Here is a 98384-nt window from a genome sequence, read left to right on the forward strand (position 1 = left end):
ATCGAAGTAAATGCTTTTTTCAAATCCTCTATCGTCAGTTCCTCTAATACAGGCACGACATCGAATAAATTCATATCATTAAATGAATAGCGTGTGAATTGGTTAGCGATAAATTCAATAGAATTCAATGCACGTAAGAAGAATCCAATTTTCTTACGTTTTACTCGTTCTAAATCCGCAGGCTCAAATTGTATCTTTTCATCATACTTTGCTAGTTCTTCTTTAATAGCTTTCTCTAATGCAGCCGGTTCCGTTGAATCAGAGCCGATCATAGCAAAGCCAAAGCCTTTTTCTAACGTAAAATCAAAGGCATAGGTTTCATCAATCAAACCTCCATCATAAACACGCTCATAAAAGCTTGAGGTACGGCCAAAAATAAGCTCTAGCGCAATTTGAACAGAAAGCTCATGCTTTAACATGTCACGCCCAGAAAGATTTGTATCTTTTGCTTTTAAACCAATATACATCTTCGGCTTTTGTACATCCATATTCAATGTACGCTCTTTAATTGCCACTTCAACCGGCTCCTGATCAAAGAAGCGTTGAATAGGTGCTGGCTCAGGAAAATCCTTGTTATTTTGATTTTCGCGAATAAATGCCATCATTTCATTCGGATCAACAGCCCCAATAACAAATAGAAGCATATTAGCTGGATGATAGAAAGTATTGTAGCACGTATATAAATGATCAGCGGTAATGCCGTCAATCGACGCTATAGTACCAGCAATATCAATTTTTACTGGGTGTGTATGATACATATTTTCAATCGTACCAAAGTATAGACGCCAATCTGGCTGATCATCATACATGGTAATTTCCTGTCCAATAATGCCCTTTTCTTTATTGACCGTTGCTTCAGTAAAATAAGGCTCTTGCACAAAATTTAGTAATGTTTCTGTGCTTTTATAAATATTGTCTGTAGATGAAAATAAATAAGCAGTACGTGTAAATGACGTAAAGGCATTGGCAGAAGCACCAAATTCGCTAAACTTTTGGAAGACATCTCCATCTTCCTTTTCAAACATTTTATGCTCTAAAAAGTGGGCAATGCCATCAGGTACTGTAATGCTTTCTGTTTCACCAATTGGCACAAATGTACGATCAACAGAGCCGTACTTAGTTGTGAAAGTGACAAATGTTTTAGAAAATCCTTTTTTCGGCAAAATATAAACATCTAAGCCGTTTTCAAGTTTCTCATAGTAAAGTGTTTCATCTAATTGCTTGAATTCAATTGTTTTCATTGTGCGGCTTGCTCCTTCCCACATAAGAAATAGACCGCTTCTAGCTGCACTTGCTTTGCCATATTAACAACATCTTCCTTCGTCACAGCTTTCCACTTATTAGCCCAGGTTTCAACAGAGAATTCCTCGGGTAAATCTTTATATTGATCAAAAATTTCTATTTGTCCTCGGGCAGAATCCAATGATTCTTTTAATTGATTAGTCAGCATAGCTTTTGTTTGCTCTAATTCCAAATCTGTAATTTCGCCTGCTTGCATAACAGCAAGTTGTTCTTTAATGAGTGATAGCGCTTTTTCTTCATTCTTTGGTTCAATTCCAGACACAACAAACACTAAGCCATAATGTGATGCATATGAACTAGATGCGTAATAAGCGAGACTTTCCTTTTCACGGACATTCATGAATAATTTAGCATGTGGATAACCGCCAAAGACACCGTTAAAGATTTGCATTTTTGCAAAGTCTGCATCACCAAATCTTACAGGTGTACTAAAGCCGATATGCATTTTTCCTTGCTTCATTTCTTGTTGTTCACGAACATAATCATTTTGTGGATGTTGCTGTGGTTGCACAGCAGGAATTTCTTCTGGAGTACGATCGTTAAATGGTAGCGCTTTTTTCAGCTTCGCTACAATTTCGTCTTCATTAATATCCCCTGCGACATAGATGTCTACTTTATCATTCGCAAGCATGGATTGATATGCATCAAGTAATGAAGTAGGTGTAATTTTTTGAATGTCCTCAACAGAGCCGTTAGCAGAAATAGAGGCTGGTTCATTTGGACGTAAAATTTGCTGAAGGCGAACCTGAGCAAAGCGAGATTTGTCGTCGAAGATGGATTCAATACGCTGAATGACCATTTTCTTCTCTCGTTCTACAATGGATTCTTTAAATACGCCGTTTTCTAAATTAGGTTCAAATATTGCAGTGTGTATAATACCAAGTACTTCATTTAAAACACTTGTATTAGCTAAATAGTGATCATTTACAGTCTCTATATTCATTAGTACTGTATGTTCGTTACCACGTTTAGAAGTGTCAAAATACAACACTGTGCCATATAAGTCATCCAAAAAGCTTCGGAATGCAGCAGTCGTTGTATATTTGGCGTTACTATGTTGCAAAACATTTGTTAACACAGTACGTTCAGATGCATTTTGAGCCGTTAATGCTCTTCTCCATTTAATTGAAAAATTTACGGTTTTAAATTGGGTTGTTTGTCGGATATGCAAGTTGACACCTTTTGCAAAAGGTATTGTTTTAAACATATGGAACCCTCCTATCCTTCTTAATATAACAATGTACTACACATACTATACATGGCTATTATCTATAATTGCAAAAAGAATCCAAAGTATGTATATAAAAAGTGTAAAATTACATTTGCATGATAAAGCAACATCTCTATTTTCCTAAACATTTATGATATGTACAAGGAAAAAGACTGAGCATTTTCGCTCAGCCTTTAACTTTTTAGAGATACATTTTACTTTCGTTTTAACGTTTCCCTTTAATATAAGGTTGTCCACTAGCCTTTGGTGCACTTGCTTTACCGATAAAGCCAGCTAATGCAAAAATCGTTAGGACATACGGTAATATTTGTAAATACACTGCTGGAACATTTTCGATCAATGTAATTTGATTTCCTGCGATACTCAATGTTTGCGCTAAACCAAAGAATAACGCAGCGCCAAGTGCTCCAATTGGATGCCATTTCCCGAAAATCATTGCTGCAATCGCCATGAAACCTTGCCCAGCAATTGTTGCGTGTGAGAAGTCATGTGTAATTGTTTGCGCATAGACAGCACCGCCCAGACCACCAAGTGCTCCAGAAATTACAACTGCAATATAACGCATTTTATTCACGTTTATACCCATTGTATCTGCTGCCATCGGGTGCTCACCAACTGCACGAAGGCGTAAACCAAATGGCGTTTTATAGATGATAAACCATGCGCCAAGTGCTACTGCTAAAGCTAATATAGAAGTACTATAAACCTCTTTAAACAACAATGGACCAAAGAATGGAATATCCTCTAAGTAAGGGATTCCGAAACGACGAATAGGTTGGTCAATCATATCCGTTTGACCTTTATCATAAATCATTTTTACTAAAAAGACCGTTACAGCCAGACCTAATAAGTTGATGGCTACCCCTGATACCGTTTGGTCGGCACGGAAGGAGATTGAAGCAACAGCATGGAAAAGTGAGAAGATACCTCCTACAATAACAGCTGCAAGCATTGCCACCCAAATGGTTGCTGCACCGAATACTGAAGCAAATTCTAAATTGACAAAAATACCGACAAAGGCTCCAACTATCATTAAACCTTCTAGCCCGATATTAACAACACCAGAGCGTTCAGAGAAAACACCACCGATAGCTGTAAAGATTAATGGTGTTGCATAAAGAATCGCAGAAGGGATGATGAAATATAACATTTCTAAAAAGCTCATGTTATTGTCCCTCCTTTTTCTTGCTTAACTTTTGTAATGCTACTCGAATAATATAGCCTGATGCTACGAAGAAGATAATCAATGCAATAATAATCGAAACGATTTCTTCTGGAATACCTGCAGCATTTGGCATATTTAGCGCACCATATTTAAGTGAACCGAATAATGAGGCACCAAATACAACCCCTAGTGGTGTGTTCGCACCTAGTAAGGCAACAGCAATACCATCGAAACCTATCCCTGTAAAGCCTGGTTTAATAGAAGCATTTTGGAAAGTACCTAGTGCCTCCATCGCTCCACCTAGACCTGCAAACATACCTGAAATTGTCATGGCTAAAATAATATTTTTATTGACACTCATACCTGCATATTCTGCAGCATTTTTGTTAAATCCTACTGCTTTAAGCTCGTACCCTCGTGTTGTTTTTTCTAAAATAAACCACATCACGACTACCATTAAAAGTGCAACAATGATCCCATAGTGAAGACTTGAATTGTCTGTAAGCTCTCTTAAAAACGGAGAACGTAAAGAGGCAGACTCATGAATACGTTCTGTTTTAAAGCTACCGTTTGACAATCTTTTAATCACTGCGTTCGCAATATAAAGTGCAGTGTAGTTTAACATAATTGTCGCAATAACTTCGTGAACTTTAAATTTCGCTTTTAAGAAACCTGCAATAAAGGCCCAAAATGCACCTGCTACTGCCGCAGCAAGCAATGCTAATGGTAAATGAATTATTTTTGGTAATTCAAAGGCGTATCCTACCCATGCGGCAGCAAGCCAACCTAAAATTAACTGACCTTCAACACCAATATTAAATAAACCTGTACGGAAGGCAAATGCTACAGCAAGACCCGCCAATAGATACGGTGTTATTTGACGGATTGTGTTCCCGATTGAATATGAATCTCCAAAAATACCTGTCCAAAGAGCGATATAACCTTGTATTGGGTCATAGCCGCTGACTACCATTACGATAGCACCAACAATTAAACCGATAATAATAGAGATGATAGGAACGAGTATATTAATGACACGATTTGACATTAGTCGTTCCCCTCCTTCGTACTATTCTTTTTATTTTGACCTGCCATTAATAAGCCAAGCTCTTGTTCTGAAGTTTCCTTTGGATTTAATTCATCTACAATTTGTCCATCATAAATAACAGCAATACGGTCTGAAACATTCATAACTTCATCTAATTCAAATGAAATTAACAGAACAGCTTTTCCATTATCACGTTGTTCGATCAGACGAGAGTGAATAAACTCAATGGCCCCTACATCAAGCCCACGCGTTGGTAAAGCGGCAATTAATAAATCTGGATTTCGATCAATTTCACGACCAATGATTGCTTTTTGCTGATTACCACCAGAAAGTGCACGTGCTGGCGTCATTTCACCATTACCTGTACGTACATCATACTCTTTAATAACCTGTTGTGCTTTTTCAGATACCTTTTTGTAATCCATAACAAAGCCCTTTGCAATTGGAGACTGGTAGTAAGTTTGTAATACAATATTATGCCCAATTGGGAAATCTAACACTAAACCATGCTTATGACGGTCTTGAGGAATATGCCCAACACCCTCCTCAGTAATTTTTCGCGGCTTCATATTCGTTATATCTTTACCATTTAATTTCACAGAACCACTTTTGATTTTACGCAGACCTGTAATGGCTTCGATTAATTCGGATTGACCATTGCCATCTATACCTGCAATACCAACGATTTCACCCTTACGAACCTTTAAGTTTAGACCTTTTACTTTATCAATATTACGGTAGTCTGTAACGACCACGTTTTCAATAGATAGCACTTCTTCAGTAGGTGTAGCCTCTGTTTTCTCTGTTTTGAATTCAACCTGACGACCTACCATCATCTCTGCTAGTTGTTCTGGGTTTGTTTCTGCCGTGACAACAGTTCCAATACCTTCACCTTTGCGGATAATAGTTACGCGATCTGAAACTTCCATAATCTCTTTTAACTTATGAGTAATTAAAATAATTGATTTTCCTTCTGCTATTAAACGACGCATAATCTGTATTAATTCAGTAATTTCCTGTGGTGTTAGAGATGCAGTAGGTTCATCAAAGATTAAAATTTCTGCTCCTCGATATAAAGTTTTTAAGATTTCAACACGTTGTTGCATCCCAACAGTTATATCCTCAATTTTCGCATTCGGATCAACATCTAGACCATATTTTTCAGAAAGGGCTCGTACATTTTTAGCTGCATCCTTAATATTAACAATTCCCATTTTTGTCGGCTCAGAACCTAAAATAATGTTCTCTGTTACTGTAAAATTTTCCACTAACATAAAGTGTTGATGCACCATACCAATTCCTAAATCATTAGCAACATTCGGGTTTGTAATATTAACAGCCTTCCCACGAACTCGAATTTCGCCTCCCTCTGGTTGATACAAACCAAAAAGGACGTTCATTAAAGTCGACTTACCTGCACCGTTTTCGCCTAGCAATGCATGGATTTCGCCTTTTTTTAGTTGGAGGGTGATATTATTATTCGCCACGAAATCGCCGAACTCTTTACGGATTCCTAGCATCTCAATCACATGTTCCAAATTAGTCACTCCCTTAATAGGCACTTTTGTAATAAAATTTCGCTATGGCGTATTCGTATCTGCTGCTTAGACTTTTGATACAGATAAGCAATACGTCTAGTTTTTGAAATGATATGAAGAATTGTATTAAATCTAATACTAGCTATTTGTTACTGTCATTAAAGCAGTGAAGTAAGCCAATATTTCTATCTTCGCTCAGTGGGCAATTGGTTTTCCCAATTAACAAAAAATTCACTCATATTTTGTCCTGCCAATAGAGGTCGGTATTTTTCTGAATGAAGATAAATTAATACAGGAAAGGTCATCGTTAGAAACCTTTCTTCTATTAATTTGTTTCCATCAATACTCATAAACTCGCGATTAAATTATATGAAATTCCTAGCTCTATTTAAAAAATAATCAAATAGTATAAATAGTCGAAATATAACGATAGATTGAAAAATCATCATAAGGGGTCTGCTAATAGTCCCTTATGATGATCAAGAGATGAATTATTTTTCCACTTTTTCTGGAACGACGATTTCACCGCTAGCAATTTTTTCTTTATATTCGTCAATTACTGCCTGTACATCCGCTGGGATTGCACCACGAGAATCAGCAAGTTTTACACCATCTTCAGCTAAACCGTAAGTAAGTGTTTCACCACCTGGGAATTTACCGTTTTTCGCTTTATTAGAAATATCTACTACTGCTGTATTAACACCTTTTAACATAGAAGTTAACGTTATATTTGTTTTATCGTCTACTTTACCTTCTTCATATTGGTCAGCATCTACACCGATTACCCATACATTTGCATTAGGATCTTTAGCTTTACGCTCTTTTGCCTCAGAGAAAACACCGTTACCAGTTGCACCTGCAGCATGGAAAATAATGTCTACACCTGAAGAGTACATGCTGTTCGCAGTAATTTTTCCAAGATCCGCTTTATCAAATGCAGCAGTATATTTTACTTGAATTTCGATATCAGGATTTACAGCCTTTGCTCCTGCTACGAAACCAGCGTGGAAACGGTTAATAACCGGAATATCCACACCGCCTACAAAGCCGATTTTACCTGTTTTAGTCATTTTCGCTGCAGCAACACCTGCTAGGAACGCACCTTCTTGCTCTTTGAACAAAACATTTACTACATTGTCAGCTTTTACTTCTGCATCAATTAATGCGAAATGATTATCTGGGTTATCTGCAGCAACTGCTTCCACAGCGTCAGCCATCATGAAGCCAATTCCGAAAACTAAGTCAAAATTACGACGAATTAAGTTGTTTAAGTTTGTTTCATAGTCAGCATCTGTTTTTGATTGTAGGTACTCAAAACCACCTTCACCTTTTGAAAGACCATGTTCTTTACCGTAGGCTTTAACACCTTCCCAAGCAGATTGGTTGAATGATTTATCATCCACGCCACCTACGTCCGTAACCATTGCTACTGAGAATGCTTCTTCGTTGTTATTTTCGCCTGATGATGCATTTTCATTTTCTTTTGCTGGTTTTTCATCCTTCGCGCCACATGCACCAAGAATAGCACTTGCTGCTAAAACTGATGATAATACTAAGCCAAATTTACGTTTTTTCATTGTGTTAACCCCCCAAAGGTAATGTAATTAGCAGGAAAATATTTAGAAATGTTCTACACCCGTTTACGAACTACATGGAAGCTGAATTTATCAGCTCGGAAATAATTTTTTGAATACAGCACTACTTGATCATGATCATCGTAATGCAACTGCTTTAATACTAAAAGAGCTGTTTCACGGCCACAATTTAAAATCGGTGACGCTTGCTCATGATACCCTACTGGATCTATATATGTTACAGCATAGGCCACATGAATTTTCCCAGATTGTTCAAGTGCAGAGAAGAGTGAAACCTCTTTATTTTCTACAAAGTCAGTTGGCAGAAAGCTAGCCGGTAATCTGTCTATACAATAAACGACTGGCTCGCCATCTGCTGTTCTGACACGTTCAATCGTGAGTATTTTATCTTCGTCATCACATTGGAAGCGTTTTAAATCTTCCTCAGAAGGTATGTTTTCGGTCGCCTTTAAAAAGAGGGAACCGGGCTCCATACCAGCTGTCTCTATCATTGAAGAAATGCTTGATAAATGCTCGATGCCTGATGTAAACAACGGCTTAGGGTTGACAAACGTACCTACCCCATGTCGACGCACAATCACATTTTCCTCTTCCAACAGTCGAAGCGCTTCACGAAGTGTTGCTCGACTGACTCCTAGTGATTTGGATAATTCAAATTCTGAAGGCAGTTTTTCATTTTCTTTGAAAACACCTGTTTCAATGTCAGACTTTAAACGATCAATTACTTGAAGATAGAGATGACGATGATCTGCTTTAATAGTCACATATATCACCACCAAATCAGAGATCAGACATCTGATGTACAACATTCCTACTAATCGTTCATAAATATAACATTTTTGCAGAATGAAATCAATTACACCTTAGCGTAATTACTATCCGAATTTTGCATTGTATTTGTACAATCTAAACAACTCCCCAAATATACAACAATATCCTCAATTATGTTGATTAATCGTATTGATGAACAAGTACTTGTCGGGGTTTACTTCCCTCCGAAGGGCCGACGATTCCTCGTTGTTCCATCTGATCGACAATGCGGGCAGCTCTCGAATAGCCGATACGGAAGCGGCGCTGCAACATTGAAACAGAAGCCGTCTGCATACTTACAACCAATTGCACAGCCTCATCAAATAATTCATCTGTTTCCTCAAGTATCGTATCTTCTTCTGTTGGAATCATCTCTTCCTGATACTGTGCTTTTTGCTGTTCTATAACAAAGTTAACGACTGACTCTACTTCCTGATCTGATAAAAAGGCACCTTGTACACGTTTTGGCTTTGATGCACCAGCAGGTAAAAATAGCATATCTCCCCGACCTAATAATCGTTCTGCTCCACCCATGTCTAATATCGTTCTGGAATCAATTGCGGAAGATACCGCAAAAGCGATACGTGAAGGAATATTCGCTTTAATCACTCCTGTTAGTACATCTACACTAGGACGTTGAGTGGCAATAATTAAATGAATCCCTGCAGCACGTGCCATTTGCGCTAATCGAGTAATCGAATCCTCGACATCACTGGAGGCAACCATCATTAGATCCGCTAACTCATCCACAATTACAACAATATAAGGTAATTTTGGATGTTTTTCATCAGTTTGTTCATTTACCTTTAGTACGTGATTATTATAGCCCTCAATATTACGTGTACCTGTATGTGAAAACAGATCGTAGCGACGTTCCATTTCTGCAACGACTTTTTTTAGTGCTTGTGATGCCTTTCGTGCATCTGTAACAACCGGCGCTAAAAGGTGAGGAATCCCATTATATACATTTAATTCCACCATCTTTGGATCAATCATCATCAATTTGACCTCATGTGGTTTTGTACGCATTAGTATGGATACAACAATGCCGTTTATACACACACTTTTACCACTTCCAGTTGAGCCAGCAACAAGTAAATGTGGCATTTTATTAAGCTCGGCAAGTACAGCTTGTCCTGTAATATCACGACCAAATGCAACTTGCAATAAAGCTTCTGGCTTCGCTCCGTCTTTTGACTCTAACACTTCCCGTAGTGTGACAATGGCTACCTCGCTGTTCGGTACTTCAATACCAATTGCAGACTTTCCAGGAATAGGTGCTTCCATACGAATGTCCTTTGCAGCAAGTGCCAAGGCAAGATCATCCTGAAGATTTACAATTTTACTTACTTTTACGCCAATGTCTGGCAATATCTCGTATTTAGTTACGGCTGGTCCTAAATGAACTTGGGTAACTTTTGCCCTTACACCAAAGCTTTGTAGCGTTTGTTCTAGTTTTTTTGCATTTGCCTGAATCACTGAATATTCACCGCTTTGGTCATGTTGCGGTGGTAATTGTAATAAATTATAAGAGGGAAGTTGATAATCTGCATTTTCCACTGTATCAGCGCCTTGGATATGGACATCATCCACGATCTCTCCATATTCAATACCCTCTATGTCATTACTCTCAAACACTTCTCGTTCTTGAGAAACATTTTGAGTAAAGGCTGAGATAATTGGTTCATGGGTAATTTCCTCTTCTTCTTGTAATTCATAAGTATGATCAACAGCGGCAATCTCATCCGTCATATCACTTGTTGACCGGCGATTTTTAGGTTTCTTTGGTTCATTTTTCTTCTTCTCTTTTTGTTTTTTTTGCCATTTACCAAAATGAGCAGGCATTATTTCTGCTAGATATGGGACAAGTGCTTTTCCCGTAACTAAAATTAACCCAATAAAGAAGATCACCCATGCAACAACCTTAGCCCCTGAAGTCTCAAATAGAACATGTGACATACTAAATAGCAAGGCACCAATCATTCCCCCACCAAGTGCATTACTTCGCTGGACAACCCCCTCCGTATTAATTAAAATACGCCAAGACTCTCGCAACACAGATTCTGATAATAAACCACCTGATTTTGATAGCTGTTCAAAAAGAATACCATGGCTAAAAATTGTTAAACTCATAACAATTAGGAACATCCCTAAAATCAGACGGTCCTTCAAGCTTACTTTTTTCTGGCCAATCATTAGCAATAAAGCAACAAATATAAGCATAAATGGCACAGCAAAATACAAATTTCCTAAAAGAAACATTGCTATCGTTGTTAGAAAACGCCCAATCATGCCATATTCAAAAATCATAATAACGGCAATTGCAATTAAGATGAGTCCTAATATTTCAAACATCAGCGGATGCATCTCTTTTTTTTCGGTTGTACCTTTTCCTTTAGTGACTTTTTTTCTTTTACTAGTCGCCATCTATTTCACCCTCTTTTACAATCCATTCTATATATGAAATGAATCCTATCATGTAGAACTTAATTATTTCAAAAAAAAGGATTTTCCACCGTATACACTCGGCTAGAAAATCCTTTTTCATTCATTTCTCACTCAAAGCTGGAACGATGAGTTTTTTAATATTCCATAATGATTGGGATAATCATTGGGCGGCGCTTTGTTTTCTGGAATAAGTATGTGTTCAGTGTATCTCGAATTTCTTGTTTAATGTTTGTCCATTCAAATGTATCTTTACCTACATATTTTTCAATAACATTCTTTGCAATATCAGAAGCTTCCACCATTAGCTCCTCTGATTCTCGAACGTAAACGAAACCGCGTGATAAAATTTCTGGTCCAGATGCAATTTTCTTTTGAGCACGGTTTAATGTGACAACAACAATGAAAATACCATCTTGTGATAATAATTTACGATCACGCAAAACAATATTACCTACATCACCAACGCCAATACCGTCGATTAATACATTACCAGCTTGTACACGACCACTCATACGCATTTTACCATTCTTGTACTCTACAATATCCCCTTTATCAGCGATAAAAATTTGGGATTTTTGCATACCCAGTTGTTGAGCGAGTTTAGAATGCGCTATCAGCATGCGGTACTCTCCTTGCACAGGAATAAAGTATTTCGGTTGCATCAAGTTAAGCATTAGCTTTAAATCTTCTTGGCTTCCGTGACCTGATACATGAACATTCTTGCTAGATGTTAAAATTTCAGCACCTGCTTTTGAAATCGAGTTCATTGTATTAGCCATTTGTACTTCCATGCCAGGTGAAGGTGTAAAAGTAATTAAGACTGTATCATCCTGCTTAATTTTAATGTCTCGATGATGCTTACGAACGATCTTTTCTAGCGCATCAAGTGGTTCTCCTCGATTACCAGTGGCAATAATAATAATCTCATCGTCTTGATATTTATGCATTTCTGAAATAGGGATAACTGTTTCTTCTTCAACTGTTAAATAGCCAAGTTGCACACCTAAATCCACAGCTTTTTCTAATGGTTTTCCGACAATGACAACTTTGCGGAATGAATTTTGAGCTTGCGTAAACACTTGCTGAATGCGAATAAAATTCGATGCGTACACAGCAACTAAAATACGGCCTGGTGCTGAATGGAATGTTTTTGATAATTGCTCCTCAATAACAATCTCAGATGTCGTATAACCTGGTCGCTCCGCTTCACATGACTCAGATAGCAAAATAAATACGCCTTCTTCTCCTAGCTGGGCCATCTTAGCTAAATCAGGCTTAAATTTACCTGTCGCAGATTGATCGAATTTAAACTCACCTGTATGAACAATTGCTCCTTCAGATGTATGGAACACTACCCCTAACGAATCGGGAATACTATGTGTTGTATGGAAGAATGTTACATACGTTGAGTTAAAATTCATACGACTTCGATTGGTAACCTCAAAGAATTTCACCTGATGTGGAGCAGGTAATTCCTTTAAATGTTCCTTGGCAAGTGCAATTGTTAGCTTTGATCCGTACACTGGTGCTTTTACTTTTTGTAATACATAGGCAATCGAGCCAATTGCATCTTCATGACCATGCGTTAAGAAAATGCCTTTCACACGTTCTTTATTTTCTTCTAAATACGTAATATCTGGAATTACAATATCAATGCCCAGCATTTCGTCTTCTGGGAACATTAGACCGCTATCTACTACAAATAGCTCCTCATCAATTTCTACTACGCACATTGCTTTACCAATTTCGCCCACACCACCTAGTGGAATGATACGAATTAATTCATTTTTCTTTTTTGTCAATTTATTTCCTCCTAAAAGATATCCCGAACAGCAACCACTTAACATTCATTATACGATTTGCAAAGCTTTTGCACAAATTAAAAATACATGTTTCATGATGGAAACAAAAAAATTATTACGAATTCCTGTTGCTATTAGATGGAAAGAAAGGGAAAGACCTAATAGGAGAAAGTCTAAAATTTTGACTTCTAGATGTGCAAAATATTTGATTTTAAAGTTGTCTGGGGATTATTCTATAGCACTTTTCTTTCCAACTTGCGTGATTTTTGGCGCTACTTGGGGTTTTTCTCCTACCTGAGTGGAGTTGGATGCTACCCTAGCAGTTTTCTCTCTCACCTAGTGAAAATGCCGCTTCCTGAGCGGTTTTCACCCTCACCCGAGCGGCTAGTCCCTTACCCGAGCGGTTTTCATTCTCACCTGAGCAGTTATCTCCCTTACCTGAGCGTTTTTCACTCTCACCTGAGCAATTTTCTCTCTTACCCGAGCACTCTAATTATGAGAGCAACCTTTAAAAAGTTAAAAAGACTTTAGACAAATTTCAAGTTTGTCTAAAGTCTTAAAGTTTTAATGAAAGCTATTTATTTCTCTAAAGCTTCTCGCTTTTTCTTGATACGTATCCCAAATTCGATCAAAATTAGCTTTTTCCTCATCTGTCATTTCCATCATCGGTAAACGAACATTGAGTGTATCAAAGCCTAATTTTGTCATTGCATATTTGACAGGAGATGGATTTGGTTGAGCAAATAGTGCACGTACTAGCGGCAGTAATGCTCGATGAATTTTGGCTGCTAGCTTGTGATTTCCTTCTTCAAATGCCTTAATCATTAATTGCATATCATTCCCAACAACATGAGCAGCAACTGATATAATACCTGCACCACCTATTGCTAGTAATGGGAGTGTTAAACCATCATCACCACTATATACTAAGAAATTGTCATCCGCGTCAACATTCTCAATAATGTCGCCCATTTGATCTAAATTGCCGCTCGCTTCTTTAACCCAAGCTATATTTGGAATTTTACTTAACGCAACAGATGTTTCGTAAGCAACATTGATCCCAGTACGTCCAGGTACATTATAAAGCATAACAGGTAGACTAGTTTCTTTTGCGATGGTTTCAAAGTGTGCAAAAATACCTCGTTGATTTGGCTTATTATAGTACGGTGCTACAAGCATTATACCATCTGCACCGTTTTCTTCAGCCTTATGTGTCATTGCAATAGAATAAGCTGTTTCGTTATCTCCTGTCCCTGCAATAACAGGTACACGCCCTGCCGCTTTTTCAACTGTAAAGCGTACAACTTCAATTTTTTCTTCTGTGGACATCGTTGGATTTTCTGAGGTTGTGCCACATGCAACAATACAATCTGTACCGTTGTCTATTAAGTGATTAATAATTCGTTCTAACTCTGGGTAATTTATCGTGCCATCCTCTTTAAACGGCGTAATCATAGCCGTTCCAATTCGACCTAAATTCATCCTTACACCCCTCTTATAGTAAGTTATCCTCAAGCATTGCTTCTGCAATTTGGATAGAGTTCAATGCAGCGCCTTTTAATAAATTATCGGAAACAATCCATAGGTGGAATCCTTTATTATTATCTAAATCTTGACGGATACGTCCTACAAAAGTAGCGTTCTCCCCTTCTGCATAAATCGGCATTGGGTAAGTTTGTGTTGTAATATCATCTTGTAAAACAACGCCTGGTGCATTGCGTAATACGTCGAAGATTTCTTGTACTGTTGCTTCGTTTTCTACTTCAATATAAACAGATTCAGAGTGTCCTGAAACGACTGGCACTCGAACGCAAGTTGCAGCTACTTTTAGTTCTGGTGCATGCATAATCTTTTTCGTTTCATTAATCATTTTCATTTCTTCGTATGTAAATCCATTATCTGTGAATTTATCGATTTGTGGAATAACATTACGTGCGATTGGATAATGACGTTTATCACTACCAGAAGGTAAAATATTTGCTTCTACATCCTTACCTGCTTCCCAATTTGCGCTCTGTGTCTTTAATTCTTGAATTGCAGTAATTCCTGCCCCCGAAACAGCTTGATACGTCGAAACAATCACTTTTGTTAGACCAAATGCATTGCGAATTGGCTCAAGTGCAGCAACCATTTGAATTGTCGAGCAGTTTGGATTAGCAATAATCCCTTTATGCTTCGCAAGATCCTCTCTGTTTACTTCCGGTACAACTAATGGTACCTCTGGATCCATACGGAAATGGCTCGTATTATCAATAACAACAGCACCGCGTTTTGCAGCTTCAGGTGCTAATACAGCTGATACTGATCCACCAGCAGAGAATAAAGCGACATTGACGCCCTCGAAAGCTTCAGGTGTCGCTTCTTCTATTGTATATGTCTTACCATTAAATTCGATTGGTTTTCCTGCTGAACGTGCAGAAGCTAAGAACTTTATAGCGCCAATCGGAAAATTTCGTTTAATTAGCTGCTCCATCATTTTCGTTCCTACTGCCCCTGTTGCCCCAACAACCGCAACTGTTAACTGCTTTGTCATCTGTCATCTCTCCTTGAATACAAGTTCCATAATGTGTGCTATTGTATCACAAAAATACTGAAAATTGTGTGTAATTCATGATTTATTTGAAATATTGTATCAACAGTGGTTGTAATTGCTTTTTTTGCGTAATTGCTTCATGAACAGTCGTTACCATTTGATCGAAATCAGCAATGAGTGAATTAGGTTTGGAATGAGGAGAATCCTGCCCAAATGGAATAAAGTAAATATTTTTTGCATTAAGCAGCTTCATAATATTGATACCATTTAAACCGAGTGCATCATTTGTTGAAATGCCTAAGATTACAGGTGAGCCGTTCCGCAATGTTGCCTTCGCAGCCATCAGAACTGGACTATCTGTTGCAGCATTCGCAAATTTACTAATACTATTGCCAGTCATTGGTGCAATGACCATTGCATCTAAAGGATTGGATGGTCCAAAAGGCTCTGCCTCTTTTATAGAAGAAATAACTTTTTCGCCAGTCAATGCCTCGATTTTTGCAATCCATTCCTCTCCAGTACCAAAACGAGTAGCTGCATGTAAAACAGAATGAGTAATAATAGGGATAACAGTTGCTCCTACATCGATGAAATTCTGAATTTTAGGTATCACATCCTCATACGTACAATGTGAGGCTGTAATACCTAAACCAATTCGTTTCCCCGTTAGCAATTTTCTTCCTCCTCTATTGCCTTGCACAATATTTCGGCAGCATCATGTGCAAAGTATTTCCCAGGTAATGATGGCAATAGTACATACGTTTGTAGTTGCTCAGCATCTATATCTAAACAGCCTGGCTCTGAGGCTAAATCATATAAAACTGCTGGGACATGCTCTATAAATGACTCTGTAATCCATTTAGCTGGAATTGTGTTGATAAAAATACTATTGTTAATGGACCATTTCCGATCATCTAAATTTGTTGCTTTGTAACCATATGCCTTTGCTTCACTCACTTGTACAACCGAACGCGCTACAATATGGACATTAGCACCCATCTTTACAAGTAAAGAAGCGAGCATTTTAGCGATGCGCCCAAATCCTGCGATAGTAAAGTTTTGTCCGTAAATACATTTTTGCTCGAGTCCGTAAAACGTGGCGATAAATCCCTCCGCTGTTAATCTTGCGTTTTGCCAAATAAAAGACTCTTGCTGTAAATAGCAATTTGTTTCATTTCTCTCTAGCAATTGCTTCCAATGCATAGTCAAACGCCCTGTATAAAACTTCACCTGAGATATTCCATATAGTTGTTCTACTTCAATCTTTAATGGAAGAATAGGAAGAATAATTTTGTTTGGCTGGAATTCTAATACTAGCTTATTTAATTCTTCATTCCAAACAGATGTTCTTTTATAAAACACCGTTCTCGATGGACTTCTTAGCATTGTCGCTAATTCCTTTAATCGTGAGTCCTCACCGATAACAAGCCACTTTTCGTTTTCCAAAAGCTCACCTCACTGTAAAAATTCTGACTGTACCGTCGTTGTTTTGTTAAATAAAATTCGATCTTCTCCAATTAATATAATTTCATGCCAAGGAATCATTTCACTAACTTTCACTTTCTTTTTTTGGAATGGTAATTTATCTTTGACAATCTCGAAACCATGTATCTTGCCTGTTTGCACATCTAGTAGACATTCCGTATGTGCCAGTATGCCAAAGTGTATGCCACCCTCAACTTGTATTAATTCCTTATCCACCATCTCTGATAGTAGCATCCCTCATCTCCCTCCTTGTGCTGTTATCCCAATATATGCCGAGTTTTTGCAAATCGTGCCCCTACCTTAAGTCGGAAAATATTGCATTTACCAAATAATCTGTATATACTGTACATATACAGTTGAATGAGGTGAGAAATTTGTGCATATTCATTTAAGCAATGCCAGTGATAAACCCATCTATGAGCAAATTACCATACAGCTAAAGGAAGCAATCTTAGCAAATAAATTACAGGCTGGTGATGCATTGCCATCTATCCGTGCACTTGCAAAGGATTTAAAAATTAGTGTGATGACTACGAAACGTGCTTATGCTGATTTAGAGCGAGATGGCTTTATCGAAACAGTCGCTGGAAAAGGAAGCTTTGTCACTGAGCGAAATCAAGATTTTCTACGCGAGGAATTATTACGTCAGGTTGAGGAGCATATGCAAAAAGCAGTTAAAACAGCGAAAACGGCTGGGCTAACTAAAGAGGAGCTACAGGAATTACTGACAATGATTTTAGAGGAGGGCAACTAAATGAATGCGATTGAAATTCATGATCTACATAAAAGCTTTGAAGGATTTTCTCTTAAAGATGTAAGCTTTTCAGTACCCCAAGGCACAGTGATGGGTTTTGTCGGAGAAAATGGTGCCGGCAAGTCAACTACAATAAAATGCATGCTAAATTTATTAAAAAAGGAATATGGCGAAATTTTGCTATTTGGCAAGGAAATTGTCGAACATGAATTAACGATAAAAAACGACATTGGTGTAGTTTTTGACGATTTACATGTACCTGAAACGCTCAATGCGACGCAGCTCGACAAATTTATGAAAAAAGTATTTAAAACGTGGGATTCCGGTTATTATTTTGAGCGATTGGTACAATTTAAAATTCCAGAGAGGAAGAGGGTAAAAGAGTTATCACGAGGTATGAGGATGAAGCTGTCCATTGCATTAGCGCTGGCACATCATCCAAAGCTATTGATTTTAGATGAACCAACGAGTGGGCTAGACCCGATTATTCGTGATGAAATTCTTGATTTATTTTTAGCATTTATGCAGGATGAAACACATAGCATTTTATTTTCTTCCCATATAACAAGTGATTTAGAAAAGATTGCAGACTATATTACCTTTATTCATAATGGTGAAATTTTATTTAGTGAAGGTAAGGATGTACTGCTCTACGAGTACGGTATATTTAAAGGCAGTAATGAGGAAGTAAATGCAATACCAGAGCATGCCATTTTAAGAAAACGTAATGGAGCCTTTGGTGTAGAGGCATTAGTGCTAAAGAATGAAGTAAACGAAGTATTTTCTCTTGAAAAGCCTTCTATAGAAGAAATTATGCTATTTTATGTGAAAGGTAGTGTATGAGCATGGTTGGTCTTATATTAAAAGATTTAATGACGATTCAGCGTCAATTGAAGGCACAAGCCATGATAATGATTTTTTTTCTACTTATGTCAATTATTACACAGGAAGGTGCATTTCTCTTAACAATTGTTGTATTTATTGTGACTTTTCAAGCGATTACTGCTCTTACCTATGATGAACAAAGCAGCTGGGATAAATATGCAAATACTTTACCTATCTCAAAAGGGGACATTGTACTTAGTAAATATATCCTTAGTATCTTTCTTATGATTGTAGGGCTTATTTGTGCACTGCCGATTGTATTGATTATTCATCGTTTTACGCCGATTAACTGGGCCTCATCAGAGTTTTTTCTGATATTTAATCTAATTGTGACATTTGCCTTTTGTATGCTAGCATTATTATTACCCATCTACATTAAATTTGGTTCCATCAAAGGAAGAATGGTCCTTATTGCGATTTGCTTTATCCCAGGCTTTTTATTTGGCCTAATTAACAAGCAATTACCTGATATGTTATTAGTTTTAACAAACATAAAGCCTTTTATGTATTTAGCACCTTTTGCTGGACTTCTAATCCTATGGCTATCCTCTCTAATTTCAACAGCCATTTATAAACATAAAGAATTTTAGAGGAGGGAGTTCATGCAGGCTCTACTTTTACAAAGAATGATGGTACAAAAATGGTCAATTTTCCTTGTAGTTATAATATGTGCTATCATCAGCTACATGGATATACCTTATTTAGATGATCCCTCAATAGGCATATTTGCAGTTGTTTTTTCTGCTTCCATTGTTGGAGGAATATATGAGAGCGATCATAGAATTAACTGGGAAGTTTTTGTCAATAGTCTCCCTTTAACTAAAAAAACACAGCTTCAGGCTGATTTTCTATATTGCTACGGTATCATAATATTATTGTTTGTTCTCATGGCACCAGCTTATTTTTCACAATCCGCTGCGAACGAAAATTTTCCAGAGCATTTCGCCATGTATTTTGCTTATTTTAGCAGTGCCTCTCTGCTCATCTGTATACAGTTTTATATTCATCATCTAGAGAAAACGAAGGGGATGCGTAGCTTTAGAATGTTAACTGCCATTCTCCTTATTTTTATCATCAATTTTCCTATTCATTATTACCTATCACTAGTAGCAGTCAATTTATTTGTGATTTTAATCCCTACAATTATCAGCCTTATTATTAGTGTTTTTATTTTCTATAAAAGCCTAACCCTGTATTTAGCGAGAGAAATTTATTAAAATAAAGTTAAAAAATAGGTGACCAAAAACGGAGGGCACTGAAAAAGTCGATTTGCCACAAAAATTGTGCTGCAAATCGACTTTTTTAAGTTTTCAAATCTAACAAAAGACAAATTTCTAATAAAAAAAAGTGAATTTTTTTAGTTTTTCAGTGCCCAAAAACGGTAGCCTATTTTTTGTTAATCACAACGATTAAAGTATCGTTTGCAATTATTTATTGTAAATGCTCTAAAGAAGTTAGCTCATATTGCGAAAAATCAAGTGAGCGCAGAGTTCCACCATTTAATTATCGACAGTTGAAAATGCTCAGTGATGCGGTTAAATTTCTTTTATTCCTTCATTGATAATGTTTTCACCTTTATTTCTACTACATATGTTTTATGCCTTAGGGCCAATAATCGCGATGGCTGGTTCTGCTTTTAATATTTTCGCAATCAGACGTTCCACTGACTCCATTGAAACTGCATCAATAGCTGCTAATACCTCGTCCATAGAACGATGCTTTCCATGAACCAGTTCACTTGTACCATTACGATTCATACGAGCACCAGTCCCCTCTAGTCCAAGCACAAAACTGCCCTTAAGCTGCTCCTTCGCATTATCAAGCTCCTCCTCTGTTACGCCATCAGCCACAATATCAAGCAATGTCGCATCAATTGTATGCTGGAGCTGTGACAATTGTTGACGACTTGTACTACCGTATATCGTAAATGCGCCAACGTCAGCATAGCAGGATTGGTAGGAAAATATCGTATAAGCTAAGCCTCGTTCCTCACGTACTTCCTGGAACAAGCGAGAGCTCATATTGCCACCAATAATGTTATTCAGAGCAATAAAACAATACATATCTGGATCTTTTACACCAATTGCTGGGTAAGCTATAGCTACATGTGCTTGCTCTGTATCCCTGATTTTTGCTATCTCTCCTGGATGGAATTGTGGGTTTGTTAATACTGGCGCGACCTCAAGAGGAGATGCTTGATATTGTCCAAATAAATCGGTTATTGTTTGTATTAGTTTTTCGGATATATTACCTGCTAATGAAATCACTACTGATTTCGGACCATAATGCTTTGCCATATAATCACGAATCATATCTGCTGTAAATGTTTTTAACGTAGCAGCAGTACCCAGTATTGGTCGACCAAGTGCATCGTTGGGATACATTACTTCCCATAGCTTTTCATGCACATCGTCGTCAGGTGCATCTTCACTCATTAGGATTTCCTCTAGCACAACTTGTCGTTCCTTCTCTAACTCTTCTTCTGCAAAAGTAGAGTTGAAGAACATATCAGCAAGTATTGTGACTGCAAGCTCTGCATGATGATCTAAAATTTTTGCATAATAGCATGTATTTTCCTTAGAGGTAAAAGCATTTAATTCTCCTCCAATACGATCAAATTCCTCAGCAATTTGACGAGCAGTGCGCGTTGCTGTTCCTTTAAACAACATATGCTCAATAAAATGTGTAATTCCATTCTCTTCAGGTAATTCATAGCGAGAACCTGCATTCACAAAAATGCCTAAAGCCACAGATCTTACATGATCAATTTGCTCAGACACAATACGCACACCATTGTCACATGTATGTACTTGTACCATAAAATTCCCTCCATCTTGATTTAAAAAAGGCTGCGCAACATACGCAGCCTTTGCTATTCCCTATTATTTACCTTGCTCAGCGCGCTCTTTTTCTTCTTGAATAACAACTTTACGAGATAAATTCACACGTCCTTGCTTGTCGATTTCAATCACTTTTACAAGTAATTGATCACCAAGTTTTAAAACATCTTCTACCTGCTTTGTACGTTCCTCTTGGATTTCAGAGATATGAAGTAAACCATCCTTACCTGGGAAGATTTCACAGAATGCACCGAATTTTTCAATACGCTTCACTGTCGCTAAGTAGTACTCCCCTACTTTTGCTTCACGTACGATATCTTCAATAATTTGTTTTGCACGTGCATTCATTTCTTCATCTGCAGAAGAGATGTAAATTGTACCATCTTGCTCTGTATCGATTTTTACTCCAGTTTCTTCAATAATTTTGTTAATTTGTTTACCGCCTGGTCCAATAACATCACGGATTTTATCAGGGTTAATTTTCACAATAACAATTTTCGGTGCAAATTGAGATAATTTTTCACGTGGTTCAGCAAGTGTCGCAAGCATTGATTCTAAAATATGCATACGCCCAATTTTAGCTTGTGTTAATGCTTCTTCTAAAATATTGCGGGATAGTCCATCGATTTTAATGTCCATTTGTAGAGCCGTTACACCTTTAGCTGTACCTGCAACTTTAAAGTCCATATCTCCAAGGTGATCTTCCATTCCTTGAATATCTGTTAAGATGGAGTAATGCTCACCTTTTTTAATAAGACCCATTGCAATACCTGCTACAGGCGCTTTTAATGGAACACCTGCATCCATCATTGCTAATGTGGAGGCACAGATAGAAGCCTGAGAAGTAGAACCATTCGATTCAAGAACTTCTGATACACAACGAATCGTGTATGGGAATACAGACTCATCTGGAATAACCGCATCAAGCGCACGTTCTCCTAGCGCACCATGACCAATTTCACGACGTCCTGGTCCACGAATTGGACCTGTCTCCCCTACTGAGAATTGAGGGAAATTATAATGATGCATAAAGCGTTTAGATTCTTCCACACCTAATCCATCAATAATTTGCACATCTCCAAGTGCCCCTAAAGTACAAATAGACAATGCTTGTGTTTGTCCACGTGTAAATAATGCTGAACCATGGGTACGTTGTAATAATCCTGTTTCTGATGAAAGTGGACGAATCTCATCAAGTTTACGACCATCTGGGCGAATTTTATCCTCTGTAATTTGACGACGCACTTCGTCTTTTACCATCTTATCCAGAATCGTATAAACCTGCTTCATTGTTACTTCATCAGCTTCTTGCTCCTCGTAAGAAGCAATTACACGGTCTTTTACTGCCTGAATCGCTTCATCACGTGCATGTTTTTCTGCTGTTTGAATGGCATCATGCATGTCTGTCTCACAAGCTGCTTTTATGTCTGCTTGAATCGCTTCATTAATTTCAAATAATGTTACTGGTAGCTTTTCTTTTCCTACTTCAGCAACAATTTGCTCTTGGAAAGCAATTATTTTTTTTATTTCTTCATGACCAAACATGATGGCCTCTAACATTACTTCTTCTGGAACTTCAAGTGCACCTGCTTCAACCATGTTGATAGCATCTTTGTTACCAGCTACAGATAAATGAATAGTTGAGTGATTTGATTGTTCCACTGTTGGGTTCACGATGAATTCACCATCAATATAGCCAACTTGTACACCTGCTATTGGTCCATCGAATGGAATATCGGAAATAGCTAGTGCTAATGAAGAACCAACCATAGCTGCCATTTCAGACGTACAATCTGGATCATTGGACATTACCATTGAAATCACCTGTACTTCATTACGGAACCCGTCTGGGAACATCGGGCGAATCGGACGGTCGATTAGACGGCTTGCAAGAATTGCTTTTTCAGATGGACGACCTTCACGTTTAATAAAGCCGCCAGGAATTTTACCTGCAGCATATAGGCGTTCTTCATAGTTTACTGTTAATGGGAAGAAATCAAGTGGTTTTGGTGATTTTGACATTGTTGCAGTTGCAAGTACTGAAGTATCGCCATAGCGAACTAATACAGCTCCATTTGCTTGTTTTGCTAACTGTCCAACTTCAATTACAAGTGGACGGCCAGCCCATTCGTATGAATAGACTTTCTTCTCGTTCATTTAATGAACCCCTCTCTATTATAAAAACACTTACTTTGTCTGTATGTATTAATAGTAAGTGTACCAAAAATGCCTGTTCTATGCTAAAAAATATTTCATGAAATAATCATACATTTAAATTCAGTTATTGCCAATTTATTTAAGATTTATTTTTATATTTTATTGAAAAAGCACTTTTATACTCTTTTGACTTAAATTGATTCCTACCTAAGAAAAGTAAAGGATATAACATGCAGGTTTACACAATAGACTATCATACCACATCCTACTAGTATAAAGAAAGTTAGGTACATAGTAAAGTTTTAGTGGGAGGATAGACAGGAGAAAGATGCAATAAAATAATTATGGGGCTATTTAGTCTCCTTTATGTAAAAATTATGTAGTTTTAGCCATTGGTTGAATAGCGTTTCCTTTTTCTATCTTCAATTTTATCTTAGGATTGGCATTACGAATGGTCCAATTACTAGAAACACTATCTGCCAAATAAGAAAGAGAAATTCATGACATTCCGAAAACTTTAATCATCCAACAAACCCTTGCTCCACTAAAAAATCCCCTCATGGTGCAAGGACATGCATTTTCACAATAAAGCAAGATTATCACATGACTTTTTAATTTTGGTTTTTATCAGAATTTAACTAACAGTCCTGACTAAAACAAAAAAAGACTATAGACAAACTTAATTGTCTATAGTCTAAAACAGGAGTAATCCTGCTTTTAATTAGCGACGTAAGCCTAAACGGGTAATTAGTTCACGGTAACGTTGTACGTCAGCTTCACGAAGATATTTTAATAAGTGGCGACGACGGCCTACCATTTTTAGAAGACCACGCTCAGAGTGGAAATCTTTTTTGTGTGTACGTAAGTGTGTGTTTAGAGCGTTAATTTCCTCTGTTAACATTGCAACTTGTACTTCTGGTGAACCTGTGTCACTTTCGTGAGTGCGGTACTCAGCGATAATTTCGTTTTTACGTTCTTTTGTAATAGCCATTTGTATGGACCTCCTAAATTATAATTAATCCCCATTAGCACAGTACACGTTGGAGTCATCGATATACCGAGCTAAGGTTAAGCATTTATGCACTTATGAATGTTACCATAAATCAAAAGGTCAAGCAAGTGATAACATGACTCTATCCAAATATCGAAGCAGAAAAACACATTACATTAGGTGAAACTACCTGTTTAGCTTTATTATTGGAAAGCATTAAAATAGTCAATCGCTTCCTGTTTATCCTTTTCAATTTGTGCCTTTAAAGCTTCTATACCATCAAATTTCCGTTCACTTCGAATACGTTTATACCAGGCAACATGTACTTCTTCGCCATAAATGCTCTTTTCGAAGTTTAATATATGAACCTCAATGGATAATTGCTTATCGTTTGGGTCTTTAAATGTTGGTTTGTAGCCTACATTACATACGCCATCATACCAATTGTTTTGAACAAATAAACGGACAGCATAGACACCGCTTGCCGGAATATAAGTGCCCTCTAGTGCCTGAACATTTGCAGTAGGGAAGCCTATTGTACGCCCTCGCTTATCACCATGTATAACAATACCTGCGATTTCAAAAGGTCGACCTAGCAGCATTCTTGCAGCTTCCATGTCTCCTTCTTGTAAAAGTTTACGAATTCGTGTAGAGCTAATTTTCTCAATATCATCCGTCTTCTTTTCAACAATCGTCACATCATAATCTCCATTACTCAAAGCATGCATCTCCTCCATTGTGCCTTTTCCAAATGCACCAAAGGAGAAATCAAAGCCCGCTGCAACATGTTGGATATTTAATCCACGGATAAATGTATCAATAAAGGCTGCTGGAGAAAGCTTGGCAAAGTCTGATGTAAAATGTACGACAAATACCGTATTCACGCCTTGTTCTTGAAACAGTTGCAATTTTTGTTGCAGCAATGTAATATAAAAAACCTTTTCATTACGTCCACCAAGGACTATAGAAGGATGTGGATCAAAAGTCATCACTGCAGTTGAAATTTGACGCTTGTCTCCCTCTTCCTTCGCTGCCTTGATAACTGCCTGATGCCCTCTATGTACACCATCAAAAAAGCCAATTGCTAATGAATACGGCTCCATGCTTTCTCGTTGCTGTAGTTGATGCGGGTATTTTAAATGAATGACCTCCATACAAAAATCCTCCTACTCTATCGTCGGAAACATCTTATGTGGTTTCATCAACCCTTCCTTCGTAGGATGTGATTGATAAACCGCCATCGCTTTCCCATTGATTCCAAAAACAATTTTATCATGTATCTTTAATAATGTATCTGCCGGAAGCACTTGTCCATTGAAAATTTCTTTTTCATTGGCAGCAGTGATTTCAATATATGGAAAGTCTGTTAATGCATGCTCAACTGGTAATATACATCTATCAATTTGTTCAGCCTCCATCAGCTCAGCAACCTGTGCCAATGTAAAGCAATTTTCTTGTGTAAATGTACCTGAGGCTGTACGTATGAGCTCTTGCATATGTGCGGGATAACCAAGTGCTTCCCCTATTTGTACGGCCAATGTGCGTATATATGTCCCCTTACTACAAGCTATACGTACAGGGAACGTAATTTCTTGTCCTTCATATATTTCTATCTCATCTAAAAGCTCTAAAGCATAAATTGAAACCTGACGTGTTGGTCTTTCAACCGTTTCCCCTTTACGTGCATATTCATAAAGACGTTTACCATTGACTTTTACCGCAGAAAACATAGGTGGTGTTTGTTCAATCACACCTGTTAAAGAAGCTAGTGCCTCTAATAGTTGATCCCGAGTGAATTGCTTTATGTTGGTATCCTGTTCAACTGTTTCACCTTCTGCATCCTCAGTTGTCGTTGTTCGACCAATAGAAATAATAGCTTCATAGGTTTTTCCTGCATCTGTTAAATATTCTGCAATCCTTGTTGCCTGTCCAATACAAATTGGCAAAACACCCTCTACTCCTGGATCAAGCGTACCTGTATGTCCTACTTTTTTTGTGCGTAAAATTTTTCGTAATTTAAAAACACAATCATGGCTTGTCATGCCACGTTCTTTCCAAAGCGGTAAAATACCGTTCATATAGTTCCTCCCAAAAAACTTCTTTGTTGTAGCGTTGCCAAAACAACAAATTTTTTCTACAATAAAAAGCCTGCCTACATGAACATGCATTTTTGGCAGACTCTTTATCTTTTCCTTATTCTTTGTGTAGACCTCGTAGCAATGTATCAATACGGTTCCCATATTCAATCGATGAATCAAATTCAAAGATTAATTCTGGTGTACGACGTAATCGGATACGTGAACCAATTTCTGAACGAATATAACCAGAAGCTTTTACTAAAGCTTTAAGTGTTTCTTCTCGTTCACGTTCATTGCCTAAAGATGTAATATAAATAGTCGCTTGCTGTAAATCACCTGTTACCTCAACACCTGTAACAGTAACAAACCCAACACGCGGATCTTTTATTTTACGGCCAAGAATATCACCGAGTTCTTTTTTCATTTGCTCAGCAACACGGTTTGAGCGTAGAGACATAATTTGTCACCTCTATTTCGATGTACAGATAGTTGTGTGCTCATTCTTTTATATGTATTAGAATACTCTCTACATATAAATGACACAGCTATCTTCTGTTTCTTATAAATAGTCTCGCCACACATCGAGCTGTTCCCATGACGGATTTGACTGTAAGAAATGAAGCGCATGATTAATTTCTCGTTCGGCTGCTTCTTTTGAAGAAGAAACAGCAACAAGCGCTAATTTCGTGCGCTGCCATACATTTTGATGGTCAATTTCCGCAATAGATACATTAAACTTTTGCTTTGTGCGGGTAATCATACGCTGTAAGACAGCACGTTTTTCCTTTAACGAATGGGCAGTTTGAATGATGAATTCAACCTCTGCGTAGACAATCATTAGACGCGTTTAACTTCTTCCATAATGTAGGCTTCAATAATGTCGCCTTCTTTAATATCGTTGAAGTTTGTAATTGTAATACCACATTCGTATCCTTTTGCAACTTCTTTCACTTCATCTTTGAAACGTTTTAGAGTATCTAACTCACCTTCAAAAATAACTACATTTTCACGAATAACACGTACGCCAGAATCACGCGTTACTTTTCCGTCTGTTACATACGATCCAGCGATAGTACCAACTTTAGAAACTTTAATTGTTTGACGAACTTCTGCTTGACCAATAATTTTTTCTTCAAATTCTGGATCAAGCATACCTTTCATCGCTTGTTCAATTTCTTCGATTACTTTATAGATAATGCGGTGTAAACGAATATCTACGCCTTCTTGTTCAGCTGCACGTTTTGCATTAACGTCTGGACGAACGTTAAAACCAATTACAATGGCATTTGATGCCGCAGCAAGAGAAATATCTGATTCAGTAATTGCCCCTGCGCCAGTGTGAATAATTTTCACATTAACGCCTTCCACATCAATTTTCATTAAAGATGCAGCCATAGCTTCAACAGTACCTTGAACGTCAGCCTTCACGATGAGGTTAAGCTCTTTCATTTCACCTTGGCTCATTTGTTCAAATAGATTATCCAGTGTTACGCGCTGTTTTTCAGAACGCTGTGCTTGAATGGCAGACATTGCACGTGTTTCACCGACTTGACGTGCTGTTTTTTCATCTTCAAAAACAACGAAGCGGTCACCAGCTTGAGGCACATCATTTAAGCCTGTAATTTCAACTGGTGTTGATGGTCCAGCCTCTTTCACACGACGACCTTTATCATTCACCATCGCACGTACTCGCCCGTAAGCATGACCAACAACAATCGGGTCTCCTACTTTTAGTGTTCCATCCTGTACTAACAATGTTGCAACTGAACCACGACCTTTATCAAGCTGTGCTTCAATAACTGTACCTAGAGCTAGACGGTTAGGATTAGCTTTTAATTCGCCCACTTCTGCAACAAGTAAAATCATCTCAAGCAATGTATCGATGCCCTCGTCTTTTAATGCAGAAATCGGTACAAAAATTGTATCTCCGCCCCAAGCCTCTGGAACAAGACCATGCTCTGTTAATTCTTGCATCACACGATCAGGGTTCGCTGAAGGTTTATCCATTTTATTGACAGCAACAATAATTGGTACCTCTGCTGCTTTTGCGTGATTAATAGCTTCTACCGTTTGCGGCATGACACCATCATCCGCAGCTACCACTAAAATTGTTAAGTCTGTTACCTTTGCCCCACGTGCACGCATTGTTGTAAAAGCAGCGTGACCTGGTGTATCTAGGAACGTAATTTTTTTGTCGCCTTCAGTTACTTGGTAAGCACCGATATGCTGTGTAATACCACCAGCTTCTCCCGCTGTTACTTTTGTATGACGAATAGAGTCTAATAACGTCGTTTTACCGTGGTCAACGTGACCCATAATTGTTACAACAGGTGGACGTTCTGATAATTCTGCCTCATTTATCTCTTCTGTTTGTTCGAAGTGCGTTTCTAAATCCGTAATATCTACACGGATTTCTTCTTCAACTTCTACACCATAGTCTGCACAAATTAATTCAATTGCATCCTTATCTAATTCTTGGTTAATTGTTGCCATTACACCGAGCATAAATAACTTTTTAATGACTTCTGATGGTTCACGATGTAATTTTTTTGCTAATTCTCCAACAGAAAGTGATTCAACAAACGTAATTTTTTCTGGTAATTCCTTTTGTTTCACTGGTACTGATGGTTGGTGTGTTCTTGGATGGCGACGTTTGCCTCCATGAATTCCTGGTTTTGGTCGTTGATTATAACCACCGCCACCTCTACGATTACTATTATTATTGTTGTTATTATTATTATTGTTATTATTATTTTGTGTCATATTTCGATTTTGATTACCTTTTGTATTCTTAGATTTTTCGTTAGACGAATTTGAGTTTTGACGCATTTGTTGCTGATTGTTTGTTTTAGGCTTAGAAGTAGCAGATTGCTGCTTTTGCCCTTCTTGCCTTCTCATCGATTGCTGTGGTTTTTGTTGGCTATTTGCTTGTGTTCTTTGCGATACATTTTGAGTAGGTTGTTTCACTTCTTTTTTTCCTGATGTACTCAATGATTGGTTTAACTTCGACACAGTGTCTTTTTCTAACATAGACATGTGATTTGTTACACTCACATTTAATTTACTTAGTGCTTCAATAACCTCTTTACTCGTTTTATTCACTTGTTTCGCATATTCATGAACTCTGATTTTGGTCATCTGCTCACCCCCGATTATTTTTCGTTGAGTAGACTAGACAATTTACTTGCAAAACCTTTATCGGTAATAGCTAAAGCCACTCGGGCCTCCTTACCTGTAGCATGTCCTAGATCATAACGATCACCAATTACATGATACTCAACGTTGTAGTACGTGCATTTATCTTGAATTTTCTTGCTAGAGTTTTTAGAAGCATCGTTTGCAAGCAGTACTAGCTTAGCATTACCATTGCGGACTTCCTTTACTACTAACTCTTCTCCTGAAATGACTTTACGGGCTCTGGCCGCTATTCCAAGCAAATTAAACACTGCTTGCTGGATCATATAATAGACTCCCTACGAATCAACAATAGTAGTTCATCATATATTTCTTCAGGTATTTTTACATCAAGTTGGTGCCCTAAAACATTTTTCTTACGGGCGATTTCAACTGCCTCCTCTGATTTAGAGACATAAGCACCACGTCCGGATTTTTTTCCAGAAACATCTACACTTACCTCGCCCTCTTTTGAACGAACAACACGAATCATTTCTTTTTTAGGTAGCATATCTCCAGTAGCTACACATTTTCGAAGAGGTACTTTTTTATTAACGGCCATAAGAATCACCTTTCCTCTCTGAAGCTTGTCGTAAGAGGTGGACTAGCCACGCACTACCTCAATTATCTCCTAATTAATCCTAGGTAGACAATGCCATTATTCAGTCGACGCCCTCAACGTCCACTGAATAATGGCAGCAGACTAGTCACACGGCCTTTCTTACTTATTCTTCGTCGTCTTGATATAAGTCAACTGCTACACCATCAAAATCACTTTCTTCATCCTCAGCAGGAATATAGGTGCTAGTAGCAGATGGATAAATTCCTAGCTCACGGGCATCTGTTTCACTCTTAATATCAATCTTCCAACCAGTTAGCTTTGCAGCTAAACGTGCATTTTGACCACGTTTACCAATTGCTAGAGATAATTGATAGTCAGGTACAACAACCGTTGTAGATTTTTCTTCTTCGTTTACTTGAACATCTAAAACCTTTGAAGGGCTAAGAGCATTTGCCACGAAGACAACTGGATCTTCTGACCATTCAACGATATCGATTTTTTCACCGTTTAATTCATTCACAATAGTTTGAACACGAGCACCTTTTGCTCCTACACATGAGCCTACTGGATCTACCTCTTCATTATGTGCATGCACAGAGATTTTTGAACGATCTCCCGCTTCTCGAGCAATCGATTTAATTTCTACAATACCTTCATAAATTTCAGGTACTTCCATCTCAAATAATCGACGTAATAATCCTGGATGTGTGCGTGACACAATGACTTGCGGTCCGCGAGTTGTTCTCTCAACCTTTGTAATATAGACTTTAATACGATCATGCGGGTGGTATTTTTCACCTTGTATTTGTTCATTGACTGGCAGTGCAGCTTCAACTTTACCTAAACCTACATAAATATTGCGAGCATCTAGTCGCTCTACTACACCTGTAACAATATCGTCTTCACGGTCTACGTATTGTTCGTAAATTAAGCCTCGTTCAGCCTCGCGTACGCGCTGTGTCACAACTTGTTTCGCTGTTTGAGCAGCAATACGACCGAAGTTACGAGGTGTCACTTCTTGTTCAACCACATCTTCTAATTGATAAGCCGGGTTGATAGCTTTTGCATCCTCTAAAGATATTTGTAAACGATCATCCTCTACCTCTTCTACAACATCTTTACGTGAAAAGACACGAATAGAGCCCTTATCTAAATTTAAGTCCACACGAACATTCTGTGCCTGATTAAAGTTGCGTTTGTAAGCTGTAACCAATGCCGCTTCAATTGCTTCAATCAACACATCTCTTGAAATTCCTTTTTGTTCTTCTAGCGCAGTTAGCGCATCTAACAAATCACTACTCATTTTTTTCACTCCTAAATATGCATTATGCTCAAAAATCGATGGCTAGTCGTGCCAATGCGATTTTTTCCTGTTCAATGGTTACTGTTATTTTGCGCGTTTTAATACGTACTTCCATCACTAATGTATGTTCATTGTATGACGTTAAGTAGCCTTGGAATTCCTTCATGTCCTTAATGGGTTCATAGGTCTTTACATAAATAAATTTACCAACCGCTTTTTCAAAATCAGCATCTTTTTTTAGTGGACGTTCTGCTCCAGGTGAAGAAACTTCTAAATAATAGTTTTGTGTAATTGGGTCTTTTTCATCCAATAGTAGACTTAGTCTTTCACTTACTTGAGCACATTGGTCAATGTCAATACCGCCTTCAGGTGTATCGACATAAACGCGTAAAAACCAGTTACGCCCTTCTTTTACGTACTCAATATCCACTAACTCAAGGTTTAACTCTTCTACAATTGGTTTAGCGAGCACTTCAATTAAAGATGGTACTTTGCTCATTGTTGCCTCCTGTATCTATTAAATTCTAGCGTAATAAGGATTCATCACTAAAACAAAATGTTGTAATGAACCATAATAAAACAGAAATTCCACCATTGCTTTGGTGAAATTTTACGGTCTTACCTGCTGTTAGTCAAAAATTTGTTTTGCTACGGTATAACAACAGAAAAGAGCGGGTAGGCCCCACTCTTTTGCTGGAAAATTATCAACAAATTATTACCATAAGAATAGCACAGTTTACAACACAATGCAAATTTCCTTATTCTAGACATCTCTAACATATCGCCATAGATGTGTCTGGAATTCGAAAATGTCCATTAGTTTGCCAAAAAAATCAATTTCGCCTTGGCGTAATTGTAACTGTCGCTTTGCTTTGGCTACAAAAAACATTAACTGAGTGAAGATAAATAACATGCGTAATAATTAGAATAGTGATAGCTGATTAGCGTCTGGCATGCCTTCTAAACAGCCCAGTTGATCCATATATTCAATTAAAGTTTTAGATACACGACCTCGCTGCTGTAAATCTTCCTTCGATAAAAACTCACCTTCCTCACGTGCTGCCACAATTGTTTTCGCAACGTTCGTACCGAGTCCAGGGATCGCATCGAATGGTGGGATTAATGTGTTACCATCTATCACAAATTCACTAGCCTTTGAACGGTACAGGTCAACCTTTTGGAAGCTCATACCACGCTCACACATTTCAAGAGCAAGCTCCATTACCGTTAATAAGTTTTTCTCTTTAGTAGAAGCATCTAAGCCTTTCATATTGATTTCATCAATTTTAGCACGGATCATTTGTGAACCCTGTACCATCGATATTAAATCAAAATCATCGGCACGAACTGTGAAATAAGCTGCATAATAAAGGATTGGGAAGTGTACCTTAAACCAAGCGATACGTACAGCCATTAACACATAAGCTGCTGCATGGGCCTTCGGGAACATGTATTTTATTTTTTTACATGATTCGATATACCAGCCTGGTACTTTATTTGCAAGCATCTCTGCTTCAAACTCCTCAGATAATCCTTTACCTTTACGTACAGACTCCATAATTTTAAAGGCCAATGACGGTTCTAGTCCTTGGTAAATTAAATACACCATGATATCGTCACGACAGCCAATTACCTCTTTCAGTACACATGTACCGTTTTGTATTAATTCCTGAGCATTTCCTAGCCATACGTCCGTTCCATGAGAAAGTCCTGAAATTTGCACAAGCTCTGAGAAAGTCGATGGCTTTGTATCTTCAAGCATTTGGCGTACAAATCGAGTACCAAACTCTGGTATTCCTAATGTTCCTGTTTTACAGCCGATTTGTTTTTCTGTTACACCTAAAGTTTCAGGGGAACTAAAAATTTTCATAACGACTGGATCATCTGTTGGAATCGTTTTCGGATCTATACCTGATAAATCCTGCAACATCCGAATCACAGTCGGATCATCGTGCCCAAGAATATCCAGCTTTAAAATATTGTCATGAATGGAATGGAAATCAAAATGAGTTGTTCGCCATTCAGCATCCTGTGCATCCGCAGGGTATTGTACTGGGGAGAAGTCGAAAATATCCATATAATCTGGTACTACGATAATCCCTCCAGGATGTTGTCCTGTTGTTCGTTTAACACCTGTACAGCCCTGAACTAAGCGATCTACTTCTGCCCCACGAAAATGCAGGTTATTATCACTTGCATATCCCTTTACATAACCATACGCTGTTTTCTCAGCAACTGTACCGATTGTTCCAGCACGATATACATAATCTTCACCGAATAGAACTTTCGTATAGTTATGGGCATTTGGTTGATATTCGCCAGAAAAATATGACGATAGGTAAACCTTTGACGTTATCTCTAGTTTTTCCCCCGTCCCACACCGTACATGAGGCTTTCACACTCATACGGCGTTCCATCGTTAGTTTTGTTGAATTTAAAGGCTTAGTTTTGGATTTCCTACTTCCGTTCTTAGCCTGTTTAATTTATTTATTGCTTTTACTTCGAATTTACTTATTATCTTTTGATATTCTTTATTTGTTAGTGGGTCTGAATGATGGATAAGCATATGATATTGCTTGTTGATAATAATTAAATTATCATACCCATCTGTGCCGCCATGAGCTGTTGGTTTTCTATGGTGGCAAATGGCTTGATGGGGTGTTAATCTCTCACCTGTAATACCACAACAACCTTTTTGTGCTACATATTTACTAAGGCGGTTATTTTCATACAAAACACTTTTCGATTTATATATTCCTCTACGAAACATTTCAATCTCTCTAACAGACACTTGTTTTAAATCTTTATGAATTGCTAGCCTATCTTTTGCGTTATAAATCGTAAATTCAGGTTTGCGTTGTCCTCGTATATCATGTCGAACTGCTTCAATAGGATATACCAGTAATCCATTGCTTTTGAAACGTGGATAATTGTAATCCCCATAAAACTTATCAATCACTCCATTTGTTTCTTTTGTTTTCACAAATATGTTCCTGTACATGAGTGACTTAATATTCGGATGAACATTATGCCTTATTTCATTAAAGTCCTGCGATATTCTAGTTGCAATCTTATAGTAGTTTTGCAATCCTAAAATATTCGCATTGAAGTTCATCACTTTTTTAGGGGTAGGGCTTTTTCTTAACTTTATTAGTTGATGCTTAATAACACCTTGTACCTTTTCTTTTGCCTTTGGGTCCATTTTTGAATTTACAATGTATCCCGTTTTCGCATTGCCTTTCTGCACCGCTCTAAACCGAATCCCTAAAAAGTCTGTACCGTTTTTCCGCAAGTTTGTGATTTTACTCTTTTCTTCACTAATCTCTAATCCCAATCGTTCTTTTAACCATTTTTCGACAGCTATTTTTATCTTTCTGGCGTTTTCATAGGAATTTGTGAAAATTTTAAAATCATCTGCATACCGAACTAGGTACATCGGTTTTAGCTTTGTTTTCTTTAGAGCATCGGTTTTGTTGCGTTTTAGCTTGTAAGGTACTTTGGTAGGTTTTGTTTCCCATTGATTCGAAATCCACCAGTCTAACTCATTTAATACTACATTGGCGAGTAGAGGAGATAAAATGCCTCCTTGTGGTGTTCCTTTTGACGGTACTCCTTCACCTGTAATTTCAGCTTTCAGCATCTTCGTTATAATAGCTAATACTTTTTTATCCCTAATGCCAATCGTCCATAATTGCCTCATAAGTTTTTTATGATTCATATTATCGAAGAAACCTTTTATATCGATATCAATTACAAAGTGTTGATGGCTGTGATTTACCATATGATAACACCTTGCCAATGCATCATGTGTGCTGCGTTTAGGTCTGAATCCGTAACTTTGTGGGTTGAATTTTGCCTCCGTAATTGGTTCTAATACTTGTAAAAACATTTGTTGTATCAGTCTATCCTCAATTGTCGGAATACCTATAGGTCTCATCTTCCCATTTGGTTTCGGGATAAATAATCGCCTAACAGCATGTGGTGCATAATCTTCAAGCCTTCTTCGGACAAGTTTGACTAGTTTATCAGCATTCATTTTATTCAAGTGTTTAATTGTGTGTCCATTAGCACCTTTCGTTTTGCTACCTGTATTGCTCTTCAAGTTTCGAAAGGCAAGTAAAATGTTTTCTTCGGAAATAATCAATTGATAAAGGTTTTTCATAAAGATTATCAAAAGCTGTTTGTAATTCAAAATATTCGTTATTTCTTAACTTTTGTATCATTAAGTCAGCCAATTAATCACCTCGTACTCGAAGCTTTCATTCTCTTTAGTCATACTAGAATCTGACTTGTGTAGGTTTATCTTCAACACTAACGACTTGTGCCCTTCCCTCTGAAATGTTTTCTCCTCCGACCTATTTGTTATTCAGTCATCAATGGCATTTCTTCAACGGTACTACGGCACTACTGCCACTCCGTTTAAGTAAGTTATAGCTAGTTCACATAGCCTTTCCTTACACCGTTGTCATCAGAATGCAACTTCCTCTTACGTTCGGAGCTTCACACGTTCCACTATTTCTATCTGTGCATCTTTCCTTAGGTTCCCCCTAAATTCCGCTAGGCTTGCATGTGCCTGTAACACAAGATGGATTTTCATAACCAAACGCTTACTCATCCACAGCTAGAAGTCCTATTTGGACCCCGCAGCATTTCTACTACGTGACATTCACGAAAAGTCAGTCGAGGGTTCGTCCCAGTGATTCTACTGATTCTAACCATAGAAAGTTTATAGACACCAGACCTATCATTCACAAGATTGCTCTCTTTCCACAGCCATACTGTTTGGGTGAACTTCAGCCTACTTTAACGAGCTTCATACAAGTTTCAGTTTTGCAGTCATCCACTTGCATGTCGTAGCTTCAGCGAGTGTGTTTCAAGACGTTACCCTATCATTCCACACTTCGAAATAGCAGTTCTACCAAATATGGTGGTTAACCTTTTCAGTTAACAACGTGTCGCACTCAAATCGATATCAGGCACCTTATCTCCTTTAAAACCAAGGAATGTTTCGAATGGAATATCCTGCCCGTCTTTTTTATAAGGTGTACCACATTCCGTACAATCTTTATTAGGTAAATCAAAGCCTGAGCTAACAGATCCATCATCAAAAAACTCGGAATGCTTACAATTTGGGCAAATGTAGTGAGGCGGTAGTGGATTTACCTCCGTAATCTCCATAAAGGTTGCTACTAACGAAGATCCAACAGAACCACGGGAACCAACTAAATAGCCATCAGCTAATGATTTTTTCACTAGCTTCGCAGAGATTAAATAAATTACACCGAAGCCATGACCTAAAATCGATTTTAGTTCCTTCTCGATACGTGCCTTCACGATTTCAGGTAAGTCATCACCATAAATGCGATGGGCCATTTCATAAGTTAAATTTGTTACCTCATCATCCGAGCCTTCAATTTTAGGTGTATATAAATCGTCTTTAATAGGCTTCACATCACCAATCATATTTGCAACTTTTTGAGAGTTGGTAACAACCACCTCTTTTGCAAAATCTGGTCCTAAAAAATCAAATTCTTTGAGCATTTCATCCGTTGTTCTAAAATGAACCTCAGGTAGCTTTGATTTATTTAAAATGTTGGCTCCACCTTGTGAACCAATTAATATTTGTCTGAACATTCCATCTGTTGGATCTAAATAATGAACATTTCCGGTTGCCACAACTGGTTTATCCAGCTTCTTCCCAAGTTTTACAAGTTTTCGAATAATATCTTCAAGTGTCCATTCATCACGAACGACATTACGCTCAATTAATGGTGCATACACTGCCTTAGGCTGAACTTCAATATAATCATAGAACCTTGCAACTTTTTCAGCTTCCTCTGGTGATTTATTCATCATCGTCTCAAATACTTCACCATTACTACAGCCAGATCCGATCAATAAACCTTCTCTATATTGCTCTAGGACCGCTCGTGTAACACGAGGCACACGATAAAACGTTTTTGTATGTGAGTGAGTGACGATTTTAAATAAATTTTTAAGCCCAGCATTATCTACTGCCAAAATTGTGCAGTGCATCGGTCTTCCTTTTTTATAAGCATCTCCACCACCAATATGCTTATTAAAGTCATCGTGGTATTTAATATTTAATTCATCTGCATCTTTTAACAGTTGTAAAAGTAAGTAACCTGTTGCTTCTGTATCATAAATAGCTCGGTGATGTTGAGTTAATTCAATATTGAATTTTTTACAAAGTGTATTTAAACGGTGATTTTTCATCGTCGGGTAGAGTAATCTGGCAAGTTCCAGTGTATCAATGACTGGATGAATGGTGCCCTCAAGCTCATATTTTTTATAGCCTGTATATAAAAAGCCAATATCAAATGATGCATTATGAGCTACAACAATGCCATCTCCAATAAATGCATGGAACTCCTTGATGACTTGCTCCACTTCTGGCGCATTTCGCACCATATCGTCTGTAATACCCGTTAGTTCAATGGTGGTCGCTGATAACGGATGGTGTGGATTGGCAAAGCTTTCGTATTTATCAATCACATTTCCATCTTTAATTTTAACTGCAGCAAGCTCAATGATTGTATCGTAAGCTGTGGAAAGACCTGTTGTTTCCACGTCAAATACAACATAGGTAGCATCAGCTAATAATTGATGCTCAGGGGCATAAGCAATTGGTACGCCATCATCAACTAAATTTGCTTCCATGCCATAGATTACTTTGATGCCATGTTTTTTTCCTGCTGCATAAGCATCTGGGAAGGATTGTACTACTGCATGGTCAGTAATAGCGACAGCTGGATGCCCCCATTTTGCGGCCTGAGCCACAAGACGATCAACTGGGGTAACAGCGTCCATTTGACTCATTGGTGTATGCAAGTGTAATTCAACACGTTTTTCACCCTCTGGTGCCTTATCCTGTCTTGTTTCTTTTTTGATTTCATTAATATCATTGGCCATCACGATTAAGTCACGAATAAATGTATCTGTTTGAACAGATCCTCGGACTTTTATCCACATACCCTTTTTCAAATATTGCATCAGCTCGGCATCATCATTATCGCGTGAGAACATTTTGACAATGATAGAATCCGTATAGTCGGTCATTTTGATTTGTAATAATGAGCGACCACTTTTCAGTTCCTTAATTTCTGTATCAAAGACAAAACCTTCAATAATAACTCGACGTTCTTCCTCAACAATTCGTTTAATTTCCATTATCTCATCGTCTTTAATATGCATTCCCAGCTGGAATGGGCGATCACCAAGGTTCGCAATTGCTGGATTGTCTTTCTTCTCCTGCTCACGTTTTTGGTAATCTTGTATCGCTTGCTGGGCTAAAGCAGCTTCTTCCAAGCGCTTTTGTTCCATAAAAGCTTCCTGTGCTGCAATCATTTCTTCTGTTTCATCCTGTAACACAAAGTCTATAACCATCGATGGAAAACCAAATTGACTATAGCTTATGGAAAGCTTTTCTGCATACTTTGTTTTTAGCATCATAAATTCCATTTCTTGCATGCAGGATAAAGTAATCTTTTGACCATTCCACGTTGGCATTTGAGATGCAAGACAATTTTTAAGGGTTGGCGCCATTTCATCTATTTGTTCAACTACAGTTAACCAATAAGCCTGAATAAGCTCTTCTGTCACATCTTTCTCTATCGTTTCAAATGTTGTATGAATCTGTGCAATAGCAGAAAATTTCTCCGTTAAATGTGTACGAAAAAGCTGATATAACGGAAACGGAAGTATTTCTCTTAATTTAATGGTGAAATGCCATAGTCTGTTTTTTTTGTGAACGGTTAAACGTGATAATTCACCTTCTTCAAAAAAGGACATATACACATCTTCTGTTAACTCTAGTTGCTGCAAGAGCATTCGAAACCTCGTTCTTGCCTCTTGTTGCTGTTCCAATTTAGTGACACCTGCTTTCTACAATCTAAATTGAAGAAAAAAATTCGCACCCTCTCTACGGGCGATTTACAAGCAACAACAGATACTTTTTGGCATCTGAAATTGCTTGATTGGTTCATTGTCCCGCAGAAGTGTCGCGAATTCTTTACTACTATCTTATCAAAAATCAATTATGCCTCGGCATAATTGCGTCCGGAATCGGCTTTGTGCTTACACAAAGAACTCCTTTTCGATTCCGTGGCATCCGCTGGAGGCTTTGGGCCAACATGATGTTGGTCACTCAGTCGTTGCCACAGGACGTGGCGTTCTTAGACTGAGTTCCGCTATTTCAGCGGGTGTTTGGACACCCTCTGAAAAGTAGCTTAAATTCGCATTCATCTCACCACTTATAGAGGTGGGAGACTTCTGCTGAAAGAAGTTAAAGGGTAGCCTCTATTGGAAGCAATTTCACCTTTGTTAAAGGAAATTAGTTTTTACGGAAAAATTCATTTAAGCGATCAATAACCTCTTCTTTTTTCCATTCAAATGTCTCACCTGTTTGACGGAACTTGACTTCAACAACACCTTCAGTTGCTTTTTTACCAACTGTTACACGAACCGGTAAACCAATCAAATCTGCATCAGCAAATTTAACTCCAGCACGCTCGGCACGATCATCCAAAAGCACATCATAGCGGTACGACTTTAATAAGCCATAAAGCTCATCTGCTAGGGCTACCTGTGTTTCATCCTTTGTATTTACAGGTACAACATGAATGTCATATGGCGCTAATTGCGTTGGCCAAATGAAACCATTTTCATCTTGGAATTGCTCAGCCACAGCAGCTAAAATACGTGAAACACCAATACCATAGCAGCCCATAATAAATGGCTGTGCCTTCCCTTGCTCATCTAAGAAAGTACCATTCATTTTTGCAGAATAAGTAGTCCCTAATTTGAAAATATGACCAACCTCTATGCCTTCTGCAAATTTTATGATACCTTGTCCATCTGGTGATGGATCACCCTCTTGAATAAAGCGAATATCTAAATAATCATTAACAGCAAAATCACGCTCTGGATTTACATTGATTAAGTGGAATCCATCCACATTTGCACCAGCTACTCCATTACGGATAGATTTTATTGCATTGTCCGCTACTACCTTGACATCTACTGGTAATTTTACTGGTCCAATAGATCCAACTCCACAGCCTAATAGGTCTTGAATAGCTGCTTCACTAGCAAGTTCAACTGACCCAGCATCAAGGGCATTTTTTAGTTTAATATCGTTAATTTCATGGTCGCCTCGTGCAAGTACAACGACTAATTCACCATCAACATCAAATACTAAAGATTTAATTACATTGGAGGACTCAATATTTAAGAAAGCAGATACATCCTCAATTGTTTTTTGATCTGGTGTTGCTACTTTTTCAAGGTCTTTTAATGCCTCATCTGATGCTTGATAGTCTACTACTACTTCTGCCATTTCAATGTTTGCAGCATAATCAGACGTGTTTGAGTATGCGATTGTATCTTCTCCAATTGCAGAAAGCACCATGAATTCATGTGTGCCTTTCCCACCGATGGAACCAGCATCCGCAATAACTGCACGATAATTTAAGCCTAGACGAGAAAAAATATTAGAGTATGCTCGATACATATCATCATATGTTTCATCTAAGCTTTCACGTGATGCATGGAATGAATAAGCATCTTTCATAATAAACTCTCTACCTCGTAATAATCCAAAGCGAGGACGTTTTTCATCACGGAACTTTGTTTGAATTTGGTATAGTGTTAATGGTAATTTTTTATAAGATTTAATTTCATCACGTACAAGAGTTGTAATGACCTCTTCATGTGTAGGCCCTAATGCAAAGTCACGATCATGACTATCTTTCAAACGCATTAATTCTGGACCATATTTCTCCCAGCGGCCAGATTCCTGCCATAGCTCCGCAGATTGTAATGCAGGCATTAACAGTTCAATAGAGTTAATAGCTTCCATTTCTTCGCGAATAATATTTTCAATTTTTGATAACACACGTTTTGCAAGCGGTAAATACGAGTATACCCCACTTGTATTTTGACGAATAAACCCTGCACGTAGTAATTGCTTATGCGATTTTACATCTGCATCAGCAGGTACTTCACGTAGCGTTGGGATAAATGTTTTACTTTGCTTCATTCAGTGTTCCACCTTTTTTCATCAATTTCGCTTTGGCGTAATTGCGTCTGGATTTTGAATTGTGCCTAGGCCTGCACGAGGGCCGACACGATGTCGGTCATTTCGGTAATGCCACAGGACGTGACGTTTTTACCGATGCAGGTCAGTTAGCCATTTTCGAAGGATGCGAAGGTTTTAGGCTAACATCCTTTTATTCATTCCTTTGAAAATCCGTGACACCGCCGGAGGTTTTATCTTCATTCAGCATGTGTTTGGAAACCTACTGAAAAGGAACCAAATCTGCATTCATCTCACCACCTGTAATGGTGGAAGTCTTCTGCTGAATGAAGATAAATAAGTTTATACTCTAATTAGCATAAACAAATTTAGCTTTGAACGCAATGTTTCAAATAAATTGCGCTCAAAGCTATGTTTTCCATCCATGTTAGCCTTGACGTAATAATCACGCATAGGCTTCCTCTAACTATGATGTAATGTTAACCTTTCTTCGCTAAAAGAAGAATCGTTGAATATCATTCCATGTGACAACTACCATTAAAATCATTAATAGTACGATACCAACAAAATGGACCATACCTTCTTTTTGACGATCAATTGGCTTACCTCTTACTGCCTCAAAGCCGAAGAATAAAAGGCGGCCACCATCAAGAGCAGGAAGTGGTAATAAATTCATGATGCCTAGATTAATACTTAACATGGCTGCAAAATTCATTAAAGCATAAATTCCCCATGCTGCAACAGTCTCTGTCGTTTTATAAATCCCTACAGGCCCTGATAATGCATCAATTGTAAATTGACCAGTAATAAGCATTCCCAGTAATTCAAAAATACGCACTGTCATATGATATGTTTCTTGAGCACCATAGACGACAGCTTTTAAAGGGTTGTGGACTCTTGGGCTTGTCACTCCAATTTGACCATATGTCCCACCGTTTTCTTCTTTCACTTCTTTCACTGTCATTGTGAGATTTTCCGTTGCTCCATCTCGCTCAACTGTTACATTAATCGTCTCACCAGGTCGATTTTGTACAATCGAAACTAAGTCCTGCCACGTCTCAACAGCTTGTCCATCTATTGATTTCACCCGGTCTCCTGCAAGCATACCTGCCTGTGCAGCGGGATTGTTATCTACAACTTCTGTAATAATTGGCTCATTTGTAGGTACACCATTTAATAACCCAATCACTAAATAAATGAAAAATGCTAATATAAAGTTAAACAATGGTCCCGCAAAGATTGTCATTGCACGTTGTCCCACTGTCTTAGCATTAAATTGACGGTCATATGGTGCGATTAACGTTTCTTTTCCATTTTCAACCAGAATGCAATCCCTTGTCACACTATAACGCACTAAATTCTCTTCTTCATCATAGCCTTCAATAAATAAATCTTTTTCTAAATCAGCTCGTTCAACTTCTAAAAATAATAAGTCTGGTAACTGCTTGTTATTTTGATTGAAAATAATTTTTTGGACACGATTATCTTCATCAACAATAAGCCCTACACGGTATCCAGGTAGCAATTCCGTACCATCCATGTCATCACCAGCCATACGAACGTAACCACCAATTGGTAAAAGTCGTACCGTATAGATTGTTTCACCATGTGTTTTTCCATAAATTTTTGGACCCATACCGATTGCAAACTCACGAACCATAATTCCTGCGCGTTTCGCAAACAGGAAGTGACCAAGTTCATGGAAGAATACGAGCAGGCCAAATATTAATATAAATGCAATGGCTGTTTGCATAATACCCCACCTTTAAAAGTGAATAGTTAACATAATCTTACTTTTGTTATTTTACCATGTCTAACACTGTTTTTCTTGTTTCACCGTCTACCTGCAAAATTGTCTGTAAATCTGGCACTAAAATGTTGTTATGTGCCTGCATCACACGTTCGATTGTTTCATCAATTTCAAGGAATGTTATTTTCCCTTGTAAAAATGCCCCAACTGCCGCCTCATTTGCTGCGTTCATCGCTGTTAAAATAGTACCCCCAGTACGCCCAGCCTCATAGGCAAGACGCAATGCTGGATAACGTTCGAAATCCATTTCTTGAAAATGCAGCTGACCAATCTGTGCTAAATTGAGCCGTTGTCCATTATGCAAAGGCATACGATCTGGATAGCTTAAGGCATACTGGATAGGTACACGCATATCTGGAGTACCGAGCTGCGCAATGACACTAGTATCATGATACTCAACTAGAGAGTGAATAATACTTTCTCTATGTAAAAGTACATCAATTTTATCATAAGGCATATCAAATAGGACATGTGCTTCTATGACTTCTAGTCCTTTATTCATCATTGTAGCCGAATCTATGGTAATCTTCGCACCCATTGACCAGTTTGGGTGATTGAGTGCATCCGCAACGGTTACATGCTTTAATTCATCACGTGATTTGTCACGGAAGCTACCACCAGAAGCTGTAATAATTAAACGTTCGATATTTTTTGGATTTTCACCATTCATTGACTGAAAGATTGCAGAATGCTCACTATCTACTGGTAAAATTGCAACATTATATTTCTTAGCCTCTGCCATCACTAAATGACCAGCCGTTACAAGTGTTTCTTTATTGGCAATGGCAACTGTTTTCCCCATTCGAATTGCAGCTAATGTTGACTCTAGACCGACACTACCAAGAACAGCATTAACAAGAACTGTAGAATCTGGATGTGTAGCCACCTCAACAAGTCCTTTTTCTCCAAATGAAAATTGGATTTGAGGATACTCTTTAGCCAGTGTCAATGCATCCTCTTCTCGCTGAACAGACACCAACTCTGGCTTCAAAGCTTCAATCATTTCACGCGTTTTTTCGATATTCTTCCCAGAAGAAAATGCGACTAGCTGAAAGGCATTATGTTGTTCCTTTAAAATATCATAGGTTTGCCAGCCAATGGACCCCGTTGCACCAAGTAAACTAATTTTTTTCACGACAAATTGTCCCCTTTTTCTCTCTAACAAATGAAATACTACGTTCACATTAATCTAGATGGCTTTAATTTCCTAAAAAATGCAAAAAGTGTAATAATGGCACAACAAATAATAGACTATCAAAGCGATCTAAAATTCCGCCATGTCCAGGTAATATTGTTCCTGAATCCTTTACATCAAAATGACGTTTTATGGCGGACTCCACTAAATCACCCATCTGCCCGATGATTGATGCAAAAATTGTGATGAAAATAAGTGAGATATAGCCATTTGCAAATGGGTAAATAGCCTGCATCCCTACAGCAAAGATTACCGCAATCACAATACCGCCTATAAATCCTTCTATCGTTTTGTTTGGTGAAATTTCTGGCCATAGCTTATTTTTACCTAGCTTTCTTCCAACAAAATACGCTCCTGAGTCCGTCGTCCAAACAATTAGTAAACAGTAGACAACATATACTAGTCCTTCGTTTCTTGTTTCAACTAAATAATGGAAGCCTAAGCCTACATAAAACGCACCTAATAATATAAAACCAACTTCATCAAATGTGATTTTATTTTTGACAAGAACCACATAAATTAGCAAAAGCATAACGATGCCATACACAACCATCAAATTAGAAGAATAGCCAATTGCTTCTACTACCTTACCCGACCAATCCTTCGGTATAACAAGTAATAGTAAAATGAGTAACCCTAAAATACCGGGCACTGAAAAAAGTGAAATACCTTTCATTTTTAGTATTTCATAAAAGCCGACAACAGCCATTGCAAGCACAAGTAGTGTAAATGGTACATTTCCATAAATAACAAATGGAATAAAAAGCGCAGCTGCAATTATTGCTGTGATGATTCGTTGTTTCAAGTTGTTTCTTCTCCCTTCAACCCACCGTAACGGCGATTACGTTTCTGATAGTTTTCCACCGCTTCCAGTAAGGTCTCCTCGCTAAAATCTGGCCACAATGTATCTGTAAACCAAAATTCTGTGTAGGCGAGCTGCCATAGCATAAAGTTACTTAAACGTACTTCGCCACTTGTACGAATTAATAAATCTGGCTCTGGTAAATGAGCTGTCATTAAATGAGATGCTAAACATTCTTCTGTTATATCTTGTAGCGTTAATTGACCATCTTGCACTTTTTGAAGCATCGTTTTCATTGCATTGACCATTTCAGAACGACTTCCATAATTCAAGGCAAAATTTAAAATTAACCCTGTGTTATGCTTCGTCTCTTCCATCGCTTCAAACAAGGCTTTCTGTGTATGTGCGGGCAATAAAGCAGGATCTCCAATCATTTCCACACGTACATTACGTTCCATCATTTCTGGTAAAAACGAGCCTAAAAATTCAACAGGTAGACGCATAAGAAAATCTACTTCTGTTTTTGGCCGCTTCCAGTTTTCTGTTGAGAACGCATACACCGTTAAAACCTTTATTCCAAGATCTGACGCAAATCTAGTGATTTTTCGTACCGTCTTCATACCTTCATGGTGCCCGGCAACACGAGGCATCGCGCGTTTTTTTGCCCAACGTCCATTTCCGTCCATAATAATCGCAACATGGGCAGGAATTGGCTCGCTTTTAGCAAGGGCAACACGTTCCCCCAATGATAGTGTATCCATATTTATTTGTTTACCTAATAGCTTTTTAAACATGCTAACTCCCCCACTACAACTAATCGGACGTATACTAACCTATCATAACAAACAAAAGCACGTTTTGTCTTTTTTTTCCCTCTAAATTGACTATGTATGAACCAGCTTCATTTAGAACTACTTACAAGTAAGGTTTTTAAGGGGTGTTTCCCTTTATCTCATGCAATCCTCATCTATGTTTTAGTTTCACGTAAAGAACAGTTCCTCTTAATCCAAAAAAGAAAACAAAAATAGTTGAAAGGTATTTCTCTAAGACAATTAAAAGCTTGAATGTATGAGATTTGACTAAATCTGATACATTAAGATCTAATTGTAAAGAGAAAAGACGTCCTGATATATATAGGACGCCTTCATCTCCTTAAAAAGTTCCATCTTAGATATGTAAAGCGTCTGCTTACACCTCTAGAATTTCTTTTTCTTTTTCTTTCGTTACTTGATCTACTTTTACAATGAATTCATCTGTTAATTTTTGAATATCTTCACCGTAGCCACGTAGATCATCCTCTGTGATTTCGCCAGCTTTTTCAAGTTTTTTCAGATCGTCATTAGCATCACGACGAACGTTACGTACAGCGATTTTTGCATCCTCTGCTTCTTTCTTCACTTGCTTCACAAGATCTTTACGACGCTCTTCTGTTAAAGCAGGAATCATTAAACGAATGACAGATCCATCATTTGTTGGTGTAATACCAATATCTGATTTCATAATCGCTTTTTCGATTTCACCTAAGATTGTCTTATCGTAAGGCGTAATAACTAATAAACGCGCTTCTGGTACCGCAACACCTGCAAGCTGATTAATCGGTGTTGGTGCACCATAGTAATCAACCGTAATGCGATCTAATAGTGATGCGTTTGCACGCCCTGCACGGATTGATGATAATTCACGACTGAAAGCTGCGATTGTTTTGTTCATTTTTTCCTTAGCTTGTTCCAATACTTGTTTAGCCATTATGCATTCCTCCTAACAACTGTTCCAATTTTCTCGCCTAGTACGGCACGTTTAATATTACCTTGTTCTGTAATTGAGAAGACAATTAACGGAATATCGTTATCCATACATAAAGTAGAAGCTGTTGAATCCATTACTTGTAAACCTTGTTGAATAACGTCTAAGTATGTGAGTGTATCGTATTTAATGGCATTTGTATCTATTTTAGGATCTGCAGAATAAACACCATCTACATTATTTTTAGCCATTAAAATCGCATCTGCATCGATTTCCGCTGCACGTAATGCAGCAGTTGTATCAGTAGAGAAGAACGGATTACCTGTCCCTGCTGCAAAAATAACCACACGTTTTTTCTCTAGATGACGAACTGCTTTACGACGAATATATGGTTCTGCTACTTGTGTCATCACAATAGAAGATTGGACACGTGTTTCAATGCCTAATTTTTCAAGTGCATCTTGTAATGCTAGAGAGTTCATAACCGTTGCAAGCATACCCATATAATCGGCTGCCGCACGATCCATCCCCATTTCACTACCGATTTTTCCACGCCATATATTACCGCCACCTACAACAACAGCAACTTCTACATCAAGATCTACTACTTCTTTTACTTCCTCTGCAACAGCCTTGATTATTTTTGGTGATAAACCGAAGCCAGCTTCTCCCGCTAACGCTTCACCACTTAATTTTATAACTACTCGTTTATATTGTGGCACACTCATTGTAAACCTCCGTCAGACTTTATTTAAAACATCTCTATTCCCTTTTCCATTATAGTACAAATAACAATAATTGCTAGTTATGAATAAGGCAGAATAGGAAATTATGTGGCTCATTACACCATAAAATTGATTGATTTCCGTTCCGGCTAGGCGCTTTCCTGGGGGCGTCCGATGAGCCGCTTCGCTTCGTTCCAGGGTCTCATCTGTGACGCTGATCCCCAAGGAGTCGCCAAGCCTCCACTACAATCAACTTATATAAATAGCTTACATTTTTAACAAATATCAGCCACAACTTTTGCTAATGAGTCATTTATATCTCTTTTTCGCTAATTTCGGAAAAATAGGGAACACGCTATGTTGTGTTCCCCATTCTTTTGTCTAGAAAATCTAGATATTATTTGATTAGGATCAAATGTGACTAATTAGTTACCTTTAACTTGGCTCATTACTTCTTCAGCAAAGTTATCTTCACGTTTTTCGATACCTTCACCTACTGCATAGCGTACGAAACCATTTACTGAACCACCAGTTGATGCAACGAAGTCACGCACTTTTTGGTCAGAGTTTTTAACGAATGTTTGGTCAAGTAAACAAACATCCTCGAAATATTTACCAAGGCGACCTTCCACCATTTTAGCAACGATGTTTTCTGGTTTACCTTCGTTAAGTGCTTGTTCAGTTAATACTTTACGCTCACGTTCAACTTCTTCAGCAGAAACCTCATCGCGAGAAACATAAGTTGGGTTGATTGCCGCGATATGCATAGCAACATCTTTTGCAGCAGCAGCATTTGTAGAACCTTCTAAAGTTACTAATACACCGATACGACCACCCATGTGTAAGTAAGAACCAAATGCATCCGCATCTGATTTAGTTTTCACTTCGAAACGACGAAGGTTGATTTTTTCACCAATTGTTGCAACTGCTGTTGAAATTTGGTCAACAATTTTAACACCTTCAGCATTTGAAAGCTCTAATGCATCCTCAACAGATGCAGGTTTAGCAGCAAGTAATTGCTCTGCTAAAGATGTAACTAAAAATTGGAATTTATCATTTTTAGCAACGAAGTCAGTTTCAGCATTTACTTCAAGAATAATTGCTTCGTTACCATTTTCTAAAATGTAAGTTGTACCTTCTGCAGCGATACGGTCAGCTTTTTTAGCAGCTGAAGATAGACCTTTTTCACGTAGGAAGTCGATTGCAGCTTCTAAATCGCCATCTGTTTGTACTAACGCTTTTTTACAATCCATCATACCAGCGCCAGTTTTTTCGCGTAATTCTTTTACTAATTGTGCAGTAATGTTTGCCATTTAGTGTTTCCTCCTCAAATTGGTTGGACAAATTTTAGTGATAGGTTCTAAAAAAGGTGATAAGGGTTCTGAGCCACTTATCACCTTTTTGTAAACGTGAATTACTCAGCAGCAGCTTCTACAGCTGGAGCTTCTTCTTCACCTTGTTTTGACTCGATTAAAGCGTCAGCCATTTTAGCAGTTAAAAGTTTAACAGCACGAATAGCATCATCGTTAGCAGGGATTACGTAGTCGATTTCATCTGGATCGCAGTTTGTATCAACAATACCTACTAGAGGGATGTTTAATTTACGAGCTTCAGCAACCGCAATACGTTCTTTACGTGGGTCAACCACGAACATTACGTCTGGAAGATCGTGCATATCACGGATACCGCCTAAGAATTTGATTAGACGTTCGTGTTCTTTTTTAAGTTGGATTACTTCTTTTTTAGGTAGAACTTCGAAAGTTCCTACTTCTTCCATTTTTTCGATTTCTTTCATACGCGCAACACGTTTTTGAATTGTACCGAAGTTTGTAAGAGTACCACCTAACCAACGTTGGTTGATGTAGTAGTTGCCTGAACGTTCAGCTTCATCTTTGATCGCTTCTTGTGCTTGTTTTTTCGTACCAACGAAAAGAACTTTACCACCGTCTTGACCAACTTGACGCATGAAGTCATAAGCTTCCTCTAATTTTTTAACAGTTTTTTGTAAGTCGATGATATAGATCCCGTTACGTTCAACGAAGATATATTTCTTCATTTTTGGGTTCCAACGACGAGTTTGGTGACCGAAATGTACACCAGCTTCAAGTAATTGTTTCATAGAAATTACTGACATGTGAATTTCCTCCTAGTATGTTTGGTTTTTATCCTCCGCATTTATCTCTTGCAACAAGCTACCCTAATCTTAGAGCACCACTTACTACATCAAAATGCGTGTGTAGTAACAACACCATTTGCAACTATATCATAGCTTTACCCTATTCGCAACTGTTTTAGCTATGAAATTTCAATAAAAGCTCGATTTCTGTCTTGCCTTTTTGGAGTTGTTTCGCAATTTCCTCTGATGTTTTTCCTTGTTTCGCTAATTCAATGGCTTGTTGCTCTATTGTTAATACCTTTGGTTGTTCCTTTTCTGCCTCATTCGTCATACTAGCAGATTGTACTGTTTTTGAAACAGTTTGTTGCTGACGTGAATAAGCACTCGCTACAATGTTTTTAGGTATATATTTTCGTGAGTCAGTCGCTAAAGTAGCAGATTCTTGTTCTTTTTTCGTTTTTTCAGTAAGCGGTTCTTGTTCCTTCTGAATAACAATTTTTTCAGTTTGCTGCAAAGCATTTACTTTCACTTCTGATTTTGAAACGCTTTGCAATTCTTGTATTAAACGATTATTTTCATCTTTCATATCTGCTAAATAGACACTAATTGTATCATCCATTTCGCGCATTAAACGTTCCTGTTTCTTTTCTAAATCTTTAAATTTAGCTAATTTCGTATTTAAAATAATAAGGAAGTAAAATGAAAGCAACTGTAAGAAAAATAGAATCGTAATTAGTATGGTTGTCATAGTAAACTCCTATCCACTAAAATCTACAAAATTCCCTTTAAACGGATGTCGTGCCTGTTTTTCTTGCTTGTCACTCTTTTTCTTTTTTTTGCGAGTCCCCTTAATGTACTCGCCACCCGCTTCTTCATCTTCACTAATCTCATCCATACCTTCTGAAGTATTTACAATTTTTTGCTTGCGATCGATTTCTTTTTTCAGTGCTTCATTTGCATGTGCTTGTTGAGCCAAAGTTTGCTGCTGTGCCTGATCTGCCATTTTCCCTGCCTCAAATGTTTTTGGAATAGCAATTTGTAATTCTACACCCTTTAAACTCATTGGAATTCCTCCCTTAATGTTATGTATCTAATCATCATTAAGCATTAATCATCTCACTAGATAATAACTTTCGCAGCTTTAATAGCGCCTTTGAGTGAATTTGTGAAATACGTGAAGTTGATAATTCAAGCATTTCACCGATTTCTGTTAAGGTCAATTCCTCTGTATAAAATAAGCTAAGCACCAATTGTTCCTTTTCATTCAATTTTTGAATATTCTCCGCTAAATCACCCAATAATTCTGATTTGATAATAACCTGTTCAGGCGTTTTTGTTGTATCATCCCTAATAACAAATGACTTTCCATCCGTTTCTTCCTGATCTTGTTGCTCGTTAATGGAAAGGACATTTGAAAAGAAATGCTCCTGTACAGTTTGATAGACTTCCTCCACTGGTAATTCCAAATTTTCAGCAAGCTCCTCTGGTGTTACATGACGCATATATTTTTGTTCTAACCGTTCAATTTGAACATCTAATTTCTTAGCTTTTTCACGAGCAGAACGAGGCAACCAATCTTCCTTACGTAAACCATCTATAATTGCTCCTCTTACTCTAAAAGAAGCGTATGTATCAAATTTCAAATCTCTCTTAATATCAAATTTATTTAATGCATCAAATAGACCTACCATGCCTAAGCTTGTTAGATCGTCTCTAGATACATTTTTTGGTAAGCTCGCGCCAATACGTTGTACATGATAAGAAACTAGTGAAATATATTTTTTAATCAGCAAATCCCCAGCATCTGGATCACGGTCATGTATCCAACGGTTCCACAGCTTTTGTTCATCGTTTAGATTTGGTTGTGTCATGAAATCCACCTCTCTTAAGAAAACGCATTTATCATTCAGTAGGTGTTTGGACACCCACTGAATGAAGATAAAGTGATTACCATTCTTTCCTACATTATAGCAAGAATCGACCATAATTTCATTTGTTTCTCCTACTCTCTTACATATTGTTTAAATTTATGAGTGTGTATAATTTAGTTCATTGCTAAGTATTTAACTTAGTTTCTATAACTTGTGCATTTATGAAAAAATGTTTATTGAGAAGTTAATAACAAGAAATGAGGTCCTAATTTTCATTGCTTGATGCTATTCAATGCATTCACTATAACAAAAAAAGAGCCGCAACTCGCGACCCCTTATTTTATGCATTTACTTGCTGATGCTCTTCACGACTCATCATCGTTCGTACAACTTGAGCAATTTCTTCTGAGCTTTCATCCTGAAATTCAACAGTTGAACTAGCAGAAGATGCTTCTTGATTGCCTTCTTGAAGTTCGTCGGATGCGTTTTCTTCCAACTCACCTTCACCAATTGCTTCTTTATCCTCTGGTGTATATAAAATATAGGCAATTATAAAGCGAACTATATACATTACGAAAAACACAATTATGGCTGCTACAAATGATCCTATAAGAATACGTAGTGGCGTAAGAGGTTTTTGAAATGTACTAAAAAAATAAATTGAAAAGGCAATTAGCGCTCCCCATAGGTTGTAAAAAATAGTACCAAACATTATATTTCGCTCACTCCTTGGTTAACTGTTCGAATATGTAATGTTGACGTTGCGGGATTAAATTCAATTGTTCTGCCACTATTACCACCAGTGTCTTCAGCAACTAATGGGATGCCATGAAGTTTCAACTCACGTTTTACAGCCTCTACATTACGTGGACCAATGCGCATCGAGTCTTTATCTGAAGTAAATTGGAACATTTGCGCACCACCTGCAATTTTTGCCTTTAACTTGAATTTTTGTACGCCTTCTATTTTTAATAAGTCAATCATAGCCGAAATACCTGTATCAGCAAATTTGGCTACGTTTATTGACTCCTGTCTACCTAAACTTGAATCTGGCAACATCACATGTATTAAACCAGCAATTTTTTTTGACTCATCATATAAAATAACACCTACACAAGATCCAAGACCTGATGTTCTGATGGTGTTTGGTAATTTTACCACATCCATTTGTGCAATTCCAACTTTAATAACTAGCCCGCTACTACTATTCAGCATCATCTATGAAACTCCCAATGCCTTAAAAATAGCATCAAATGAATCTGGATCGGGCAATAAGAAAAAGTGGCCCCTTACTGTTTCGTGATCCTCTACACCGTCTTCAAAAATGGATGTGTTTATGACGATAACATTATCGCTTACATGTGATAATTCAATTAAGCCAATACTGATAATAGCACCAAACATATCAACGCTTAGCCCTGGTACAGTTGGATAAATTTTCAAATTTGTAAAGTCAGATAACGCGGATAAATAGGAACCCGATAAAATATTCCCCATTTCCTGCATAGCTGATAATCCTAACTCTGAAACTGGTCGTTTTTTAAAGTCAAATGATTCATCATAAATAAGACGACGGATAAAACGATTCGCTTGTTCGATTGGCAAGATAAAGAACATACTGCCTTCAGCATCACCTTCGATGCGTAGAAAGATGCCAACTACAACATTTTCAGATCCACCAGCAAGCTCCATCATGTCATTAAACGACACCATTTCTACCTTTGGTACTCGCATGTCAATTTTTTTTCCGAGTAAATTGGAAAGTGCTGTCGCAGCATGCGCAGCACCAATATTCCCAATTTCCTTTAATACATCTAAATGTAGTGATGTAATCTTTTGATTAAATGTCATTATCGATCCCTACTTTAGTGGATTTAGTACTTTCTCTAAATGCAATAAAATTAATAATCGTTTATCAATTTTAGCAACTCCTGAAATAAACTCTTCTTCAAGCGAGCCGACTACTTCTGGCTGTGGCTCGATTGAATTAGCAGGGATGTCTAATACATCATTTGCAGAGTCTACGACGAAGCCTACTTCCATATCTTCTAATGAAATAATAATAATACGTGTTGTTTCTTCGTGCTCAGAAATTGGTAAATCAAATCTTTCTCGTAAATCAACAATAGGTGTTACGACACCACGAAGGTTTATGACACCTTTCACATATTTCGCTGTTTTTGGTACACGTGTAATATGCATTAATTTTTCAATCCCTTGAACATGTGACACTGGGATTGCATATTCTTTATCGGCTAATTGAAAGACTATTACTTTAATACTTTCTTGTTCCACTGCATTTGTCATGATTTACACCTCTCTTATTCATTCACCTTACTTATTTTATAAGTGCGTTACAGTCCACAATTAAGGCTACTTTTCCGTTACCTAAAATAGTTGCACCTGAAATAGCAAAGATATTTGTTAAGTAATTGCCTAATGACTTCAGTACAATCTCTTGTTGGCCAATGAATGAATCCACAACTAAACCAGCAAGTTTCTCACCTTTTCGAACGATGACTACTGAATGGAATTCATCATCCTGCTGCTCTTTACGAGGCACTTCGAAGATTTCTTCTAAGAACACAAGCGGGACAACTTTACCACGGAAGTCAATTACTTTTTGATTATGTGCATTCATAATCTCTGATGAACGGATAATAGAAGTTTCAATTATTGATGAAAGTGGAATAGCATAAATCTCTTTTTCAATTTCTACTAACATAACAGAAATAATCGATAATGTTAGAGGTAATTGAATTGAGAAAATTGATCCTACATCTTGTGTGGATTCAATTGAAATATTTCCACCTAAAGATTCAATTGTTGTTTTCACAACGTCTAATCCAACGCCTCGCCCAGATACATCTGAAATGACATCAGCTGTAGAGAACCCAGATGCTAAAATTAACTCGTTAATTTGCTTATCTGACATTGAATAGGATTGCTCTTGTGTCACAACACCTTTTGATATTGCTTTTGCTAATACTTTATCACGGTTAATCCCTGCGCCATCATCCTCAATTTCGATAAAGACATAGTTACCACTATGATATGCACGTAGTACAACTGTTCCTTCTTCTGGCTTGCCTTTAGCACGACGCGCAGTAGGATTTTCAATACCATGGTCAACAGAATTTCGGATTAAATGAACAAGTGGATCCCCAATTTCATCGATAACTGTACGATCTAGCTCTGTTTCAGCACCAATAATTTCGAGGTTAATTTTCTTGTTTAGATCACGAGATAACTGACGAATCATTTTCGGGAAGCGATTGAATACTGTTTCAACCGGAACCATACGCATCGTTAAAATAATAGTTTGTAAGTCACCCATGACGCGGCTCATACGTTCCACTGTTTCATTTAACTCTCCATGGTTAACTTCAGTTGCAATAGACTGTAGTCGTCCTCGATCGATAACAAGTTCTTCAAATAAGTTCATTAATATATCAAGTCGCTCGATATTTACACGAATTGTTTTATTACCAACAGGCGCATGATTTTTTTCAGCCTTAGCAGGCGCCGCTGCTTTTGCAGGTGTAGGTTTTGCAGTATTTGTTTTTGGTGCAGTAGCAGGTTGAGCCTCAACTTCTACCGTTGCTGTTGCCACTACTTCTTGAATTGCTTGTTCTTTTGCGCTATGTTGCTTTAGTTCGATCATTGCGACAATCACTTCTTCGACTTCAGAAACTTTCATAATCTTTTTCCGCATATCTTCAGCAGATTCTTTTGTTACGAAAGCTACGTAAAATTGTTGGTCGAACTGTTCGTCTTCAAGCTTATCTACAGATGGAGTTGATTTAATGACATCCCCATCTTTTTCTAATATTTCAAACACCATAAATACACGTGCTGCTTTCAAAAGACAGTCCTCACGTAATTTCACTGAAATTTCGAATGCATTGAAACCTTGTTCAGCAGATTGTGAAATAACGGTTTGTTCAAAGCCGTCATACTCTAACACACTTGCTACATCAGTAGTTGGTGTCTCAATAGTTGCGACAATCACTTCTTCAACTTCTGAAACGCTCATAATCTTTTTCTGCATATCTTCAGCAGATTCTTTCGTTACGAAAGCTACGTAAAATTGTTGGTCGAACTGTCCGTCTTCAAGCTTTTCTACTGATGGATTTGCTTTAATAACTTCCCCATCTTTTTCTAAAATCTCGAACACCATAAATACTCGTGCTGCTTTTAAAAGACAGTCCTCACGTAATTTGACTGAAATTTCGAATGCATTAAAACCTTGTTCAGTAGATTGAGCAATAACTGTTTGTTCAAAGCTGTCATACTCTAACACACTTGCTACAGCTGTAGCTGGTGTCTCAGTAGTTACTACTTCAGGAATCGCTTCCTCACCTAATTCAATACGCTTTAATTGAGCAACGGTTGAAGATACATCTCGCTTTCCATCTCCACCATTTGCAATGTCCATCACCATTTCTTCTAAATGATCTACAGACTCAAAGACAACATCTAGAATTTCTGGCGACACATGAATTTTCTCGTTTCGGATTGCATCTAATACGTTCTCCATTTTATGCGTTAAATCTGCTAAATCCTCGAAGCCCATCGTTGCAGACATACCTTTTAATGTATGTGCCGAACGGAAAATTTCCCCAACAATCGCCAAATCTTCCGGATTTTTTTCTAATTCTAATAAATGTTCACTACATGCTTGTAAATGTTCTTTACTTTCTTCGATAAACATCTCTAAATATTGATTTACTTCCATAAGAGGACACCCCTTTTAAGGCAAATATTTCATTATTGTTTGTGCAATATCATCTACATCTGCAACTTCATCAATAAGCTGCGTTTCTACTGCTGCTTTTGGCATACCATATACAATGCAAGTTTCGGCTGACTCAGCGATAGCAATTACATTGCCAGTACTTTTTAGTACTTTTAGTCCATTTGAGCCATCTTGACCCATACCTGTCATAATCACAGCTACCTTATCAAAATCTTTCCATTGACTCACATCTTCGAACATCACGTCTACAGAAGGGCGATGTCCGGATCTAGGTGGTTCATTACTATCTAGAACAATGCCAAAGGAGGTACCTACTTTTCGAAGTTTCAGATGATACCCGCCTGGTGCAATATAGGCCACTCCATTTTGGAGAATATCGCCTTGCTCGGCTTCTTTTACAGTAATTTCACTTAACTGATCAAGACGAGTTGCAAGTGATTTTGTAAATCCGGCTGGCATATGCTGGACGATTAAAATCGGTGCTTGAATTGTTTTAGGTATTTTTGTAATGACTTCCTGTAACGCTCTTGGTCCACCAGTAGAAGTACCAATCAACACAATTTTCCTACCTATTTTATTCCACTCCACACGTGACCTTGATAGCTCTACTCTTGTTGGAGAAATATTGACAGGAGAGGCTATCTTTCCTTCATTAAGTGATTCTCTTCTTATGGTACTCACGTTTAATGCCGGTTCTTGTTGTCTTTTACTACCAGAAGGCTTCTTTAATTTTGAAATAGGTACCAATGATGCTTGTTCAACCTTGTGGACAAGTTCAGTTTGGATTTTATGTAAATCAAGAGAAATTGTTCCGCTCGGCTTTGCGACAAAATCCACTGCTCCAAATTCAATCGCTGATAAGGCATTTTCAGCACCACGTTGAGTTGTACTAGAAAGCATCACCACTGCAACTGGACATATTGTCATTATTTCTTTTAAAGCATCAAGTCCATTCATTTCAGGCATCTCAATATCCATTGTCACAACTGTCGGCCTCAATGTTTGAATTTTTTTTATCGCATCTTTCCCATTTCGTGCAGTTCCAACTACTTCAACCTTCGAATTACCAACAAAAAAGTCACTAATTAGCTTTCTCATAAAAGCAGAATCATCAACTACCAGTAGCTTGCTTTTATGTAAAAAGTCCAATTAATCACGCCCTTTCGAAAAAATACTTCTTAATTTAGTTAAGAATTTACTCGCTGACTGATCATGTGCGTGAACTTCCTCCACACGGTGTTCCATAAAACGAGCCACTATAAGTTGAAGTGTCTTCGAAATAAGTGCGTCCGGATAAGCAAGTGAAAAAGGTACTTGCTCGCGCACAGCCTTACGCACAACAGCATCCTCAGGTAATGATCCTAAAACAGTAACCTCTTTGTCCAAAAAACGTTTCATGGTCTGCTTTAATCGTTCATTGGTTTCCATTCCTTCTTCCTTACTATAAGCACGGTTACAGAGAATATAAAACTGTTTATCCATATCTCTTACATGAATATATTTCATCATCGAATAGGCATCTGTAATAGAAGTTGGCTCAGCTGTAGAGATAACAATAATCTCATCAATTGACGTCAGTAAATCTAATGACCAGCTAGTTGCTCCTGCCCCCATATCAAATAAGATATAATCGAAGTTTTTTTGTAGTTGCTCAAATGCATGTATGAGTCGTTCAAGCAACACTTCTGACCATTCTAAGACACTCGACATCCCAGATCCACCTGAAATATACCTTAAACCGTAAGGACCCTCAAATACCACTTCATCTAGTAACTTATTTCCTTCCAAGTAATCTTTTAAACTATAAGAAACATTTTTCCCAATTAAGATATTAATATTTCCCATACCAATATCCATATCAACGATTGCAACTTTTTTCCCTTTATTCGCTAGCATAGTTGCAAAATTCATTGTGAAGTTACTTTTACCTACCCCACCTTTGCCGCTTACAACTGCAATGGCTCTACCTAAATCGCCTTGTCGTCTTAGCATTTTCAAGCGTAATGTTTCAGCTTGGTCTCTCATTTTTCTTCACCTTGGAAAAACAAATTAAGCACTGCTTCTAGATTAGCTTCTTCAATATCTTCTGGTACTTCTTGACCATTTGTATAGTAAGCAAGTCCTTTATTATATTTAATCATTAAATTAATCATTGTGCCAATAGAATTTGTTTCATCTAGCTTTGTAAAAATGAATTTTTCAATTGGCAATTGCTTAAATTGCTCTACAATGTTTGCCATGTCCTTCTCTTTTGTTGTCATAGCAAGGACTAAGAAGGATTCTGCTTGGTCATCAAATTTTATTAGGCGTTGTAAATCATCGACATATTTTACTTCTTTATAATTTCTACCTGCTGTATCGATAAATACTAAATCTAAATGAGCCAAACGTTGAATGGCTTGTTCAAAGTCTGTTGCATTATAGGCAATCTCGACAGGTGCCTGTAAAAGTCCTGCATATGTTTTCAATTGCTCGATTGCTGCAATTCGGTACGTATCAGTTGTAATAAATCCTATTTTTTTCTTCTTCTCTAAAACTGCTCTAGCTGCCATTTTTGCGATAGTCGTTGTTTTGCCAACACCTGTGGGACCAAGAACATTAATATATTTTTTTTCATAGGATATTCCTCCTATTGGGAAATCCTCTAGCCTTTTACGCAATAAATTTTTCGTTATCAGCTTACATTGTGAAAAATTAATTTCTGATGCTTCTCTAAAATGCATAAAAAGCTCATCACCAATCTCCGTGATGAGCTCTTCACTTAGCTCCTGCTGTCTTAAGTATTCAATGAAGGGGAAGAGTTCATCGGGATATTGAGCTTGGGTAGTCTTTTTATGCATAGATTGCATTAAAGATTTTAAATCTGCAATTTCCTTCCTCAATTCATCAGGAATGCCTGTGTCTTCATGTAAGGACACATCTTGCTGCGGCTGTCCTTGGTGTATTTTGGCTTGAACAGCATGGGTAATTTCTTGCAGCCTTACATTTTCTTTTTTAGGCGATATTACAGGTACTTCGGCAGGTGTTGGAGCCAAGTTCTTTGGCTCCATTGAATCGATACCTGCCACTACCTCAAAACTTTTCTTTTTAATGATCCCGAAAAATTTCTTTGTGATTACTACTTTTGAATTTAAAATGACAGCGTCCTCACCTAACTCAGCACGCACAAGCTTCATAGCCTCTGGAATGGAAGATGCATAATATTTTTTCATTTTCATTCTACATTCACCACCCCAACACTTTGAATTTCAACCGTAGCATCAAGTTCGTTATAGGATAGAACAGGAATCTGCGGGAAGTAACGCTCTGTTAGCTGACGCAAGTACATACGAACAGCAGGAGAGCATAAAATAATAGCTGATTGCTCCATAAAGGAAACACGTTCTATTTCAGCTGCAATGGATTCCAGTACAATTTGAGAATCTTGCGGGTCCATTGCCAAGTAATTACCATGATCGGTTTGTTGAATACTATCAGCAATCATTTTCTCTACTTTACCCGAAACAGTAACAACCTTCAATGATGAACCGTCTCCAACAAATTGTGAAGTAATCTGACGCGCCAGAGATTGCCTCACATACTCCGTTAATATATCCGTATCGCTAGTTAATTTTGCATAATCAGCTAGTGTTTCAAAGATAATTGGTAGATTGCGGACAGAAACATTTTCTCGAAGTAATTTACCCAACACTTTTTGAATCTCCCCTGTTGATAATGGAGTAGGTGTCAATTCTTCTACTAAAATTGGATGTGTCTCGCGTAAATGATCGATTAGCTGCTTTGTCTCTTGACGACCAAGTAGCTCATAAGCATTGGCACGAATCATTTCTGTTAGATGTGTTGAAACAACACTTGGTGGATCAACGACTGTATAGCCAAACATTTCAGCATCTTCTTTCACTTGCTCAGTAATCCATTTAGCAGGTAAACCAAATGACGGCTCAACTGTGTCAATGCCCTCAATAGAATCATCATCTCCTGGACTCATTGCTAAATAATGATCAAGTAATAGTTCACCGCGTGCCATTTCGTTACCCTTAATTTTAATTCGATACTCATTTGGCTGTAATTGAATATTATCTCGAATACGGACAACCGGAATAACAATCCCTAGTTCTAATGCTAGTTGACGACGAATCATAATGACACGGTCTAATAAATCTCCACCTTGAGCGGCATCCACTAAAGGTATTAGTCCATAGCCAAATTCAAATTCAATTGGGTCCACATTTAATAAATTCACAACGTTTTCAGGGCTCTTCATGCCATCTGTTGCCACTTCTTCCTCAATTTCAAGTAATTCTTCTTCATCCTCTGGTTTCTTACGCTCCATCATATATGCACCAGCGATTAGTGAAATACTGATTGGAAGTGTAACCCAGTTCGGGATAGGCGTAAATAACCCCAGCAATAAAATTGTACCGCCCGCAACATAGAGCAGTTTTGCTTGTGCAAAGAGCTGACCTGTAATATCTTCGCCAAGACTTCCCTTAGAGGATGCACGAGTTACAACAATACCTGTCGCTGTAGAAATTAATAGCGCAGGAATTTGAGATACAATGCCGTCTCCAACAGTTAACTTAGAAAAATGAGTTGCTGCTTCTGCAAATGGAAGCTTCATCTGAACAACACCGATGATAATCCCAAATAACAGGTTGATAATAACCATTACCATAGAGGCAATGGCATCCCCTTTAACAAATTTTGTGGCACCATCCATTGCTCCGTAGAAATCCGCTTCACCCGATACTTTATCGCGTCGTTCACGTGCTTCTCGCTCAGAAATAACTCCTGCATTTAAGTCAGCATCAATACTCATTTGTTTACCAGGCATCGCATCCAGTGTAAACCGTGCCGCTACCTCAGCTACACGCTCTGCTCCTTTTGTGATAACGATAAACTGTATTAACACTAGAATTAAGAATACAACTAATCCAACAAGAACATTACCGCCGACTACGAAATCACCAAAGGTTTCAACAACAGAACCAGCATCTCCGTACGCCAAAATGGCACGTGTTGTGGAAACACTCAGTCCAAGTCGGAACAAGGTTAACAGTAAAATAACGGAAGGAAATATTGAAAAATCTAATGCTTCCTTCATACTCATTGCTGTTAAAAGTACGATTAATCCCAATGTAATATTAATGACGATTAAGAAACTTAACATCCACGGAGGAAGAGGGATGATGAGCATCGCAACGATTAAAATAACCGCACCTAAAACCCCTATATCGCGAACTTTCATTTGTGTCCCTCCTACTTAAAACTTTAAATTTTCCGCTTAATTCGATATACATAAGCAAGCACTTCTGCCACTGCTTTGAAAAACTCTTCTGGTACTGGATCGCCAATTTCTACCTGATCATACATTGCTCGTGCCAATGGTCTATTTTCAACCATAATGACATCATGTTCTTTTGCAATCAGTTTAATCTTTTGAGCGATAAAGTCTGTCCCTTTCGCCACAACGCGAGGAGCATCCATATTATTCTCATCATATTTGAGAGCAATTGCATAGTGCGTAGGGTTTGTAATGACAACATCCGCGCTAGGAATTTCAGACATCATACGACGCATCGCCATTTCACGTTGACGCTGTTTGATTTTTGATTTAATTAGCGGGTCACCCTCACTATTTTTATATTCATCTTTAATATCTTGCTTAGACATTTTAAGATTTTTTTCATAATCATGTTTTTGGTACATCCAATCTAAAATGGATACACAGAGTAGGACGAGAGAAGCTGCAATTCCCATGATTCCTACAAGCTTGCCCACTGTAATAAGTGTAATACCAGGACTTTTAAAGGATAATGCCAAAACCTCTGGCAAATTAGTCCATACAATAATTGTCGTAACACCACCGATAAAGCCAATCTTTAATACGGACTTAATCAGCTCTACAATGGCCTTAACTGAAAATATTTTTTTTAATCCCTTGATTGGATCCATCTTCGTTAAATCAAATTTCATAGGCTCTAAAGTAAATAAAAAACCAAATTGCAGAAAGTTACCCGCTAAGGCTCCTACAAAGGCTATTGCCATTATTGGAACAACGATATATGCCATCTGCACCAACGTTTCTGTAAAAAGGCGTATGACACTATCTATTGTAAGTGATTCTACGCGGATATTATGGATAAAGGTTTGTCTGAAAAAGGCCAATAAATCGTCTCGCATTGAACCTGCGAAGAAGAATAAGAAGATAAAGACCATGAGCATGACAATTGCACTGGAAATATCCTGACTTTTGACTACCTGACCCTTTTTTCGGGCATCTTGGCGTTTTTTAGGTGTCGCCTTTTCTGTTTTTTCTCCTGCAAAATACTGTAAATCTAAATCTAGTAATAGCAGCATTCTATCCACCACCTAAAATAGCCATTAAATCACGCATTGCATATATCATAATAGAAATCAGTTTTTGAATAACTTGAACCATTACGGCCATCATTGTAAATAACACTAAAAAACTAACACCTATTTTAATAGGAAAACCGACTACAAAAATATTTAATTGTGGGACTGTTTTGGCAGTAATACCGAGCGCCAAGTCAACTAAAAATAATGTTGCGACTACAGGTGCAGCCATTTGAAAGGCAATAGCAAAAACAGCTGTAAAAGTTGTTATAATAAATTTAATATAATTATCACTTGAAAAATCAGGAAATCCTTGATCCATCGGTAAAAATTGATAACTATAATAGATGCCATCAAGAATCATATGGTGTCCATTAATAGCTAATAGTAAGAGCAATGCTAACGTATTAAAAAATTGCCCAATTAAAGGACTTTGTGCCCCTGTTTGCGGGTCAATAATATTAGCGATAGCAAACCCCATTTGAAAATCAATAAAGCTTCCGGCTATTTGAATAGCCGACATGATGATATAGCCTACGAGACCGAGTAGCAGTCCAATAAGGGCTTCTTTCATCACTAATAGTATGTAATCACCATTAAAGGCAAATGGCTCAATATCTATTGTATAATACATCATCCAAGCTAAAACGAGTGCGAGAGTTATTTTGACTTGTGGTGGAATCGTTCTGTACGAGAAGAATGGAACCGTAACAAAAAATGCCGATACACGCACAAGTACTAACAAGAAAACCGTGAAGTGTGGGATTAATTCATTCATCTATTCACCCTATATAACGCGTTAAATTCTCAAAAATATCTCTCGCATAGCTTGTCACCTGTGATAACATCCATGGTCCGAAAAAAACTATGGCTACTAATACAGCGATAATTTTTGGAACAAATGCTAATGTTTGCTCTTGAATTGAAGTTGTTGCTTGAAAAATACTAACCGCTAAACCAGTGATTAAAGCAACTAATAGTAGCGGACCGCTTGTTAGAAGGATAATCATAATGGCACGCTCTGCAATTGAAATAACCAATTCACCTGTCATACTGTATCATCCCCTAAAAACTTTGTAGTAATGATTTCATCACGAGATACCAGCCATCAACGAGAACAAATAATAAAATCTTAAACGGTAATGAAATCATAACCGGCGGTAACATCATCATCCCCATCGACATAAGCGTACTTGCAACTATCATATCGATAACTAGGAATGGAATAAAAATCATAAATCCTATTTGAAAAGCGGTTTTAATTTCACTTAATGCAAAAGCAGGTACAAGCATAGTTAGAGGAATTTCTTCTACTGATGCTGGTTTTTCTGCCTGATTGTATGTTAAAAATAAGTCTAGATCCTTTTGCCTAGTATGCTTACTCATAAATTCCTTAAAAGGTTCACTGGCACGATCATAAGCTTCTTCAAGCCCAATTTCTTCAGAAAATAAGGGCTGCAATGCCTCTTTGTTAACCTCTTGGAATGTCGGAGCCATGATAAAGAAAGTTAAAAATAAAGAAAGACCAACAATGACTTGGTTTGGCGGCATTTGCTGTGTCGCCAACGCTGTTCGAACAAATGATAATACAATGACAATTCGTGTAAAAGAAGTCATCAAAATTAATATACTCGGTGCCAGTGAGAGAACCGTTAACAGTAAAAGGAGCTTCACAGCATTGGAGACATTTGCCGCATCGCTGTTGGACAAAATACTGATTGCATCATTCATTTATCATCATTCTCCTTTTGCTTCCATCTCTCCAGTTCTTCACTACGCTCCTGTTTAATTTCGGATATCTTTTTTTCAAATAGCTCACCAAATGAGTCTTTTCCTTGTTCTATGGATGAACTACCATTATTTTTTCTCTTAAACTTCGAAAATACTTCTGCAATATACGGTGATGATGATGCAAGTTCTTGTCGTTCATTATAAAGTGCTAAAAGTGCTGCGACTTCTTCAGGATCAGTAATTTCACGTAACAGTTGAACATCCTCACCAACCCCAACTAAATAGAGTGTTTTCCCTACTTGTAATAACTGCACTGACTTTTGTGCACCTAACGATAAACCGCCTAAATTTTGTACCAATTGATTACGTTGAAAGTTTAAATTTCTTTTATTTAAAAACTTCATTAACCCATAAAATAAAGCTACAACAAAAATAAGCGCCAAAACCATTTTTATGTATTCCCATGTAGATATATCTCCAGCTGCTGATACATCTGAATCTTGTGGAGCAGCTGGATCAGTATCTTCTTTACATGCTTCTGTTTTATTGATGCAATCATCGACACTGCCTGTGTTAGATTCAGCGAAGACAGAAGCAGGTGCAGGATACAAAAACAGGAAGGATACAAGAAATGCAAAAATCATCGTTAGTCGAAATGATTTTAACATTTGCATGCAATCATCCTAGAGCTTTTTGAATCGCTTCAATTACACGATCAGCTTGGAAAGGCTTTACGATAAAGTCTTTTGCACCTGCTTGAATTGCATCGATTACCATTGCTTGTTGCCCCATTGCTGAACACATGATTACAGTTGCACTTGGATCTGAGCCCTTAATTGCTTTAAGAGCAGCGATACCATCCATTTCAGGCATTGTAATATCCATTGTTACTAAATCTGGCTTTAGTTCATTGTACTTTTCGACAGCTTGTAAACCATCAGCTGCCTCCCCAACCACTTCAAATCCATTTTTCGATAAAATATCCTTGATCATCATGCGCATAAATGCAGCGTCGTCTACAATCAAAATTCTTTTAGACATGGTTAACTCCTCCAATTGAAACTATCTTAAATTATTTAAACGCTCTGCTTGACTTAAAACATCTGTAATGCGGACACCGAAGTTTTCATCAATTACAACGACTTCACCTTTAGCGATTAAACGACTATTTACTAAAATATCAACTGGTTCACCAGCTAATTTATCCAGTTCAATAATCGAACCACTAGATAGTTCTAATATCTCTTTTACAGAACGTTTCGTACGTCCTAACTCTACAGTAACTTGCAATGGAATATCAAGTAGCATATTTAAATTTCTAGCTTCAGATTGCGAGATTACATTCGTATCAAAACTAGCAAACTGCGCTTGTTGAACATTGACAGGCTGAACAGGTCTTGTTGCATAAGGGATCTGTTGTTGCTCTTGATACATTGGTTGCTGCTGTACTGGCGCCTCCTGTTGTTGATAAATTGGCTGTGCTGGTGGTGGTGCTACTTGCGCTTGTGGTTGCACTGGAGGCGGTGCTATTGGTGCTTCAGGTGCAATTGTCGCAGCTACAGGTTCTTCTATTGTTTGTGTTTCTCCTAATAGAGACTTCACAATATTTTGACTAAATTTTAGCGGTAATAATTGCATTAAATTTGAATCAATTAAATTACCGATACGTAATCTGAAAGATACTTTTACAAGCAAATCATCTTCCGGAATATTTTCTCGTCCTTCATTTTGAGAAATATTCATTAAATCAATTGTTGGTGGAGAAATATCCACTTTTTTGTTGAATACAGTCGACATGGATGTTGCCGCAGAACCCATCATTTGGTTCATAGCTTCTTGAACAGCACTTAACTGAATTTCACCTAAGTCTGGTTTCGGATTTAATCCATCTCCGCCTAACATTAAATCAGCAATAATTGCTGCATCAGATTGTTTAATAACAAGTAAATTCATACCTGTTAAACCAATCGTATATTCAACTTGGACTGCCACATAAGGATGAGGAAATTCCTCTTCTAACTTATTGCGGTTAATCATTGAAATACTTGGGGTAGTAATATCTACTTTTTGACCTAACAATGCTGAAAGTGCTGTGGCAGAGCTACCAAAAGATATATTACCTACCTCACCTAATGCATCTTGGGCAAACGAATCAAGATAATCCTCTACTCGTATATCATTCATATCATCATTTGTAGAAGCTTCAGAGCCGCTGTTTTTATCTTCCAACGTCTCGCCCCTTAATAACGCTTCAATTTCTTCTTGGGAGAGCATTTCATCACTCATCTTCGTCTCCTCCTTTCAAAGGGTCGATAATTTGGATTGCTAATTTTTTGCCTTGCTTACCTGGTTGAACAGTAAATTTCGGTAATGTCCCTACTTTTAACATTAAAGGATTTTCGATTTTTTGATCTAATTGAATAACATCCCCAACTTGCATTGTCAGGAAATCCTCAATCGTGATATCTGTATTACCTAATTCAACGCTAAGTGGTAATTGGGCTTGTTTAACACGCGTTTCAAGCATTTTTGTTTGTTCTGGAGACATCTCTTTCGTATTTGTTTGCATCCAGTAACGAACAGATAGATTTGGAACAATTGGTTCCAATACAACATGTGGAATACAAATATTTATCATGCCACTTGTTTCACCGATAATCGTATTTAAGGAAATGACAACAACTGTTTCATTGGGTGAAATCATTTGTAAAAATTGAGGATTCACCTCAAGCTCCACTAAAATTGGATCAATTTCCGCAACATTTTCCCACGCTTCACGTAAATTATCAAATGAACGCTCAAATAGGTTTGTCATAATTTTTGTTTCAATTTCAGTTAAATTATCCACATTACTATGACTTGACCCACTTCCGCCCATTAAACGATCCAGCATGGAGTAGGCGATATTCGGATTTATTTCCATCAATATATTACCATCTAATGGCGGCACTTCAAACACATTAATGAGTGTCATATTCGGAATCGAACGTACAAACTCTTCAAATGGTATTTGGTCCACTGATGCAACCGTTATCTGCACATAGCTTCTCAGCTGTGCAGAAAAGAAGGTTGTCAGTAGTCGTGCAAAATTTTCATGTATTCGGGTCAAACTTCGGATTTGATCTTTGGAGAATCGAAGTGCTCGTTTAAAATCATAGACCTTAACCTTGCGCCCCTCATCCTCTTTCTTTATGTCGTCCGCTGACATTTCCCCAGTTGATATTGCGGAAAGCAGCGCATCTATCTCGGATTGAGATAACACATCTCCTGCCATTTGCCCACCTCCATTTCAAGCAGTTTTTCGTTTTATGAAGTAATAAAGGAGGTAAAATAAATCTCCTGAACTTCTCCCTCTTGCATCAATTCATTTATTCGTGTTTTTAATGATTTTTGGAAAATTTGTTTACCTTGCTTACCTTCTAAATCTTTTTGCTCCATTTCGGAAAGCTCCTGAATAACAATATCTTGCACCTGGAACATACGTTTCGTTAATTCTTTAGCTGCATCTTCACTTGATGTTTGAATTTTTAACGAAAAGCGTACGACTCTGTTATCAGCTAGATTTGTCGTTATTTCTGGAACCTCTACAGAAGCTTTTACGATGTCATCAATCGATGGTTCAAGCGATCCAGCTGGCTTATTAAATTGGGTTAGCAATACAAACGCAATACCCCCGATAAGTATGATTGCTACTAGTACGATAATAATCATCGTCAACATTTTGTTATTCTTCATTTTCTTCACCTCGTAGATGCGGGTTTGATAGTATTTGTATATTTTTATAAAAGGCAGTTACCTTTTGTCGCACCTCATCTTCACTCTGTAAAACAATGATTTTGGTTCCAGTCGTTAATGTTATAGTCGTATCTGGGAAAGATTCGACCGTTTCTATGTATAAAGCATTTAATGTAAATGCTTTGCCATTTAGACGTGTTAGTTCAATCATTGAAATAGGGCCGGGTCTAGCGTGAGAGCCGGCCCGACCCTCCCTCATATGAAATTATGTTTTATAAATTTGTATGCCGTTTTTAATACCCTAGTAATATATGCATTAGCAAGTATTTTTTAACAAATAAAGCATACAAAGTTGCTAAAATTGTTTTAACCTATCGTTTTAAGTTTACTAGCTCTTGAAGTATTTCATCAGATGTTGTAATGATACGAGTATTTGCTTGGAAACCACGCTGTGCCACAATCATCTCAGTAAATTCTTCTGATAAATCGACGTTAGACATTTCTAATGCTCCTGGAGCAATTGTTCCCATTCCTGCTACTGTTGCTACTTGAGCATACGGTGCACCTGAGTTCGTAGTAGCTTGGAAATAATTACTACCCACTTTTTCTAGACCACCAGCATTAGGAAATTTAGCCATAATAATATGGCCTGCAAATTTTGGCTGTCCATTAAAATCAATATAAGTAATTGAACCATCATTACCAATACTAAATGATTGAGCAGTAGTAGGAATTCGAATAGTTCCTATTTCACCTTCATTAGGTTCTAGTACACCATCCACCATTAAATTCTCACCGTCTGTACCAGAAACATCTGGCTTGTCGTCTAACACAACACCGTTATCATTATTTGCGTCTACAGAATAATCATCTGCTCTTACACCAACTAAATATTTCCCTTCTGAGTTGACAATATACCCATTTTCATCCATATAGAAATTCCCTGCACGAGTATATAGAATATTGCTAAATGCTTCTTCACCAGTTTCTTCAATAACTCCATCATCATTTGGTGCAGTTCCATCAGCTACCATAAAGAATCCTTCACCCTGAATGGCAAGGTCAAGTCCCCTAAATGTATTTTGACGTGATCCGGAGCCATGAACTGTATCTATCGTAGCAAGTGTTGAACCGAGACCAATTTGAATTGGATTCGTTCCTCCACGAGTAGCTGTTGGCGAAGAAGCACCTGATGTTGTTTGGGACATAAGATCTTTAAATACTACACGACCTTTTTTAAAGCCATGCGTGTTAACATTAGCGATGTTATTTCCAATAACATCCAACTTAGTTTGAAAGTTTTTAAGACCTGAAATACCTGAATACATAGAACGTAACATAAATGCCGTTCTCCCTTCATTATAAATTGTGTGCGTCGATCATTCAGCACACTAGGCTTCCAATTAAGGTCCAGCCCCTTAAAGCACAATGGTGCCATCGATATTTGTAAATAATTGTTGCTTTGCCTCCGTGCGATCCATTGCTGTAATGACAGTAGCATTTTTAGCACTGACAATTAAAGCCGCTTGATCCATCAAGACTAATGGTTGTTTGACACCTTTTGAATGTGCCTCAAATACCTTGTCTGATACAACCTGCCATTCCTGATCAGTAATCGCTATTTTACGCTCCATAATACGTTCTTGCGCATGCTTACTCACTTTTAGTTCTTGTTGTTTGGTAGCCTCCTGTAAATGAGCTTGGAACGATTGCTGCGATTTTATTGGCGAGGGCTGTGTTTGGCGAATAGATGGATGCAATGGTACACGATGAATTGAAAATTTATCCATCATTATTCTCCACCTTTATTCGCTTATTACTGTAAAATCCTTATCTGTTAACCTTTTTTCATTGTCTAATATATATTGTATAACGCCATCTTTATTTGTAACAGAAACGATACGTCCTTGTAGTTCTTGTTCTCCATCTTTATAGGTAACATTTTTACCAATCAATTTGCTTGCTTGTACAAGTGGCGATTCTGTAACTGAATTATTACCGGTTGAATTTACTGTTGAACCATTTAAAATACCTGAGATATTACCAGGAGTTATTTCTTTTCCATCTGTTAATTTGAAGACCACATCACCATCAACAAATTTAAGTGATTCGATAATCCCTGTTCCTTCATTGACAACAAAATCCCCTTTTTCATCCTTTTGCTCAGTCATCTCATGCCACTTTACTTCCTTACCTATAAATGTTGAATAATTCATAAGTTGTGTTTGTTGCTGTGAGGCAAGTAATGACTCCATTGCTTTCGTCATATTTTGCATTTGCTCTAATGAAGAAAATTGAGCCATTTGAGAGATAAATTCTCGGTCATCCATTGGATTTGTTGGATCCTGATGTTGTAACTGCGTAATTAATAATTGTAGAAAGGCATCTTTACCAAGTTCGCTATTTCCGGTCTGCCTTGTTGGTTTTTGATAATTAGAATAATATAAATCATCCGTTATTGTTTTATTTACAGTTTTTGTTGTTGCATCTGCCATGCTTACACCTCCTCGCTTATTAGATAATCACTAAAGGATTTGCCTTCGTCGTCATCTTCGCTGCTTTGCTCCTGTTCTTCTTGCTGTTGCTGCTTAAAGAAATTACTAAAGAAGCTTTGATCTCTTTGTTGACGATCTGCGTCCTGTAGAGATTGAGCAATATCTAGACGCTCAATTTGGATATTCTGCTGAACAAATGCTTGCTTTAATTGATGTGCTTGACTATCCAGTAATTCTCGTCCATGTGCTGTTGAAGCAAGTAGTCGAGCTGTAAGGACTCCATCATTTTGCACTAGTTCAATGCGAATTGTGCCTAAATTCTCAGGGTACAATTTCAATGTCAAACGTGTAATACCCTGCGCATTCGAAATTTGAGCTTTATTCATGATAGCTTGCATCTCTTTTAATAATGCCTCAGATTGTGCAGGTTTAGCTGCTGGTAGTGTCACTTGGAATGTATCCGCTTTTGTTTGAACTGTATTGGCTGTTACCATCTCATTAGCACTTGTGTCAGTCTGCTTTGTTATCTGAACCTGTTGAACCACAGTCTGAAAACCCTGCAATGGAAGAGTTACAGTTGTTTTTGTTGTTATCTGAGGTGTTGTTTGGATTGTCTCTACATTCGTTTGTAACGCTGTTAAAAGGCTTTTAACATTTGTCAGCAAGTTTTCTTGTGGAGCTGTTAAATCTGTTTTTTGTCCAACTAATTGTGCTAGTTTTAATACTTGAAGTAATTGTGTTGCTTCTTTCGGTGTAACCTGTCCTTCCCCCTGTAAAGCAGTAGCCACTTGTGCCTGTAGTACAGGTGCTTGAGCATCTACTAATACTAAAAGCTCCCAGACATCCTTCGCTTCTTTATCTTCGCCTAGCAGCTTCTGTACTAATTTTTGAAGCTGTTCAGAATCAATGCCTAATGCATCCATTAAATTCTCAAGATTGAGCATTTCATCAATAGAGACAGCTTTATCATCTTCACCAATTTGAAGCATTAACAGACCATCATCATGTGGAATATCTAGTAAGTCAAGTACTTCCTCAATTGATTCAGCATTTAGAACAGCTGCTAATTGAGCAATCTCTCCGGTTGCTGTTGATTGTGTAGGCTGAGATGTTTGATTTGAAGCAGACATAATTTGTCCAAAAACTGATCCAAATGCAGATAGATTGTCATTTTTTGATCCTCCGCTAGCTTTAACATCAGTGCCACCATTTGTAGCAGTAGCTGCTGTTTTCGGTGGTATTGCTTTAGATATCATTTGCATCATTGCTACATCCATCTTTTTCACCTCCTTTCATGTGTTTTATTGTTTAGCCATCATTTCTGTATATTTCGCAGCATTCTCAGGACTCATTTTTTCAAAAATAGCTGCTAATTTATCTGGCTTTAAATTTGTTAAGATACGAAGCGCCTCAGCATCACTCATTTTGATTAACACTGGAGCGGCAGCTTTAGGTGACATTTTATCGAATGTTACTAAAATATCATTAAAATCTCGCTTTGCATCGCTTTGTTCTCTATTTAGTTTTTCAATTTCAAATTGGAGCTGTTCTTTTTCTGTCAATAATTTTTCTTTTTCGGTCGTTGTAGTATCCAATTTCTTTTGTAACTGTGAAATTTCCGCTTCTTTTTCTTGTATTTCAGCTTGTAAATTTACAAGTTTTGAATCATTGTTAACGACTGCATCTTTTGCCTGTTGCTCTTCTGAAGGAACAAATGGCAAGCTTTCAAAAGCTTTCTTTCCTAAATCAAAGACATTCGTATTCATTAACGTTGCTACAACAAGTAAAACAGCTACCACAAACATAATAGGTATGACAAACCAGGTGAAAAATTTTCGAAAGCCTCCTGATTTACGCTTCGGTTGTTGCTCTGCTAATTCCACTGAAAGTCGATTTTCCTTTTTCGCCATGAAATCACCTGATTTCTCTCTTGTTATACGTAAGGGTTGAAATTTCATCTAAGAAAATGCCTTCAATCCGATCTTGCTCTTGCTGAAATAACTTAAAATCCTTTTCTCGCATTTTTTCAAATTTACGTACTTCCAAGTTTTTTTCTAATAGTTTTTCTTCGTACCAATTCATTTTTGAACGTGCTTGCACAACCTTCTGCTGTACATCAGTAATTGTTTTTTCTAGGCTATCAATAAATCTTGCATAATGATGAATTTCCTCTATAGATGAGCCAACAGCCAAACGCTCTTGTTGAAAATCAATTAAATCCTCTTTCTTTTTTAGCAGTTCATACAGCTTAGTTGCTATTTCTTCAAAAGAACGAACAGATTCTTTATAAGCTATTTCAGTTTCATTTTTTTCTTGTTCACGAATGGTTAACACTTTTTCAAAACGATATATATAATTCACCATTTATTTCCCACCACCGTTCGATAATGTAATTAACTCATTCATACTTTCAATAAGCGTCACTTTATCTAAATAACCTTGCTTAAGATAAGCTGTAATTAGAGGCTCATAATATATAGCTTCATCAATTTCTTTGGATGTACCACGTTTATATGCACCGATATTGATTAAATCCTCTGATTTGTCATATGTATAATATAGCTCTCTTAATCGTTCTGCTGCCTTTTTATGCTCTGGCTCTGCCACATGATTCATCAAACGACTGACGCTTTTTAATACATTGATGGCTGGATATTGACCTTTATTGGCAAGGTTACGATCAAGAACAATATGACCATCTAAAATCCCTCGTACAGTATCTGCAATCGGTTCGTTCATATCATCCCCATCTACTAATACTGTATAGAAGGCCGTAATAGAACCATTTTCATTCGTTCCTGTACGTTCTAACAGTTTAGGTAAAATGGCAAACACTGATGGCGTATAGCCTTTTTGAGCTGGTGGTTCACCAGTAGCAAGACCTATTTCACGCTGTGCCATCGCAACACGAGTGACAGAGTCCATCATCAGCATGACATTTAAACCACGGTTTCTAAAATACTCTGCAATGGCGGTTGCGGTAAAAGCGCCTTTAATACGCATGAGAGCGGGTTGATCAGAAGTGGCAGCAACAACAATTGAACGTTTTAAACCTTCGGACCCTAAATCACGTTCTATAAACTCACGTACTTCGCGACCACGTTCTCCGATTAGTGCAATAACATTTAAATCAGCCTGTGTATTTCGTGCAATCATGCCGAGCAAGGTACTTTTCCCCACACCAGAACCGGCAAAAATACCAACACGTTGACCATTCCCGACTGTCAGCATACCATCTATTGCCTTTACCCCCACTTCAAGCCTTTCATCTATCGGTGGACGTGTCAAAGGATTTGGCGGATCCTGCTCGGTTGGAACTGTTAATAATCCCTTTGGCAACACTGTTCCATCAATAGGATTCCCCATCGAATCTAGTACTTTACCGATTAGCTCGGGACCTACTTTAACTTCAAGTGGCGCCCCTGTTCCTTCAACTAAGCATCCAATTGAAATTTCTCGCAGAGAGGTAAAAGGCATTAGGACAACTATTTCATCCTTAAAACCAACCACCTCTGCTAGTATAATTTGATGACCATTTTTTGAAGTTTCCACATGAATTTTACAAACATCGCCAATGGAACTATCTGGACCTTGGGACTCAATCATTAAGCCGACAACTCGAGTAACCCTACCAAACTTTTTAAAGGTTGATATATGAGGAATTTGTTCGATTAATTGAGCCGTTTTCATCTAGATCATTCCTTACTTTCTAATATTTCATAGAGTTTTAATCTTAATTCATTCAATTGCTCATCAATGCTGACAACAATTCGGCCATGATTTGTTTCAATAAAGCAATCCGTTTCATTTTCTAAGTCTTCATTAACAAAAATCATGAATGGGACATCGGTTGGAAACATTTCAGCTAATTCATCACGATTTGCAGTAATTAATGCATAGTAGGTTGGTGATACATAAATTTTTATTTCTTTCATTTCTCTTGCTTCTTTAAGTCCTCTGCGAACGATAGAAACAAATAGTTCATTTTCACGCTCCAAGGATGCATCAATAATTCGATCTGCTGCTGTTAAGCCCAGCTCTAATATGACTGCCTCTTGATCCTCAATATATTTTCGTGCATTTTCCTTAGCATGTACGATGACCTCGTTGGCAGTTTGGAGAGAGTGTAGCATCGCTTCATTCGCCTTGTTTGTCCCATCCTCATATCCTTGGCCAAATCCTTCATCATAAGCCTCTTGCACACGATTAGGGCGTTCTTCTTCCCAGTTACGCTTAAGATGCTCAATTTCCTGAAAGAACATTTGCTTCTCCTGTTCAAAAGCATCACGTTCTGTCTGCAATCCGGCTCTCGCTTCTGTCAATATACGTTCTCGCTCTTCAAGTATTTCTTCAATCGTAATTTGTTTTTGTAATGGTGTTTCTTCCCCTTCAATTTCGGGTATTTCAAACATATCACGAATTTTTATTGTTTTAACATTATCGCCATTGGGCTCTGTATAGATAGAACGGATGATTCTAGACAATGACGTCATCTCCTCCACCACGTGCAATAATAATCTCACCAGCATCCTCTAAGCGACGAATCACTGCAACAATTCGAGATTGTGCTTCCTCTACATCACGTAAGCGTACAGGTCCCATAATTTCCATTTCTTCTTTGAAAGTTTCAGCCATACGTTGTGACATATTGCGGAAAATAATGTCCTTCACTTCCTCACTTGAAACTTTCATGGATAGTAATAAGTCTTCATTTTCACAATCACGAATAACACGCTGAATCGAACGGTTGTCGAGTGTAACAATATCCTCGAATACAAACATGCGTTTTTTGATTTCCTCTGCAAGCTCTGGATCTTGAATTTCGAGTGCATCCAGAATCGTTTTTTCTGTTTGTCGATCTACCCCGTTTAATACTTCAACGACTGCATCAATACCACCAGTTTCTGTGTAATCTTGTGTAACTGTTGATGATAATTTACGCTCTAATACAGACTCAATTTCGCTAATTACTTCTGGAGAAGTGGATTCCATCATTGCTATACGTTTAGCAATATCTGCCTGCACCTCTTGTGGAAGTGAAGATAAAATAACACCTGCTTGCCCTGCTTCTAAGTAAGATAGAATGAGGGCAATCGTTTGTGGATGTTCATTTTGAATAAAGTTAAAGATTTGCGATGGGTCAGCTCTACGTGCAAAATCGAAAGGTCGCACTTGTAAAGAGGATGTTAAACGATTAATAATCGTTTGTGCTTGTTCAAGACCAAGTGCTTTCTCCAATACTGTTTTTGCATAGCCAATACCGCCTTGTGTAATATAATCTTGCGCAAGAGCAATATTATGAAATTCCTCTATAATCTCCTCTTTAACGTTTGCTTCTACCTTTTTAACACTTGAAATTTCTAATGTTAAGCGTTCAATCTCTTCCTCTGTTAAATGTTTATAGACAGAAGCTGAAACCTCAGGCCCCAACGAAATTAACAAGAGAGCGGCCTTTTGTTTTCCGGTTAATTCCTTATCTTTCTTGGACACAGCCGAACCTCCTAGTTAGTCTTCAGCAATCCAACTACGCAGTAACTTTGCAAAATCGTCTGGCTTTTCTTTTGCCATTTTTTCAAGCTGCTTACGACGCATTGTAGCTTCCGTTTCAATTTCTTCATTTATATCATCAATCATTAGCTCTTCTTGTTCTTCTAGGATGCTAAGTTCCTCTTCTTCCTTCGCACGTTTACGTGAGCGGATAATGAAGAATGCCAGCAATAGTATTACAGCCAATAAGATACCGCCAATGACCCAAACCCACCATGGAATAACAGGCGTTTCTTCAGCAACATCTGCAACTTTACCATTTAATGGTTGTACTGAAACAGCTACTTTTTCATTGATCTGCTCTTGTGTAAGCTCGGCTGCAACATCCTTTGAAATTGTTGTACGAACAATAGTACTTAAAATTTTCTCTATATCTTCTCGAACCCCATCAGGTAATGAAGCTGCATCAGTTGCTGTTGGCGGCTCTACAATTACTTGGATACCAATATCTTGAATTTTATAAGGTGCCTCTTGAATATCTTTACGGATACGGTTTACGTCATTATTAATCGTTTCTTCTGTACGTTCATATTCCCCGTTACCCATCGCACCTTCATTATAAGTTGTGAAGTTATCAGTTGTTGTTTCTGCTTCAGGTGTACCAGCTGCTGCTGCTCCAGTACCAGTATATTGCTCTGTAATGCGTTGTGCACTAATAGCAATACCTTCCATATTCTCTTCATCAACTGGCGAAACTAGGTTTTCTTCACGATTTTCTTTTTTGAAATCAATGTCTGTTGTTACAGAAACAATTACTTTATCTTGCCCCATCAGTGTACCAAGCATATTTTGCACTTGACGTTGCAGGTCACGCTCCACCAATTTCTTTGCCTGTAATTGACCTTCAGCTGTTGTTGTGGAAGCCCCATCAGCAGTTGCAGCATTTAAATCAAAGTACTCAGAAAATTGGTTGGAGATTACAATATTATCGGTGCTTAAGTTTGGAATACTTTTTGCTACTAAATTATACATTGTTGAAATTTGCTGCTCTGTAAATTTATAACCAGGATCAGTATTCAAGACAATAGATGCAGTAGCTTCTTCTAAATTAGCATCTTTTACAAAAACCCCCTTTTCAGGGACGTTTATCATCACTTTCGCATCTTTTACACCTTCAAGATTTTTAATGAGCTTAGCAATTTCTGTTTCAGTTGCTGCTTTTTTTAATAGATTAAACTCATTATCTGTCATACCAAATCCAGAGCTGTTTGCAAATGAATAATCAATTGTACCTGTTTGTGGATATCCCTCTGAAGCTAATTGTACTAATAGGGAATCCACTTGTTCCTCTGGGACTAAAATGGATGTTCCACCTGGGGCAATTTCATATTTGACCCCTTGAGAATCTAAAGCTTCCTTCACTTGTCCAATTTCTCTTGTCGATAAATCTTTATAGAGAGGCACATATGTAGTCTTTGTAGCAATAATTGTAATAATAGCCGCTAGTGCTATTACTACAACGACGGATCCAATCATTAAAATTTTCTGTTTTTTACTACGACTTGTCCAAAATTGGCTGGTGTCGTTTTTTATTTTCGTCAATCGTTCATTCATTATGAATCCTCCGGTTATAGTGAATAACCTAACCATCAATAATTCGCGAAAACAGTGATAACCCCATAAACAAGCTTTTTGGGGTTATAACCTTTATCGAACTGTTTAACTATTCGATAAAGCTAGACACTCATTCGCATTATTTCTTGGTAAGCTTCAATCACCTTATTGCGAACTTCAATTGTTGCATTTAATGTAATGCTTGCTTTTTGTGATGCAATCATCACATCATGCAGTTCTACATTCCCACCAGTAATTAGCTTTTGTGTAAAATTATCAGAAGTAATTTGCTGATCATTCACTTTTGCTATTGCTTCTTTTAAAGAGTTCGCAAAGTTTTGCTGTGCTTCATAAGGTGTCGTCTGGAGTTTATTTGTTTGATTTACAACCTGAGTTGGTGTCATTAGTGAAACGGACGAAATTGTCATTATGTATCTTCCTTTCTTCTTAGTTATTTACCAATCTCTAAAGCCTTTGTCAGCATAGATTTATTTGCATTGAATACAGTTACGTTTGCCTCATAAGAACGAGTAGCTGACATTAAATCTACCATTTCTCTTAATGGATCCACATTTGGCATGTTTACATAGCCATCTGCGTTTGCATCTGGATGAGTTGGATCATACACAAGTTTGAAAGGTGTTTCTCTATCTTCTTTTATTTGTGTTACTTTTACGCCGTTACCTACACCACTTTTTGCATTTTTCCCAAGAGCCACATTAAAGAATTTTGAAAACTGTCCCTCTTGAGCAGTAAATGTTACTGACTTACGGCGGTAGGGCTCCCACTCTCCATTTACTTGTCTAGCACGCGTAGTATCCATATTGGTCATATTTGAAGAAATGACATCCATTCGTAAACGCTGTGCTGTTAAAGCTGAGGCAGTGGTATTCATTCCATAAAAAATAGACATTTATTACTTACCTCCTTTTATAACAGTATTTAATGTATTTAATTTACCATTAACACGATCAATTAAAGCATTATAATAAATTTGATTCTCTGCCAATTTCGCCTGTTCAGCATCCATATCAACGCCATTACCATTATTTCGATATCGTAAGCCATCAATATTATTCACACCAGGTGTAGATTGTCGAATCGAAAAATCATAATGTCTACTATCGGTACGATATGCTGAAATTGATATTTGTTTTTCTGTCTCTAGCATATCCTTAAAGCTTACATTTTTCGCCTTATAATTCGGCGTATCAACATTCGCAATGTTATTGGCAATTGTTTTATGATTTAAAGTTGCATAGGAAAGTCCGTTTTCCAGGCTACTAATAGTTCCTCCAAATAAGTTCAAAACCATTCACCTCATTTTATTTCAATCTATGTACTTCTTAATTTATCCAATAATACAATTGTAATTAAGATGATACGTAGTGTCTATTGTCTTTTGTCATTTTTTAATAGTAGATACGCCCTATTTTTTCTCATGATTAACCGGAACAAAACTCCCGAACCCCTTGAGCCATCTGCTTTCATAGAGTTTCAAGTTGCTTCTAGTTATTTTACACTATTTCGACAGTGTTTATGGTTTTAGTATTGAATATTTCCTTTTTTTTGCTTTTTTGCCGTTGACTCAAAACCAAATTCCAAGTCCATTTTTACTATTTCAATCAAAAAATATTATGGTTTAAACCGCTTAGTTGCTATATGACAAATAAATTAAGATCAGCCTTTATTTTTATACTATTAGTAACAGAAAAGTGTCAATGTTATGAAGGCATATATTGCCTTTAGCAAAAATTAAGCAGTTGATTTTCATTCCTCAGAGGCATTCCTATAGCACCTGATAAGCCACAGCAAATCAAAATTCATCCACATTTTAAAGGTATAAACCATTCACAAAGATTTCCTTGATCATTGATAATTATTTACCCACTAGTTAGCATAAATCTTTGCTATATTTCTTAAAATTTCAAAAAAGGTATCTGGAAAAACTAGTCCAGATACCTTTTGCAGTTCCTAAAAAAACGCTAGGAAATTTTAACTTATTTCATTTTAATTTCTGCTAATGCATTTAAAAACTTATCGTTGAGCACTTTAATATAAGTACCTTTCATCCCAAGAGAGCGCGATTCGATAACACCTGCAGATTCTAGTTTACGTAATGCGTTTACGATCACTGAACGTGTAATCCCCACTCGGTCTGCAATTTTTGAAGCCACTAGTAGCCCTTCGTTACCATCAAGTTCTTCGAAGATATGTTCAATGGCTTCTAGCTCGCTGTAAGAAAGTGAATTAATAGCCATTTGTACAACCGCTCTGCTACGAGCTTCTTCTTCAATTTCTTCAGATTTCTCACGTAAAATTTCCATACCAACTACTGTTGCACCATACTCAGCTAAAATTAAATCATCATCCTCAAATTGTGCAGATAAACGAGCAAGGATTAATGTTCCTAGACGTTCTCCACCACCAACGATTGGCACAATAGTTGTTAGTGCATTTTGGAATAACTCTTTGTTTTCTACTGGGAAAGCAGTATGCTCGTTATTAATATCTAGATTTGATGATGTTTCTGAAATTGTAAACAAGCTATGTGTATACTCCTCAGGGAATTGACGCTCTTCAAACATCTTTTTCATTCGCTCATTTTCAATTTGCTGATGGATGGAAATACCTAATAGCTTTCCTTTACGGCTCACAATATATACATTACTGTCTATAATATCTCCTAGCGTATCAGCCATTTCCTTAAAGTTTACCGGTTTACCAGCAGATGCTTGGAGCATTGAGTTAATTTTACGCGTTTTTCCTAATAAATTCATTATATGTTCCTCCTATAAATGGTCCAAAGAGTATTTTCTTACTATTCTAAAGGTTTTTACAACTGAATGATACTATTCAGCTTTATCTTACAATATAAACTGTGACAAATCTTTGTTTTTTACTATGCCCGCCAGTTTTTGATCGACATATGCAGCAGAGATTGGAATATTTGCAGGTGCAATTTCTGATGCCTCAAACGATAATTCTTCTAACAAGCGCTCTAAAATCGTATGCAAACGTCGTGCTCCAATATTATCCGTTTCTTGATTTACCTCAGTTGCAATTTCGGCAATACGTTCAATGGCATCTTCTGTAAAGTTAATCTCCACACCTTCCGTTTCCAATAATGCCTTATATTGTAAAATAAGTGATTGATCTGGCTCTCGCAAAATACGCACAAAATCTTGCTTTGTTAATTTTTCAAGTTCTACCCGAATCGGAAAACGACCCTGTAGTTCAGGAATTAAATCTGATGGCTTTGACATATGGAATGCTCCTGCAGCAACAAAAAGCATATAGTCCGTTTTTACAGCACCATACTTCGTTGTAACTGTAGATCCCTCAACGATTGGCAAAATATCACGTTGTACACCTTCTCGTGATACATTCGCAGAAGAGTTACCTTCCTTACTAGCAATTTTATCGATCTCATCAATAAAGATAATACCTGATTGCTCAGCTCTTACTATGGCTTCTTGTGCAACTTCATCTGCATCAATGAGCTTGTTCGCTTCCTCAATTGTTAAAATACGTCGTGCATCCTTCACTTGGACTCTGCGTTTTTTCGTTTTTTTAGGCATCAAGCTAGATAACATATCTTGCATACCACTATTAGCAGACATATCCATACCCGTTCCTTGTAATGCATCAAAAATAGAAGGATTTTGTTCTGTTACTTCAACAGTAATCCACTCGTTTTCTAATTTACCATTACGTAAATCTATCGCAATTTGTGCGCGCTTTGAACGCACCTCAGTCTCTTCCGATGAGTTTTCATCAGTTGACTGCTGATCTTTACCACCAAACAGCATTTCGAAAGGATTTTGCATTGATTGTTTTTTTCGCAAGGAAGGAACCAATAATTTAACGATTGCCTCATTCGCTAATTCTTCCGCTTGCTCTTTTACAGACTCCATCATCTCTTCTTTTACAAGACGATGTGAAGCTTCTACAACATCACGTACCATAGACTCTACGTCACGTCCAACATAGCCTACCTCTGTAAATTTTGTTGCTTCCACTTTGACAAATGGTGCATTCGTTAACTTTGCAATTCTTCTAGCAATTTCTGTTTTTCCGACACCTGTAGGCCCTATCATCAAGATATTTTTCGGAATAACCTCTGCCTTCATGTCATCATTTAACAGTGAGCGACGATAACGATTACGCAAGGCGATAGCAACTGCTCGCTTTGCTTCATTTTGTCCTACAATATAACGGTCCAGATGCTCAGTAATCTGTCTTGGCGTTAAATTATTTTGCGTCATTAGTTCAGCGCCTCCACGATAATATTATGATTTGTAAATACACATATTTCAGCAGCGGTTTCTAGTGCCGCTTCGGCAATTTCACGAGCAGACATTGTTTCGCCTGCATATTTTTTCAGCGCTCGGCCAGCAGATAATGCATAGTTTCCACCAGAACCAATCGCTAATATACCATCATCAGGTTCAATAACTTCTCCCGTACCAGAAACAAGAAGAAGAGTATTTTTATCCATTACAAGGAGCATTGCCTCCAATTGACGCAGCATTTTATCACCACGCCATTGCTTTGCAACTTCTACAGCTGCACGTTGTAAATTACCATTGTATTCATTTAACTTTCCTTCAAACATTTCAAAAAGTGTGAAGGCATCGGCAACTGATCCAGCAAAACCAGCAAGGACTTGCTCATTAAACAGACGTCTGACCTTCCTTGCTGTACCTTTCATCACAACTGCATTCCCTAAGGTCACTTGGCCATCACCAGCCATTGCGCAGCCTCCGTTATGATGAACTGCAAATATCGTTGTCGCATGAATTTGTCCCATTCGTCTTCCTCCTTAGCTCTATTATGCCCTTGGATGAGCATTCATATATGTTTGACGAAGATGCTCTTTCGTTACATGTGTGTAAACCTGTGTAGAAGATAAATGTGCGTGACCTAATAATTCCTGCACCGTACGTAAATCTGCGCCATTATTCAATAAATGTGTAGCAAAAGTATGACGAAGCATATGTGGATATATTTTCGTATGGAGTGAGGCCTTGTCAATCATTTCTGTTAAAATATGACGTACCCCTCTTGGAGTAAGTTCCCCACCACGCATGTTGACAAACAATTGCTGATGACTTGTTTTTTTCATCAATCGTAGACGAGCTTGCTCTATGTAATCCTGCATCGCTAAACTCGCAAATTGACCGAATGGAATAATACGCTCTTTTCGTCCTTTTCCCATTACCCGAATAATTGAATAATGAAAATCTACATCCTTCACTTGAATTGAAGTAAGCTCACTGACACGAATTCCTGTCGCATATAACAGCTCTAATATAGCCATATTTCTGATTGATTTCAAATCATCACCAGTATTTGCTTGAAATAGCTGCATCAATTCCTCTTCGTAGAAAAAACTTGGTAAGCGTGCTTCTTTTTTCGGATGATAAAGTGAACGAAATGCTCCATCATCTAAGCCGAACTGTCTATTTAGAAAACGAAAAAAGGAGCGTATTGAAGAAATCTTTCTTGATACTGAAGATCTTGCTCTTTTTTCATCATACAACTTTGTTACATAAAGACGTGCATGTATATACTCAACACTAGCTAAATCATTAACACCCTCTGTCTGTAAGAAGGTTAAAAAATCTAGTAGGTCTGATTGATATTCTCGCACCGTATGAACAGAGAAGTTCTTTTCTACTTGGATGTAAAGCATGAACTGTTCAAGTGCATCTTGGGACGAAACTAACATGAAAAGATTCACCACCAATGATTTATTAATAATCTTCTCAAATGACGAACACTTACAATTTAATTGGATAAGCTTATCAGTACCGTATCGTTAATAAACATACATACTGACACTATACCTATCTACATAATATAGCAAGTAAAAATGGTTATATTTTGAGAAAATCTCCATACAAAATAATAAAATACGTGTAAATCAGCATTTTGTCTACAAAAAACAAAAGCCTCTAAGAGTATAACAACTATTAGAGGCTTATTGCAATTAAATTGTTTGTGAATTCACAAAATTACGAATTGTGCTTATTGCACGGTTTGCATGCATCTCAGCACGCTCTGGTTTGGAACGACGGCCCGGTGGTAATTCAGGGAAAATTCCAAAGTTAACATTCATTGGCTGGAAGTTTTTCGATTGTGCTTCTGTTATATAACGCGCCATACTTCCTAATGCCGTTTCGAATGGGAAAATAATTGGTTCCTGTCCTAATACTAAACGAGCTGCATTAATACCAGCAATTAATCCGCTTCCAGCTGACTCAACATACCCTTCAACACCTGTCATTTGACCTGCAAAGAAAATATTCTTTTGCTCACGAAGTTGATAGGTTTTCTCAAGTACTTTTGGTGAAATAATAAAGGTATTTCTATGCATCACACCATAACGAACGATTTCCACGTTTTCTAACCCTGGAATTAGCTGTAGTACTTCTTTCTGTGGTCCCCATTTTAAATGTGTTTGGAAGCCAACAATATTATAAAGAGTGCCCGCGGCATCGTCTTGGCGTAATTGGACAACAGCATATGGGCGCTTTCCTGTCTTCGGATCTTCAAGACCTACTGGTTTCATCGGTCCAAATAACATTGTTTTCTCCCCACGAGTTGCCATTACTTCAATTGGCATACAGCCCTCAAAGTAAATTTCCTTTTCAAATTCTTTCAATGGGACAACTTCTGCTTCAATCAATGCTTGGCGAAAACGATCAAATTCTTCCTTTGTCATAGGACAGTTTAGATAGGCTGCTTCCCCTTTATCATAACGAGATTTTAAATATACTTTTTCCATATCTATACTATCTTTTTCGATGATAGGTGCTGCTGCATCATAAAAATATAGATAATCAAGTCCTGTTAAGCCTTGAATTTTTTCAGCTAGGGCTTTCGAAGTTAAAGGACCTGTTGCAATAACTGTTATACCTTCTGGAATTTCTGTGACCTCTTCATGAATAACCTCCACAAGCGGATGGTTTTTCACAGTCTCTGTCACATATCCAGCAAATTCGTGACGGTCTACTGCTAATGCGCCTCCAGCAGGTACTGAACATTGGTCTGCTGCCTTTAAGATAACAGAATCTAGCATACGCATTTCTTCTTTTATAACGCCTACAGCATTTGTTAATCCATTCGCACGCAAAGAATTTGAACATACAAGCTCTGCAAATTTATCAGTATGGTGAGCTGGTGTTTGCTTTACGGGACGCATTTCATAAAGTTTAACTTTCACACCACGTTTAGCAATTTGCCAAGCTGCTTCACTTCCTGCAAGACCTGCACCTATTACATTTACTACTTGTTCCGTCATGTTCTTACCATCTTTCTATCATTGAGTTGGTGCTTCTTCATAGTCACATTTCGTACACTGAATTTGTACACCTTTTTTAATTTTTTTCTCTACTAATAATGCACTACATTTTGGACATGGTCTACTAATTGGCTTGTCCCATGAAACAAATTCACATTCAGGGTACTGATTACAGCCATAGAATAAACGCTTTGTTTTACTTTTACGTTCTACGATCTCGCCCGTTTCGCACGAAGGACATTTTACACCAATAGGCTTCATTATCGCTTTTGTATTACGACAATCTGGGAAGTTTGAACATGCCATAAATTTCCCATATCGCCCTAGCTTAAATACCATTGGAGAACCACAAAGCTCACAATCCTCTCCTGCCGGCTCATCTTTTATTACGACCTTTTCCATCGCCTCATCAGCATATTTTACATGAACCTCGAAGTCTGTATAAAACTCTTCTACAACATTTTTCCATTGACGACTACCTTCTTCAATATCATCTAAATCTTGCTCCATTTGTGCTGTGAATTCGATGTTTATGATATCAGGGAAAAATTCTAGTACGAGTTGGTGTACAATTTCTCCTAGCTCTGTTGGCATAAATCGTTTTGCATCTAACACGACATAGCCACGGCGCTGAATTGTATCGAGGGTCGGTGCATATGTGGACGGGCGCCCTATACCTAGCTCTTCCATTGTTTTTACAAGACGCGCCTCTGAATAACGTGGTGGTGGCTGAGTAAAATGTTGCTTTGGCTCGATTTCAAGAGATTTTACTTGATCGCCAACTTCCATTTCAGGTAGAAGCTTTGTTGTTTCCTCTGTTTGATCATCAGTGCCCTCAATATATAGCTTCATAAAGCCTGCAAATTTAACTTGTGAGCCGTTTGCACGGAATAAAATATCGCCATTTTGAAGGTCTACAGCAACTGTATCAAGAATAGCTGGTGCCATCTGGCTAGCGATAAAGCGCTCCCAAATTAAACGATATAAGCGTAATTGATCACGGCTAAGTACTGCTTTTAATTCTTCTGGAGATCGCATCGTGCTAGTTGGACGAATCGCCTCATGGGCATCCTGTGCATTTGATGCTTTTTTTGCCTGCTTCGTATCTGTTGAAATGTATTCTTTGCCATATTTCGATTCAATGTATGCATTCGCTTCCGCTTTTGCAGTATCTGAAATACGAGTTGAATCAGTACGCATATAGGTAATTAAACCGACTGTTCCCTCTTTTTTACCAATATCAATACCTTCATATAATTGTTGCGCTAGCATCATTGTCTTCTTCGCACGGAAATTTAACTTACGTGCCGCTTCTTGCTGTAAAGAGGAAGTTGTAAAGGCTGGTGCTGCATTACGTTTACGTTCTTTTTTAGAAACATTAACAACAGTAAAATCTGTACCCTTTACATCTTTTAAAACAGCCTTTACTTGTTCTTCATTTGTTAATTTTATTTTGTCTTTGCCATTACCATAGTAAAGTGCATCAAACGTTTTTTTGCCTTTTTCAAAAGAGCCCTCAATTGTCCAATATTCTTCAGGTTGGAAGTTTTTAATTTCATTTTCACGGTCAATAATCATGCGCAGTGCTACAGATTGTACGCGTCCTGCTGATAATCCCTTTTTAACCTTTTTCCAAAGAATTGGACTAATGTTATAGCCAACAAGTCTGTCCAATATACGTCTTGTTTGCTGTGCATCTACTAGATCCATATTAATTGGACGTGGATTTTTAAAAGATTCTAGAATTGCATCTTTTGTTATTTCGTTAAACACAACACGACAATCAGAATGAATATCAATATTTAACGCAGTCGCAAGGTGCCAAGCAATCGCTTCTCCCTCACGGTCTGGATCGGCCGCTAGATAAACTTTCTTCACTTTTTTTGCTGCAGTCTTTAATTCCTGTAAAACAGGTCCTTTACCGCGAATAGTAATATATTTAGGCTCAAAGTTATTTTCAGCACTAACGCCCATCTGGCTACGTGGTAAGTCACGAACATGCCCGATTGATGCTTTTACTTTATATTTTTTTCCTAAATAACGTTCAATTGTTTTTGCTTTTGCTGGTGATTCTACAATCACTAAATAATCCGCCATCTATGTCTCCCCCTTAGCGAGGTCTATTGCTAATTTTTTAAGTTACCTGTTGCAAAATGTATAACAGATTTTAAGATAATGCAACTTTTTTTCAATTTTTGTTAGAAAAGAGCGTAAGTGATGCAACGATTTCATGTCCATTACATACTGGAATAGCTCCTTCTACAAGTAATCTATTCGTCCCTTTTGATTGCTCAGCATCAATTGGACCTGGCACTACGAATACATCTTTTCCTTGCTCTAGTGCGCATTCTGTCGTAATAAGCGTTCCACTTCTTAATGAAGCCTCTGTGACAACTAATGCTTGGGATAAACCGCTAATGATACGGTTACGCATAGGAAAATGCCATTTCTCTGGCTTCATGTAAGGCGGATACTCTGTGACTAATAAATGATGCTCCGCTATACTCTCTGCTAGGGCTTTGTTTTCCATTGGGTATATATAATTAAAACCATGGCCAAGTACTGCAATTGTCTGCCCGCCAACTTTTATTGTTGCCTCATGAGCCATTGTATCTGCACCTTTTGCAAGCCCACTCACTACCGTATACCCGTGTTCAACGAGAGGCGGGACAATTAAGTCCATCGCGGTTTTTGTATAAGCTGTAGCCTTTCTAGAACCTATTATTGCTACTTGTTTTCCTTTCATTAATTGCAAATACCGACCTTTCACATACAATACAGTAGGTGGACTGGAGATTTCAAATAATTGCGCTGGATAAAAAGGATGATGAAAAGGTATGGGGAAAATATGGGAACGTTCATAGGCCTCTTCAAACGACCATGTCATAATTTGTCGAAAACTTCGAGAAATTTGCAAGGCTTTGTGCGATGATATTTGCAATGCATTTGCGATCTCATTGGGGGCTGCTTCTTCAAAATAACTTAATAGATCTACTGGAGACAGTAATTGCTGAAGTTTTTGAAGTGGTAACGGGTAAACATAATGCAAAGCTAGTAATCTTTGTGTATCGACTGAAAAGATCATTTAAAAACCTCCTTTTAAATAGAAGAAAGATAAATGACCGCAATCTTTATTTTCATCACATAATCAATAAGAATATTACTACTAGTTATGCTCGCACTTTTATATCGGACAAGCAGGAGAAGTACTTTAATCTATGTCCATTTAAAGTAAAGAAAAAGATGTAGCCACAATGTGCTACATCTTCCATTTTAATGGGTTTTACACTTTTCGTATAGCCCTTTTTCTTTAATTACCTTAATAAGCGTTTCACCAATTACAGATGGTGTTTCAGCTACTTCAATACCAGCCGCATTCATAGCCTTAATTTTTTCAGCTGCTGTTCCTTTACCACCAGAAATAATAGCACCAGCATGACCCATACGTTTTCCTGGAGGTGCTGTTTGTCCACCAATAAAGCCAATGACAGGTTTCGTCATATTTGCTTTAATCCATTCAGCAGCTTCCTCTTCAGCAGTACCACCGATTTCCCCAATCATAACAACTGCATATGTTTCTGGGTCATTATTGAAAGCTTCTAATACATCGATAAAGTTTGTACCATTGACAGGGTCTCCACCAATACCTACAGCCGTAGTTTGACCTATACCCTCTTGTGTTAATTGATGAACTGCCTCATATGTTAATGTTCCAGAGCGGGAAACCACTCCTACATGTCCTTTTGTATGAATATAGCCAGGCATGATACCAATTTTACATTCATCTGCTGTAATAACACCTGGACAGTTTGGTCCTACTAGGCGAGTTTTTTTACCTTCCATATAACGTTTAACTTTTACCATATCAAGGACAGGTATATGTTCCGTTATACAGATTGTTAATTCTAATTCAGCATCTACAGCTTCTAGAATTGCATCTGCTGCAAATGGAGCAGGCACATAAATAACTGATGTAGTTGCACCTGTTACAGCTACTGCTTCTGCTACTGTATTGAATACAGGTACTCCCTCGATTTCAAGACCACCTTTACCTGGTGTTACACCTGCTACGATTTTAGTGCCGTACTCAAGCATTTGTTTTGTATGGAAAAGCGCCGTTTCGCCTGTAATCCCTTGTACAATTACCTTCGTATCTTTATTAATAAATACAGCCATTATTCTCCCTGCCTTCCTTAGCCTACTAGTCCCACAATTTTTTGTGCACCGTCAGCCATCGAATCCGCTGCAACGATGTTTAAACCAGATGCATTTAAAATTTCTTTTCCAAGTTCTACATTTGTACCTTCTAAACGTACAACTAAAGGCACAGCTAGGCCAATTTCTTTAGCAGCTGTTACCACACCTTCAGCGATAATGTTACATTTCATAATTCCGCCAAAAATGTTTACGAAAATGCCTTTTACATGTGGATCAGAAAGGATAATTTTGAAAGCCTCTGTAACTTTTTCAGCTGTTGCACCGCCACCTACATCAAGGAAGTTAGCGGGACTTCCGCCATAATAGCTAATTGTGTCCATTGTAGCCATAGCAAGACCCGCACCATTAACCATGCAGCCAATGTTGCCATCTAGTGAAATATAGCTAAGGTCATATTTGGATGCTTCGATTTCCTTTGCATCCTCTTCATCAAAGTCGCGTAATTCGACAATATCTTTATGACGATATAATGCATTGGCATCAAAATTGAATTTAGCATCTAGTGCCACTACATCGCCTTGTCCAGTGACAACAAGCGGATTGATTTCAACAATTGATGCATCTTTGTCGATAAATGCTTGATATAAGCCTAACATTAATTTAACAGCTTTCCCTACAAGGTTTGCTGGTATATTCATATTAAACGCCATACGACGTGCTTGGAAACTTGTTAATCCAACAACAGGATCTACTACTTCTTTGAAGATTTTTTCCGGATTTGTTTCCGCTACTTCTTCAATATCCATACCGCCTTCTTCTGATCCCATCATTGTAACACGGGATGTTGCGCGGTCTAATACTAAACTTAAATAGTACTCTTTTTGAATATCAGAACCCTCTTCAATATATAAGCGTTTTACTTCTTTTCCTTCTGGACCTGTTTGATGAGTCACTAAAATTTTACCTAGTAATTCCTTTGCGTACGTACGCACCTCGTCAAGGTTTTTAGCGATTTTTACACCGCCTGCTTTACCGCGTCCACCTGCATGAATTTGCGCCTTGACTACAGTTACATTAGAGCCAAGTTCCTTCGCTACTTTCACTGCCTCATCAGGGGAAAAAGCAACTTTTCCATTTGGTACAGCTACACCATACTTTCTCAGAATCTCTTTCCCTTGATATTCATGGATATTCATAATACATCCTCCCATCAAACATTTGCATAAAATTGTTTTACTAACATAATCTATTCTAACGAAAGATTCTGATAAAGTCTACACTTTGTCTTTTGTTCGAATTTTCTCTCTTATTATGACACTTTTTTCTACTTCGTGTACTAAAACAGATTTTTCAAACTATCAGAATTCTTTATCTTTTCTATTTTTTTGTCCATGTTGTTGATCTAAATGATAAATAAATGCAAAAACTTCAGCGACAGCTTGGTACAATTCTTCAGGAATCGACTCATTTAAATCCAATTGCCCAAGTAATTGAACAAGGTTTGGATCCTCATAAATCGGCACATTGTGCTCATTTGCTCGTGCTAAAATATTTTCTGCTATTTTCCCTTTTCCTTTTGCAACGACTTTTGGACTTTCAAATTGACCTAGCTTATATGTGAGCGCGATAGCCTCTTTTCGAGTAAATTTTTCTTCACTCATACGCGGAAATCCACTCCATTATGTTCCTCCTGCTGTTCTACTACAGCAGTTATTTTTTCAGGTTTGGCTTTTTCAAATTCTTTAATAAATACTCCTGATAGTTGATATTTTTTTTCTGCCAAGCCAATTTTTAATGCTGCTTTTAACGGTTCTGCAAGTGGAACAATGTCATGATTTTCATTAAATACTGTCACTGTAACGACACGATTTTGAACCTGCATATCAATTACAGTTTCTTTCATTGATTCCATTTGTAAATAAAATAAAATACGCGCATAATTGGCATCAATTTTCCCATCTTCCTTCATACGTCCATTCCATTGTAGTGTTGCATCCATCTTTCTGCCGAAAAATTCAAGTGGTACTTGCATAATAAGCTGATGTTGGTGACCATTCTCTCCTGATACAAGCTGCATGCCATTCATACGTGTCATTAACATTTCTGCAGCTTCCTTCAGCTGAGGTGTAATTTGTGCATCCTGCAAGAGTGTATGAAGCTGAGGTTTTAATTGATGTGCAATCATTTGTAAATCCGCAGATTTATTATTAAGCGCTGCCTCGTAGCTAATACCTAGATTCTTCAATACCGTTTTAAGAGCGTGCTCCATCGCTTTATTATCCATTGAATTTTGTACCTGTGCATCTGCTTGTGTAACCATTTGCTGAATCAAAGATTGTGGGGAATCTATGCTACTTTTCATAAGATTTCTCATCCATGCCTCATTTTGTAGTGGAGTTGCCGCATCATTTTTTAATAATGATAATAAATGATCCTTTACTGAAAGAGCATTACTATCTTGTGTGAATAAACGCTCTGAAGCATTTTGTGCAAATGCTTTCATGAGTTGTTCCTGCATCTGCTTCGCAAAAATCTCAAATGTTTGTTTAGTAGCTGGTATTTGGTTTAGTCTATCGATTAATTGATTAATTTGCTGTTTTTGATCATCCGTTAATAGGCTTTGGTTGGCCGTCCACGATTTAAGTTGATTGATGAGCTGATTTTTATCTTCAGGGCTTGTCGTTAGAATTGTTTGAATAACTTGCCCAGCCTGTTGAGGTTGAATTGGTTGAACTGACTTGGCATTGTTAAGATTTGACCAATTTTGTAAAGTAGCTTGCTGAGGTATTATCCCTGCTTCTTTTAAAATATTCAAAGCTTGAATTTTTTCACTCATAGAAGCAGCTTCACTCGTTAGTAGTTGAATGGACTTAGCTAGTACTAAACCACCTGTTTCTACTTCAAAAGGCTTCGCAATTGCCTGTATTTGTTGCATTAGATTTTGCCTTAGACTTTCTGGTAAAGATGTATCTTTTGCTAAAAGTTGAGTAAAGTTTTCCATAACGGAATTCATACCTGCTGTTTTTTGCCCACTAATGAGTGCCTGAAAAACTTCATTCGTCATCGGCATTTTTAGCTCTACCATTTTTTGAATAGCTTGTAGAGCATCCATTTTAGTAATGCCCTCAGGTAAAGCCTTTAACCACATTTCAGCCTGCATCAGCTGCTCTTTTGAAATCGGTAACTCCGCCTTCATAAAATGAGCAAGAAGCTGTTGCATTTCAGCTGTCTTTGGTAAATTCATTGATTCAAGCAATTGATTGATTTGTTGACTAGCAGAAGCCGTTTGTCCCATAGGACCTGTAACCACTTTTAGTTCCGTTTGGGGGCTTGTACCTGTCACTTGAAAGAAATGTGCGTCACCTGCTTTTAATGGCGCTTCAAGCTTAGCAATAAACTTTTGTTGACCAACTTGGATCTCTGCCATTTGATCTGGATATAGCTGTTTAACTGTCCCATGAAATAATTGACCCTGTTTCATCGCTAATGGTTGATTCGTTGATAGCGCCTGTGTTTGAGTTTGTGCCGCAATCGGATTAAATGATGTAGATGTCATATCATTACCCCTTCATCATAGATTTTATCGGTTCAAAACTTGCTCGATGGTGAATAGTCGGTCCATACTTAGCCAGTGCCTCTAAATGCTGTTTTGTGCCATAGCCTACATGCTGCTCAAAGCCATACTGTGGAAATTCTTGTGCAAGCTGTTCCATGTATTCGTCACGCGCCGTTTTCGCCAAAATAGAGGCGGCAGCAATCGCTAAGCTTTGTGCATCACCTTTAATAATTGACTGCTGAGGCAAATTGATTGGCAGTGTCATTGCATCTGCTATAACAAAATTCGGTTTTATTTTTAGTGTCTCTATACTTGCGACCATTGATTGTTTCGTAGCCTCATAAATATTGATGTCATCGATTACTTTTGCATTTTGAAAATGTATGCTATAGCTTATTGCATGCTCTTTTACTAACTTACTCATTTTTTCTCTTGTCTCTTTCGACAGTTGTTTAGAATCATTTAAGCCTAGCAATGCCTGACAATTTTCAGGTAGAATGACGGCTGCAGTGACGACAGGACCTGCTAATGGACCTCGCCCAGCTTCGTCTATACCTGCAACTAACTGGCCAAATTGTGCGTCAAATGCAATTTTCACATCATGCTCCCGTTGTAATTGCTGCTTTTTTTCCATGCGCTTTAAAAACTGCTGCCACGCTTTTTGCACGCCTGCTCGCCCATCTTGCTGCACAGTATCCATCCAAGGTTCATGCGCTGTAGCGGCTTTTAAAGCAATTGTAATTTCTTTTATTGTTTGCATATAGTATTACCTCATCTCTCTTATGTATATCGGCTTGTTTATTTAATTATATAACAAAATAAAGATAGGGCTTGTAAGGAAAGAAATGCATTTCCCTACAGCCCTTTTATAAAATTATATGTCGTTGATAGCATTTTATTGTTGCATAATCCGATGTAAAAATGCTGCGAACTGTGCACGTGTCACCACCTCATTCGGTCGGAACTTGCCATTATCTCCGAGCGCAATCCCTTCACGCTCTAACACCGCAATATAGCCTGCACTCCAATGCTGACTATCTACATCAGTAAATGAACTTGCGCCTTCTGGTGTTAATCCTAGTACACCAACAAGCACCTTCGCAAGCTGTGCACGCGTCATCTTTTCTGTTGGTAGGAAGGCCCCATTTGTACCATCAATAATTCCTGCCTGTTGCAACGTAATAATAGCATCGTAGTAAGGATGTGTTGAAGAAACATCAGAGAAATTATATACTGCTCGTACTGGTTCAAATGGAAAGGCTCTTGTCAATAAAGCCGCTACGTGCATGCGGCTAATCGGTGCATTCGGACGGAAAGTGCCATCCTCATATCCTTGAATAATGCCTAGTGTGGCTAGTTCCTCAACCATCTCCTTCGCCCAATGATGTGACAGATCACCGTATGTTACTACTGGCTTTGGCAGTTGGGGTTCTTGTGGTTCTTGTGGTTTTTCTGATTCCTTTACTAACAATGCCGTCCATTTCGCATAAAGCGCTATATTCTCACGAACAAGCATCTCTTTCTCCCACGGCTTTGTAAACTCTGCATCCTGATACCAGCCGTCAAAACGGAAGCCTTCTCTTGCTGGAACTGGTAATTGGCTTATCTTGGTATTGTAAGCAATTTCGATTGGCGCTAGTGTTGTGCCACCATTTGTATGCAGTGTAATTTTTACAGGTGCTGGGGATAAATTATTATCGTTTGATGATGTAGTGCCACTACCTGAAGTTTGTGGGTTTGCTAATTTTACCTGAACCTTTGCCACACTACTTGTTGCAGTGGCTATCTTGCTACCTGTTGCACTATTATCCATATTGGTTACTATACTATAGTAGTAAGTCGTTCCCGCTGTATTTGTTGGTACTGCATACATTGGACTTGTCGCTCCATTGATTAACGTACCTTTGCTCGTGCTGTTCGTTGTATTGCTATACCACTGATAGCTTAGGGAGGCTCCTCCACTCGCTGATACATTTATCATAGCACTATCTCCCACATTCACTGTTTTGTCCGTGGGCTGTGTGTCGATTGTTGGCGTGGCTGCATGGATTAACGCATTTACCTCCACCTTTGCCACGCTACTAGTTGCTATGGCTGTCTTGCTACCTGTTGCACTGTTATCCGTATTGGTCACTATGCTATAGTAGTAGGTTGTTCCTGCTGTATTTGTCGATACTGCATACGTTGGACTTGTCGCTCCAGTGATAAGCGTACCTCCACTCGTGCTGTTCGTTGTATTACTATACCACTGATAGCTTAATGAGGCTCCTCCACTCGCCGCTACACTCAATGTCATACTATCTCCCACATTCACTGTTTTGTCTATAGGCTGTGTGTCGATCGTTGGCGTGGCTGCGTGGGTTAACGCATTTACCTGCACCTTTGCAACACTACTCGTAGCTGTTGCTGTTTTACTACCGGTTGCACTATTATCCGTATTGGTTACTATGCTATAGTAGTAAGTCGTTCCCTCTGTATTTGTTGATACTGTATACGTCGGACTCGTCGCTCCAGTGATAAGCGTACCTCCACTCGTGCTGTTCGTTGTATTCTGATACCACTGATAGCTTAAAGATGCTCCTCCACTCGCCGCTACACTCAATGTCGCACTCTCTCCCACATTCACTGTTTTGTCTGTAGGCTGTGTGTCGATCGTTGGCGTGGCTGCATGGGTTAACGCATTTACTTGCACCTTAGCCACACTACTCGTAGCTGTTGCTGTTTTACTACCGGTTGCACTATTATCCGTATTGGTTACTATGCTATAGTAGTAAGTCGTTCCCTCTGTATTTGTTGGTACTGCATACATTGGACTTGTCGCCCCATTGATTAACGTACCTCCACTCGTGCTGTTCGTTGTATTGCTATACCACTGATAGCTTAGAGATGCTCCTCCACTCGCCGCTACACTCAATGTCGCACTCTCTCCCACATTCACTGTTTTGTCTATAGGCTGTGTGTCGATCGTTGGTGTGGCTGCATGGGTTAACGCATTTACTTGCACCTTTGCCACACTACTCGTAGTTGTTGCTGTTTTACTACCTGTTGCACTATTATCCGTATTGGTTACTATACTATAGTAGTAAGTCGTTCCTGCTGTATTTGTTGATACTGCATACATTGGACTTGTCGCTCCATTGATTAACGTACCTCCACTCGTGCTGTTCGTTGTATTGCTATACCACTGATAGCTTAATGAGGCTCCTCCACTCGCCGCTACACTCAATGTCGCACTCTCTCCCACATTTACCGTTTTGTCCGTGGGCTGTGTATCGATATTTGGCGTGGCTGCGTGGGTTAACGCATTTACCTGCACCTTTGCCACACTACTCGTAGTTGTTGCTGTTTTACTACCTGTTGCACTATTATCCGTATTGGTTACTATACTATAGTAGTAGGTCGTTCCCACTATATTTGTTGGTACTGCATACGTCGGACTCGTCGCTCCAGTGATAAGCGTACCTCCACTCGTGCTGTTCGTTGTATTCTGATACCACTGATAGCTTAAAGATGCTCCTCCACTCGCCGCTACACTCAATGTCGCACTCTCTCCCACATTCACTGTTTTGTCTATAGGCTGTGTGTCGATCGTTGGCGTGGCTGCATGGGTTAACGCATTTACTTGCACCTTTGCCACACTACTCGTAGTTGTTGCTGTTTTACTACCGGTTGCGTTGTTATCCGTATTGGTTACTATACTATAGTAGTAAGTCGTTCCTGCTGTATTTGTTGATACTGCATACATTGGACTTGTCGCTCCATTGATTAACGTACCTCCACTCGTGCTGTTCGTTGTATTGCTATACCACTGATAGCTTAATGAGGCTCCTCCACTCGCCGCTACACTCAATGTCGTACTATCTCCCATATTTACCGTTTTGTCGGTCGGCTGTATATCAATGCTCGGGGTTTTCGCGTTGGTCAGCTCCACCCATTTTGCATATAACATCACATCAGCACTTCCTATTGCAAAGGTATAATTTTCCAAATAATTCATTCCATTTCCATCTGATGCCGTATTCCAGCCAGAGAACGTGTACCCCGTTTTCGCCAAACCTCCTGTATTCCCTTTCACAGTCACTGCATCGCCTGACATATAACTATTGCTATCTAACGGTACACTTCCTCCCGTGCCTCCATTACTGTTATATGTCATTGTATATCCAGATACAGTTTCCAAAACAAGTTGTGGATACAATGCTGGGGTAAAGGAATTTCTCGACTCATAAATAAACATCACTCCAGGCATAATTTCCTCACTTCTTAGAACGAATGTTACAATTTTATTAGATTGACTTTTTACAAAATCCGTAACATCGAAATTCTTCCAAGTATTTGTAACTAGTGATGTATCTTTTTCATATAGAATTGGATCATTTAATTGTAACGGAACCTTGTTTGGATTTTGTGTATTCCAAGAATTCCAATCACTAACACTTGAACCATAGAGAGATACATGCGGATAGAAAGAATCATTCGGATTCAAATCCTGTACACTCTGAATATGGATTCGAAGTGTTGCTTTCTTAATGTGATCCTGGATATCAGTAAAATTAAATCTAAGTGCAGATTTTTGTATCCCGTACTGAGAGTCAGCTGAGTATCCAACATAGTTCTCTGTCAAATCAGTATACTTTCCTGACTTATCCCATGTTCCGTCCTCAACTGGTGTTTTCGTGACTATTGTTTCAGCCCTTACCTGATTTGTATTTAGCAATTGTAGAACAAGAAAAAACGATACAGTAAGCGCAATAATTCTAGTTATTACTTTCATAGAACACCTTCTCTTAAAATTAAGATTAAATAATTTGAATCAACTCTATTCAAAACCTCAGAGCCATTAAATGTACTCCATTTGTTGTATATCCTGTTGCCTTGTTAGCTATCAAATACTTTGTATATTAACAATACATCAATCGCTAAAGCACTAAAGTTTACTTTAGTCATGTTGTTGAAATACTATTATGTCAATGACATCAAGGTGACAAATTAAAAAGTATAGCTCTTTTTCAAAACGAGGGGTTGATCTCCGTTCCGACTGAGTGCTTTCCTGGGGGCGTCGATAAGCCGCTTCACTCGCGTAGCTCGCTCCAGGGTCTCATCTGTGACGCTGAATCCCCGAGGAGTCACTCAGTCTACACTCCAATCAACCTTTGCTCA

87 protein-coding genes and 3 pseudogenes (1 of these 90 only partly in view) are annotated in these 98384 nt (G+C 37.9%); 4 read left to right on the forward strand and 86 right to left on the reverse strand.

Features of this window, described 5'->3' with window-relative positions:
- The 14 genes from yfmH to ACQKIM_RS05625 form a co-directional block, all read right to left on the reverse strand.
- A protein-coding gene (yfmH, locus tag ACQKIM_RS05560; protein WP_427540296.1) for an EF-P 5-aminopentanol modification-associated protein YfmH crosses the window boundary here: on the reverse strand, window positions 1-1241 show its 5' portion. The gene continues 58 nt to the left of window position 1, outside the view; 1241 of the gene's 1299 nt are visible here — the first part of the coding sequence; its start codon is at window positions 1239-1241; its stop codon lies off the left edge, out of view.
- Window positions 1238-2509 (reverse strand): EF-P 5-aminopentanol modification-associated protein YfmF, encoded by a 1272-nt coding sequence (gene yfmF / locus ACQKIM_RS05565; protein ID WP_427540299.1) that lies wholly within the window; start codon window positions 2507-2509, stop codon window positions 1238-1240. Before yfmF ends, yfmH begins: the two co-directional genes overlap by 4 nt.
- A gap of 229 nt (window positions 2510-2738) precedes the next feature.
- Window positions 2739-3698 (reverse strand): ABC transporter permease, encoded by a 960-nt coding sequence (locus tag ACQKIM_RS05570; RefSeq protein ID WP_427540302.1) that lies wholly within the window; start codon window positions 3696-3698, stop codon window positions 2739-2741.
- Window position 3699: 1 nt separating this feature from the next.
- Window positions 3700-4746 carry an ABC transporter permease gene (locus tag ACQKIM_RS05575; protein ID WP_427540305.1) on the reverse strand — a complete coding sequence of 349 codons (1047 nt, stop codon included), beginning with the start codon at window positions 4744-4746 and terminating at the stop codon, window positions 3700-3702.
- The gene (locus tag ACQKIM_RS05580) at window positions 4746-6284 is read right to left on the reverse strand and encodes an ABC transporter ATP-binding protein (protein WP_427540308.1); all 1539 of its coding nucleotides are present in this window, start codon (window positions 6282-6284) and stop codon (window positions 4746-4748) included. The genes ACQKIM_RS05575 and ACQKIM_RS05580 overlap by 1 nt, the downstream gene beginning before the upstream one ends.
- 491 nt (window positions 6285-6775) lie before the next feature.
- On the reverse strand, window positions 6776-7861 hold the full coding sequence (locus tag ACQKIM_RS05585) for a BMP family lipoprotein (protein ID WP_427540311.1): 1086 nt from the start codon (window positions 7859-7861) through the stop codon (window positions 6776-6778).
- 53 nt (window positions 7862-7914) lie between these two features.
- On the reverse strand, window positions 7915-8643 hold the full coding sequence (locus tag ACQKIM_RS05590; RefSeq protein ID WP_427540314.1) for a GntR family transcriptional regulator: 729 nt from the start codon (window positions 8641-8643) through the stop codon (window positions 7915-7917).
- 187 nt (window positions 8644-8830) lie between these two features.
- Window positions 8831-11116: a DNA translocase FtsK gene (locus ACQKIM_RS05595; RefSeq protein ID WP_427540317.1), complete on the reverse strand. Its 2286-nt coding sequence runs from the start codon at window positions 11114-11116 to the stop codon at window positions 8831-8833.
- 155 nt (window positions 11117-11271) lie between these two features.
- Window positions 11272-12939: a ribonuclease J gene (locus ACQKIM_RS05600; RefSeq protein ID WP_427540320.1), complete on the reverse strand. Its 1668-nt coding sequence runs from the start codon at window positions 12937-12939 to the stop codon at window positions 11272-11274.
- 564 nt (window positions 12940-13503) lie between these two features.
- Window positions 13504-14421, reverse strand: coding sequence for a 4-hydroxy-tetrahydrodipicolinate synthase (dapA, locus tag ACQKIM_RS05605; protein ID WP_427540323.1), 918 nt, complete (start codon window positions 14419-14421; stop codon window positions 13504-13506).
- Window positions 14422-14434: 13 nt separating this feature from the next.
- The gene (locus ACQKIM_RS05610) at window positions 14435-15472 is read right to left on the reverse strand and encodes an aspartate-semialdehyde dehydrogenase (protein WP_427540326.1); all 1038 of its coding nucleotides are present in this window, start codon (window positions 15470-15472) and stop codon (window positions 14435-14437) included.
- A gap of 82 nt (window positions 15473-15554) precedes the next feature.
- A complete protein-coding gene (locus ACQKIM_RS05615; protein WP_427540329.1) occupies window positions 15555-16145 on the reverse strand; it encodes a dipicolinate synthase subunit B in 591 nt (196 codons plus the stop codon).
- Window positions 16139-16918, reverse strand: a complete 780-nt coding sequence (locus ACQKIM_RS05620) for an NAD(P)-dependent oxidoreductase (protein ID WP_427540332.1) — start codon at window positions 16916-16918, stop codon at window positions 16139-16141. Before ACQKIM_RS05620 ends, ACQKIM_RS05615 begins: the two co-directional genes overlap by 7 nt.
- Before the next feature lie 9 nt (window positions 16919-16927).
- Entirely contained in the window at window positions 16928-17191 is a 264-nt protein-coding gene (locus tag ACQKIM_RS05625; RefSeq protein ID WP_427540335.1) for a YlmC/YmxH family sporulation protein, read from the reverse strand.
- A 142-nt stretch (window positions 17192-17333) separates the two neighbouring features.
- On the opposite strand from ACQKIM_RS05625, the gene ACQKIM_RS05630 reads away from it, so the two are divergent.
- Genes ACQKIM_RS05630 through ACQKIM_RS05645 form a run of 4 tightly spaced genes read left to right on the forward strand, consistent with a single transcriptional unit; the run spans window position 17334 to window position 19813 of the window.
- Window positions 17334-17711, forward strand: coding sequence for a GntR family transcriptional regulator (locus tag ACQKIM_RS05630; RefSeq protein WP_427540338.1), 378 nt, complete (start codon window positions 17334-17336; stop codon window positions 17709-17711).
- A complete protein-coding gene (locus ACQKIM_RS05635) occupies window positions 17712-18554 on the forward strand; it encodes an ABC transporter ATP-binding protein (protein WP_427540341.1) in 843 nt (280 codons plus the stop codon).
- A gap of 2 nt (window positions 18555-18556) precedes the next feature.
- Window positions 18557-19186: an ABC-2 transporter permease gene (locus tag ACQKIM_RS05640; protein WP_427540344.1), complete on the forward strand. Its 630-nt coding sequence runs from the start codon at window positions 18557-18559 to the stop codon at window positions 19184-19186.
- A gap of 12 nt (window positions 19187-19198) precedes the next feature.
- Window positions 19199-19813 (forward strand): ABC-2 transporter permease, encoded by a 615-nt coding sequence (locus tag ACQKIM_RS05645; RefSeq protein ID WP_427540347.1) that lies wholly within the window; start codon window positions 19199-19201, stop codon window positions 19811-19813.
- A 378-nt stretch (window positions 19814-20191) separates the two neighbouring features.
- On the opposite strand, the gene ACQKIM_RS05650 is transcribed toward ACQKIM_RS05645, so the two are convergent.
- The 72 genes and pseudogenes from ACQKIM_RS05650 to ACQKIM_RS06005 form a co-directional block, all read right to left on the reverse strand.
- Window positions 20192-21415 (reverse strand): M16 family metallopeptidase, encoded by a 1224-nt coding sequence (locus ACQKIM_RS05650; RefSeq protein ID WP_427540350.1) that lies wholly within the window; start codon window positions 21413-21415, stop codon window positions 20192-20194.
- Between the two features lie 63 nt (window positions 21416-21478).
- Window positions 21479-23593 (reverse strand): polyribonucleotide nucleotidyltransferase, encoded by a 2115-nt coding sequence (pnp, locus tag ACQKIM_RS05655; protein ID WP_427540353.1) that lies wholly within the window; start codon window positions 23591-23593, stop codon window positions 21479-21481.
- Between the two features lie 721 nt (window positions 23594-24314).
- Window positions 24315-24584, reverse strand: coding sequence for a 30S ribosomal protein S15 (rpsO, locus tag ACQKIM_RS05660; RefSeq protein WP_427540356.1), 270 nt, complete (start codon window positions 24582-24584; stop codon window positions 24315-24317).
- A gap of 203 nt (window positions 24585-24787) precedes the next feature.
- Window positions 24788-25738 carry a riboflavin biosynthesis protein RibF gene (gene ribF / locus ACQKIM_RS05665; RefSeq protein WP_427540359.1) on the reverse strand — a complete coding sequence of 317 codons (951 nt, stop codon included), beginning with the start codon at window positions 25736-25738 and terminating at the stop codon, window positions 24788-24790.
- 12 nt (window positions 25739-25750) lie between these two features.
- Window positions 25751-26662: a tRNA pseudouridine(55) synthase TruB gene (truB, locus tag ACQKIM_RS05670; protein ID WP_427540362.1), complete on the reverse strand. Its 912-nt coding sequence runs from the start codon at window positions 26660-26662 to the stop codon at window positions 25751-25753.
- Window positions 26663-26777: 115 nt separating this feature from the next.
- Window positions 26778-27119, reverse strand: a complete 342-nt coding sequence (gene rbfA, locus ACQKIM_RS05675) for a 30S ribosome-binding factor RbfA (protein ID WP_427540365.1) — start codon at window positions 27117-27119, stop codon at window positions 26778-26780.
- 102 nt (window positions 27120-27221) lie between these two features.
- Complete coding sequence (locus tag ACQKIM_RS05680; protein ID WP_427540368.1) at window positions 27222-27500, reverse strand: DUF503 domain-containing protein; 279 nt, start codon at window positions 27498-27500, stop codon at window positions 27222-27224.
- Window positions 27500-29800, reverse strand: a complete 2301-nt coding sequence (gene infB / locus ACQKIM_RS05685; RefSeq protein WP_427540371.1) for a translation initiation factor IF-2 — start codon at window positions 29798-29800, stop codon at window positions 27500-27502. Before infB ends, ACQKIM_RS05680 begins: the two co-directional genes overlap by 1 nt.
- Before the next feature lie 14 nt (window positions 29801-29814).
- On the reverse strand, window positions 29815-30123 hold the full coding sequence (locus ACQKIM_RS05690) for a YlxQ family RNA-binding protein (RefSeq protein WP_054770641.1): 309 nt from the start codon (window positions 30121-30123) through the stop codon (window positions 29815-29817).
- Window positions 30120-30398: an RNase P modulator RnpM gene (gene rnpM / locus ACQKIM_RS05695; protein WP_427540374.1), complete on the reverse strand. Its 279-nt coding sequence runs from the start codon at window positions 30396-30398 to the stop codon at window positions 30120-30122. Before rnpM ends, ACQKIM_RS05690 begins: the two co-directional genes overlap by 4 nt.
- Window positions 30399-30561: 163 nt before the next feature.
- The gene (nusA, locus tag ACQKIM_RS05700; RefSeq protein WP_427540377.1) at window positions 30562-31701 is read right to left on the reverse strand and encodes a transcription termination factor NusA; all 1140 of its coding nucleotides are present in this window, start codon (window positions 31699-31701) and stop codon (window positions 30562-30564) included.
- A gap of 28 nt (window positions 31702-31729) precedes the next feature.
- Complete coding sequence (gene rimP, locus ACQKIM_RS05705) at window positions 31730-32200, reverse strand: ribosome maturation factor RimP (protein ID WP_427540380.1); 471 nt, start codon at window positions 32198-32200, stop codon at window positions 31730-31732.
- Window positions 32201-32623: 423 nt separating this feature from the next.
- A pseudogene (locus ACQKIM_RS05710) lies at window positions 32624-34027 on the reverse strand (PolC-type DNA polymerase III); the annotation flags it as partial.
- A gap of 108 nt (window positions 34028-34135) precedes the next feature.
- Window positions 34136-35936, reverse strand: a pseudogene (gene ltrA, locus ACQKIM_RS05715) (group II intron reverse transcriptase/maturase).
- Between the two features lie 724 nt (window positions 35937-36660).
- Window positions 36661-39588 (reverse strand): annotated as a pseudogene (locus ACQKIM_RS05720) (PolC-type DNA polymerase III); the annotation flags it as partial.
- Between the two features lie 466 nt (window positions 39589-40054).
- Window positions 40055-41761: a proline--tRNA ligase gene (locus ACQKIM_RS05725; RefSeq protein WP_427540383.1), complete on the reverse strand. Its 1707-nt coding sequence runs from the start codon at window positions 41759-41761 to the stop codon at window positions 40055-40057.
- A 490-nt stretch (window positions 41762-42251) separates the two neighbouring features.
- Window positions 42252-43511, reverse strand: coding sequence for an RIP metalloprotease RseP (gene rseP / locus ACQKIM_RS05730; protein ID WP_427540386.1), 1260 nt, complete (start codon window positions 43509-43511; stop codon window positions 42252-42254).
- A gap of 46 nt (window positions 43512-43557) precedes the next feature.
- Window positions 43558-44703 (reverse strand): 1-deoxy-D-xylulose-5-phosphate reductoisomerase, encoded by a 1146-nt coding sequence (dxr, locus tag ACQKIM_RS05735; RefSeq protein ID WP_427540389.1) that lies wholly within the window; start codon window positions 44701-44703, stop codon window positions 43558-43560.
- A gap of 64 nt (window positions 44704-44767) precedes the next feature.
- The gene (locus ACQKIM_RS05740) at window positions 44768-45568 is read right to left on the reverse strand and encodes a phosphatidate cytidylyltransferase (protein ID WP_427540392.1); all 801 of its coding nucleotides are present in this window, start codon (window positions 45566-45568) and stop codon (window positions 44768-44770) included.
- Complete coding sequence (locus ACQKIM_RS05745; RefSeq protein ID WP_427540395.1) at window positions 45565-46359, reverse strand: isoprenyl transferase; 795 nt, start codon at window positions 46357-46359, stop codon at window positions 45565-45567. Before ACQKIM_RS05745 ends, ACQKIM_RS05740 begins: the two co-directional genes overlap by 4 nt.
- A gap of 394 nt (window positions 46360-46753) precedes the next feature.
- On the reverse strand, window positions 46754-47311 hold the full coding sequence (gene frr, locus ACQKIM_RS05750) for a ribosome recycling factor (RefSeq protein WP_427540398.1): 558 nt from the start codon (window positions 47309-47311) through the stop codon (window positions 46754-46756).
- Window positions 47311-48036, reverse strand: coding sequence for a UMP kinase (pyrH, locus tag ACQKIM_RS05755; RefSeq protein ID WP_427540400.1), 726 nt, complete (start codon window positions 48034-48036; stop codon window positions 47311-47313). The genes frr and pyrH overlap by 1 nt, the downstream gene beginning before the upstream one ends.
- 422 nt (window positions 48037-48458) lie before the next feature.
- The gene (gene tsf / locus ACQKIM_RS05760; RefSeq protein WP_427540402.1) at window positions 48459-49346 is read right to left on the reverse strand and encodes a translation elongation factor Ts; all 888 of its coding nucleotides are present in this window, start codon (window positions 49344-49346) and stop codon (window positions 48459-48461) included.
- A 101-nt stretch (window positions 49347-49447) separates the two neighbouring features.
- Window positions 49448-50167, reverse strand: a complete 720-nt coding sequence (rpsB, locus tag ACQKIM_RS05765) for a 30S ribosomal protein S2 (RefSeq protein ID WP_427540405.1) — start codon at window positions 50165-50167, stop codon at window positions 49448-49450.
- A 157-nt stretch (window positions 50168-50324) separates the two neighbouring features.
- Window positions 50325-50897 carry a hypothetical protein gene (locus ACQKIM_RS05770; RefSeq protein WP_427540408.1) on the reverse strand — a complete coding sequence of 191 codons (573 nt, stop codon included), beginning with the start codon at window positions 50895-50897 and terminating at the stop codon, window positions 50325-50327.
- A gap of 9 nt (window positions 50898-50906) precedes the next feature.
- Entirely contained in the window at window positions 50907-51212 is a 306-nt protein-coding gene (locus tag ACQKIM_RS05775) for an RNA polymerase subunit sigma (protein ID WP_427540411.1), read from the reverse strand.
- 37 nt (window positions 51213-51249) lie between these two features.
- Window positions 51250-52020, reverse strand: coding sequence for a FliA/WhiG family RNA polymerase sigma factor (locus tag ACQKIM_RS05780; protein WP_427540414.1), 771 nt, complete (start codon window positions 52018-52020; stop codon window positions 51250-51252).
- Between the two features lie 340 nt (window positions 52021-52360).
- Window positions 52361-52732 carry a hypothetical protein gene (locus ACQKIM_RS05785; RefSeq protein ID WP_427540416.1) on the reverse strand — a complete coding sequence of 124 codons (372 nt, stop codon included), beginning with the start codon at window positions 52730-52732 and terminating at the stop codon, window positions 52361-52363.
- Window positions 52732-53238, reverse strand: coding sequence for a chemotaxis protein CheD (locus ACQKIM_RS05790; RefSeq protein ID WP_427540419.1), 507 nt, complete (start codon window positions 53236-53238; stop codon window positions 52732-52734). The genes ACQKIM_RS05785 and ACQKIM_RS05790 overlap by 1 nt, the downstream gene beginning before the upstream one ends.
- A complete protein-coding gene (locus tag ACQKIM_RS05795) occupies window positions 53239-53871 on the reverse strand; it encodes a chemotaxis protein CheC (RefSeq protein WP_427540422.1) in 633 nt (210 codons plus the stop codon). It lies immediately after the preceding gene.
- Window positions 53872-53880: 9 nt separating this feature from the next.
- Complete coding sequence (locus ACQKIM_RS05800) at window positions 53881-54327, reverse strand: chemotaxis protein CheW (protein ID WP_427540425.1); 447 nt, start codon at window positions 54325-54327, stop codon at window positions 53881-53883.
- A 31-nt stretch (window positions 54328-54358) separates the two neighbouring features.
- On the reverse strand, window positions 54359-56758 hold the full coding sequence (locus ACQKIM_RS05805; RefSeq protein WP_427540428.1) for a chemotaxis protein CheW: 2400 nt from the start codon (window positions 56756-56758) through the stop codon (window positions 54359-54361).
- 15 nt (window positions 56759-56773) lie between these two features.
- Complete coding sequence (locus ACQKIM_RS05810) at window positions 56774-57928, reverse strand: protein-glutamate methylesterase/protein-glutamine glutaminase (RefSeq protein WP_427540431.1); 1155 nt, start codon at window positions 57926-57928, stop codon at window positions 56774-56776.
- The gene (locus ACQKIM_RS05815) at window positions 57929-58804 is read right to left on the reverse strand and encodes a MinD/ParA family protein (RefSeq protein ID WP_427540434.1); all 876 of its coding nucleotides are present in this window, start codon (window positions 58802-58804) and stop codon (window positions 57929-57931) included.
- The gene (gene flhF / locus ACQKIM_RS05820; RefSeq protein ID WP_427540437.1) at window positions 58801-59997 is read right to left on the reverse strand and encodes a flagellar biosynthesis protein FlhF; all 1197 of its coding nucleotides are present in this window, start codon (window positions 59995-59997) and stop codon (window positions 58801-58803) included. The genes ACQKIM_RS05815 and flhF overlap by 4 nt, the downstream gene beginning before the upstream one ends.
- The gene (gene flhA, locus ACQKIM_RS05825) at window positions 59994-62027 is read right to left on the reverse strand and encodes a flagellar biosynthesis protein FlhA (protein WP_427540440.1); all 2034 of its coding nucleotides are present in this window, start codon (window positions 62025-62027) and stop codon (window positions 59994-59996) included. The genes flhF and flhA overlap by 4 nt, the downstream gene beginning before the upstream one ends.
- A gap of 23 nt (window positions 62028-62050) precedes the next feature.
- Window positions 62051-63139, reverse strand: a complete 1089-nt coding sequence (gene flhB / locus ACQKIM_RS05830) for a flagellar biosynthesis protein FlhB (RefSeq protein ID WP_427540443.1) — start codon at window positions 63137-63139, stop codon at window positions 62051-62053.
- A 1-nt stretch (window position 63140) separates the two neighbouring features.
- Window positions 63141-63917, reverse strand: a complete 777-nt coding sequence (fliR, locus tag ACQKIM_RS05835; protein ID WP_427540446.1) for a flagellar biosynthetic protein FliR — start codon at window positions 63915-63917, stop codon at window positions 63141-63143.
- A gap of 4 nt (window positions 63918-63921) precedes the next feature.
- Window positions 63922-64191, reverse strand: coding sequence for a flagellar biosynthesis protein FliQ (fliQ, locus tag ACQKIM_RS05840; protein ID WP_283871174.1), 270 nt, complete (start codon window positions 64189-64191; stop codon window positions 63922-63924).
- A 13-nt stretch (window positions 64192-64204) separates the two neighbouring features.
- A complete protein-coding gene (gene fliP / locus ACQKIM_RS05845) occupies window positions 64205-64870 on the reverse strand; it encodes a flagellar type III secretion system pore protein FliP (RefSeq protein ID WP_427540449.1) in 666 nt (221 codons plus the stop codon).
- A complete protein-coding gene (locus ACQKIM_RS05850) occupies window positions 64867-65544 on the reverse strand; it encodes a flagellar biosynthetic protein FliO (protein ID WP_427540452.1) in 678 nt (225 codons plus the stop codon). Before ACQKIM_RS05850 ends, fliP begins: the two co-directional genes overlap by 4 nt.
- A 4-nt stretch (window positions 65545-65548) precedes the next feature.
- Entirely contained in the window at window positions 65549-65911 is a 363-nt protein-coding gene (locus ACQKIM_RS05855) for a response regulator (RefSeq protein ID WP_008180756.1), read from the reverse strand.
- A gap of 21 nt (window positions 65912-65932) precedes the next feature.
- Window positions 65933-67156 carry a flagellar motor switch phosphatase FliY gene (fliY, locus tag ACQKIM_RS05860; RefSeq protein WP_427540455.1) on the reverse strand — a complete coding sequence of 408 codons (1224 nt, stop codon included), beginning with the start codon at window positions 67154-67156 and terminating at the stop codon, window positions 65933-65935.
- Complete coding sequence (fliM, locus tag ACQKIM_RS05865) at window positions 67149-68144, reverse strand: flagellar motor switch protein FliM (RefSeq protein WP_427540458.1); 996 nt, start codon at window positions 68142-68144, stop codon at window positions 67149-67151. The genes fliY and fliM overlap by 8 nt, the downstream gene beginning before the upstream one ends.
- A 32-nt stretch (window positions 68145-68176) precedes the next feature.
- Window positions 68177-68605, reverse strand: coding sequence for a flagellar basal body-associated protein FliL (fliL, locus tag ACQKIM_RS05870; RefSeq protein WP_427540461.1), 429 nt, complete (start codon window positions 68603-68605; stop codon window positions 68177-68179).
- On the reverse strand, window positions 68595-68816 hold the full coding sequence (locus ACQKIM_RS05875; protein ID WP_427423796.1) for a flagellar FlbD family protein: 222 nt from the start codon (window positions 68814-68816) through the stop codon (window positions 68595-68597). The genes fliL and ACQKIM_RS05875 overlap by 11 nt, the downstream gene beginning before the upstream one ends.
- Window positions 68817-68976: 160 nt before the next feature.
- Window positions 68977-69945 (reverse strand): flagellar basal body rod protein FlgG, encoded by a 969-nt coding sequence (gene flgG, locus ACQKIM_RS05880; RefSeq protein WP_427540464.1) that lies wholly within the window; start codon window positions 69943-69945, stop codon window positions 68977-68979.
- 78 nt (window positions 69946-70023) lie between these two features.
- Window positions 70024-70395 (reverse strand): TIGR02530 family flagellar biosynthesis protein, encoded by a 372-nt coding sequence (locus tag ACQKIM_RS05885; protein ID WP_427540467.1) that lies wholly within the window; start codon window positions 70393-70395, stop codon window positions 70024-70026.
- 15 nt (window positions 70396-70410) lie between these two features.
- Window positions 70411-71100 carry a flagellar hook assembly protein FlgD gene (gene flgD, locus ACQKIM_RS05890; RefSeq protein ID WP_427540470.1) on the reverse strand — a complete coding sequence of 230 codons (690 nt, stop codon included), beginning with the start codon at window positions 71098-71100 and terminating at the stop codon, window positions 70411-70413.
- Between the two features lie 2 nt (window positions 71101-71102).
- Window positions 71103-72377: a flagellar hook-length control protein FliK gene (locus tag ACQKIM_RS05895; RefSeq protein ID WP_427540473.1), complete on the reverse strand. Its 1275-nt coding sequence runs from the start codon at window positions 72375-72377 to the stop codon at window positions 71103-71105.
- A 24-nt stretch (window positions 72378-72401) separates the two neighbouring features.
- On the reverse strand, window positions 72402-73010 hold the full coding sequence (locus ACQKIM_RS05900) for a MotE family protein (RefSeq protein WP_427540542.1): 609 nt from the start codon (window positions 73008-73010) through the stop codon (window positions 72402-72404).
- Between the two features lie 4 nt (window positions 73011-73014).
- Window positions 73015-73464 (reverse strand): flagellar export protein FliJ, encoded by a 450-nt coding sequence (gene fliJ / locus ACQKIM_RS05905; protein ID WP_427540476.1) that lies wholly within the window; start codon window positions 73462-73464, stop codon window positions 73015-73017.
- Complete coding sequence (gene fliI / locus ACQKIM_RS05910; protein ID WP_427540479.1) at window positions 73465-74790, reverse strand: flagellar protein export ATPase FliI; 1326 nt, start codon at window positions 74788-74790, stop codon at window positions 73465-73467.
- A 5-nt stretch (window positions 74791-74795) separates the two neighbouring features.
- Entirely contained in the window at window positions 74796-75584 is a 789-nt protein-coding gene (fliH, locus tag ACQKIM_RS05915) for a flagellar assembly protein FliH (protein ID WP_427540482.1), read from the reverse strand.
- Window positions 75577-76590, reverse strand: coding sequence for a flagellar motor switch protein FliG (fliG, locus tag ACQKIM_RS05920; RefSeq protein WP_427540485.1), 1014 nt, complete (start codon window positions 76588-76590; stop codon window positions 75577-75579). Before fliG ends, fliH begins: the two co-directional genes overlap by 8 nt.
- Before the next feature lie 15 nt (window positions 76591-76605).
- Window positions 76606-78201 carry a flagellar basal-body MS-ring/collar protein FliF gene (gene fliF, locus ACQKIM_RS05925; RefSeq protein ID WP_427540488.1) on the reverse strand — a complete coding sequence of 532 codons (1596 nt, stop codon included), beginning with the start codon at window positions 78199-78201 and terminating at the stop codon, window positions 76606-76608.
- Between the two features lie 122 nt (window positions 78202-78323).
- Entirely contained in the window at window positions 78324-78629 is a 306-nt protein-coding gene (gene fliE / locus ACQKIM_RS05930; RefSeq protein WP_427540491.1) for a flagellar hook-basal body complex protein FliE, read from the reverse strand.
- 23 nt (window positions 78630-78652) lie between these two features.
- Complete coding sequence (flgC, locus tag ACQKIM_RS05935) at window positions 78653-79114, reverse strand: flagellar basal body rod protein FlgC (RefSeq protein ID WP_427540494.1); 462 nt, start codon at window positions 79112-79114, stop codon at window positions 78653-78655.
- A gap of 3 nt (window positions 79115-79117) precedes the next feature.
- Window positions 79118-79510 carry a flagellar basal body rod protein FlgB gene (flgB, locus tag ACQKIM_RS05940; RefSeq protein WP_427540497.1) on the reverse strand — a complete coding sequence of 131 codons (393 nt, stop codon included), beginning with the start codon at window positions 79508-79510 and terminating at the stop codon, window positions 79118-79120.
- Window positions 79511-80201: 691 nt separating this feature from the next.
- Window positions 80202-80981 carry a GTP-sensing pleiotropic transcriptional regulator CodY gene (gene codY / locus ACQKIM_RS05945; protein ID WP_427540500.1) on the reverse strand — a complete coding sequence of 260 codons (780 nt, stop codon included), beginning with the start codon at window positions 80979-80981 and terminating at the stop codon, window positions 80202-80204.
- An 87-nt stretch (window positions 80982-81068) separates the two neighbouring features.
- A complete protein-coding gene (gene hslU, locus ACQKIM_RS05950; protein WP_427540503.1) occupies window positions 81069-82469 on the reverse strand; it encodes an ATP-dependent protease ATPase subunit HslU in 1401 nt (466 codons plus the stop codon).
- Window positions 82469-83014: an ATP-dependent protease subunit HslV gene (gene hslV, locus ACQKIM_RS05955; protein ID WP_427540506.1), complete on the reverse strand. Its 546-nt coding sequence runs from the start codon at window positions 83012-83014 to the stop codon at window positions 82469-82471. Before hslV ends, hslU begins: the two co-directional genes overlap by 1 nt.
- A gap of 21 nt (window positions 83015-83035) precedes the next feature.
- Complete coding sequence (gene xerC, locus ACQKIM_RS05960; protein ID WP_427540509.1) at window positions 83036-83935, reverse strand: tyrosine recombinase XerC; 900 nt, start codon at window positions 83933-83935, stop codon at window positions 83036-83038.
- Between the two features lie 261 nt (window positions 83936-84196).
- A complete protein-coding gene (gene trmFO, locus ACQKIM_RS05965) occupies window positions 84197-85510 on the reverse strand; it encodes an FADH(2)-oxidizing methylenetetrahydrofolate--tRNA-(uracil(54)-C(5))-methyltransferase TrmFO (protein ID WP_427540512.1) in 1314 nt (437 codons plus the stop codon).
- Window positions 85511-85528: 18 nt separating this feature from the next.
- Window positions 85529-87607 (reverse strand): type I DNA topoisomerase, encoded by a 2079-nt coding sequence (gene topA / locus ACQKIM_RS05970; protein ID WP_427540515.1) that lies wholly within the window; start codon window positions 87605-87607, stop codon window positions 85529-85531.
- A gap of 91 nt (window positions 87608-87698) precedes the next feature.
- Window positions 87699-88595, reverse strand: a complete 897-nt coding sequence (dprA, locus tag ACQKIM_RS05975) for a DNA-processing protein DprA (RefSeq protein ID WP_427540518.1) — start codon at window positions 88593-88595, stop codon at window positions 87699-87701.
- Between the two features lie 188 nt (window positions 88596-88783).
- A complete protein-coding gene (gene sucD / locus ACQKIM_RS05980; RefSeq protein ID WP_427540521.1) occupies window positions 88784-89686 on the reverse strand; it encodes a succinate--CoA ligase subunit alpha in 903 nt (300 codons plus the stop codon).
- 17 nt (window positions 89687-89703) lie between these two features.
- Window positions 89704-90864 carry an ADP-forming succinate--CoA ligase subunit beta gene (sucC, locus tag ACQKIM_RS05985; protein WP_427540524.1) on the reverse strand — a complete coding sequence of 387 codons (1161 nt, stop codon included), beginning with the start codon at window positions 90862-90864 and terminating at the stop codon, window positions 89704-89706.
- A gap of 162 nt (window positions 90865-91026) precedes the next feature.
- Entirely contained in the window at window positions 91027-91329 is a 303-nt protein-coding gene (locus ACQKIM_RS05990) for an EscU/YscU/HrcU family type III secretion system export apparatus switch protein (RefSeq protein WP_427540527.1), read from the reverse strand.
- The gene (locus tag ACQKIM_RS05995; RefSeq protein WP_427540530.1) at window positions 91326-93224 is read right to left on the reverse strand and encodes a hypothetical protein; all 1899 of its coding nucleotides are present in this window, start codon (window positions 93222-93224) and stop codon (window positions 91326-91328) included. The genes ACQKIM_RS05990 and ACQKIM_RS05995 overlap by 4 nt, the downstream gene beginning before the upstream one ends.
- A gap of 4 nt (window positions 93225-93228) precedes the next feature.
- The gene (locus ACQKIM_RS06000) at window positions 93229-93984 is read right to left on the reverse strand and encodes a ribonuclease HII (RefSeq protein ID WP_427540533.1); all 756 of its coding nucleotides are present in this window, start codon (window positions 93982-93984) and stop codon (window positions 93229-93231) included.
- Window positions 93985-94119: 135 nt separating this feature from the next.
- A complete protein-coding gene (locus ACQKIM_RS06005) occupies window positions 94120-97998 on the reverse strand; it encodes an S-layer homology domain-containing protein (protein WP_427540536.1) in 3879 nt (1292 codons plus the stop codon).
- Window positions 97999-98384: the final 386 nt, after the last annotated feature.

It is taken from the genome of Lysinibacillus sp. NPDC047702 (genome assembly GCF_050272555.1).
Taxonomy (GTDB): domain Bacteria; phylum Bacillota; class Bacilli; order Bacillales_A; family Planococcaceae; genus Lysinibacillus.

Coding starts and splice junctions, on each gene's coding strand:
- yfmF (WP_427540299.1), bottom strand. CDS start 2,509: ATGTTTAAAACAATACCTTTTGCAAAAGGTGTCAACTTGCATATCCGA.
- ACQKIM_RS05570 (WP_427540302.1), bottom strand. CDS start 3,698: ATGAGCTTTTTAGAAATGTTATATTTCATCATCCCTTCTGCGATTCTT.
- ACQKIM_RS05575 (WP_427540305.1), bottom strand. CDS start 4,746: ATGTCAAATCGTGTCATTAATATACTCGTTCCTATCATCTCTATTATT.
- ACQKIM_RS05585 (WP_427540311.1), bottom strand. CDS start 7,861: ATGAAAAAACGTAAATTTGGCTTAGTATTATCATCAGTTTTAGCAGCA.
- ACQKIM_RS05595 (WP_427540317.1), bottom strand. CDS start 11,116: ATGGCGACTAGTAAAAGAAAAAAAGTCACTAAAGGAAAAGGTACAACC.
- dapA (WP_427540323.1), bottom strand. CDS start 14,421: ATGAATTTAGGTCGAATTGGAACGGCTATGATTACGCCGTTTAAAGAG.
- ACQKIM_RS05610 (WP_427540326.1), bottom strand. CDS start 15,472: ATGACAAAGCAGTTAACAGTTGCGGTTGTTGGGGCAACAGGGGCAGTA.
- ACQKIM_RS05625 (WP_427540335.1), bottom strand. CDS start 17,191: ATGCTACTATCAGAGATGGTGGATAAGGAATTAATACAAGTTGAGGGT.
- ACQKIM_RS05635 (WP_427540341.1), top strand. CDS start 17,712: ATGAATGCGATTGAAATTCATGATCTACATAAAAGCTTTGAAGGATTT.
- ACQKIM_RS05640 (WP_427540344.1), top strand. CDS start 18,557: ATGGTTGGTCTTATATTAAAAGATTTAATGACGATTCAGCGTCAATTG.
- ACQKIM_RS05645 (WP_427540347.1), top strand. CDS start 19,199: ATGCAGGCTCTACTTTTACAAAGAATGATGGTACAAAAATGGTCAATT.
- ACQKIM_RS05650 (WP_427540350.1), bottom strand. CDS start 21,415: ATGGTACAAGTACATACATGTGACAATGGTGTGCGTATTGTGTCTGAG.
- pnp (WP_427540353.1), bottom strand. CDS start 23,593: ATGAACGAGAAGAAAGTCTATTCATACGAATGGGCTGGCCGTCCACTT.
- rpsO (WP_427540356.1), bottom strand. CDS start 24,584: ATGGCTATTACAAAAGAACGTAAAAACGAAATTATCGCTGAGTACCGC.
- ribF (WP_427540359.1), bottom strand. CDS start 25,738: ATGGAGGTCATTCATTTAAAATACCCGCATCAACTACAGCAACGAGAA.
- truB (WP_427540362.1), bottom strand. CDS start 26,662: ATGAACGGTATTTTACCGCTTTGGAAAGAACGTGGCATGACAAGCCAT.
- rbfA (WP_427540365.1), bottom strand. CDS start 27,119: ATGTCTCTACGCTCAAACCGTGTTGCTGAGCAAATGAAAAAAGAACTC.
- ACQKIM_RS05680 (WP_427540368.1), bottom strand. CDS start 27,500: ATGATTGTCTACGCAGAGGTTGAATTCATCATTCAAACTGCCCATTCG.
- infB (WP_427540371.1), bottom strand. CDS start 29,800: ATGACCAAAATCAGAGTTCATGAATATGCGAAACAAGTGAATAAAACG.
- ACQKIM_RS05690 (WP_054770641.1), bottom strand. CDS start 30,123: ATGATCCAGCAAGCAGTGTTTAATTTGCTTGGAATAGCGGCCAGAGCC.
- rnpM (WP_427540374.1), bottom strand. CDS start 30,398: ATGGCCGTTAATAAAAAAGTACCTCTTCGAAAATGTGTAGCTACTGGA.
- nusA (WP_427540377.1), bottom strand. CDS start 31,701: ATGAGTAGTGATTTGTTAGATGCGCTAACTGCGCTAGAAGAACAAAAA.
- rimP (WP_427540380.1), bottom strand. CDS start 32,200: ATGAGCAAAGTACCATCTTTAATTGAAGTGCTCGCTAAACCAATTGTA.
- ACQKIM_RS05725 (WP_427540383.1), bottom strand. CDS start 41,761: ATGAAGCAAAGTAAAACATTTATCCCAACGCTACGTGAAGTACCTGCT.
- rseP (WP_427540386.1), bottom strand. CDS start 43,511: ATGCAAACAGCCATTGCATTTATATTAATATTTGGCCTGCTCGTATTC.
- ACQKIM_RS05745 (WP_427540395.1), bottom strand. CDS start 46,359: ATGTTTAAAAAGCTATTAGGTAAACAAATAAATATGGATACACTATCA.
- frr (WP_427540398.1), bottom strand. CDS start 47,311: ATGGCTAAACAAGTATTGGAACAAGCTAAGGAAAAAATGAACAAAACA.
- pyrH (WP_427540400.1), bottom strand. CDS start 48,036: ATGAGTGTGCCACAATATAAACGAGTAGTTATAAAATTAAGTGGTGAA.
- tsf (WP_427540402.1), bottom strand. CDS start 49,346: ATGGCAAACATTACTGCACAATTAGTAAAAGAATTACGCGAAAAAACT.
- rpsB (WP_427540405.1), bottom strand. CDS start 50,167: ATGTCAGTAATTTCTATGAAACAATTACTTGAAGCTGGTGTACATTTC.
- ACQKIM_RS05770 (WP_427540408.1), bottom strand. CDS start 50,897: ATGACAACCATACTAATTACGATTCTATTTTTCTTACAGTTGCTTTCA.
- ACQKIM_RS05775 (WP_427540411.1), bottom strand. CDS start 51,212: ATGAGTTTAAAGGGTGTAGAATTACAAATTGCTATTCCAAAAACATTT.
- ACQKIM_RS05780 (WP_427540414.1), bottom strand. CDS start 52,020: ATGACACAACCAAATCTAAACGATGAACAAAAGCTGTGGAACCGTTGG.
- ACQKIM_RS05785 (WP_427540416.1), bottom strand. CDS start 52,732: ATGTTTGGTACTATTTTTTACAACCTATGGGGAGCGCTAATTGCCTTT.
- ACQKIM_RS05790 (WP_427540419.1), bottom strand. CDS start 53,238: ATGATGCTGAATAGTAGTAGCGGGCTAGTTATTAAAGTTGGAATTGCA.
- ACQKIM_RS05795 (WP_427540422.1), bottom strand. CDS start 53,871: ATGACATTTAATCAAAAGATTACATCACTACATTTAGATGTATTAAAG.
- ACQKIM_RS05800 (WP_427540425.1), bottom strand. CDS start 54,327: ATGACAAATGCAGTGGAACAAGAAAGTATTAAAGTAATAGTCTTTCAA.
- ACQKIM_RS05805 (WP_427540428.1), bottom strand. CDS start 56,758: ATGGAAGTAAATCAATATTTAGAGATGTTTATCGAAGAAAGTAAAGAA.
- ACQKIM_RS05815 (WP_427540434.1), bottom strand. CDS start 58,804: ATGAGAGACCAAGCTGAAACATTACGCTTGAAAATGCTAAGACGACAA.
- flhF (WP_427540437.1), bottom strand. CDS start 59,997: ATGAAAATGAAAAAATATTATGCATCTTCCATTCCAGAGGCTATGAAG.
- flhA (WP_427540440.1), bottom strand. CDS start 62,027: ATGAAAGTTCGCGATATAGGGGTTTTAGGTGCGGTTATTTTAATCGTT.
- flhB (WP_427540443.1), bottom strand. CDS start 63,139: ATGCTGCTATTACTAGATTTAGATTTACAGTATTTTGCAGGAGAAAAA.
- fliR (WP_427540446.1), bottom strand. CDS start 63,917: ATGAATGAATTAATCCCACACTTCACGGTTTTCTTGTTAGTACTTGTG.
- fliQ (WP_283871174.1), bottom strand. CDS start 64,191: ATGACAGGTGAATTGGTTATTTCAATTGCAGAGCGTGCCATTATGATT.
- fliP (WP_427540449.1), bottom strand. CDS start 64,870: ATGAATGATGCAATCAGTATTTTGTCCAACAGCGATGCGGCAAATGTC.
- ACQKIM_RS05850 (WP_427540452.1), bottom strand. CDS start 65,544: ATGCAAATGTTAAAATCATTTCGACTAACGATGATTTTTGCATTTCTT.
- ACQKIM_RS05855 (WP_008180756.1), bottom strand. CDS start 65,911: ATGTCTAAAAGAATTTTGATTGTAGACGACGCTGCATTTATGCGCATG.
- fliY (WP_427540455.1), bottom strand. CDS start 67,156: ATGAGTGATGAAATGCTCTCCCAAGAAGAAATTGAAGCGTTATTAAGG.
- fliM (WP_427540458.1), bottom strand. CDS start 68,144: ATGGCAGGAGATGTGTTATCTCAATCCGAGATAGATGCGCTGCTTTCC.
- fliL (WP_427540461.1), bottom strand. CDS start 68,605: ATGAAGAATAACAAAATGTTGACGATGATTATTATCGTACTAGTAGCA.
- ACQKIM_RS05875 (WP_427423796.1), bottom strand. CDS start 68,816: ATGATTGAACTAACACGTCTAAATGGCAAAGCATTTACATTAAATGCT.
- flgG (WP_427540464.1), bottom strand. CDS start 69,945: ATGTTACGTTCTATGTATTCAGGTATTTCAGGTCTTAAAAACTTTCAA.
- ACQKIM_RS05885 (WP_427540467.1), bottom strand. CDS start 70,395: ATGGATAAATTTTCAATTCATCGTGTACCATTGCATCCATCTATTCGC.
- flgD (WP_427540470.1), bottom strand. CDS start 71,100: ATGGCAGATGCAACAACAAAAACTGTAAATAAAACAATAACGGATGAT.
- ACQKIM_RS05895 (WP_427540473.1), bottom strand. CDS start 72,377: ATGGATGTAGCAATGATGCAAATGATATCTAAAGCAATACCACCGAAA.
- ACQKIM_RS05900 (WP_427540542.1), bottom strand. CDS start 73,010: ATGGCGAAAAAGGAAAATCGACTTTCAGTGGAATTAGCAGAGCAACAA.
- fliJ (WP_427540476.1), bottom strand. CDS start 73,464: ATGGTGAATTATATATATCGTTTTGAAAAAGTGTTAACCATTCGTGAA.
- fliI (WP_427540479.1), bottom strand. CDS start 74,790: ATGAAAACGGCTCAATTAATCGAACAAATTCCTCATATATCAACCTTT.
- fliF (WP_427540488.1), bottom strand. CDS start 78,201: ATGAATGAACGATTGACGAAAATAAAAAACGACACCAGCCAATTTTGG.
- fliE (WP_427540491.1), bottom strand. CDS start 78,629: ATGACAATTTCGTCCGTTTCACTAATGACACCAACTCAGGTTGTAAAT.
- flgC (WP_427540494.1), bottom strand. CDS start 79,114: ATGTCTATTTTTTATGGAATGAATACCACTGCCTCAGCTTTAACAGCA.
- codY (WP_427540500.1), bottom strand. CDS start 80,981: ATGAATTTATTAGGAAAAACGCGTAAAATTAACTCAATGCTCCAAGCA.
- hslU (WP_427540503.1), bottom strand. CDS start 82,469: ATGACGCAAAATAATTTAACGCCAAGACAGATTACTGAGCATCTGGAC.
- hslV (WP_427540506.1), bottom strand. CDS start 83,014: ATGGGACAAATTCATGCGACAACGATATTTGCAGTTCATCATAACGGA.
- xerC (WP_427540509.1), bottom strand. CDS start 83,935: ATGTTAGTTTCGTCCCAAGATGCACTTGAACAGTTCATGCTTTACATC.
- trmFO (WP_427540512.1), bottom strand. CDS start 85,510: ATGACGGAACAAGTAGTAAATGTAATAGGTGCAGGTCTTGCAGGAAGT.
- topA (WP_427540515.1), bottom strand. CDS start 87,607: ATGGCGGATTATTTAGTGATTGTAGAATCACCAGCAAAAGCAAAAACA.
- dprA (WP_427540518.1), bottom strand. CDS start 88,595: ATGATCTTTTCAGTCGATACACAAAGATTACTAGCTTTGCATTATGTT.
- sucD (WP_427540521.1), bottom strand. CDS start 89,686: ATGGCTGTATTTATTAATAAAGATACGAAGGTAATTGTACAAGGGATT.
- sucC (WP_427540524.1), bottom strand. CDS start 90,864: ATGAATATCCATGAATATCAAGGGAAAGAGATTCTGAGAAAGTATGGT.
- ACQKIM_RS05990 (WP_427540527.1), bottom strand. CDS start 91,329: ATGAGTGAAGAAAAATTTACTCGAAAAGAGGCTATCGCGCTCACATAT.
- ACQKIM_RS05995 (WP_427540530.1), bottom strand. CDS start 93,224: ATGACATCTACATCATTTAATCCGATTGCGGCACAAACTCAAACACAG.
- ACQKIM_RS06000 (WP_427540533.1), bottom strand. CDS start 93,984: ATGCAAACAATAAAAGAAATTACAATTGCTTTAAAAGCCGCTACAGCG.
- ACQKIM_RS06005 (WP_427540536.1), bottom strand. CDS start 97,998: ATGAAAGTAATAACTAGAATTATTGCGCTTACTGTATCGTTTTTTCTT.